The 114,285-nt window shown below is 69.0% G+C and carries 105 protein-coding genes and 1 tRNA gene (1 of these 106 only partly in view); 36 read left to right on the top strand and 70 right to left on the bottom strand.

Annotated features, from left to right (window positions below):
* From BN2660_RS09855 to BN2660_RS09825, 7 genes are all read right to left on the bottom strand, one after another.
* Positions 1-1,706, bottom strand: partial view of an ABC transporter ATP-binding protein gene (locus tag BN2660_RS09855; protein WP_091231011.1) — the 5' portion only. 109 nt of this gene lie to the left of the window's left edge; 1,706 of the gene's 1,815 nt are visible here — the first part of the coding sequence; its start codon is at positions 1,704-1,706; its stop codon lies beyond the left edge, outside the window.
* The gene (locus BN2660_RS09850; RefSeq protein WP_091231007.1) at positions 1,703-3,667 is read right to left on the bottom strand and encodes an ABC transporter ATP-binding protein; all 1,965 of its coding nucleotides are present in this window, start codon (positions 3,665-3,667) and stop codon (positions 1,703-1,705) included. Before BN2660_RS09850 ends, BN2660_RS09855 begins: the two co-directional genes overlap by 4 nt.
* A gap of 292 nt (positions 3,668-3,959) precedes the next feature.
* Positions 3,960-4,457, bottom strand: a complete 498-nt coding sequence (locus tag BN2660_RS09845; RefSeq protein ID WP_091231004.1) for a methylated-DNA--[protein]-cysteine S-methyltransferase — start codon at positions 4,455-4,457, stop codon at positions 3,960-3,962.
* Positions 4,454-5,980: a DNA-3-methyladenine glycosylase 2 family protein gene (locus BN2660_RS09840; RefSeq protein WP_091231002.1), complete on the bottom strand. Its 1,527-nt coding sequence runs from the start codon at positions 5,978-5,980 to the stop codon at positions 4,454-4,456. Before BN2660_RS09840 ends, BN2660_RS09845 begins: the two co-directional genes overlap by 4 nt.
* A gap of 177 nt (positions 5,981-6,157) precedes the next feature.
* Positions 6,158-7,765, bottom strand: a complete 1,608-nt coding sequence (gene purH / locus BN2660_RS09835; protein WP_091230999.1) for a bifunctional phosphoribosylaminoimidazolecarboxamide formyltransferase/IMP cyclohydrolase — start codon at positions 7,763-7,765, stop codon at positions 6,158-6,160.
* 40 nt (positions 7,766-7,805) lie between these two features.
* Positions 7,806-8,390 (bottom strand): phosphoribosylglycinamide formyltransferase, encoded by a 585-nt coding sequence (gene purN, locus BN2660_RS09830; protein WP_091230997.1) that lies wholly within the window; start codon positions 8,388-8,390, stop codon positions 7,806-7,808.
* Positions 8,391-8,433: 43 nt separating this feature from the next.
* Positions 8,434-9,819 (bottom strand): cell division protein PerM, encoded by a 1,386-nt coding sequence (locus BN2660_RS09825; RefSeq protein ID WP_091230993.1) that lies wholly within the window; start codon positions 9,817-9,819, stop codon positions 8,434-8,436.
* A 91-nt stretch (positions 9,820-9,910) separates the two neighbouring features.
* Between BN2660_RS09825 and BN2660_RS09820 the strand changes: the two genes are divergently transcribed.
* A complete protein-coding gene (locus BN2660_RS09820) occupies positions 9,911-11,332 on the top strand; it encodes an NCS2 family permease (RefSeq protein WP_091230990.1) in 1,422 nt (473 codons plus the stop codon).
* Between the two features lie 141 nt (positions 11,333-11,473).
* Here the strand turns inward: BN2660_RS09820 and sucD are convergent, their stop codons facing one another.
* Both sucD and sucC read right to left on the bottom strand, forming a co-directional pair.
* Positions 11,474-12,376, bottom strand: a complete 903-nt coding sequence (gene sucD / locus BN2660_RS09815; protein ID WP_091230987.1) for a succinate--CoA ligase subunit alpha — start codon at positions 12,374-12,376, stop codon at positions 11,474-11,476.
* A gap of 41 nt (positions 12,377-12,417) precedes the next feature.
* Positions 12,418-13,584 (bottom strand): ADP-forming succinate--CoA ligase subunit beta, encoded by a 1,167-nt coding sequence (gene sucC / locus BN2660_RS09810; RefSeq protein ID WP_091230985.1) that lies wholly within the window; start codon positions 13,582-13,584, stop codon positions 12,418-12,420.
* A 154-nt stretch (positions 13,585-13,738) separates the two neighbouring features.
* Here sucC and BN2660_RS09805 point away from each other — a divergent pair, with 154 nt between their 5' ends.
* Positions 13,739-14,401 (top strand): TetR/AcrR family transcriptional regulator, encoded by a 663-nt coding sequence (locus BN2660_RS09805; protein ID WP_091230982.1) that lies wholly within the window; start codon positions 13,739-13,741, stop codon positions 14,399-14,401.
* A gap of 74 nt (positions 14,402-14,475) precedes the next feature.
* A complete protein-coding gene (locus tag BN2660_RS09800; RefSeq protein WP_091230979.1) occupies positions 14,476-15,711 on the top strand; it encodes an acyl-CoA dehydrogenase family protein in 1,236 nt (411 codons plus the stop codon).
* A 24-nt stretch (positions 15,712-15,735) separates the two neighbouring features.
* Here BN2660_RS09800 and BN2660_RS09795 read toward each other — a convergent pair whose 3' ends face one another.
* Positions 15,736-16,221: a hypothetical protein gene (locus tag BN2660_RS09795; protein WP_091230977.1), complete on the bottom strand. Its 486-nt coding sequence runs from the start codon at positions 16,219-16,221 to the stop codon at positions 15,736-15,738.
* Between the two features lie 95 nt (positions 16,222-16,316).
* Here BN2660_RS09795 and BN2660_RS09790 point away from each other — a divergent pair, with 95 nt between their 5' ends.
* Positions 16,317-17,360 carry an ATP-dependent DNA ligase gene (locus BN2660_RS09790; protein ID WP_091230974.1) on the top strand — a complete coding sequence of 348 codons (1,044 nt, stop codon included), beginning with the start codon at positions 16,317-16,319 and terminating at the stop codon, positions 17,358-17,360.
* Between the two features lie 17 nt (positions 17,361-17,377).
* On the opposite strand, the gene ligD is transcribed toward BN2660_RS09790, so the two are convergent.
* From ligD to BN2660_RS09775, 3 genes are read right to left on the bottom strand one after another with little or no spacing between them, the layout of a single operon-like run.
* Positions 17,378-18,448, bottom strand: a complete 1,071-nt coding sequence (gene ligD, locus BN2660_RS09785; RefSeq protein ID WP_091230971.1) for a non-homologous end-joining DNA ligase — start codon at positions 18,446-18,448, stop codon at positions 17,378-17,380.
* Positions 18,449-18,488: 40 nt separating this feature from the next.
* Positions 18,489-19,649 carry an SseB family protein gene (locus BN2660_RS09780; protein ID WP_091230969.1) on the bottom strand — a complete coding sequence of 387 codons (1,161 nt, stop codon included), beginning with the start codon at positions 19,647-19,649 and terminating at the stop codon, positions 18,489-18,491.
* A gap of 20 nt (positions 19,650-19,669) precedes the next feature.
* Positions 19,670-22,129 (bottom strand): ATP-dependent helicase, encoded by a 2,460-nt coding sequence (locus BN2660_RS09775; RefSeq protein ID WP_091230966.1) that lies wholly within the window; start codon positions 22,127-22,129, stop codon positions 19,670-19,672.
* A gap of 154 nt (positions 22,130-22,283) precedes the next feature.
* On the opposite strand from BN2660_RS09775, the gene BN2660_RS09770 reads away from it, so the two are divergent.
* Genes BN2660_RS09770 through BN2660_RS09750 form a run of 5 tightly spaced genes read left to right on the top strand, consistent with a single transcriptional unit; the run spans position 22,284 to position 25,169 of the window.
* Positions 22,284-22,592 (top strand): hypothetical protein, encoded by a 309-nt coding sequence (locus BN2660_RS09770; RefSeq protein ID WP_091230963.1) that lies wholly within the window; start codon positions 22,284-22,286, stop codon positions 22,590-22,592.
* A gap of 1 nt (position 22,593) precedes the next feature.
* Complete coding sequence (locus BN2660_RS09765; RefSeq protein ID WP_091230960.1) at positions 22,594-23,904, top strand: hypothetical protein; 1,311 nt, start codon at positions 22,594-22,596, stop codon at positions 23,902-23,904.
* Positions 23,894-24,460: a hypothetical protein gene (locus tag BN2660_RS09760; protein ID WP_091230957.1), complete on the top strand. Its 567-nt coding sequence runs from the start codon at positions 23,894-23,896 to the stop codon at positions 24,458-24,460. The genes BN2660_RS09765 and BN2660_RS09760 overlap by 11 nt, the downstream gene beginning before the upstream one ends.
* 11 nt (positions 24,461-24,471) lie before the next feature.
* A complete protein-coding gene (locus tag BN2660_RS09755; RefSeq protein ID WP_091230954.1) occupies positions 24,472-24,888 on the top strand; it encodes a YbaB/EbfC family nucleoid-associated protein in 417 nt (138 codons plus the stop codon).
* Positions 24,879-25,169, top strand: coding sequence for a WXG100 family type VII secretion target (locus BN2660_RS09750; protein ID WP_091230951.1), 291 nt, complete (start codon positions 24,879-24,881; stop codon positions 25,167-25,169). Before BN2660_RS09755 ends, BN2660_RS09750 begins: the two co-directional genes overlap by 10 nt.
* A 117-nt stretch (positions 25,170-25,286) precedes the next feature.
* Here BN2660_RS09750 and BN2660_RS09745 read toward each other — a convergent pair whose 3' ends face one another.
* A complete protein-coding gene (locus tag BN2660_RS09745) occupies positions 25,287-28,376 on the bottom strand; it encodes a lamin tail domain-containing protein (RefSeq protein WP_091230947.1) in 3,090 nt (1,029 codons plus the stop codon).
* A gap of 142 nt (positions 28,377-28,518) precedes the next feature.
* Here BN2660_RS09745 and BN2660_RS09740 point away from each other — a divergent pair, with 142 nt between their 5' ends.
* Positions 28,519-28,914, top strand: a complete 396-nt coding sequence (locus BN2660_RS09740) for a YccF domain-containing protein (RefSeq protein ID WP_091230943.1) — start codon at positions 28,519-28,521, stop codon at positions 28,912-28,914.
* Positions 28,915-28,944: 30 nt separating this feature from the next.
* Complete coding sequence (locus BN2660_RS09735; RefSeq protein ID WP_091230940.1) at positions 28,945-29,406, top strand: hemerythrin domain-containing protein; 462 nt, start codon at positions 28,945-28,947, stop codon at positions 29,404-29,406.
* A 14-nt stretch (positions 29,407-29,420) separates the two neighbouring features.
* On the opposite strand, the gene BN2660_RS09730 is transcribed toward BN2660_RS09735, so the two are convergent.
* Positions 29,421-30,407 carry a glycerophosphodiester phosphodiesterase family protein gene (locus BN2660_RS09730; RefSeq protein ID WP_091233489.1) on the bottom strand — a complete coding sequence of 329 codons (987 nt, stop codon included), beginning with the start codon at positions 30,405-30,407 and terminating at the stop codon, positions 29,421-29,423.
* A gap of 86 nt (positions 30,408-30,493) precedes the next feature.
* On the opposite strand from BN2660_RS09730, the gene BN2660_RS09725 reads away from it, so the two are divergent.
* A complete protein-coding gene (locus BN2660_RS09725) occupies positions 30,494-31,420 on the top strand; it encodes a Bax inhibitor-1/YccA family protein (protein WP_091230935.1) in 927 nt (308 codons plus the stop codon).
* A 158-nt stretch (positions 31,421-31,578) separates the two neighbouring features.
* The gene (locus BN2660_RS09720) at positions 31,579-31,851 is read left to right on the top strand and encodes a GlsB/YeaQ/YmgE family stress response membrane protein (RefSeq protein WP_053098987.1); all 273 of its coding nucleotides are present in this window, start codon (positions 31,579-31,581) and stop codon (positions 31,849-31,851) included.
* 82 nt (positions 31,852-31,933) lie between these two features.
* Here the strand turns inward: BN2660_RS09720 and BN2660_RS09715 are convergent, their stop codons facing one another.
* From BN2660_RS09715 to BN2660_RS09660, 12 genes are all read right to left on the bottom strand, one after another.
* The gene (locus BN2660_RS09715) at positions 31,934-33,226 is read right to left on the bottom strand and encodes an RNA polymerase sigma factor (RefSeq protein WP_091230932.1); all 1,293 of its coding nucleotides are present in this window, start codon (positions 33,224-33,226) and stop codon (positions 31,934-31,936) included.
* A 1-nt stretch (position 33,227) separates the two neighbouring features.
* The gene (locus tag BN2660_RS09710) at positions 33,228-33,656 is read right to left on the bottom strand and encodes a YciI family protein (RefSeq protein ID WP_091230929.1); all 429 of its coding nucleotides are present in this window, start codon (positions 33,654-33,656) and stop codon (positions 33,228-33,230) included.
* 112 nt (positions 33,657-33,768) lie between these two features.
* Positions 33,769-34,707 carry an L-lactate dehydrogenase gene (locus BN2660_RS09705; RefSeq protein ID WP_091230926.1) on the bottom strand — a complete coding sequence of 313 codons (939 nt, stop codon included), beginning with the start codon at positions 34,705-34,707 and terminating at the stop codon, positions 33,769-33,771.
* 88 nt (positions 34,708-34,795) lie between these two features.
* Positions 34,796-36,382 (bottom strand): glutamine-hydrolyzing GMP synthase, encoded by a 1,587-nt coding sequence (guaA, locus tag BN2660_RS09700; protein ID WP_091230923.1) that lies wholly within the window; start codon positions 36,380-36,382, stop codon positions 34,796-34,798.
* Positions 36,379-36,891: a DUF3817 domain-containing protein gene (locus BN2660_RS09695; protein ID WP_091230920.1), complete on the bottom strand. Its 513-nt coding sequence runs from the start codon at positions 36,889-36,891 to the stop codon at positions 36,379-36,381. Before BN2660_RS09695 ends, guaA begins: the two co-directional genes overlap by 4 nt.
* Before the next feature lie 61 nt (positions 36,892-36,952).
* Positions 36,953-37,222, bottom strand: a complete 270-nt coding sequence (locus tag BN2660_RS09690) for an HPr family phosphocarrier protein (RefSeq protein WP_091230914.1) — start codon at positions 37,220-37,222, stop codon at positions 36,953-36,955.
* Between the two features lie 50 nt (positions 37,223-37,272).
* Positions 37,273-39,306: a PTS fructose transporter subunit IIABC gene (locus BN2660_RS09685; protein WP_091230911.1), complete on the bottom strand. Its 2,034-nt coding sequence runs from the start codon at positions 39,304-39,306 to the stop codon at positions 37,273-37,275.
* Between the two features lie 26 nt (positions 39,307-39,332).
* Entirely contained in the window at positions 39,333-40,271 is a 939-nt protein-coding gene (locus tag BN2660_RS09680) for a 1-phosphofructokinase family hexose kinase (protein WP_091230907.1), read from the bottom strand.
* Positions 40,268-41,065: a DeoR/GlpR family DNA-binding transcription regulator gene (locus BN2660_RS09675; RefSeq protein WP_091230904.1), complete on the bottom strand. Its 798-nt coding sequence runs from the start codon at positions 41,063-41,065 to the stop codon at positions 40,268-40,270. Before BN2660_RS09675 ends, BN2660_RS09680 begins: the two co-directional genes overlap by 4 nt.
* Before the next feature lie 176 nt (positions 41,066-41,241).
* Positions 41,242-45,885 (bottom strand): ExeM/NucH family extracellular endonuclease, encoded by a 4,644-nt coding sequence (locus BN2660_RS09670; RefSeq protein ID WP_091230901.1) that lies wholly within the window; start codon positions 45,883-45,885, stop codon positions 41,242-41,244.
* A gap of 236 nt (positions 45,886-46,121) precedes the next feature.
* Positions 46,122-46,880, bottom strand: coding sequence for an SURF1 family protein (locus BN2660_RS09665; protein ID WP_091233486.1), 759 nt, complete (start codon positions 46,878-46,880; stop codon positions 46,122-46,124).
* Positions 46,881-46,938: 58 nt separating this feature from the next.
* Positions 46,939-48,054, bottom strand: coding sequence for a GuaB3 family IMP dehydrogenase-related protein (locus tag BN2660_RS09660; protein WP_091230898.1), 1,116 nt, complete (start codon positions 48,052-48,054; stop codon positions 46,939-46,941).
* Positions 48,055-48,128: 74 nt separating this feature from the next.
* Here BN2660_RS09660 and BN2660_RS09655 point away from each other — a divergent pair, with 74 nt between their 5' ends.
* Positions 48,129-49,211 carry an FAD-dependent oxidoreductase gene (locus tag BN2660_RS09655; RefSeq protein WP_091230894.1) on the top strand — a complete coding sequence of 361 codons (1,083 nt, stop codon included), beginning with the start codon at positions 48,129-48,131 and terminating at the stop codon, positions 49,209-49,211.
* A gap of 1 nt (position 49,212) precedes the next feature.
* On the opposite strand, the gene BN2660_RS09650 is transcribed toward BN2660_RS09655, so the two are convergent.
* The 10 genes from BN2660_RS09650 to guaB form a co-directional block, all read right to left on the bottom strand.
* Entirely contained in the window at positions 49,213-50,901 is a 1,689-nt protein-coding gene (locus tag BN2660_RS09650; RefSeq protein WP_091230891.1) for an ABC-F family ATP-binding cassette domain-containing protein, read from the bottom strand.
* 45 nt (positions 50,902-50,946) lie between these two features.
* On the bottom strand, positions 50,947-52,752 hold the full coding sequence (locus tag BN2660_RS09645; RefSeq protein ID WP_091230888.1) for a PAS domain-containing sensor histidine kinase: 1,806 nt from the start codon (positions 52,750-52,752) through the stop codon (positions 50,947-50,949).
* Complete coding sequence (locus tag BN2660_RS09640; protein WP_091230886.1) at positions 52,749-53,096, bottom strand: response regulator; 348 nt, start codon at positions 53,094-53,096, stop codon at positions 52,749-52,751. Before BN2660_RS09640 ends, BN2660_RS09645 begins: the two co-directional genes overlap by 4 nt.
* Positions 53,093-53,236 (bottom strand): hypothetical protein, encoded by a 144-nt coding sequence (locus tag BN2660_RS16610; protein ID WP_176697157.1) that lies wholly within the window; start codon positions 53,234-53,236, stop codon positions 53,093-53,095. Before BN2660_RS16610 ends, BN2660_RS09640 begins: the two co-directional genes overlap by 4 nt.
* Complete coding sequence (locus tag BN2660_RS09635) at positions 53,233-54,720, bottom strand: glycosyltransferase family 2 protein (RefSeq protein WP_091230881.1); 1,488 nt, start codon at positions 54,718-54,720, stop codon at positions 53,233-53,235. Before BN2660_RS09635 ends, BN2660_RS16610 begins: the two co-directional genes overlap by 4 nt.
* The gene (locus BN2660_RS09630; protein ID WP_091230878.1) at positions 54,720-55,433 is read right to left on the bottom strand and encodes a PHP domain-containing protein; all 714 of its coding nucleotides are present in this window, start codon (positions 55,431-55,433) and stop codon (positions 54,720-54,722) included. The genes BN2660_RS09635 and BN2660_RS09630 overlap by 1 nt, the downstream gene beginning before the upstream one ends.
* A complete protein-coding gene (locus BN2660_RS09625; protein ID WP_091230875.1) occupies positions 55,430-56,419 on the bottom strand; it encodes an ATP-grasp domain-containing protein in 990 nt (329 codons plus the stop codon). Before BN2660_RS09625 ends, BN2660_RS09630 begins: the two co-directional genes overlap by 4 nt.
* Positions 56,419-57,462 carry a response regulator gene (locus BN2660_RS09620; RefSeq protein WP_091230872.1) on the bottom strand — a complete coding sequence of 348 codons (1,044 nt, stop codon included), beginning with the start codon at positions 57,460-57,462 and terminating at the stop codon, positions 56,419-56,421. The genes BN2660_RS09625 and BN2660_RS09620 overlap by 1 nt, the downstream gene beginning before the upstream one ends.
* 162 nt (positions 57,463-57,624) lie before the next feature.
* Positions 57,625-57,939, bottom strand: coding sequence for a DUF2277 domain-containing protein (locus BN2660_RS09615; RefSeq protein ID WP_091230869.1), 315 nt, complete (start codon positions 57,937-57,939; stop codon positions 57,625-57,627).
* 77 nt (positions 57,940-58,016) lie between these two features.
* Positions 58,017-59,519 (bottom strand): IMP dehydrogenase, encoded by a 1,503-nt coding sequence (gene guaB, locus BN2660_RS09610; RefSeq protein ID WP_091230866.1) that lies wholly within the window; start codon positions 59,517-59,519, stop codon positions 58,017-58,019.
* Between the two features lie 266 nt (positions 59,520-59,785).
* Between guaB and BN2660_RS09605 the strand changes: the two genes are divergently transcribed.
* The 4 genes from BN2660_RS09605 to BN2660_RS09590 are packed head-to-tail and all read left to right on the top strand — an operon-like array spanning position 59,786 to position 63,861.
* Positions 59,786-61,135, top strand: coding sequence for a branched-chain amino acid ABC transporter permease (locus BN2660_RS09605; RefSeq protein WP_091230862.1), 1,350 nt, complete (start codon positions 59,786-59,788; stop codon positions 61,133-61,135).
* 2 nt (positions 61,136-61,137) lie between these two features.
* On the top strand, positions 61,138-62,115 hold the full coding sequence (locus BN2660_RS09600; protein ID WP_091230859.1) for a branched-chain amino acid ABC transporter permease: 978 nt from the start codon (positions 61,138-61,140) through the stop codon (positions 62,113-62,115).
* Between the two features lie 46 nt (positions 62,116-62,161).
* On the top strand, positions 62,162-63,115 hold the full coding sequence (locus BN2660_RS09595; protein ID WP_091233483.1) for an ABC transporter ATP-binding protein: 954 nt from the start codon (positions 62,162-62,164) through the stop codon (positions 63,113-63,115).
* Complete coding sequence (locus BN2660_RS09590; RefSeq protein ID WP_091230855.1) at positions 63,112-63,861, top strand: ABC transporter ATP-binding protein; 750 nt, start codon at positions 63,112-63,114, stop codon at positions 63,859-63,861. The genes BN2660_RS09595 and BN2660_RS09590 overlap by 4 nt, the downstream gene beginning before the upstream one ends.
* A gap of 133 nt (positions 63,862-63,994) precedes the next feature.
* On the opposite strand, the gene BN2660_RS09585 is transcribed toward BN2660_RS09590, so the two are convergent.
* The 3 genes from BN2660_RS09585 to BN2660_RS09575 all read right to left on the bottom strand — a co-directional run bounded on the left by BN2660_RS09585 (position 63,995) and on the right by BN2660_RS09575 (position 67,805).
* Entirely contained in the window at positions 63,995-65,266 is a 1,272-nt protein-coding gene (locus tag BN2660_RS09585) for an ABC transporter substrate-binding protein (protein ID WP_091230852.1), read from the bottom strand.
* A 144-nt stretch (positions 65,267-65,410) separates the two neighbouring features.
* On the bottom strand, positions 65,411-66,328 hold the full coding sequence (rarD, locus tag BN2660_RS09580) for an EamA family transporter RarD (protein ID WP_176697209.1): 918 nt from the start codon (positions 66,326-66,328) through the stop codon (positions 65,411-65,413).
* A 58-nt stretch (positions 66,329-66,386) separates the two neighbouring features.
* Positions 66,387-67,805 (bottom strand): MFS transporter, encoded by a 1,419-nt coding sequence (locus tag BN2660_RS09575; protein WP_091230846.1) that lies wholly within the window; start codon positions 67,803-67,805, stop codon positions 66,387-66,389.
* A 150-nt stretch (positions 67,806-67,955) separates the two neighbouring features.
* Here BN2660_RS09575 and BN2660_RS09570 point away from each other — a divergent pair, with 150 nt between their 5' ends.
* Entirely contained in the window at positions 67,956-68,783 is an 828-nt protein-coding gene (locus BN2660_RS09570) for a helix-turn-helix transcriptional regulator (RefSeq protein WP_255305108.1), read from the top strand.
* Between the two features lie 58 nt (positions 68,784-68,841).
* On the opposite strand, the gene groES is transcribed toward BN2660_RS09570, so the two are convergent.
* Entirely contained in the window at positions 68,842-69,138 is a 297-nt protein-coding gene (gene groES, locus BN2660_RS09565) for a co-chaperone GroES (protein ID WP_017203655.1), read from the bottom strand.
* A gap of 156 nt (positions 69,139-69,294) precedes the next feature.
* Between groES and BN2660_RS09560 the strand changes: the two genes are divergently transcribed.
* Positions 69,295-70,500, top strand: coding sequence for a class I SAM-dependent methyltransferase (locus BN2660_RS09560; RefSeq protein ID WP_091230840.1), 1,206 nt, complete (start codon positions 69,295-69,297; stop codon positions 70,498-70,500).
* 3 nt (positions 70,501-70,503) lie between these two features.
* Here BN2660_RS09560 and BN2660_RS09555 read toward each other — a convergent pair whose 3' ends face one another.
* Genes BN2660_RS09555 through BN2660_RS09520 form a run of 8 tightly spaced genes read right to left on the bottom strand, consistent with a single transcriptional unit; the run spans position 70,504 to position 76,388 of the window.
* The gene (locus BN2660_RS09555; RefSeq protein WP_091230837.1) at positions 70,504-71,697 is read right to left on the bottom strand and encodes a hypothetical protein; all 1,194 of its coding nucleotides are present in this window, start codon (positions 71,695-71,697) and stop codon (positions 70,504-70,506) included.
* Between the two features lie 3 nt (positions 71,698-71,700).
* Positions 71,701-72,216 carry a hypothetical protein gene (locus BN2660_RS09550; protein WP_255305107.1) on the bottom strand — a complete coding sequence of 172 codons (516 nt, stop codon included), beginning with the start codon at positions 72,214-72,216 and terminating at the stop codon, positions 71,701-71,703.
* Entirely contained in the window at positions 72,216-73,286 is a 1,071-nt protein-coding gene (tsaD, locus tag BN2660_RS09545; RefSeq protein ID WP_091230832.1) for a tRNA (adenosine(37)-N6)-threonylcarbamoyltransferase complex transferase subunit TsaD, read from the bottom strand. Before tsaD ends, BN2660_RS09550 begins: the two co-directional genes overlap by 1 nt.
* Positions 73,283-73,792 carry a ribosomal protein S18-alanine N-acetyltransferase gene (gene rimI / locus BN2660_RS09540; protein WP_091230829.1) on the bottom strand — a complete coding sequence of 170 codons (510 nt, stop codon included), beginning with the start codon at positions 73,790-73,792 and terminating at the stop codon, positions 73,283-73,285. Before rimI ends, tsaD begins: the two co-directional genes overlap by 4 nt.
* Positions 73,789-74,412 carry a tRNA (adenosine(37)-N6)-threonylcarbamoyltransferase complex dimerization subunit type 1 TsaB gene (gene tsaB, locus BN2660_RS09535; protein WP_091233477.1) on the bottom strand — a complete coding sequence of 208 codons (624 nt, stop codon included), beginning with the start codon at positions 74,410-74,412 and terminating at the stop codon, positions 73,789-73,791. Before tsaB ends, rimI begins: the two co-directional genes overlap by 4 nt.
* A 28-nt stretch (positions 74,413-74,440) precedes the next feature.
* Complete coding sequence (tsaE, locus tag BN2660_RS09530; RefSeq protein ID WP_091230826.1) at positions 74,441-74,929, bottom strand: tRNA (adenosine(37)-N6)-threonylcarbamoyltransferase complex ATPase subunit type 1 TsaE; 489 nt, start codon at positions 74,927-74,929, stop codon at positions 74,441-74,443.
* Positions 74,926-76,032, bottom strand: coding sequence for an alanine racemase (alr, locus tag BN2660_RS09525; RefSeq protein WP_091230823.1), 1,107 nt, complete (start codon positions 76,030-76,032; stop codon positions 74,926-74,928). Before alr ends, tsaE begins: the two co-directional genes overlap by 4 nt.
* Entirely contained in the window at positions 76,029-76,388 is a 360-nt protein-coding gene (locus tag BN2660_RS09520) for a holo-ACP synthase (RefSeq protein WP_091230820.1), read from the bottom strand. Before BN2660_RS09520 ends, alr begins: the two co-directional genes overlap by 4 nt.
* Before the next feature lie 246 nt (positions 76,389-76,634).
* Here BN2660_RS09520 and BN2660_RS09515 point away from each other — a divergent pair, with 246 nt between their 5' ends.
* Positions 76,635-77,465, top strand: coding sequence for a type IV toxin-antitoxin system AbiEi family antitoxin domain-containing protein (locus BN2660_RS09515; RefSeq protein ID WP_091230817.1), 831 nt, complete (start codon positions 76,635-76,637; stop codon positions 77,463-77,465).
* 168 nt (positions 77,466-77,633) lie between these two features.
* Here the strand turns inward: BN2660_RS09515 and glmS are convergent, their stop codons facing one another.
* A complete protein-coding gene (gene glmS, locus BN2660_RS09510) occupies positions 77,634-79,481 on the bottom strand; it encodes a glutamine--fructose-6-phosphate transaminase (isomerizing) (RefSeq protein WP_091230813.1) in 1,848 nt (615 codons plus the stop codon).
* A 64-nt stretch (positions 79,482-79,545) separates the two neighbouring features.
* Positions 79,546-80,487 (bottom strand): type I pantothenate kinase, encoded by a 942-nt coding sequence (gene coaA, locus BN2660_RS09505; RefSeq protein WP_255305106.1) that lies wholly within the window; start codon positions 80,485-80,487, stop codon positions 79,546-79,548.
* A 39-nt stretch (positions 80,488-80,526) separates the two neighbouring features.
* Between coaA and BN2660_RS09500 the strand changes: the two genes are divergently transcribed.
* The 6 genes from BN2660_RS09500 (at position 80,527) to BN2660_RS09475 (ending at position 86,689) form a co-directional block, all read left to right on the top strand.
* Positions 80,527-80,967: a VanZ family protein gene (locus tag BN2660_RS09500; protein WP_091230786.1), complete on the top strand. Its 441-nt coding sequence runs from the start codon at positions 80,527-80,529 to the stop codon at positions 80,965-80,967.
* Positions 80,968-81,002: 35 nt separating this feature from the next.
* Positions 81,003-81,488 (top strand): VanZ family protein, encoded by a 486-nt coding sequence (locus BN2660_RS09495; RefSeq protein ID WP_091230783.1) that lies wholly within the window; start codon positions 81,003-81,005, stop codon positions 81,486-81,488.
* A 10-nt stretch (positions 81,489-81,498) separates the two neighbouring features.
* The gene (gene galE / locus BN2660_RS09490) at positions 81,499-82,518 is read left to right on the top strand and encodes a UDP-glucose 4-epimerase GalE (RefSeq protein WP_091230780.1); all 1,020 of its coding nucleotides are present in this window, start codon (positions 81,499-81,501) and stop codon (positions 82,516-82,518) included.
* A 101-nt stretch (positions 82,519-82,619) separates the two neighbouring features.
* Positions 82,620-84,524, top strand: a complete 1,905-nt coding sequence (locus BN2660_RS09485; RefSeq protein WP_176697156.1) for a DUF4012 domain-containing protein — start codon at positions 82,620-82,622, stop codon at positions 84,522-84,524.
* 14 nt (positions 84,525-84,538) lie between these two features.
* Entirely contained in the window at positions 84,539-85,546 is a 1,008-nt protein-coding gene (locus BN2660_RS09480) for a polysaccharide pyruvyl transferase family protein (RefSeq protein WP_176697155.1), read from the top strand.
* A 39-nt stretch (positions 85,547-85,585) separates the two neighbouring features.
* Complete coding sequence (locus BN2660_RS09475) at positions 85,586-86,689, top strand: acyltransferase family protein (RefSeq protein WP_091230770.1); 1,104 nt, start codon at positions 85,586-85,588, stop codon at positions 86,687-86,689.
* Positions 86,690-86,747: 58 nt separating this feature from the next.
* Here the strand turns inward: BN2660_RS09475 and BN2660_RS09470 are convergent, their stop codons facing one another.
* Genes BN2660_RS09470 through BN2660_RS09435 form a run of 8 tightly spaced genes read right to left on the bottom strand, consistent with a single transcriptional unit; the run spans position 86,748 to position 95,464 of the window.
* Positions 86,748-87,926, bottom strand: coding sequence for a lipopolysaccharide biosynthesis protein (locus BN2660_RS09470; RefSeq protein WP_176697154.1), 1,179 nt, complete (start codon positions 87,924-87,926; stop codon positions 86,748-86,750).
* 5 nt (positions 87,927-87,931) lie between these two features.
* Positions 87,932-88,765 (bottom strand): glycosyltransferase family 2 protein, encoded by an 834-nt coding sequence (locus tag BN2660_RS09465; RefSeq protein WP_176697153.1) that lies wholly within the window; start codon positions 88,763-88,765, stop codon positions 87,932-87,934.
* 1 nt (position 88,766) lies between these two features.
* Entirely contained in the window at positions 88,767-90,089 is a 1,323-nt protein-coding gene (locus BN2660_RS09460) for an O-antigen ligase family protein (protein WP_176697152.1), read from the bottom strand.
* 19 nt (positions 90,090-90,108) lie between these two features.
* Positions 90,109-91,248 carry a glycosyltransferase family 4 protein gene (locus BN2660_RS09455; RefSeq protein WP_141651276.1) on the bottom strand — a complete coding sequence of 380 codons (1,140 nt, stop codon included), beginning with the start codon at positions 91,246-91,248 and terminating at the stop codon, positions 90,109-90,111.
* Between the two features lie 20 nt (positions 91,249-91,268).
* Positions 91,269-91,907: a NeuD/PglB/VioB family sugar acetyltransferase gene (locus BN2660_RS09450; RefSeq protein ID WP_091230756.1), complete on the bottom strand. Its 639-nt coding sequence runs from the start codon at positions 91,905-91,907 to the stop codon at positions 91,269-91,271.
* Positions 91,900-92,523 (bottom strand): sugar transferase, encoded by a 624-nt coding sequence (locus tag BN2660_RS09445; protein WP_091230753.1) that lies wholly within the window; start codon positions 92,521-92,523, stop codon positions 91,900-91,902. Before BN2660_RS09445 ends, BN2660_RS09450 begins: the two co-directional genes overlap by 8 nt.
* Complete coding sequence (locus BN2660_RS09440; RefSeq protein ID WP_218054111.1) at positions 92,520-93,659, bottom strand: DegT/DnrJ/EryC1/StrS family aminotransferase; 1,140 nt, start codon at positions 93,657-93,659, stop codon at positions 92,520-92,522. Before BN2660_RS09440 ends, BN2660_RS09445 begins: the two co-directional genes overlap by 4 nt.
* The gene (locus BN2660_RS09435; protein WP_255305105.1) at positions 93,656-95,464 is read right to left on the bottom strand and encodes a polysaccharide biosynthesis protein; all 1,809 of its coding nucleotides are present in this window, start codon (positions 95,462-95,464) and stop codon (positions 93,656-93,658) included. Before BN2660_RS09435 ends, BN2660_RS09440 begins: the two co-directional genes overlap by 4 nt.
* Positions 95,465-95,659: 195 nt before the next feature.
* Between BN2660_RS09435 and BN2660_RS09430 the strand changes: the two genes are divergently transcribed.
* Positions 95,660-96,256, top strand: coding sequence for an arsenate reductase/protein-tyrosine-phosphatase family protein (locus tag BN2660_RS09430; protein ID WP_091230747.1), 597 nt, complete (start codon positions 95,660-95,662; stop codon positions 96,254-96,256).
* A 16-nt stretch (positions 96,257-96,272) separates the two neighbouring features.
* On the opposite strand, the gene BN2660_RS09425 is transcribed toward BN2660_RS09430, so the two are convergent.
* On the bottom strand, positions 96,273-97,421 hold the full coding sequence (locus tag BN2660_RS09425) for a hypothetical protein (RefSeq protein ID WP_091230744.1): 1,149 nt from the start codon (positions 97,419-97,421) through the stop codon (positions 96,273-96,275).
* Between the two features lie 96 nt (positions 97,422-97,517).
* Here BN2660_RS09425 and BN2660_RS09420 point away from each other — a divergent pair, with 96 nt between their 5' ends.
* Both BN2660_RS09420 and BN2660_RS09415 read left to right on the top strand, forming a co-directional pair.
* Complete coding sequence (locus BN2660_RS09420; protein ID WP_091230740.1) at positions 97,518-98,897, top strand: tyrosine-protein kinase domain-containing protein; 1,380 nt, start codon at positions 97,518-97,520, stop codon at positions 98,895-98,897.
* A 76-nt stretch (positions 98,898-98,973) separates the two neighbouring features.
* Complete coding sequence (locus BN2660_RS09415; RefSeq protein WP_091230737.1) at positions 98,974-100,428, top strand: tyrosine-protein kinase domain-containing protein; 1,455 nt, start codon at positions 98,974-98,976, stop codon at positions 100,426-100,428.
* An 18-nt stretch (positions 100,429-100,446) separates the two neighbouring features.
* Here BN2660_RS09415 and BN2660_RS09410 read toward each other — a convergent pair whose 3' ends face one another.
* Positions 100,447-100,932: a GtrA family protein gene (locus BN2660_RS09410; protein ID WP_141651275.1), complete on the bottom strand. Its 486-nt coding sequence runs from the start codon at positions 100,930-100,932 to the stop codon at positions 100,447-100,449.
* Positions 100,933-100,996: 64 nt separating this feature from the next.
* Between BN2660_RS09410 and BN2660_RS09405 the strand changes: the two genes are divergently transcribed.
* The 3 genes from BN2660_RS09405 to BN2660_RS09395 all read left to right on the top strand — a co-directional run bounded on the left by BN2660_RS09405 (position 100,997) and on the right by BN2660_RS09395 (position 104,275).
* Positions 100,997-101,794 (top strand): glycosyltransferase family 2 protein, encoded by a 798-nt coding sequence (locus BN2660_RS09405; RefSeq protein WP_091230731.1) that lies wholly within the window; start codon positions 100,997-100,999, stop codon positions 101,792-101,794.
* A complete protein-coding gene (locus BN2660_RS09400) occupies positions 101,791-103,275 on the top strand; it encodes a glycosyltransferase family 87 protein (protein ID WP_091230728.1) in 1,485 nt (494 codons plus the stop codon). The genes BN2660_RS09405 and BN2660_RS09400 overlap by 4 nt, the downstream gene beginning before the upstream one ends.
* A gap of 61 nt (positions 103,276-103,336) precedes the next feature.
* Positions 103,337-104,275 carry a Ppx/GppA phosphatase family protein gene (locus tag BN2660_RS09395; RefSeq protein WP_091230725.1) on the top strand — a complete coding sequence of 313 codons (939 nt, stop codon included), beginning with the start codon at positions 103,337-103,339 and terminating at the stop codon, positions 104,273-104,275.
* An 82-nt stretch (positions 104,276-104,357) separates the two neighbouring features.
* Here the strand turns inward: BN2660_RS09395 and glmM are convergent, their stop codons facing one another.
* The 7 genes from glmM to BN2660_RS09360 all read right to left on the bottom strand — a co-directional run bounded on the left by glmM (position 104,358) and on the right by BN2660_RS09360 (position 110,476).
* Complete coding sequence (gene glmM, locus BN2660_RS09390) at positions 104,358-105,716, bottom strand: phosphoglucosamine mutase (RefSeq protein WP_091230721.1); 1,359 nt, start codon at positions 105,714-105,716, stop codon at positions 104,358-104,360.
* Between the two features lie 14 nt (positions 105,717-105,730).
* Positions 105,731-106,216, bottom strand: a complete 486-nt coding sequence (gene rpsI / locus BN2660_RS09385) for a 30S ribosomal protein S9 (protein WP_067121568.1) — start codon at positions 106,214-106,216, stop codon at positions 105,731-105,733.
* A 27-nt stretch (positions 106,217-106,243) separates the two neighbouring features.
* On the bottom strand, positions 106,244-106,690 hold the full coding sequence (gene rplM / locus BN2660_RS09380; protein WP_045253410.1) for a 50S ribosomal protein L13: 447 nt from the start codon (positions 106,688-106,690) through the stop codon (positions 106,244-106,246).
* A 177-nt stretch (positions 106,691-106,867) separates the two neighbouring features.
* Entirely contained in the window at positions 106,868-107,536 is a 669-nt protein-coding gene (locus tag BN2660_RS09375) for an endonuclease/exonuclease/phosphatase family protein (RefSeq protein ID WP_091230718.1), read from the bottom strand.
* Positions 107,537-107,580: 44 nt separating this feature from the next.
* Entirely contained in the window at positions 107,581-108,426 is an 846-nt protein-coding gene (gene truA / locus BN2660_RS09370) for a tRNA pseudouridine(38-40) synthase TruA (RefSeq protein WP_091230715.1), read from the bottom strand.
* A gap of 41 nt (positions 108,427-108,467) precedes the next feature.
* Positions 108,468-110,009: an APC family permease gene (locus BN2660_RS09365; protein WP_091230711.1), complete on the bottom strand. Its 1,542-nt coding sequence runs from the start codon at positions 110,007-110,009 to the stop codon at positions 108,468-108,470.
* Positions 110,010-110,107: 98 nt separating this feature from the next.
* Entirely contained in the window at positions 110,108-110,476 is a 369-nt protein-coding gene (locus BN2660_RS09360; RefSeq protein ID WP_091230708.1) for a winged helix-turn-helix transcriptional regulator, read from the bottom strand.
* A 94-nt stretch (positions 110,477-110,570) separates the two neighbouring features.
* Between BN2660_RS09360 and BN2660_RS09355 the strand changes: the two genes are divergently transcribed.
* From BN2660_RS09355 to BN2660_RS09345, 3 genes are all read left to right on the top strand, one after another.
* The gene (locus tag BN2660_RS09355; RefSeq protein ID WP_091230704.1) at positions 110,571-111,416 is read left to right on the top strand and encodes an SDR family oxidoreductase; all 846 of its coding nucleotides are present in this window, start codon (positions 110,571-110,573) and stop codon (positions 111,414-111,416) included.
* Positions 111,417-111,517: 101 nt separating this feature from the next.
* Positions 111,518-112,129 carry a TetR/AcrR family transcriptional regulator gene (locus BN2660_RS09350; RefSeq protein WP_091230701.1) on the top strand — a complete coding sequence of 204 codons (612 nt, stop codon included), beginning with the start codon at positions 111,518-111,520 and terminating at the stop codon, positions 112,127-112,129.
* Entirely contained in the window at positions 112,130-113,779 is a 1,650-nt protein-coding gene (locus BN2660_RS09345; RefSeq protein WP_091230698.1) for an MDR family MFS transporter, read from the top strand.
* A 64-nt stretch (positions 113,780-113,843) separates the two neighbouring features.
* Here the strand turns inward: BN2660_RS09345 and BN2660_RS09340 are convergent, their stop codons facing one another.
* Both BN2660_RS09340 and BN2660_RS09335 read right to left on the bottom strand, forming a co-directional pair.
* Positions 113,844-114,023: a hypothetical protein gene (locus tag BN2660_RS09340; protein ID WP_091230695.1), complete on the bottom strand. Its 180-nt coding sequence runs from the start codon at positions 114,021-114,023 to the stop codon at positions 113,844-113,846.
* A gap of 154 nt (positions 114,024-114,177) precedes the next feature.
* Positions 114,178-114,251, bottom strand: a tRNA-Met gene (locus BN2660_RS09335).
* Positions 114,252-114,285 lie beyond the last annotated feature (34 nt).

The raw sequence follows: 114,285 nt of genomic DNA, 5'->3' as shown, positions 1-114,285 counted from the left end.
AGCACGCGGTCTGCGATCGCGACCGTCGAGAGCCGGTGGGCGATGATGATCGCCGTACGGTCCTTCAGCAGCGTCTGCAGCGCGTCCTGGATCAGGCGCTCCGACGGGATGTCGAGCGAGGCGGTCGCCTCGTCGAGGATCAGCACCGCCGGGTCGGCGAGGAACGCGCGCGCGAACGAGATCAGCTGGCGCTGCCCCGCCGAGACGCGGCCTCCGCGCTTGTTGACGTCGGTGCTGTATCCGTCGGGGAGCGAGGAGATGAATCCGTCGGCGCCCACGGCCCGCGCTGCGGCCCTGATCTCGTCGAGCGTCGCATCCGGCTTGCCGAGCGCGATGTTGTCGGCGACCGTCCCGCTGAAGAGGTAGGCCTCTTGGGTCACCATCACGATGGCGCGGCGGAGATCCTTGGGGTGCAGCTGCGTCAGGTCGACGCCGTCGAGGGTCACCGAGCCGATGGACGGGTCGTAGAACCGCGAGATGAGCTTCGCCAGCGTCGACTTGCCCGCGCCCGTCGTCCCGACCAGCGCGATCGTCTGACCCGCCGGGATGTCGAGCGAGAAGTTCGGGAGGATCGTCTTCTCGCCGTTGTACCCGAAGGTGACCTCGTCGAAGCGGATGTGGCCTCGGGACTCCCAGAGGTCGACCGGCTTCTCGGGGTCGGGCACCGTCGGCACCTCTTCCAGCACTCCGGACACCTTCTCCAGCGCGGCCGTCGCCGACTGGTAGGAGTTCAGGAACATCGCGATCTCCTGCATCGGCGCGAAGAAGTTGCGCACGTACAGGACCGCGGAGAGCAGGACTCCCACGGTGAGAGCGCCGTCGGACACCCGGATGCCGCCCCAGAGCACGACGATGCCGAGCACGAGCGCCGCGACGCCCATGAGCCCCGGCTCGAACGTGCCGAACAGCAGCATCGATCGGCGGTTCACGTCGCGGTACTCCCCCGCGATCTTCTGGAACGCGACATCGTTGCGCGGCTCTTTGCGGAACGCCTTGACCGCACGGATGCCCGTCATGGTCTCGACGAACTGGACGATCACCTTCGCGCTGATCACGCGCGACTCGCGATAGACGAGCTGCGACCGCGAGTAGAACCAGCGCATCAGGAAGAACAGCGGCACACCGCCGATGGCGAGGATGAGTCCGGACTGCCAGTCCCAGATGCACAGCGCGATGAACGTGAACAGGCCGAACAGCACACCGGACACGAGCTCGTTCAGACCGCCGTCGAGGAGCTCCTTGATCGAGTCGAGGTCGCTCGTCTGCCGCGAGATGATGCGGCCCGAGGTGTACGACTCGTGGAACTCCAGGCTCAGGCGCTGGGTGTGCAGGAAGATGCGCTTGCGCAGGTCGAGAAGGACGGCCTGGGTGAGCTTGGCTGCGATGATCACGTACCAGGCGATCATGACGGCGGCGACCGCACCGGCGAGCAGGTAGATCCCGCCGATCATGAACGTGGGCATCCAGTCGGCGCGCTCGAGCACGGCGGGCAGCGCGCGATCGAGGCCGATGCTGATGAGGATGGGGCCGGCGACCTGCAGCGCGGTGGAGATCACCAGCACGACCGCGGCGAGGATGATCTGCGGCTTCAGCGGGCGCACGAGGGACCCGAGCAGACGCAGCGACCGTCGACGGATCGCCCGGCTCTCCTCCCGCGTGTAGCGGGAGCGGTCCTCGTCCTGGGTTCCCGTGATGGTGGAGCTCATCGCCGCACCTCCTTCTCGCTGGTCATGTCTTCGGTGGCGGCGTCCTCACGGATCCCCTCGCGCACCGTCGTCTCGATCTCGAGCTCGTCGGGATCGGCGTCGGCGCCGGCGTCGGCGTCGGCGTCGGCGATGATCGGGATCGCTCCCGTCCGTGCCGCCTCCTCCGCCTCGAGGCTCGAGATGACGTGGCGGTAGTGACGGCTCGTCCTCAGCAGCTCGCTGTGCGTGCCCACGGCGGTGACGCGCCCCGATTCGAGCAGAGCCACTCGATCGGCGAGGGCGACCGTCGATGGACGATGCGCGACGATCATGGCCGTCGTGTCGGCCAGCACATGCCGCAGGGCCTCCTCGACCAGCGCCTCCGTGTCGACGTCGAGCGCCGACAGCGGGTCGTCGAGCACGAGCACCTTCGGCTTGGCGGCCACGGCCCGAGCCAGGGCAAGACGCTGACGCTGACCGCCGGAGAGGCTCAGCCCCTCCTCGCCGATGACGGTCTCGACGCCCTCGGGAAGGGAGTCGACGAACGCCGCCTGGGCGACGTCGAGCGCTTCGCGCAGCACGCGCTCCGCCTCGTCGCTGTGCACGTCGAGGTCGGCGCGTCCCAGCAGCACGTTCTCCCGGACGGTCGCGGAGAACAGCGTCGCGTCCTCGAACGCCATCGCGATGTGCTGGCGCAGCTCGGCGAGCGGGAGGTCCCGGACGTCGACGCCGTCGAGCGTGACCCGGCCTCCGGTGACGTCGTACAGGCGCGTCGGCAGAGTCGTCAGCGTGGTCTTCCCGCTGCCGGTCAGACCGACGAGCGCCATGGTCTCGCCCGGACGCAGCACGAGGTCGATGCCGTCGAGCAGGTCGCGCTCGCTCGCGCCCGCGTCCTGGTAGCGGAAGTGCGCGTCCTCGAACGCGAGCAGGCCGCGGGGCTCGGCGATGTGCACCGGGTTCTCGGGGTCGGTGATCGAGTTCGTCTCCGAGAAGATGTCGAACACGCGGTCGGTCGCGGTGCGCGCGTCGAGCATGAACGAGAACAGGAAGCCGATCGACTCGATCGGCCAGCGCAGCACCGTGGCCATCGCGAAGAAGGCGAACAGCTCGGGCAGCTCGATCGCGCCCTGCGAGATCAGCCAGATCCCCGACATCAGGCTCAGTCCGAACGCGATCTGCGGCATGAGGTCGAGCCAGAACCAGATCGACGCGATCGCGCCGGCCTTGCTCATCTCGGTCTCCCGCAGGGTCTCGGCCTGACGGCTGAAGCGGCTGAGCGCGTGCTTGCCGCGCCCGAAGGCCTTGAGCACGCGGATGCCGTGGACGCTCTCCTCGACGCTCGTGGCGAGGTCTCCGGCCTGGTCCTGGCTGCGTCGGGTGAGCGCGCCATATCGCTTCTCGAACAGGTAGCCCCGGATCCACAGCGGGATGGCGGTCACGATGAAGATCACCCCGAGCAGCCAGTGCCAGCGGAAGAGCAGCACGGCGCCGATGACGATGGTGAGGACGTTGACGACCAGGAGCACGAGGCCGAACGCGAGCCAGCGGCGGATCAGACCGATGTCCTGCATCATCCGGCTCAGCAGCTGTCCGGACTGCCAGCGGTCGTGGAACGACACCGGCAGCGTCTGCAGGCGCGAGTAGAGCTCGGTGCGCATCTTGTACTCGACCTCGGTCGAGGGGTTGAGCACGAACTGGCGGCGTAGCCACACCATCAGCGCCTCGCCGAGCCCGAGGCCGAAGACGGCGAGGGCTCCCCAGACGATCGCGTCGATCGCGCCGGCCTGCACCGGGCCGCGGATGATCTGCTCGAGCACGATCGGGATCATCAGAGCGATGATGGCCGCCACGAGCGCGCTCGCGGCACCACCGGCGAGGCGCCAGATGACGGGACGAACGAAGGGCTTGAGGCGCCACAGTGCGGCGGGAGTGGAAAGGGAGGACGACGGCGTGGCGTTCTGCGATGAAGACGAGGAAGACATGACTCTCAGACGAGTTTCGTATGGGAAGCGATTGCTAACGGAAGCGGATGCGGGAACGGACTCTCGGAGTCCGGCATCCGATGCGGGGGTGAGAGAGCGCTAGAGGAGCGAGCGCACCGGGGTCGAGCCGTGAGCGGCGATCTGCACATCTGCGATCGTGGTCATGATGTCCTCCTCAGGGGCTCGGCCGTGTCGTCCGGTCGGCGCGACAGCCCATCAGCCTATTCCTGGGAACAAGCTGAGCACAAGAGAGATTCCCGATTCGTCCGATCTCTGCCGTCCGAACCCCCGCTCAGCGCGCGAGGGCCTCCCGCGCGAGCAGGCTCTGCTTCACGTCGAGACCCCAGGCGAATCCGCCGAGCGATCCGTCGGTGCGCAGCACCCGGTGGCACGGCACGAAGAGCGCCGGCGCATTGCGTGCACAGATAGACGCGGCGGCCCGCACGGCTCGCGAATTGCCCAGACGTGCCGCGAACGACGTGTACGTGAGCGGCTCCCCCGGCTCGATCTCACGCAGCGCCGACCAGCCCGCGAGCTGGAGCGCGGTACCGGTCTGCTTCACGGCGACGGCGTCGATCGCCGAGACGTCTCCGCCGTAGTACTGCAGCGTGGCCGCAGCGGCGATGGTGTCGCCGTCGGCGATCTGCGACGGCCGCCGAACCGACGGAAGACGCCCGATGATGGCCGCGTGGTCGTCGGTCCACCCGGATGCGAGGACCCGCTGCGCGTCGTCGACGAGGATCGTGAAGGCGCCGTCAGGGGTGCCGATGGTCTGGATGGTCGCGGTCATGATGATATCTCCTTCGGAGCGAGAGCTCGTGGCGTGGATGTGTGCGGCGCGGCATCCGCCGTTCGTCGTGCGCGCGGCGTGCGGACGGGCGCGGCCCGCCAGAGGTGGGCGCTGAGGTAGCTGCGCCAGGGTGCTGCGCGTTCGGCCCACGCGACGAGCGGAGTCGGATCCGCCGGGAGCCCCGAGGCCGCAGCCCCCGCCCGAAGAGCGACGTCGCCGGGCAGAAGGATGTCGGGGTCGCCGAGAACGCGCATGCGGACGTAGTCGGCCGTCCACGGCCCGATGCCCGGCATCGCGAGCAGCGCAGCCCGCTGCTCCGCCCCGTCATCGCCGACCGTGAGGGTGAGCGAGCCGTCCGCGAGAGCGGCCGCGGCTCCGATCAGCGCTCTGATGCGAGCAGCGGGCCCACGCAGCACGTCGGCACCATGGTCGGCGATCGCCGACATGGTCGGGAACAGCACGCCGTGCTCGGTGCGCTCGCCCAGCGCGTCGGTGAGGGCGGTCAGCGCCGTGCGCGCCGCGACCACCGTGATCTGCTGCCCGATCATCGCCCTGATCAGCATCTCGTGCGGGTCGGCCGACCCGGGGACGCGGATCCCGGGCGTACGGGCGACGAGGGGCGCCAGCTCGGGATGCGCGCTGAGCGCGTCGTCGACGGCGAGGGGGTCGGCGTCGAGGTCGAAGATGCGTCGCACCGTCGAGACGAGGGGCGCGAGGTCGCCCAGCTGAGACACCCGCGCCCGGAGCTGGAGACGCTGCGAGTCGTCCTGACGGACCTGGAACCAGGCAGGCCCTCCCGGCATACGCAGGTGTCGCGAGAAGGACGTCGTCGTGGCCTCCTCGACACCCGAGACCGCGCGCGCCGCCATCCAGTCGAAGATGCCCCCGGCGTCGAGCGGACCGCGGTACGGCAGGACGAGATCGATGGCACCCGGCGCCGTGGTCGTGTGCGAGCGGCGACGAGCCCGGAGTTCTCCGGGTGTCAGCCCGAAGACCTCTCGGATCGTGTCGTTGCACTGACGGATGCTCGCGAACCCCGCCGAGAAGGCGACGTCGGAGATCGGCATGTCGGTGCCGACGAGGAGCATCCGGGCGGTGTGCGCCCGGTGTGCGCGTGCGAGGGCGAGCGGCCCGGCACCGAGCTCGGTGGACAGCACCCTGGTGAGGTGGCGCGTCGAATAGCCGAGGCGCGTCGCGAGCCCGGAGACCCCTTCGCGCTCGACCACCCCGGAGGCGATGAGACGCATCGCGCGCGCGGCCACGTCGCTGCGCAGATCCCACGCGGGCGACCCGGGTGCGGCCTCGGGAAGGCAGCGCTTGCAGGCCCGGAAACCCGCTTCGTGCGCAGCCGCGCTCGTCGGGTAGAAGGTGACGTTCTCGGGTTTCGGCGTGCGAGCGGGACAACTCGGGCGGCAGTAGATGCCGGTCGACCGCACCGCCGTCACGAACTGCCCGTCGAAGCGGGTGTCCCGCGCGCTGATCGCGCGGTACCGCTCGTCGAAGTCGATCACAGGGAAGCTCATGACTCCACTCTGTCACGCACCACCGACATCGACTGGCGGAAATCGGACATGGCTGTGGATGACCGAGACCGCCGCGTGAGATGCCCCGGAGACGACCGAGGCCCCCCCCCCCCCCCCCCCCCCCCCCGGCGGCGTGAGGGAGCCTCGCTGACGACACCGGCCCGTGCGGGCCGGGGGTCAGTGGAAGAAGTGGCGCTCTCCGGTGAAGAACATCGTGACGCCGGCCTTGCGCGCAGCATCCACGACCTCTTCGTCCCGCACCGAGCCGCCCGGCTGCACGATGGCCGTGACTCCCGCATCGATCAGCACCTGCGCGCCGTCGGCGAACGGGAAGAACGCGTCGGAGGCGGCGACGGAGCCGGCGGCGCGGTCGCCCGCACGCTCGACCGCGAGGCGGCACGAGTCGACCCGGTTCACCTGTCCCATGCCGACACCGACCGTCGCGTTGTCCTTCGCCAGGACGATCGCGTTCGACTTCACGGCACGGCAGGCCTTCCACGCGAAGATGAGGTTCTCCATCTCCTCGTCGCTCGGACGCTCGCCGGAGACCAGCTCCCAGTTCTTCGCGACCGAGACGATGTCGTCGGGGAAGAGGTCGGCGTCCTGGAGCAGCAGCCCTCCCGAGACGAGGCGCACGTCCATGCGCTCCTGCTGCCAGTCCTCCGGCAGCTGCAGCAGACGCAGGTTCTTCTTCGCCTTGAACACCTCGAGAGCCGCCGGCTCGAACGACGGGGCCACGATGACCTCGGTGAAGATGTCCTTGAGGTTCTCCGCCATCTTCAGCGTGACCGTGCCGTTCGCCGCGATCACTCCGCCGTAGGCCGACACCGGGTCGCACTCGTGCGCGCGCAGGTGCGCGCTGGCGATCGGGTCGAGGGCGTTGGGAGCGGTGGTCGCGATGCCGCACGGGTTCGCGTGCTTGATGATCGCGACGGCCGGCTTCACCATGTCGTATGCGGCGCGCAGGGCGGCATCCGCGTCGACGTAGTTGTTGTACGACATCTCCTTGCCCTGCAGCTGCGTCGCCTGGGCGATGCCGTGGCCGCCGACGCGGGTGTAGATGGCGCCGCGCTGGTGCGAGTTCTCGCCGTAGCGCAGCGTCGCGAGACGCTCGGCCTGGATCGTGAGGTGGGTGGGGAGGTCCTCCCCGTCGCCGAGGGTGCCCTCGGCGAACCACGATGCGACGGCCGTGTCGTAGGTGGCCGTGTGCGCGAAGGCACGGGCGGCGAGCTCGCGACGCTGCGTGAGCGTGGTGCCGCCGGCGGCGATCGCCGAGATGATGCCGGGGTAGGACTGGGGCGAGACGACGATCGCGACGTTCGCGTGATTCTTGGCTGCGGCGCGGACCATCGCGGGCCCGCCGATGTCGATCTGCTCGACGACGTCGTCGCCCGCAGCGCCTGAGGCGACGGTCTCGACGAACGGGTACAGGTTCACGACGACGAGCTCGAAGGGCTCGATGTCGAGGTCGGCGAGCTGGTGCTCGTGGTCCTCGAGACGCAGGTCGGCGAGGAGCCCGCCGTGGATCTTCGGGTGCAGCGTCTTCACACGTCCGTCGAGCATCTCGGCGACGCCGGTCACGGCGGCGACGTCCGTCACGGCGAAGCCCGCATCGCGGATGGTCGCCGCCGTGGATCCGGTCGAGACGATCTCCACCTCGTCCGCCGCCAGCGCCTCGGCGAGGGCGAGCAGGTCGGTCTTGTCGCTCACCGAGACGAGTGCGCGGCGGATGCGGACGGTGTCTCGGTCGCGGTACAGCGAGGGGTCGTGGCGGGGGCCGGCCATGGTGGGCTCCTTCGTGCGAGGGCGGGAGTGCGGGATCGGGTCAGGCGGAGGTGAGCGGGAGGTCGCCCGTGGCGATGCGGCGGACCACATCGATGAGCAGCCGGCGCTCCACCGGCTTGATGCGCTCGTGGAGGCTGTGCTCGGTGTCGTCGGGGAGGATCGGCACCCGCTCCTGCGCGAGGATGGGACCGGTGTCGACGCCGTCGTCGACGACGATCACGCTGGCTCCCGTCTGCTCAGCGCCTGCGGCGAGCGCGTCACGCACACCGTGTGCTCCGGGGAACTCGGGAAGGTACGCCGGGTGGGTGTTGATCAGGCGCGGCGAGTACTCGGCCACCAGTGCCGGAGGGAGCAGGCGCATGAGTCCGCTCAGCACCACGAGGTCGGGTTTCCAGACCGCGAGCTGACGCGCGACCTCGTCGCCCCAGGCGGCGCGGTTCTCGTGCTCGTGCCAGGGAACGGTGAAGCTGGGGATGCCGAACTCCTCGGCGTGGGCGAGGCCCTCCGCCTGGCGATCGGCTCCGACGACGACGACGCGCGCCGGGAAATCGGGATGACGAGCGGCCTCGAGGAGGGCGCGAAGGTTCGAGCCGGTGCCCGAGATGAGAACGGCGACCGTGAGCACGCGCCCAGTCTACCGGGGCGCTGCTCTCACGCCGAGCCGTGCGTCAGCCGACGGGATCGCCCGGATTCCTGGTCGGCAGCCGGAATGAGCCGAGCTCGTCGAGGGGCACGGTGTCATACGGAGACGGCTGGTCGTCCGTCGGCATCGGACTCGCCGCGGGGCGGTCGGCGAGACCGTCGGCATCCGTCATCTCGGCGAGCCAGCGGTCGGTGCGCTCTTCGGCCAGCTCGTCGCGATGGCGGGGCGACAGCAGCAGGATCGCCGCCCCGAGCAGCACCTCTCCCCCCAGCGTCAGGGAGAACGCGAGCACATCGGGACCGACCTGTGCGAGACGCCCCGGCCCCATCGATCCGCCGCCGAGAACAGCGGCGACGGCCGCGACTCCGGCGGTGAGTGCACCGATCCCGAGCGCGATCACCGCACGGTGGGCGGTCTCGAGCGGCGTCGCCTCCCACACCAGCCTCGATCGCACAGCCCAGCCGGCGAAAGCGCCCGCCGCGATGGGCAGGATCACGACGACGAGCATCCAGATCGACGTGTTCTCCGGGAGCAGCCCCAGGATCGGGATGCCGGGGACGACGCCGAGCTGCGTGCCCGCCGGGGACACGGCGGTTCCCACGCCGACCGCGAAGCCGGGACCGGCGAGCCAGGAGGCGGCCCACACGATCGCAGTGGGCAGGTAGGCGAGCTGGCCGAGCGTGATGACGGTGGCGCCGAGCGCATCGACTCTCGTGGCCTGGAAGAGGGCGACCACCTCGCCGCCACGCGCCAGAGTCGCGACCGCGATCGCGAGGGCGCTGAAGGCCGTGACGCCGACGACCGCGAACGCCGCTCCGCGCAGGGCGGCCGACGGAACCGGACCCCACTCCCCCCAGGAGTCGACCACGTCGTGCACGCGGTCGAGCACGCCGCCGTCGCCGTCCTCCCACGCGACACGGAGAGCGCCGACGAGGGCGCCGAGCAGATACACCGCCGTGGGCAGCAGGATCCCCAGGAGCAGAGGCGTCTCCGCTCCGGCGAGGTGGGAGGTCAGCGCCACTCCCGTGGAGATGAGGGCGAAGGTGACCGCACCGGCCAGCGATCCGAGAAGCCAGGCACCGGCGCGAGCCGCGCGAGCACCGGATCGGGCCGCGGAGAGGAGCGTGAACAGCAGGAATGCCAGGGGCGTCACAGACAGGGTGAACGTCGCCGCCTCGGGCGCGATCCCTGCCGTCCGCAGGAGTTCGCCGGCGATGTCCACGCTCAGCGGCACGCCGTGCCCGAACTGCCACAGCGTCCCTGTGAGCGGCCACAGCGCACCCCAGTCCGCCGAGATGCCGAAGGCGACCGTCCACAGGAGCGTGAGAGGGGCCAGCAGCACCACGAGTCCGACCGCCGCGGCGATGGCGGCGTCGAAGGCGGCGAGGAGCGCGACGAGGAGGCGTTGCATATCGAATCGAGACTACGACGAGAAGCCTGCGGCAGCCTGTGGGCGCGCGCGGTGCGGGCGACACGATATCGTCTCCTGCGGAGGTTTCCCGATGACAACTGCCCCATCCCCCACCCAGCGCCAGGCCGTTCCCGCGAACGCCCTGGACCGCTTCTTCGAGATCAGCAAGCGCGGATCCACGATCGGCACCGAGATCCGAGGGGGTCTGGTGACCTTCGTCACGATGGCGTACATCGTGATCCTCAACCCGATCATCCTGAGCACGCCCGACGTCGACGGCAACACGCTCACCGGCTCTGCGGTCGCCGCGGCCACCGCGCTCACCGCGGGCGTCATGACGATCCTGTTCGGCCTCGTCACCCGCCTGCCCTTCGCGTTCGCCGCGGGGCTCGGCATCAACGCGTTCATCGCATTCTCCGTCGTCGGCTCGGTCACCTGGCCCGAGGCGATGGCGCTCGTGATGATCAACGGTGTGATCATCGTGCTGCTCGCGGCCACCGGGCTCCGCAAGATGATCTTCGACGCCGTCCCCGTGCAGCTCAAGCTGGCCATCACCGTCGGCATCGGCCTTTTCATCGCCTTCATCGGCTTCGTGAACGCCGGGTTCGTCACCGCCACCGGCAACGCCTCACCGCCGGTCGACCTGGGCATCGGCGGATCCGTCGCGTCCGTCCCGACGCTGCTCTTCGTGATCACGCTGCTGCTCGGCGGCGTGCTGACCGCCCTGCGCGTCAAGGGCGCGATCCTCATCGCCCTGGTCGGTGGCACCGTGCTCGGCGCGATCGTCAACCTGATCTGGCCCTTCGGTCTCGACTTCGGCTTCACCGGCGCGATCGTCGGTCTTCCCGACCTGAGCCTGGTCGGACAGGTCGATTTCGGCTTCGACCTCGAGAAGGTCAGCGTCGTGGCGCTGGTCATGTTCGTCTTCACGCTGCTGTTCTCGAACTTCTTCGATGCGATGGGCACGATGACCGGGCTGGCGAAGGAGGCCGACCTGGCCAACGAGAAGGGCGACTTCCCCCGCATCAAGTCGGCGCTGATCGTCGAGGGTGTCGGCGCCATCGCCGGTGGAGGCACGTCCTCCTCCTCCGCCACCGTCTTCGTCGAGTCCGGCGCGGGAATCGGTGAAGGTGCGCGCACCGGATTCGCGACGGTGATCACCGGGGCGATGTTCCTCGTCGCCATGTTCTTCACGCCGCTGACCTCGCTGGTCCCGGGCGCCGTGGCCGCCGCCGCGCTCGTCCTCGTGGGAGCGCTGATGCTGGCGCAGATCAAGAACATCGACCTCAGCGACTTCCGCGTGCTGCTGCCGGTCTTCCTCACGGCGACGGTCATGCCGATGACCTACTCGATCGCCAACGGCATCGGCGCGGGCTTCATCAGCTGGATCGTCGTCAACGCGTTCTCCGGCCGGGCGAAGACGATCCACCCTCTGCTCTGGGTGGTCGGCGCGGGCTTCGTGATCTTCTTCGCTCGCGGACCGATCGAGGCGCTCTTCGGCGTCGGGATCTAGCTCGCACACGCGAAGAAGAGGGGCGGATGCTGCGGCATCCGCCCCTCTTTCGCTGTGCGTCGAGGTGCCCGCCGTGCTCGCCGGGCATGAAAGAAGGCCCCGGAGTGGAGTCCAGGGCCTTCTCTTCGGGTGTAGCTCAGGTCAGAGCGACTCGACGATCTCGCGCATCAGAGCGGCGGTCTCGGACGGCGTCTTGCCGACCTTGACGCCAGCGGCCTCGAGGGCCTCCTTCTTCGCCTGAGCCGTGCCCGCGGAGCCCGAGACGATGGCGCCGGCGTGGCCCATGGTCTTGCCCTCGGGAGCCGTGAAGCCCGCGACGTAGCCGACGACCGGCTTCGTGACGTGCGCCTTGATGTAGTCGGCGGCACGCTCTTCGGCGTCGCCGCCGATCTCGCCGATCATGACGATCGCCTTGGTCTCGGGGTCGGCCTCGAACGCCGCGAGAGCGTCGATGTGCGTGGTGCCGATGACGGGGTCGCCGCCGATGCCGATGGCGGTCGAGAAGCCGAGGTCACGGAGCTCGAACATCATCTGGTACGTCAGGGTGCCCGACTTCGACACGAGACCGATCGGGCCCTTGCCGGTGATGTTCGCCGGCGTGATGCCCACGAGTGCCTCGCCGGGGGTGATGATGCCGGGGCAGTTCGGACCGATGATGCGGGTCTTGTCGCCCTTGCTCTGCGCGTAGGCCCATGCCTCGGCCGAGTCGCCGACCGGCACGCCCTCGGTGATCACGACGAGCAGGGGGATCTCGGCGTCGATGGCCTCGATCATCGCGTCCTTCGTGAAGGCGCCGGGGACGAAGGCGATCGACACGTCGGCGCCGGTCTCCTTCATGGCCTCGGCGACGGAGCCGAAGACGGGGAGCTCGACGGCCGAGCCGTCCTTGTCGGTGTGCGAGACGGTGGTGCCGGCCTTGCGCGCGTTCACGCCGCCGACGACCTGGGTGCCGGCCTTGAGCATGAGCGCGGTGTGCTTGGTGCCCTCGCCGCCGGTGATGCCCTGGACGATGACCTTGGAGTCCTTGTTGAGGTAGATCGACATTTCTTTCCTAACGAATCTGGGTCGCTGAGCTTGTCGAAGCGTCAGGCGTTGGCGAGCTCGGCGGCCTTGTCGGCGCCCTCGTCCATGGTGCTGGCGAGCGTGACGAGCGGGTGCGCGTACTCGGCGAGGATCGCGCGACCCTCGTCGACGCGGTTGCCGTCGAGGCGAACGACGAGCGGCTTGGAGGCCGCGCTGCCGAGGGTCTCGAGGGCGCCCTTGATGCCGTTGGCGACGGCGTCGCACGCCGTGATGCCGCCGAAGACGTTGACGAACACGCTCTTGACCTGCGGGTCGCCGAGGATGACGTCGAGGCCGGCGGCCATGACCTCGGCCGACGCGCCGCCACCGATGTCGAGGAAGTTCGCGGGCTTGACGCCGTCGTGCTTCTCGCCGGCGTACGCGACCACGTCGAGCGTGGACATGACGAGTCCTGCGCCGTTTCCGATGATGCCGACCTCGCCGTCGAGCTTCACGTAGTTGAGGCCGCTCTTCTTGGCCTTCGCCTCGAGCGGGTCCGCGGCGTCCTTGTCCTCGAGCGCCTCGTGCTCGGGGTGGCGGATCTCGGAGGCGTTGTCGTCGAGCGTGACCTTGCCGTCGAGGGCGATGATGTCGCCGTCCTCGGTGCGGACGAGCGGGTTGACCTCGACGAGCGTCGCGTCCTCGCCCTTGTAGACCTCGAACAGCTTCACGAACACGTCGGAGACCTTCTCGACGAGGTCCTCCGGGAAGTTGGCGGCGCGAGCGATCTCGACGGCCTTCTCCTTGTCGATCCCCGTCAGCGGGTTGACCTCGACGCGCGCGAGCGCCTCGGGCTTCTCGACGGCGAGCTGCTCGATCTCCATGCCGCCCTCGACCGAGCAGAGCGACAGGTACGAGCGGTTCGCGCGGTCGAGCAGCACGGAGAAGTAGAACTCCTCGGCGATGCGCGCGCCCTGCGCGACCATGACGCGCTTGACGACGTGGCCCTTGATGTCGAGTCCGAGGATCGCCTTCGCCGCCTCGTATGCCTCTTCAGGGGTCTTCGCGACCTTGACGCCGCCGGCCTTGCCGCGACCACCGGTCTTGACCTGGGCCTTGACGACGACGACTCCGCCGATCTTCTCAGCGGCTGCCTTCACCTCCTCAGGGGTGTCGGCGACGATGCCGGCGAGGACCGGCACTCCGTACTTCTCGAAAACGTCTCGTGCCTGGTACTCGTACAGATCCACTGTGGTTCCTTCACTGGGCTGCGTGTCTGGTAATTCTCTCGATGTCGAGACATCGACCAGTCCCCCAGCCTACTACCTCGCTCTGAGGGGTCCTGAGCGTCCCTCCGCGTCGGATGACACCTGTGCTTCACCCGCGAGGTCCTAGGCTTTCGCTATGCGAGACTTCCCCGATTCGCGCGACACCGTCGTCGCCGCCGCGCTCGAGCTCTTCCAGGCCCAGGGCTTCGACCAGACCAGCGTCGAGCAGATCGCCAAGGCGGCCGGCGTCTCCCGCTCGACGTTCTTCCGCCAGTTCGGCGGCAAGGAGGACGTCGTGTTCGCCGATCACGAGGTCCTGCTCGGACAGCTGCGCGAGTTCCTCTCGGAGGGGCACGACGACCCGTGGGGTGCCGTGTGCGCGGCATCCGAGTCGGTCTTCGCCCACTTCGCGCACGACCCGGAGCTCGCACGTCGCCGCTATCAGATCGTGCGCCAGGTGCCGGTCCTCCGCGAGCGGGAGATCATCACCGTGTTCCGGTACGAGCGTCTCTTCGACGACTACCTCCGCAGTTCACTGCCCGGGATCGACCCGCTGGATGCCGTCGGCTTCGCGGCGCTCGTCACCGCGGTGCACAATCACGTGCTCCGCCAGCTGCTCCGCGGCAAGAAGAAGGTGCCGCTCGCCACCCTGCAGACGGCGCTCGCCGACGTACGGCGTCGGTACGGCGTCCCCTCCGACACCGCCGACGAGGCACCGGACGACGTGGTCGTCGCGGTCTTCCCTCGATCGATGCCCGTCGCCGAGGTCACCCGCCGCCTGCGCACCCAGCTGGACTGAACGCGGCGGCCAGCGCGCGACTCGTGGAACTGAGTATCGAGGAGTACGATACTGAGGTCCACAAAGGAGTCCCCATGAGCACCGCAGCCACCCCCTTCCCCGGCGAGCGCGTCTCGTCGTACGACATCACCGGACGACAGGACAGCGACTACTACGCGGTCTTCGCTGACATCCCCTCGGAGGATCGTGAGGCGTGGGAGCGCGCGAAGGCGTACATCGACGAGGTCGGGCCGCAGATGCTCGACGCCTGGGATCGCGCCGAGTACCCCCTCGACGTCGCGCGCCGGATGGGTGAGATGGATCTCGTGGTCGACGGGATCGAGCATCCGGCCCTCACCCGCTTCTCGCCGCTCGCCGCCGGACTCGTGAACATGGAGATCTCGCGCGGCGACGGCTCTCTCGGCACGGTGCTGGCCGTGCAGGGCGGCCTGGCGCTTCGCACTCTCGCGCTGTTCGGCTCGCCGGAGCAGCAGGAGAAGTGGCTCACGGCCCTCGCAGACGGCTCGGTCTTCGGCTCCTTCGCGCTCACCGAACCCGACCATGGATCGGACTCCGTCTCGCTCGAGACGGTGGCCCGCCGAGACGGCGACGGGTGGGTCATCCGCGGCGCGAAGAAGTGGATCGGCAACGGCGCGTCCGGCGGCATCACGTTCGTGTGGGCTCGCGTCGACGACGAGACCGCCCCCGAGCACGGGGCCGTCCGCTGCTTCCTCGTGGAGCAGGACACCCCCGGCTACACCGGCACGCCCATCCGCGGCAAGGCATCGCTGCGAGCGATCCATCAGGCGCACATCCTCCTCGACGACGTGCGCGTGCCGCTCGACGCCGTGCTCCCCGGCACGAAGAGCTTCAAAGATGCCTCCACCGTGCTCTACGCGACCCGCTCGGGGGTCGCGTGGTCGGCGCTCGGTCATGCGACGGCCTGCTACGAGGCGGCGCTCGCGTACGCGAGGGAGCGCGTGCAGTTCGGCAAGCCGCTCGCGAAGTTCCAGATGGTGCAGGAACGCCTCACGCACATGCTCGAGGACCTCACCGCCATGCAGCTCTACTGCCGCCGCCTCGCCGACCTCGAGACCGCGGGCGAGCTGCGTCCGACGCAGGCGTCATTGGCGAAGTTCCACAACACCAGAGCCGCGCGTCGTGTGGCGTCGATCGCCCGCGACCTCCTGGGAGGCAACGGCATCCTGCTCGAGAACGGCGTCATGCAGCACATGGCCGACATCGAGGCGATCCACACCTACGAGGGAACCGAGAGCGTCCAGGCGCTGCTGCTCGGCCGGGACATCACCGGCATGAGCGCCTTCGCCTGACGGTTCGCCCGCCGCGGCCGACGATCAGTCGCAGCCGCAGCCGCCCGCCGGCGTCTTCACCATGAAGCACACGTCGCACACCCCGTAGTCCCGCTCGACGAGCTTCGGGGCGGCGGCGGCGCGAGGCGCTGCGGCCGTGCGCGGCGTGGTCGACCGCTTGGCCTTGACCGGTGCCGTCGGGAGGTATTCGCTCGGGTGGGTCACGTAGAAGTACGGCGCCCGCCCGTCGCTCGGCTGCAGTCTCAGCGGCGTGGAGCCGACGACGACGAGCTCGTCCTCGGCGAAGCCGTTGGTGTACGTGCGTCCGATGTGGAGTGAGGCACCAGCACCGCGGCGCACGGCCTCGATGTATCGGCCGCGGTCGATGTAGGTGGAGATGCCGACCGCGTCCGTGATCGCGGCGATGAACTCGTGGTTCTCCACAGCGATGCGGTGCGCGCGAAGCGCCTCCGCCAGCGATCGGTACGGACGGGAATTGCCGGTGGGGGTCGGGCCCTGGACTTCGTTCATCTCTTCAAGGATCTCACGTCGCGAGGGAGAAGACGGGCGCGTGGGTCGCGGGAGGCCCTCTTCTGCTCAGGCGGCCGTCCGGCCAGGATGGTTCCATGCGCTACGACATCCCCTCCCCGATGCTGGCGAAGGCGGCAGCATCGGTCCCCGATCCGGCGAAGACCCCCGGCGGGCTCCTGTTCGAGCCCAAGTGGGACGGATTCCGCGGGCTGATCGCCTGGGACGGCGAGACGGTCGAGATCGGCTCGCGCGGCGCCAAGCCCCTCACTCGCTACTTCCCGGAGCTCGTCGAGGCCATCCCGCGCGTGCTTCCCGGGCCGTGCCTGCTCGACGGGGAGATCGTCGTCGCCACGGGCCCCGCCGGCGCCCAGCGTCTCGACTGGGAGGCGCTGAGTCAGCGCATCCATCCCGCGGCGTCGCGCGTGACGAGACTCGCGACCGAGACGCCGGCGATGTTCGTCGCCTTCGATCTGCTCGCGATCGATGACGACGACCTCCTCGACCGGCCGTTCGCCGAGCGACGCGAACGACTCGAGGCGCTCATGGCGGGGGTCGAGCACCCGCTGCACATCACGCGCACCACCCGTGAGCGCGACGCCGCGGTGCGCTGGCTCGCCGAGTTCGAGGGTGCAGGCCTCGACGGCGTCGTCGCCAAGCCCCTGGACCAGCCGTACGCGCCGGGCAAGCGCACGCTGATCAAGGTCAAGCACGCGCGCACGGCCGATGTCGTCGCGCTCGGATACCGCGTCCACAAGTCCGGCTCCGGCGTGGGATCGCTGCTGGTGGGCCTGTACGACGACGACGGCACCCTGCGGCAGGTCGGCGGCGTGGCCGCATGGAGCGACGCCCGCCGGCGCGAGCTGGTCGACGAGCTCGCGCCGCTCGTCGAGCGCGACGACGCCGGAGACGCCGTCACGGGCGAGAGCGAGCGGTCCCGCTTCAGCGGCTCGAAGGACGTGTCATTCGTGCGGCTGCGCCCGGAACGGGTGCTCGAGGTGCGCTACGACCAGCTGGAGGGCGCCCGGTTCCGACACACCGTGCAGTTCGAGCGCTGGCGCCCCGACCGCGAGGCCCGATCCTGCACCTACGCGCAGCTCGACACCGTCGCCGGCTACGACCTCGCCGACGTCATCGGCTGACGCTCTCGCGGTCGGCGTCACGCGTCGACGGGCTCTCCGTTCGCGTCCCAGTTGGCGGCGACCTTCTTGCTCGGCTGCACGCGAGGCGGCTCTCCGGGCATCTTCGGGAACTCGGGCGGGAACGGCAGCTCGCCGAGGCCGGACTCCTTGTCGCGCTCCCACCATTCCAGCAGCGTGTCGATACGGCCGGGAGCGTTCTGCTTCCCCGCCCAGGGGTCGCCCCCGTCGGCCAGCCGCTGCGGGATGCTGCGCACCGTGAAGGTCGACGGATCGAGGTCATCGAGCTCCTCCCAGCGCACGGGCGTCGACACCGTCGCTCCGGGGAGCGCGCGCGGACTGTACGCGCCGGCCATCGTGCGGTCGCGGTTGGCCTGGTTGAAGTCGATGAAGATGCGCTGGCCGCGCTCCTCCTTCCACCAGTTCATGGTCACCTGCTCGGGCATGCGTCGCTCGAGCTCCCTGCCTGCGGCGATCACGGCGTGCCGCACATCGAGGAACTCATGCGTCGCCTCGATGGGGGCGAACACATGGATGCCGCGGTTGCCGCTCGTCTTGACGAACGCCTCGAGCCCGACCTCGGCGAGCACCTCACGGAGCGCGTGAGCAGCCGGAACCGCGTCGGAGAAGCCCGTCCCGGGTTGCGGATCGAGGTCGATCCGCAACTCCACCGGATTGTCGGGATCCGTGGCGAGCGACGCCCACGGGTGGAACACGATCGTGTTCATCTGCCCGGCCCACACGATCGCGCTGGGTCGGTTGAGCACGAGCTGCGGATGCCGTCGGCCGCTGTTGTAGGTCAGGTCGACCGCATCCACGAAATCGGGCGTGCCCTTGGGCGGGTTCTTCGAGAAGAACCCCTGGGGCCGCTCGTCCTTCGCGGATCCGACGCCGTCGCGGAAGCGCTCGAGGGAGACCGGGCGGTTGCCGTTCGCCTCGAGGAAGGGGACGGCGACGATCTGGAAGTACTCGGCCAGCTCGGCCTTCGTGATGCCGACGTCGGGCCAGATCACCTTGTTCGGGCTGGAGAGCGCGACCTCGCGCTCTCCGTCGGGGTCGACGACGGTCAGGGTCACGCGTTCGGAGGCCATGCTCCGACCCTAGGGCGCACTCTCGGCGTGCGGAACCCCGTCAGTCGCCCTCAGCCACATCGAGCGTGAGCACGGGCGCAAGGGCATCGCGTTCGATCACCATGGTCGGGCCGGCCGGATCGACGACGATGCCCGCCATGTCCGGATGGGTCGAGACCGTCTTCGCCAGCTGCTCGGGATCGTACGGGAGGGGCCGGTCCCCGCGGCCCATCGCGATGACCTCCAGCGGGTGGGAGAACAGCTGCAGGAAGCGCCGGCCGTCAGGGGTCTGCGCCTCCGCGATGCCGACCTGTCCGGTCCCGGCGCCGTCGTTGACCGCGACCCACATCCGCTTCGCGGCGAGAGCCTCGGCGAGCCGGGCGGTCGAGTCCTGCTCGCGCGGCCCCGAGATGATCGACTTGACCGTCATGTCGACGTCGGCCTGCTCGAGGGCCTTCTGCAGGAGCTCGGTCGGGAAGACCACTCGGTGCGGAGCCGAGGCGTTGTCGACGATCAGGCCCGCGAAATCGCCGGTCACGACCTGCTGCAGCACCGAGGTGACGGGCTGGGCGACCGCGGACGTCGCGGTGGGGTCCTTCTCGAGCTGCACCGAGTCGCGCACGGCGGCCGCCGAGCTGAACCCGAGCATGAACTGGCGGTCGCCGTCGCGGACGACGGCGACGGACAGCGGCTTGCCCTCGCTGATCTGAGCCCGCGCATCGCCGTTGACCCTGATGTACAGGTGGCCCTGGAGAGCCTGGCGCAGCACGCCGAGCAGCTGCTCGTTGGTCGCGCCCTTCTCGATCTCCTTCAGCGACTCGCGAAGGAGCACGTTGTCCTTCATACCCGCCACGGTCTCGGTCTGCTCCGGGGGCAGAGCCGGTGCCAGCGGAAGGCGCCGCTCGGGAGCAGGAGCCGGAGCCGGAGCGGCTGCCGGTGCGCTCGCGGTGGTGGGCGCACCGGACGCCGACGGAGCGGCATCCGCATCCGGAAGAGAGATCTCGGGCCCCGCCTGCGCGCCCACACCGCGGAACGCCTGTACGGAGATGCCGATGGTCGGCGTCGTCTCCGGGGCGGCCGTCGGGTCAGCGGTCGCGGCCTCTGTCGCGTCCGCGGACTCGAGGGGCGCGGACTCGGCGTCATCCGCTGCAGCGGGGGTCTCGGTCTCGGACGGCTCGACGACAGCGTCGTCGGACTTCTTTCGGCGGGAGAACAGGGCCATATCGCCCAGCCTAACCCGCGTCAGGACGAGATCTTCTCGATCGGCGCGACCTTGATCAGCAGCTTCTTCTGCCCGGCCGAATCGAAGCGGACGTGCGCGATGCGCTTCGCGCCCTCCCCCGTCACGGCGTCGACGCGCCCGTCTCCGAAGTCCGCGTGCCGGATGCGGTCGCCGACCGCGAGCTCGAGGTCTCCGTTGTCCCGCATCTTGGCTGTGACGCGGTTCGGGAACTTGTCCATCGCAGTGGAGAGCGGCGTCAAGGAGTCGCGGCCGGGAAGCGGCTTGACCCCGAACCGATCGTTCGACCCCGAGCCGCCGAACCCACCCGAACGGCGTGCGTTGAGGGCGCGCGACTGCGTGCCGCCGCGGGAGTTCACGTCGCCCGGCGATTGACGCCAGTCGATGAGACCCGCCGGGATCTCCTGCAGGAAGCGACTTGGCATCGCCACGGAGACCTCGCCGAACTGCGCCCTCGTCATGGCGAGGGAGAGATGCAGCCGCTTGCGCGCCCGCGTGATGCCGACATAGAACAGCCGGCGCTCCTCCTGCGGGCCGCCCGGCTCCCCTGCCGAGATGCGGTGCGGGATGAGGTCCTCTTCGACGCCCGTGACGAACACGGCGTCGTACTCGAGCCCCTTGGCCGTGTGCATCGTCATCAGCGACACCGAGCCCGACTCGTCGTCGAGGTCGTCGGCGTCCGACACCAGTGCGACCTCGGTGAGGAAGTCGACGATCGTGCCTTCCGGGTTGTTGCGGGCGAAATCGCGTGCGACGGCGACGAACTCGTCGAGGTTCTCGACACGCGCTTCGTCCTGCGGGTCGCGGCTCGCGCGCAGGGCATCGAGGTAGCCGCTCTTGGACAGCAGCACGCTGAGGCCGTCGGCGACGGTCGTCGGAGCGGGGACCTCGCCGGAGGCGGGCAGCATGATCTCGGTCGCCTCCGCCAGCACGGCGTCGAGCTGTGCGATGCCGGCCTGGATCTTCGGGCCGAATCCGAGCTGGTCGGGCACCGAGAGCGCCTGACGGAACGTGATGCCGTGGTCCTCGGCGAATCGCGCGATGGCGGTCTCGGTGACGTCGCCGATTCCGCGGCGCGGCTTGTTCAGGATGCGGCGCACCGCCATCTCATCGGCGGGGTTCGCCACGGCGACGAGGTAGGCCAGGGCGTCCTTGATCTCGGCGCGCTCGTAGAACTTCGTGCCGCCCATGATCTTGTAGGGCACTGCCGAGCGGATGAAGATCTCCTCGAGAGCACGGGACTGCGAGTTGGTGCGGTAGAACACGGCCATCTCGGAGTACGGCATGCCGGCTCGGCGCAGCGCCTCGACCTCGTCGGCGACGAACTGCGCCTCGTCGTGCTGCGAGTAGCCGGTGAAGCCGACGATCATGTCACCGTCGCCCTTGTCGCTCCAGAGCTTCTTGTCCTTGCGGTCGAAGTTGTTGCCGATCACGGCGTTCGCGGCCGACAGGATGTTCTGCGTCGAGCGGTAGTTCTGCTCGAGCAGCACGACGCGCGCCCCGGGGAAGTCGCGCTCGAACTCGCTGATGTTGCGGATGTCCGCACCGCGGAAGGCGTAGATCGACTGGTCGGAGTCGCCCACGACGGTCAGCGACGCCCCCTCCAGCTCGGGGGTCGTCTCCGGTTCGAAGATCATCATGCCGTTGGAGGCGTACGGGTCGGGCGAATCCCCCGAGACCGGTCGCGTCAGCTCGTGGATCAGCGCGTACTGGGCGTGGTTGGTGTCCTGGTACTCGTCGACGAGGATGTGTCGGAACCGGCGGCGGTAGGTGTCCGCCACCTGCGGGAACGCCCGGAAGAGATAGACGGTCTGCCCGATCAGGTCGTCGAAGTCGAACGCGTTGGCCTTCTGCAGCTGGCGCTGGTAGTCGGCGAACAGCTCGACGAAGATGCGCTCGGCGGGGTCGCTCATGTTCGCCTGGCGCGCGTACGCCTCGGCATCCGACAGCTCGTTCTTCAGCTTCGAGATGCGGGACTGGACGGATGCCGGGGTGAGGCCGTATGCGTCTGCCTCGTGCTCTTTGACCAGCCGCTTGATCAGCGCCCGCGAGTCGCCGGAGTCGTAGATCGTGAACGACTTCGTGAAGCCGAACTGCTCGGCCTCGCGCCGCAGGATGCGCACGCACGCCGAATGGAACGTCGAGATCCACATGCCGCGTGCGGCCTGACCCACGATGGCCTCAACGCGCTCGCGCATCTCACCGGCCGCCTTGTTGGTGAAGGTGATCGCGAGGATCTGGCTCGGCCACGCCTCGCGTGCCCGGAGCAGCGACGCGATGCGTCGTGTGAGCACGCTCGTCTTGCCCGAGCCGGCGCCGGCGACGATCAGCAGCGCCGGGCCGCGATACGTCACGGCCTCGAGCTGCTGAGGGTTGAGGCCGGCGAGGAGATCGTCCTGTCCTTCGGGTCCTGCGGCGCGGGGGCCGGCGGTTCCGGGGACGATGAGGGGGGCTTCTGTCATGGCTCTACGAGTCTAGGCGGAGGCACCGACATCGAGACGGTCGGGTGAGACCGCACAGGGCGTCGTCGGGCTTGGCATCCGCAGACGCCCGACCTATCGTGGGAACCGGACGCCCATCGTCGGGAGGGCGCATGCCGAGGGGGAACTCGACAATATGGCGGAGATCGAAGTCCACAGCGACGTGTACGACGTCGCGCGAGCTGCCTTGACCGAAGCGGCGTCGAAGCTGGCGGCAGCGCGGGGCACCGTCTCGTCGGCAGTGCCCGCCATGGCGTTCGGTCCCATCGGAGCATTCATCCCGCCCGTGCTCAACTCGGTCGGCAGTGTCGTCGAAGGCGCCGCCGGGTTCGTCGGGACGGTGTCGCAGCGCACTGCTGACGGCGTGCAGACGGCTGTCGAGGGCTTCCGCACCGTCGACGAGAACGGCCGCGCCGACCTCGACCGCATCGCCGCGGAGAGCTGACGTGAGCACAGCCGTCCTCCCCGAGGCCGACAGCGCGGCGTCCGCGCTCGGCTCAGGAAGCTGGAGCAGTCAGCTCCCCTCCGGCGGCGCGGCCGGTGACGACTGCGGAGGCGGTCTCGGCGGGTTCGCGTCCGAGATCATGCGCTTCGTCCGTCCGCTCGAGGAGCTGCTGGAGCGCGTGACGGGCGATCCTGCCGGGCTCTATCAGGCGTCGCACGCCTGGGAGACCTACGCGGGTGACGTGCAGTCCACCTCCGCGCTCTATCAGCGGGCGCTCACCCAGATCAGCGGGCAGGTGCAAGGGCTGACCGCGGCGGTGGTCGAGGGCGCGCTGACCGTCATGTCGGCGGCGACGCACTCGATCGCCGACTGGGCCAAGGTCATGAGCCAGGCCCTGCAGCTGTGCGTGCGCGCGGTCGAGATCATGCGGTCCCTCGTCTGCGCGGGCTTCGAGCTGCTGTCGACGATCGGCGGCGGCATCAAGGACCTGCTCTTCGGCAGCTGGCCGTGGGAGCTCGACAAGAAGGCGCAGGTGATCCAGGAGTTCGCGGACAACTGCGCGCAGGTCGTCGCCGAGGCTACCGCGAACGTCGACCGCGCACTGCAGGCCCTGCGGGAGATGCTCCGGCTGGCGACCGACCTCTACCGCGCGATCATCCCGTTCCACCAGCGGCTCGAAGACCTGCTCGGCCAGCTGCTCGAGCAGTTCCCGCCGGGCAAGCTCCTCGGACCCCTGGGCGGGCTCCCCGGGCTCATCCCGCCGGGCGACATGGGCGACACGTACCAGCCCGGCCCCACGCCCTACGCGGGGTCGGACCACCGATTCATCGGCGAGTACGAACTCGGCTACGCCCACCAGTTCGACCTCGGCCCCACGGACATGACGACGGAACAGCTGAATCAGATGCTCCAGCAGGAGTTCGGCCACGTCTTCCTGCCCTCCAGAGAGGGCGACAACTCGCAGCTCAACATGCAGCTCAGCGGCGAGGGGCAGACGATCAAGACCTCACTGTTCGGAATGGGCATCCCCGGCGTGACCGCGGGCGACATCGTCGTGCAGCAGGTGACCGACGACGGCTTCGTGATCGCCGCCCAGCCGGGACACCCGGAGTATCCCGGCGAGGTCGCCTTCCGGTTGCGCAACGTCGACGGCCACGGGGTGTTCGAGGTCACCGGCGCCTACGACGAGACCATCCTGTCGGGCATGGGATTCGGCGGGAACACGAACCCGGCCTACGCGGGCATCGCCGACGTCAGCATCTGGTCCGACATGCAATACCGACTCGAGGACATGATGCACTATGGCCGCTAAGCGCTGGCTCTCGATCTCCGCCGTCGCCCTCGGGGTCCTCGCGCTCGCGGGATGCTCGCTCGGAGCCGGACCCGCCGATGACGGCATCCCGCATGACGCGGCGTCCGGCGGCCAGACCCTGACCGAGATGAGGAGCTCTCTCGACGCGATCCCCGGGGTCGTCGTGACCGAGGTCGTCGGCGGCGACAAGCCGAACGTGAAAGGCAACACCGGGTACGCGGTCTCCCTCGAGATCGAGCCCGGCTACGCGATCGCCGACGGCGCCGCGCTGGTCGACTTCGTCGTCGCATCCGTGTGGTCGGTGCGCGAGGGCTACATGCCGAACGCGCGGATCGACATCCGCGTGCGCACCGCCCCGGACGCGGCGTTCGACGTCGCCTCCGCCGCCGCCGAAGCCGGATGGGTGGCGGATGCCGCCCCTCGACCCAGCACGTACAGCGCCGCCTCCATCGACGTCGGCGACGCGAAGGATCAGGGTGCGAAGAACCTCGAGCGCCTCGGATCGTGGCCGGGGGACGTGCCGGCGGCGCCGACTGACATCACCGTGAAGGAATGACGAGGAGCCACATGGACGACAGCGCGTTCGACATCGAAGAGGGCCTCGCATCTACCCGGCGACAGCTCGACGACATCAACAGACAGGCTCAGCAGAACCGGGAGCGCGCACAGGCGCTCGCCACCGACGTGGAGACGATCGTCGAATCCGTGCGCAGCCCTCGCGGAGAGGTCACCGTCCGGGCCAAGGTGGGCGGCAGGCTGGCGGGACTGGAGTTCGGCCCCGCGGCGGAGGCGCTGGAGCTCCCGGCCTTGGCCCAGCTCACCCTCGATACGATCGCGCGCGCTCAGCACCGCGCCATGGTCGCACTCGCAGAGCGGAGCGGTGAGCTCTTCGGCGCCGAGTCCGACATCGCTGCGAGCCTGAGATCCGATGCGGAACACGGATATCCGTCCGCCGAGGCGGGTGACCAGCCGTCATGGACCTGAAGATCGACCCCGACCGCCTCGCCGAGGCGGCCGCCGGCAACGCGGCAGCGGCCGCCTCGATCGTCGACTCGCTCGACGGCCTCGCCGGTGCCGCGCAGGACCTCCGCAACCGCTGGGAGGGCGAGGCGGAGGCGGCGTTCACCCGACGCTCGTCGGCGAACGACGCGCAGTGGCGCATGCACGCCGCGACCCTGCGTCTCGCATCCGAACGCGCCGCACGGCTCGCCGAGGAGTATCACCAGGCCGACGTCGACGGCGCGCGCGCGGTCCTCGGCCTCTGAGCGACGGCCCGAGCGCGTGCGGCGTCTCCACCGCCTCGCGCGGATGCGGCGAGCGGACAGGGGAAGAGGGTGCGCGGACTCGGTCCGCGCACCCTCTTCCGCTGATCCCCTTCGGGGTCAGGCCGTGCGGCGCCTGCGCCGTGCGATGAGAGCACCGGCGACCAGGAGGAGCACTGCCGCGACCAGCGCCGTGACAGGGAGTTCCGCACCGGTGGCAGCGAGCCCTCCCGCGGCCGTGATCCTGATGTCCGCCCAGCCGACGAGCTCGCCGGTCGCGGAGTACACCGCGATCCGATGAGCACCGATCGCGGCATCCGCCGGGATCGTGACCGTGATCGCACCGCTCGCGCTCGCGGCTCCCGAGACCAGCTGCACGGGCTCGGAGTACATCCAGACGGCGATGCGCTCCCCCGCGTGATCGGAGCCCGCGGACACCGTGACCCGCGAACCGCGCGCAGCGACCGCCGGGTTCACCGTCACGCCGTTGCGGTTGTCGTCCGTCAGCCCGGTTCCGGGCAGCGGCGGAGTCTGCCCGCCCGGTGTGCCCGGTGTGCCCGGGGTGCCCGGGGTGCCGCCGTTGCCGCTCTCGGGGCTGGGAAGCGTGCCCGTGCGCAGTGACTCCGAGGGGAAGCCGTCGGCGAACCACCAGACAGGGCGCTGACCGTCGACCGACAACGAGGCCGGGGCCGTGGCGAAGCCCTCGTTGTTGATGTCCGGCATCCCTGCGGGACGCGCGAAGTGCGCGATGCCCGGGTCCGCCCTGCCGTTCAGCGTGATCTGCGCCGACTCACCGTGGCATCCGTCGTCGCACACCGCCCACAGCACGTCGAGGACGCTGTCGTAGTCCAGTGCCATGACTCCGCCCAGTCCGGGGGCGATCTCCGAGACGAGCGTCGCCTCCCCGCCCGCGGCGAGCGCGAACGCGTAGACGTGACCGTTGTCCTCGACCGCGACGAAGAAGAGTCCGTCACCGTGCCCCGCGTAGTCCGCCGAGTCGTAGGCGGCGCCTGTGTTGACGTCGAACAGGGCGCCGTCGAGTGCCGTGTCGGGCACCCACTGGACCGCCTCCATGCCGAGGTTGGCTGTCACGTCCGGGAGGAACGCGGTGAGGTCCCACTCCTGCTCCGCGACGAGGTCACCGGCGGCGGCTTCGGGGTCGACCTTCAGGACGACGTTCTGATTCACACCCTTCGTGCTGTTGTCGCGCTCGGAGGCGACGTACACCGCACCCTGGCCGTCGACCGTGATGCCCTCGGTGTCGGGCCCCGCGGCGCCGGGGTTCGCGGCGTCCTTCTGGAACCGTACGCGCTTGCCGGATTCCCAGCCGGGGAGCTGGGTCACCGAGCCGTCGGCGTGCGCCTCGAGCTTCCAGATGCGGCCCTCGCCGTTGTCCACGGCCCAGAGGAACGCGCCGTCGGCCGTCTCCTGCACGTCGAGGCCCGAGCTGTCCTCGAGGAAGGTCGGGATGCTGTCGAGGGCCCGGACGTCCGCCGAGCCGGGCCACGGCGAGACCGCGATCTCTCCGGCGCAGAGGTTCGCGGCGCCCTTGGTCGGCTCGGCCGTCACGGCGAACACGCCGCTCGCGTCGGGGCAGCGCCCCCACGTCACGGCCGCGTGTCCGGCGCCCCAGGTCGTCGAGTCGATGAGCTGGTCTCCGTCGAACAGGCGCACGGTGTCGCCGTCGCCCAGGCCGAAGCCGAGCTGAGTGCGCTCGATCACGAGGTACCCGCCCGGGGCCACCGTGGTCGCCGCGGGGATCGTGTAGGCGTGCGTGTCATCGTCGTCCTTGACCACGATGCCCGAGACGTCGAGTGCGGTGGTCGTCGGGTTGACGAGCTCGATCCAGTCGTCCGGCGATCCGGCGTCCGACTCGACCTCGTTGATGCGCACCGGGTTGCCGCACGCGTTGCGCAGACCCTTGGTCGACACCGCGATGTCGGCGAACTCGCCCGTACCGTCCTCGCAGCGCGCGAGCACGCCGTCGGCGTGCGCGCTGTAGACGTGCTCGTCGACCACGTTCAGGGTCGTGTCGCGCAGGGTGACGGTGTCGCCGTTGCCGAGTCCGAAGACGAAGTCCGTGTTCTGATCGAACACGAAGTACGCACCCGGCTCGAGCACGGTGCCGGCGGGCAGCGGAGTGGTCTCGGCGGCGTGGCCGACCGGGTCGTCGTCCATCACCGACCAGCCGGACATGTCGACCGCTGCACTGCCGAGGTTGATGACCTCGATCCAGTCGGTCGCGTCGCCGTTGGACTCGATCTCGTTGACGACCACGTCGGGCATCACGCACGAGTTCGCGGCGCCCCGTGTGGCGGTGGCGAGCAGGAACGCGCCCTGGCCGTCGGGGCAGCGCGCGAGGGTGGCGGTGCTGGAGTCGCCTCCGATCGCGGCGTGGTCGGCCCACGGGAGGGTGTCGTCGATCTGCACTCCGGTCGCGTCGAAGAGGCGGATGCGGTCGGTGCTGCCGATGCCGATCGGGTCGCGGAACGCGGTCTCGGCGCCGTCGACCAGACCGGTCGATGCCTCGTCGACGACGAGGAACTCGCCCGGGGCGATCTGCGTGCCGGGCAGGAACTGCCAGCGGTGGTCGTCGGAGTTGTCTCGGATCTCGTAGCCCGAGATGTCCAGCATCGTCTCACCCGGGTTGTAGAACTCCACCCAGTCGGCGGGCTGCGAGTCGACCTCGTTGATGACGATCGTCCCGGGGGTCGACTCGTCCGACGCGAACACGTTCGCCGCCGATTTCGTCGCCTCGGTCGTCTCGGCCCATTCCACGGCGCCGGCGACGTCGCGTGCACCCCAGGTCGTCGCTGCGTGCGCCGTCCAGGACGTCTCGTCCACCAGCGCGGCGGTCGGGTCGAACAGGCGCACCTGATCGGCCTTGCCGAGGCCGAAGGTGAACGATCCGACGCCCGCGTCGAACTGGTCGAGCACCAGATAGGCGCCCGGTTCGACGATCGTGCCGGCCGGGATCGTGTAGGGCTCGTCGTCGGAATCGTCCTTGACGACGTAGCCGCTCAGGTCGACGGCCGTGGCCGAGGTGTTGAGGAGCTCGATCCAGTCGCCCGGCACCCCTCCGTTCGACTCGACCTCGTTGATGCGGATACCGGTTTCGGCGCCGGTGGCGGCGAGCGGCACGGCGAGCAGGGCGGCTGCGCTGAGGGCGCAGACCGTCGTGATCGCCGCCGCGGGGTGCAGGCGGGACATGGGGCTCCTGGATGGGCTCAGACGGGTGTGAGCCCAGACCATCGATCTCGGGTGGACGACGGACCCCTCGTCGGTGCACGGGAGGTGAACAGAGGGTGGCCATCTTCGGACGACGCCCAGCCCCCGGTGCGAGAATCGAGCCGTGCGCACCCTCCTCAACATCATCTGGCTGATCTTCGCCGGACTCGCCCTGTTCCTCGGCTACGTGCTGGCGGGCATCCTGCTGTGCATCCCGATCGTGACAATCCCCTGGGCCATCGCGTCGTTCCGCATCGCCCGCTACGCGATCTGGCCGTTCGGCCGCGAGATCGTCAGCAAGCCCACCTCCGGGGTCGGCTCCTTCCTCGGCAACGTGCTGTGGGTGATCCTCGCGGGCTGGTGGCTCGCGCTCGGGCACATCATCTCGGGCTTCGCCCTGTGCATCACGATCATCGGCATCCCGATGGGAATCGCGGACTTCAAGATGGTGCCGGTCTCGCTCATGCCGCTCGGCAAGGAGATCGTGTCGCGGCGCGGAGCCTTCGACCCCACCCTGTGAGGCACGTCGGCCGCTTCTAGACTGGGCGCGATGGATGCCGACCGTTTGATCGCCTGGGACGACGAACTCCGCCGAGCGCACACCCGCCTGCGTGCGGCCCTGGAGGCCACGCGCTCCGCGCTCGACGAGAACACGGACGCCCCGGACGCCGCGTCGGACCTCGCGCTCTTCTGCATCGGGTTCTGCTCGGCGCTCGACGGCCACCATCTGAGCGAGGACCGGGCGCTGTTCCCGGCCTTGCGAGAGGAGCATCCGGAACTGGGCGACGTCATCGACCGGCTGATGCAGGACCACTCGATGCTCGCCCACCTTCTGGGGGCTCTGCGCGCGGCCGCCGAGGGCGGCGAGAGCGCGGAGACGATCGAACGGCACCTCGACGGCGTCGGCGCGATCATGGAGTCGCACTTCCGCTACGAAGAGCGCGAGATCCTCGCTCCTCTGCGCGCGCTGCACCTCCGTGCGTCGGTGCCGGAGGCACTGGGTCCGCTCTGAGACGCCGCGCCCGGTCAGCCGCGGAAGAACCCGACGCCGAGATCCGGATGGTCGACGAACACCCCGTCGACGCCGGTGCGGGCGATCGCCGCCCACTCCGCCTCGTAGTCGCCGTAGGCGCTCTTGCCTCCCGAGCTCCGGAACTCCGGCGACAGGAACGCGTTCTCGGGCCGACAGGTCCAGGTGAACACCGTGAGCCCGCGGGCGTGGGCGTCGGCCACGATCGTGTTGCCCTTCTCGAGCAGCATCCGCTTGTTGACGCTGATGCCGTCGATGTCGCCGACGAGACGGTCGAGTCCGTCGGGCGCGACCGTGGCCCTGTACGTCGGCGCGCGCTTGCCCTCGGCGACCGTGAGGTCGTACGGGCGACCCGATGCCTCGATCAGGTAGACGTAGGACGCCGCGATGCCGCGGTCCTTGAGCTGTCTCAGCACCGTCGACTCGAAGGACTCGACGATCAGCGGCAGCTCGCCGTCGGCCCAGCCGGCCTCGCGCAGATCGCGCTCGATGAGAGGGGCCAGGTCGAGGCCGACGCTCGCGAAGTACGTGGCGTGCTTGACCTCGAGCACGACGCCGATCTCGCGTCCGTGCTCCTCCGAGCCCTCGCGGACGATGTCGAGGACGTCCGTGAGCCGCAGGATCGCCTGCGACCCGTTGAACGTCGCGCTCGACAGCCGCACCTCCGGGAGCCGTTCCCTGCTGCGCAGGGTCGACAGCTCCTCCCACGTGAAGTCCTCGGTGAACCAGCCGGTCAGCGCCTGCCCGTCGACACGCTTGGTCGTCTTGCGCTCGGCGAACTCAGGATGCTCGGCGACGTCCGTCGTCCCCGAGATCTCGTTCTCGTGGCGGACGATGAGCACACCGTCCTTCGTGACGACGACATCGGGTTCGACGGCGTCCACTCCCATCGCGAGTGCGAGCTCGTACGAGGAGCGACTGTGCTCCGGGCGGTAGCCGGGCGCACCGCGATGCCCGATGACGAGGGGAGATTTCCTGGGCACGCTCACAGCGTAGAACACCCAGGTGCCGCGCCCATCCGGGTATCGTGGAGGAAAGAGACCTACAGCCCCTTTGGAGTGAGGCCCACATGAGCAATTTCGCTTTCAACAACCCGGCGTTCCAGCAGCAGGATCCGCGTAACGTCGCGACCTACCCGGGGGCTCCGCAGGGCGCTCAGGGTGCGCAGGCCGCGTCGTTCCAGCACGGCACGATGGATGCCGCCGCGAACGCCCGACTGGAGGGCATGTACGCCGCTCCCCCGGCCGGCGCGATCGAGACCGACCGCATGTCCGTCGAGGACACCGTCTGGAAGACGGCCGGCCTCTTCGCCATCCTGCTCGTCACCGCAGCCGTCGGCTGGTTCCTGACCCTGGGCGGCGTCGCCGCCCCCGAGCTGAACCCCTACGACCGCTTCGAGCCGAACCTGATGCCGTGGCTCGTCGGAGCACTGGGCGGTTTCGTCCTCGCCATGGTGATCACATTCACCTCGCGCAAGAAGGTCCGCCCCGCGCTGATCTTCGCCTACGCGGCCTTCGAGGGCCTCTTCATCGGTGGCATCTCGGCGTTCTTCGAGGTCATGTGGCCCGGCATCGTCGTCCAGGCGACCCTCGCCACGGTCTCGGTGGTCGGTGTGACCCTCGCCCTGTTCGCGAGCGGCAAGATCCGCGCATCCAAGAAGGCCACGAAGATCTTCATGATCGCCATGGTCGGCTACCTCGTCTTCTCGCTGCTCAACCTCGTGTTGATGTGGACCGGCGTCCTGCCCCAGGATCAGGCGTTCGGCCTCTACAGCGCCCAGATCTTCGGCATTCCGCTCGGACTCATCATCGGCGTCCTGGTCGTCATCATGGCCGCGTACTCGCTGGTGCTGGACTTCGACCAGATCCAGCAGGGCGTCCGCAACGGCGCTCCCCGCAAGTACGGCTGGCTCGGTGCCTTCGGCATCATGGTCACCGTCGTGTGGCTGTACGTCGAGATCCTGCGTCTCATCGCGATCGTCCGCGGCAACAACTGACGCGAACACCGTTCGGCAACAGGCCCGTCTCCTCGGAGGCGGGCCTCTTGCCATATCCGGAGGCCTCGACGCAAGGGGTTGGCTGATAAACAGCTGAGAGGGCACAGTAGAAGTACGAGCCGCGGCACCCCGCGGCTCACGAAACAAAGGAGCTGAACATGAGCTTTCTCGGATTCCTTCTTCTCGGCCTGATCGCCGGAGCCATTGCGAAGCTGATCCTTCCCGGCAAGCAGGGCGGCGGATGGTTCATCACCCTCCTGCTCGGCGTCGTCGGCGCCCTCCTCGGTGGGTGGCTCGGCAGCCTGATCCTCAACCGTCCTCTCACGGAGTTCTGGGACCTCGGCACGTGGCTTCTCGCCATCGGCGGCTCGATCATCGTGCTGCTGATCTACGGCCTGATCGTCAACCGCGGCAGCAAGGCCCGCAGCTGACATCACCTGCAGCATGCGGAACCGCCCTCTTCCCCAGCGTCGCTGGAGAAGAGGGCGGTTCTCTTGCTGTGGGGCGACGGGCTCAGCGTCCGGCGGCCTTCGCCTGCAGCAGCGCACGCTCCCGGTCGTTGCCGGCGAGTGCGGCGGCCACCGCGAACTCGCTGCGGGCCTCGTCGGGCCGCCCGAGCCGTAGCAGCAGCTCCGCGCGCGTCGCGGGCAGCAGATGGTAGCCCGGCAGGGCACCGGAGGCGGCGAGGCGGTCGATGATCGCCAGAGCGGATGCCGGGCCCGTCGCCATCGCGACTGCCGCCGCCCGATTCAACTCGACGACGGGCGACGGAGCGAGACGGCCCAGGGCCTCGTAGAGGACGACGATGTGCTCCCAGTCGGTCTCCTCGACGGAGGGCGCGAGGGCATGGCGCTCGGCGATGGCCGCCTGCAGCCCGTATGCACCGCGGCCTGGTCCGATCGCATCCGCCGCGGCCAGCGCGGCCCGACCCCGAGCGATGCGTCCGCGATCCCAGCGGCGCCGGTCCTGATCGGCGAGCAGGACCGGTTGTCCTTCCGCATCCACGCGAGCGGGGAATCGCGCGGCCGTCAGCTCCATGAGCGCGAGCAGACTGTGCACGTCGCGTTCACGCGGCATCAGCGCGACGAGCACCCGGGTGAGGCGGATCGCCTCCAGGCTGAGCTCAGGCCGCATCCAGTCCGACCCGCTGCTGGCGGCATGGCCTTCGTTGAAGATCAGGTACAGCACGCCCAGGATCCCTCCCAGGCGCTCGCGATGCTCGTCGTGCGACGGCATCTCGAAGGGCACGTGCGCCGCGGCGAGCGTCTTCTTCGCGCGCACGATGCGCTGCTGCACAGTCGCGGTCGGCACCAGGAACGCGCGGGCGATCTCCTCGCTCGACAGCCCGCCGACCACGCGCAGCGTGAGAGCCACCTGCGCCTCCCGCGACAGCACGGGGTGGCACGAGATGAAGATCAGTCGCAGGACGTCGTCGTCGACGGCATCCGGGTCCCACGGCGGTGCGTCCGCCGCCTCCGCCTGCTCGCGCTCGAGGTCGTGCGCGATCACCGCGAGGCGATCGTCCAGTCGCTCCCGGCGCCGCCAGCCGTCGACGGCCTTGCGCTTCGCCACCGCCGTGAGCCAGGCCGCGCCGTTGCGCGGCACGCCGTCTATCGGCCACTGCCGCAGCGCATCGAGCAGCGCCTCCTGGGCGAGATCCTCGGCGAGACCGAAGTCGCCGACCATGCGCGTCAGGGTCGCGACGATCTTCGCGGACTCGATGCGCCACACAGCGGCGACGGCCCGCTCCGCGGTCCCCTCCCGGGGTGCGGAGCGCGCCGTCTCGCCGTCGTCGAAGAGGGTCATCTCACTGCTGAGCGCGACGCGCCTCTTCCTCTTCGCGCCAGCCCTTCTCCTTCTCGATCCACTCGTTGTCAGCGGGGAAGTCCGATTCGTCGGTCACCCGACGCACCTCGAGGAACGATCCGGGTCCGAGCGGCGCACGACTCGCCCACTCCGCCGCCTCTTCGCGACTCGACACCTCGAGGATCCAGAACCCGTTGAAGAGCTCCTTCGTCTCGCCGTAGGGGCCGTCGGTGATGAGCGGCTTCTCGGCGCTGAAGTCGACGACGAAGCCCTCGGCGGCGTCGGTCAGGCCCTCGCCCGCAGCCAGCACGCCGGCCTTGATCATGGACTCGTTGTACTTGCCCATGGCCTCGATGACCTGCTCGAACGGCATCTCCTTGTACGCCTCGACGGCCTCGTCGTTCGAGCGCATGATCAGCATGTACTTCATGGTGTTCTCCTCCGTGGGTGGGGCCGGGATTCGACCCTCTCATTGAAGACGTCGAACGGGAACGCCGAGGATCGACATCGCCCGAGAAAAAAGTGCGGAAAGGACCGCGGGGTCAGTCGAGCTCGTCCACCGCTGCGCGGATCGCATCGGCCGACGCCCTCAGCAGCTCCGTCTCGTGCGCGCTCATCGGAGTCTCCCCCAGCGGCTCGGCGCCTCGAGCCCCGACCACCGACGGCACCGACAGTGCCACACCGTGGATGCCGTACTCGCCGTCGAGCACGCTCGCCACGGGCAGCACGGCGCGCTCGTCACGGAGCACCGCCTCGGCGATGCGCGCGCAGCTCACGCCGATCGCCAGGTTCGTCGCGCCCTTGCCGCGGATCACGGCATACGCGGCGTCACGCACCTCCACCGCGATGCGGTCGAGCTCCTCGGCGGTGAAGGGCTCGGCGGCCGGCCAGTCGAGGATGGGCACCGAGCCGATCGTGGCGTTCGACCACAGCGGGAACTCGGTGTCTCCGTGCTCGCCGACGATATCGGCATGGACGCTCGCCGTGTTGACATGAGCGCGATGGGCGAGGCGCCACCGCAGACGCGAGGTGTCGAGCACGGTTCCGGATCCGAAGACCCGATGCGGCGGCAGGCCCGAGACGCGCTGCGCGACGACCGTCATGACGTCGGCCGGGTTGGTGACGATGATGAACACCGCGTCGGGGGCCCGCTGCAGGAGCTGCGGCATGAGGCGCTCGAGCAGGCGCGCGTTGATGCCGGACAGCTCCATCCGCGTCTGGCCCGGCTGCTGCTTGGCCCCTGCCGTGACGACGATGACGTCGCTGCCCTCGACGACCGAGAGGTCGGACCCGCCGCTCACCATCGCCGAGGTGAACTGCGTGCCGTGCGCGAGGTCGAGCACCTCGGCATCCACCTTCTCCGTCGCGATGTCGTAGAGAGCGACCTCCGCGGCGCTCCCCCTGATCAGCGCCGCGTACGCCACGCTCACCCCCACGCTGCCCGCACCGATCACCGTGAGTTTCGTCCGCGCCTTGGTCATGACCCCATCCTGCCGGATGAGACGCGAACGGGCACGGACCGGATGGTCCGTGCCCGTTCTGCGGGTCAGGCGGGGGCGAGCGGCGTGCTCACTCCCACTCGATGGTCCCCGGCGGCTTCGAGGTCACATCGAGCACCACGCGGTTCACGTCGCGGACGCCGTTGGTGATGCGGTTGGAGATCTTCGACAGCACGTCGTACGGCAGACGCGTCCAGTCGGCGGTCATCGCGTCTTCACTGGACACCGGACGGAGGACGATCGGATGCCCGTAGGTGCGGCCGTCTCCCTGCACGCCCACCGAGCGGACATCGGCGAGCAGCACGACGGGGCACTGCCAGATCTCCTGGTCGAGGCCGGCCTTCGTGAGCTCCTCGCGAGCGATCGCATCGGCCTCGCGCAGGATCTCGAGGCGATCGGCCGTGACCTCGCCGATGATGCGGATGCCGAGACCGGGGCCGGGGAACGGCTGTCGCCCGACGATCGCCTCGGGGATGCCGAGCTCGCGGCCGATCGCGCGGACCTCGTCCTTGAACAGGGCGCGCAGCGGTTCGATGAGCTCGAAGTCGAGGTCGTCGGGCAGACCGCCGACGTTGTGGTGCGACTTGATGTTCGCGGTGCCCGCGCCGCCGCCCGACTCGACGACGTCGGGGTACAGGGTGCCCTGCACGAGGAACTTCACCGGTGCGCCGCCGGAGGCCTTCGCCTCGGCGACGAGATCGAGCTGCACCTTCTCGAACGCGCGGATGAACTCGCGACCGATGATCTTGCGCTTCTCCTCGGGGTCGGTGACGCCCTTGAGGTGGCCGAGGAAGGTGTCGGCGGCGTCGACCGTGATGAGGCGGACGCCGGTGGACTCGACGTAGTCCTTCTCGACCTGCTCGCGCTCGCCCTTGCGGAGCAGCCCGTGGTCGACGAAGACGGCGGTGAGCTGGTCGCCGATCGCCTTGTGCACCAGGGCCGTCGACACCGCGGAGTCGACCCCGCCGGAGAGAGCGGAGATGACGCGCGCGTCTCCGACCTGCTCGCGGATGCGCTCGATCTGCTCGGCGATCACGTTGTCGCTGTTCCAGTCGGACGCGAGGCCCGCGCCCTTGTGCAGGAAGTTCTCCAGCACCCGCTGCCCGTGGTCCGAGTGCTTGACCTCGGGGTGCCACTGCACCCCGTAGAAACCGCGCTCCTCGTTCGCGAACGCCGCGACCTTGGTGGCCTCGGTGGTCGCGAGGACCTCGAATCCCTCGGGTGCCGTGGCGACCTGGTCGCCGTGGCTCATCCACACGTTCTGCGCCGAGGGCTGTCCGCCCAGCAGCATCCCGCCATCGCCCGAGATCACCGCGTCCGTCGCGCCGTACTCGCGCAGGCCCGTGTGCGCGACCTCGCCGCCGAGGGTCTGCGCCATGTACTGGAAGCCGTAGCAGATGCCCAGCGTGGGGACGCCGAGGTCGAAGACCGCGGGATCGAGGCGCGGAGCGCCCTCCTCGTACACCGACGACGGACCGCCGGAGAGGATGATCGCGACCGGGTTCTTCTCGGCGATCTCGGCGGCCGTGGCCGTGTGCGGCACGATCTCGCTGTAGACGCCGGCCTCACGGACTCGACGGGCGATCAGCTGCGCATACTGCGCGCCGAAGTCGACGACGAGCGCAGGGCGCTGCTGGGTCTCGGACTGTTCGGTCAACGGACACCTTCCGGGGCAGGGGTCGAGGCCTCGGCGGCCTCGCGGGTGGCGAGATAGGTCTTGACCTCGCGGGCGACGACCGTCTCCATGAAGAAGGACAGCAGCGGCACGACGCCGCCGAGTGCGAGGAGGATGAACCGCGGGAACGGCCAGCGCATCAGGCTCCACATCCGGAAGCACGCGAAGAGGTACACGACGTAGAACCAGCCGTGCGCCACGAGGATGAACAGCGAGATGTTGAACCCGTCGCCCAGCGACGTCATCTCGCACGAGTTCGTCATCGGCGCGAACAGCGACCACCACTCGCAGTCGGGTCCGGCGATGACGCCGGCGAACCAGAGGGGTCCGCCCGAGCCTCCGGCGAAGAGTTCGAGGTGGATCGGCGTGTACTTGAGCACCATCTCGGCCAGCAGCAGGAGCAGCATGACTCCCGTGATGATCGACGCGATCTGGTAGAACTTCAGCGCACCACGGATCGCCGGAAAGCTGGCGACTTTCGGTTCGGGCATGCCACCAGTCTACGCGGCACGGATCGTGCGCCGATCCGCTGTCGCGGCGCGGGCGGGCGCGCTAGACCGCGTCGAGATCCGTCTCGAGCAGCGCGGCCAGCTCGTCCAGCGCCTGCTCGGCATCGTCGGCATCGGAGCGCAGGGTGACGGTCGTCCCCTTCGACGCCCCGAGACCCATGAGCGCGAGGATGCTTCCCGCGTTGAGCTCCGCGCCGCCGTTCGCCGAGATCGTCACGGGGATCCCCTTCTCCTTCACCGCCGCGACGAACAGCTTCGCCGGCCGTGCGTGCAGGCCGGAGCCGCTTGCGATGATCGCCTGTCGTTCTGCCATTTCCGTCTCCCTGTTCCCTCTGTGGTCGTACTCTGCCGATGTGCCGCCGGTCACGCCGTCACCGCGACCGCTGATCCCTCGCGTGCTGTCCTCGACCGCGCGAAGCGCTTGAGGCCGACGATCGCGAAGGCGCTGACGAGGGTTCCCGCCACGAGCGCGAGCAGGAAGCCCCAGATCGGGTTGATCGCGAAGAAGACGAAGATCCCGCCGTGCGGGGCGAGCGACTGCACCGACAGCGCCATGCTCAGCGCACCCGTCACCGCGCCACCCAGCATCGACGCCGGGATCACCCGCAGGGGGTCTGCAGCGGCGAACGGGATCGCGCCCTCGCTGATGAACGAGGCGCCGAGGAGCCACGCGGCCACCCCGTTCTCGCGCTCCACGGGGGTGAAGAGACGGCGGTCGAGCACGGTCGACGCGAGCGCCATCGCGAGCGGCGGCACCATTCCCGCGCACATCACGGCGGCCATGATGAGGTACGGCGTCGGATTGTCCGTCGAGGCGGAGGCGAGTCCGGCCGTGGCGAAGGCGTAGGCGACCTTGTTGACGGGGCCGCCGAGGTCGAAGCACATCATGAGTCCGAGGATCACACCGACGAGGACGATCCCCGAGGTGCCCGCGAGGCCGGTCAGCCACTCGTTCAGGACCAGCATCAGCCAGGCGATCGGTCGCCCGAGGAACAGCAGCATCAGACCGGATGCCGCCAGCGACGCCAGGAGCGGGATGATCACGACCGGCATGAGTCCGCGCAGCCATCTCGGCGCGTCGATCCGGCCGATCGCCCAGGCGACCGTACCGGCGAGCAGACCTCCGACGATGCCGCCGATGAATCCGGCGTTCATGAGGACCGCGACCGCACCGGCGACGAATCCCGGTGCGATGCCCGGCCTGTCCGCGATGGCGAAGGCGATGTATCCCGAGAGCGCCGAGACGAGGAAGCCCATCGACGTCGCGCCGATCACGAACAGCACGGATCCGATGTACTGGCCGAGCCCACCGGCGGGCAGATCCCACAGCGCGTTCTCGAGCACCACTGTGAACGCGCGGTTGTCGGCATTCACCTCGTACCCGCCGAACAGGAATCCGAGCGCGATGAGGAGCCCGCCGCCGGCGACGAAGGGGATCATGTAGCTCACACCCGTGAGCAGGATGCGCTGGATCCGACGGCCCAGCGACTGCGGGGCCGCCTCGGACGAGGCGCCGGATGCCGCGGAGCCGGCCGTGCCCGTCACCCTCGGCGCCGACGGATCGGCGGCTGCGGCGATCGCCTCGGCGATGAGCTGTCTCGGCTCCTCGATGCCGCGCTTGACGCCCGAGCGCACGACCGGCTTGCCGGCGAAGCGCTCCTGCTCGCGCACGTCGACGTCGACCGCGAAGATCACGGCATCCGCCTGATCGATGACGCTCTGCGGCAGCGCCTTGTAGCCGCTGGATCCCTGTGGCTCCACGACGAGATCGACGCCGTCCTCGCGGCCCGCCGCGGTGAGCGCATCCGCGGCCATGAAGGTGTGCGCGATGCCGGTCGCGCAGGCCGTGACCGCGACGATCCTCGGCGTCGAGGGCCCCGCCGCTGTCGCCGGCGCGGTGACCGGCTCGGCGCTCTGCACCGCGACGGGCGACTCGGCGACGGGCTCATCCGAGATCGCGGCGTCGACGATGCGGACCACCTCGTCGGCGTCGCCCGCCGCGCGCAGAGCGGCGGTGAACTCGTCCTGCATGAGGCTGCGGGCGAGCTTGGAGAGCATCGCGAGATGAGCCTCGGCGGCGGTGTCCGGCGCCGCGATGAGGAAGACGAGGTCAGCGGGGCCGTCGGGTGCGCCGAAGTCGACGCCTGGCTCGAGCCGCGCGAACGCCAGGCTGGGGGTCGTCACGGACGGGCTCTTCGCATGCGGGATCGCGATGCCGCCGGGAAGGCCCGTCTCGTCCTGCTCTTCGCGCTTCCAGGCATCCGCGAAGAGAGCTTCGCCGCTGTCGGCGCGCCCGTGCGCGGCGACACGATCGGCAAGAGCGCGGATGACGGCGGCCTTGTCGGCGCCGAGCTCGGCGTCGATGCTGACGAGCTCGGCGGTGATGGTGTCGGACATGATGACCTCCAGTGGTCGTCAGGGGATCAGAAGGATCGAACGGTGATCTCGTGGTGCCCGAGGTCGGCCGGCGTCGGCACCTGGGTTCCGGGGAGTGATGCGGCGGCGGCGCCGTAGCGGATCGCCGAGGTGAGCCGGGCAGCCGGATCCGCACCGGCGATCGCGGCGAGCAGGTACCCCGCGAGCGAGCTGTCACCGGCGCCGACCGTGCTGACCACGTCGATGCGAGGCGCGGCGGCGACCCAGGCGCCCTGCGCCGTCACGAGGGCTGCTCCGGCTCCTCCGAGCGTGACGAGCGCGGCCTCGACCCGGGCGGGGACGATGGCGCGGACGGCGTCGACGATGGAGCGGGGGTCCTCCCCGTCGATGACGGTTCCGAGGAGCTCGGCGAGCTCCTCGTCGTTCGGCTTGATGAGGTCGACGGCAGCGTGCGAGACGACCTCCCGAAGCGCGGGGCCCGAGGCGTCGACGGCTATGCGCGGTGCACGCGCGCCCCATCGTTCGCGCAGCGCCCCGACGACGTCGACGTAGAGGGAGGCGGCGGTCGACTCGGGGAGCGAGCCGGCGAGCACCAGCCACTCGACATCCGCACACGCCTCGACGACCGCCTCGACGACCGCGGCGGTATCGGCGTCGGTCAGGGGGTGCCCGGGGAGATTGACCTTGGTGGTCACTCCCTCAGGGTCGGTGAGGGCGAGATTGGTCCGCACCTGCCGGGCGACCGGGACGGAGACCGTCGCGATACCCGTCGCTGCAAGCGGAAGTGCGTAAGGGTCATCGGTGGCGAGCGGAAGCACAGCCACGGTGTCGACACCCGCCGCGGCGACCACTCGCGAGACGTTGACGCCCTTTCCTCCCGCCTCTTCGCGCGCCGACCGGGCGGCCTGCACCTGCCCCGGTCGCAGGGCGGCACCGAGCGCGATCGTGCGGTCGAGCGCGGGGTTGACGGTCAGGGTCACGATCATGCGATCCAGACCTCCACGTCGGCGTCGGCGAGGTCGGCTGCGAGCTCCGCCGAGGGCTCGGCGTCCGTCACGAGCACGTCGATCTCGCGCAGCGATGCGAACGAGACGAGGAGCTCGCGGTCGTGTTTGCTCGAGTCGGCCACCAGGATCACACGACGGGCGGCACGGACGATGGCCGCCTTGACCGACGCCTCTTCGGGATCGGGGGTGCTCAGACCGAATCCCGCCGATATGCCGTTGGCTCCGATGAAGGCTACGTCGGGGCGCAGACGGCCGATCGTCGCGACCGTCTCGGCCCCCACCGCGGCGGCGGTGACTCCGCGGATGCGGCCGCCGATGACGGTCAGCGAGATCCCCTCCGCGACCGCCAGCACGGGAGCGATCGTCAACGAGTGCGTCACCGCCTCCACGCGAGTCCGGGATCCCTGAGGGGCGGCGGTGACGCGAGCAGACAGCGCATCGGCGACAGCGGCGGCCGTCGTGCCCGCGTCGATGAACACCGAGCCGCGGAAGTCGGTACCGAGAGCCTCGAGAGCGCGGACGGCGATGGCACGCTTCGCCGGACCGTGCTGCTGCACGCGCTCGAGAACAGAGGACTCGTTCGTGCTGTCGTCGTCCTTCGCGACCGCTCCCCCGTGAACCCGGACGAGGGAGCCGATCTCCTCGAGGGATGCGAGATCGCGGCGGATCGTCTCGGTCGTCACCTCGAAGCGCTGCGCCAGATCAACGACGGAGACCCGTCCTTCGTCCGCGAGGATCCGTTCGATCCCCTGCTGGCGCTCCATCGCGTACATCGCTGCTCCGTTGCTGGTGGAAAACTTTCCCACACAGTACAACACGAAACAATACAAACACAACTGTCCGGATGTGGTTTCACCTGCGCAACCAGGGACCACGCAGCGACGGCGAAACGGGCCGGAGGATCACTCCCCCGGCCCGCTTGGTCATGGCGTCAGATCAGAACCGCCCGTCAGAACCATCCGTTGAGGAGGTCCCACAGCCAGTCGATGATGCCGCCGATGATCCCTCCGATGCCGCCGGCCCGGTTGACGGTCACCGTGGCCGTCGCCTCGTCGCCGTCGGCCTGCGAGACCGCCACCGTGTACTTGCCGGGCTGCGCGCCCTTGGGCACGGTCACCGAGCTCGAGAAGGTGCCGTCGGCCTTGACCTGGACGGTGCCGACCGCGATCGGCTGACCCTTCTTGGGTCGCAGCTCCACGGCCACGGTCTCGCCCGGCTCGTAGCCCTCACCCGTGATCTGCAGCTTCTTTCCTGCAGTCACCTTCGAGGAGCCGAGGTCGATGGTGCCCGCGAACTCCGCCGGCTCCTCACCGGCGATCGTGAACGGCACCTGCACCGTGGTTCCCGTGGACGGGACCAGGACGGTCAGCTGCTGGTCGCCGAAGACGCCCGTCGGGACCGTGAAGGCGAGCGCTGCGCGCCCGGCCTCATCGGTGGTGTCGACGACGGTCGGGTCGACCGTTCCGGCAGCGAGCTGGGTGCCGCCGAGAGACAGCGTCACCTCGCCCGGCGCCGGTTCGCCGCCGCTGAACGCCAGCGAGGAGAGCGAGACCGTCACCTGGTCGCCGGCGCTGTAGCCGTCGGCATCCGGTGCGCTCACCGAGACTCCGACCGCGCGCTGCGCGAGGTCGGGGGTCGCGGTCTTGTTGGCGTCGAACCAGTCGACCATCGACTGCAGGTCGATCTTGCCGGTGTCCCGCTTGTCGTCGCCCTCACGGAAGGTGAAGAAGTTGTCTCCTCCCGCAGAGAGGAACGAGTTCGCCGCCACCGTGTACTCGGCCGCCGGATCGATCGGCGTGCCGTTCAGCGTGATCGACGTGATCCGCGATCCCTGCGCACCTGCCGGGTCGTACGTGTAGACCAGGCCCTCGGAGACGCCGAGCTTCAGGAACGGACGGGCCGCGCCTGCGGGCTGCCACTGCTCCTCGAGGACCCCCCTCAGCTCCGCGCCCGTCAGCGTGAGCGTCACCAGCGTGTTGGCGAACGGCTGGACCGTCGCCGCCTCGCGATAGGTGACGTTGCCCGCGGGGTCGTTCGCGTTCGACGAGGCGTACGAGAGGTTCGCGCGGATGCCGCCCGGGTTCATGAGGGCGATGTCCGCACCCGTGGACCACTTCTGCACGTCGGCGACGAAGTTGCCGATCGTGGACTCGCCGCCGCGGTTCTCGGATCCGTTCGCCTGGCGTGCGCGGTTGAAGTCGGCGGTGATGTCTCCGACCTTGACCGCACCGAGCACGTCGGCGTCGGCCTTGGCCTTCGCGACGATGTCGGCGACCTCGGGGACGGCCGGATACTGCGCCACCCCGCCCACGACCAGCGGCTTGATCTCGTTGGTGATTGAGATCAGATCCTTCGTGGTCGGATCGACCTGGATGTTCATCAGGCCGAGGTTCTCGCCGTACTGTCCGGCCGAGATCACGGGGCGCCCGTCGATCACATGGTTGTACGCCAGGTGGGTGTGCGCGGAGACGATGGCGTTCACGTCCTCGTCGACACCGTAGACGATCTCGCCGAGGGGCGTCTCCGGGGTGATGGTCGACAGCTCGGTGCTCGCGGCGCCCTCGTGCACGAGGAGGATGACGACATCCGCCTCGCCGTTCGCGGCGTCGCCGTCGCGCAGATCGTCGGCCACGGCGTTCACCGAGTCGACGATGCTGCGGACCTCGAGATCGGCGATGCCCTCGGGGGACACGAGCGAGTCGAGGTCCTCGGTGACGGCGCCCACGAAGCCGACGCGCACGCCGTCGAGCTCCTTCACCCAGGCGGGAGCGAGCGCGGGCTCGCCCGTCTCGGTGACGAAGACGTTCGACGAGATGTACTCCCAGTCCGCGCGGTCCTGCACGCGATCGCGCAGGTCTTCCCAGCCCTGGTCGAACTCGTGGTTGCCCGCGGCGCTGACGTCGAGACCGGCGGCGTTCAGCGCGTCGATCGTCGGGTTGTCGTCGTTGATGAAGGAGGTGAAGGTCGACGCGCCGATCAGGTCGCCGACTCCGGCGAAGATCGTGTTCGGGTTCTCCTCGCGGAACTGCTTGACCGCGCCCGCGACGACCGCGGCACCGGCGGCAGCTCCATCGGCCTCGATGCGACCGTGGAAGTCGTTCATCGTGACCACGTCGATGCTCACCGGCGGGATCTCGGAGTCGACGCCCACGACGATCGGGTCATGGTCGCTCGACCGGAACGGCGTGCCCGCCTCGGTGGCGCCGAACGCGTAGCCGCGGTCGCTCCACTCCGGCGAGTTGATGCTCCAGACTCCGGCACCCGTGATCGAGGCCGCGAGCGAAGGCGACGCCAGCACGTGGTCCAGTGAGCCGAGCTCGCCGTCGAACGTGTACGTGTGCTGTTCCGGAGCCTTCTCACGAGCCACGTCGCTCCACCCCGCTGAGGTGAAGACGTCGATCGGGTCTTCCTTGGCGTACGCGTTGAAGTCGCCGATGAGGAGCATGTCGCTGCTTCCGGTCGTCTCCTCGATCTCGTCGGTGAAGGCCAGGAGCGAGTTGGCCTGGGCCACGCGGTCGGCGTTGAAGAAGCCTTGGCCGTCGGCCGGCTCCGCCCCACCGCCCTCGGGCGCGGACTTCGACTTGAAGTGGTTCGACACGACGGTGACGACGCGACCGTCGATGTCGAACGCCTGGGCGATCGGCTCGCGGGCGTTGCCCCAGACGCTCTCATCGGTGACGGTGAGGCTGTCGCCGACCGCGGACACGTCGTCCTTCTTGTAGATGATCGCGCTCGTGATGAAGTCCGTCGTCGTCGCGTCGTTCAGCTCGTCGGGCGTACGGACGTAGTCCCATTCCTCGCTGCCCAGCGCATCGTTGAGACCGTCGACCAGGTCGGCGAGGGCCTCGTCGATCGAGCCGCCGAGCTTGATCGAGTTCTCGATCTCCATGAGCGACACGATCTCGGCGTCGAGTCCGTTGATCGCCGCGACGATCTTGGACTTCTGGATCGCGAACTGCTCGGCGTTCGCCGCTCCTCGCGCATTCGAGTTCTCGCTCTTGAGGGTGGTGAAGTAGTTGAAGACGTTGAACGACGCGACCTGCACGTCGCCGCCGACCTCGGGGGCCGAGTCGGAGCGCGGGTTGGTCGACGTGAAGCCGGCCTTCGCGTCCGCCGCCGTCGTGCTGTCGATCGGCACGACGGGCTGCAGACGCCAGTCGTCGAAGCCGTACTGGAGCACGTAGCCGTCGTCGCTGAAGTCGACGGTGTCGCCGTTGCGGACGACCTGCTCCTTCGTGAAGTACGGCTGGTCGTTGGGGTGACCGTTGTTCGTCACCTGGATGGACCACGCGTCGTCCAGCAGGATGCGGTTCGCGCGGTTCGCCTCGGCGATCGCGGCGGCCTCGGCCCCGGGGCGAGCGAGCTCGGTGCTCTTGACGTTCAGCTCGTCACCGGCGTTCAGCCAGAGCGTGCCGAAGTTGTAGAGCTGGTGGCTCGACGCGAGGCGGTAGGTGCCTGCCGGCGCGACGTACATGTTCTCGTACTGCTCGCGGTCGGCACCCACCACCGTGGCGGGAAGAGGCGTCAGAGCCGGCGCACCGACCCCGGCCTGCACGACGGACACGCCCGCGAGGGACGTGGGGTTGATCTGGGTCTGGCCGAAGTACTCGCTCACCGAGCCGGTGACCGAGATGAGGTCGCCGATCGCCAGAGCGGGCGAGAGTGCGTTGAGGAAGACGAAGACGCCGTCGGAGGCGCCGGGCGTCGCGTCGGTCTCACCGCCGGAACCCTGCGTCTGGATGACGACGCCCTTGTATCCGCCGGTGCGGTGGTCGGCCGTGACGACACCCTCGACCGTGACTGTCTGACCGTTCAGCGGCGAGACGTCGGTCGTGCCCTGGACCTCGGCGATGGAGGTCTTCGTCGGCTCGGGCTCGGGCTCGGGATCCGGGTCCGGGTCGACGCCGCCGCCGGAGTTCTGCGGCGTGATGGTCGCCGACAGCGTGAAGTCGGTCTTGTTCACATCGGTGTCCGCGCCGTTCGTGCGGTTCAGCGACCTGACGTCGGTGTTGCCGGTGGGCGAGGTCGCCGTCGCGGTCTCGAACGTGTTCGACGTGCCGTAACCGAGGACGTCCACGACCCCCTCCGCGCCGGTGACCGAGCCGGGGGTCAGCGCGACCGCCGCCGTGCCGTTCACGAGAGCGAGCGTGCCGTTGGTGCCGCTCGGGTTGAGGGTGCCGACCGCGTCGGCGGTCGGCAGTGCGGCGCCGTTCGCGCCGTTGCTCCCGCCCTGCACGAGGTAGTAGCCGCCGGCGGGGATCGTACCGGTCAGCGGGGCGACCCCGTTGAACGCTCCCGTGCCGGTCGCGGACCGGTACTGCAGCGACATGCCGTCGAGGGCGACCGGAGCCGCGGTGGGGTTGTAGAGCTCGACGAACTTGTTCGTGAACGCTGCTCCCGCGCTGCCTCCGGAGAGGTACGCCTCGTTGATCACCACCCCCGTCCCTGCGACGTTCGCGGATGCGGGCGCGGCGATCAGGGCGCTCGCGCCCAGTGCTGCGACGCAGGTGGCCGCGAGGACGCCGAGACGCCCCCGACTTCTGCGATCGGACGCGGGAACCTCGCGGTGCGCGGCGTCTGGAGCGGACATCATCGGTGTTGTCTCCTCGGTATCGTCTGGCGACGGCTCTCGTGAACCCGTGGCTGCACACGGACACGATCCGCGCACATGTGAGCGAGCTTACGGAGCACTTCGGACAAACCTCAACGGAGTTTTCCCATTCGTCACCGAGCGCTCACCGAATGGCCCGAGCACCCCCCGACGAAGGTGGAATGCAGCTCGTGCGGCCGCTCTTCTGCGCGCCGACGGGTGCGCGTCCGAGCACGAGATCAGGCGGTCTCCGGGCTCGTGGAGTCCTCGAACTCCTCGACCTCGCGCTCCCACGCATCCTTCGCCAGGCGGTACCAGAGGTAGAAGGCGAAGCCCGCGAAGATCGCCCATTCCGCCGCGTAGAACACGTTCAACCAGTTCACCGGAGACTGCTCGTCGGGTGCCGGCGAGGAGATGTCGACGAGGCCGGCCGGCGCCGTCGCCGACGCCAGGTACGGCCGATAGACGTCGAGGTCCTCGATGTCGTGCCAGTGACTCAGCAGGGCGGCGGTCGACATGCGGTCCATGCGCATCGGGTCGTCCGCCGGGGGCACCGAGGGACCCTCGTCCGAGATGATGCGTCCGGTCAGCGTCACCGCGCCGCCGTCCGCCGACGCCTCGAGGGAGTCGATCGCGGCATCCGCGTCATCCTGATCGGCAGTCCACCCGAGGGCGACGGCGATCGAGGTGCGCTCCGCGACGCGCAACTGACCCGTGATCCAGTACCCCTCGACGCCGTCGTTGAAGCGGCTGGAGACGACGAGGAAGTCCTCGGGCACCCAGGATCCCGTCGTCGTGACCTGCTGACCGACCAGCGGCTCGGGCAGGTACTCCCCCGGCTCGACCACGTCGGCGAGCGGCCGCACCTGCTCGGTCGCTCCAGCGGGCGGCGGATCCGTGTCGATGGCCCTGGCGAGCTGCCACTGCCCCAGCCACGCGAACACTCCTGCGACGACGAGACACAGCAGGAGCACCCCGATCCAGCGTCCCCGGAGCATGACCTCACGGAGGGTCGGGGGGAAGAGTGCGGGTGCGGTCACGAGGAGAGCAGCGGCCTCAGGCCTCGTACGGTGCGAGGACGACCTCGACGCGCTGGAACTCCTTGAGATCGGAGTAGCCCGTGGTCGCCATCGACTTGCGCAGCGCCCCGATGAGGTTCGCCGTGCCGTCGGCGACCGGCGCCGGTCCGTAGAGGATCTCCTCGAGCGTCCCGATGCCGCCGACCTCGACGCGACGCCCGCGCGGCAGCTTCGGGTGGTGCGCTTCGGGACCCCAGTGGAAGCCGCGGCCGGGCGCATCCGTGGCTCGCGCGAGGGCGACGCCGAGCATGACCGCGTCGGCACCCATCGCCAGCGCCTTCACGACGTCGCCGGACGTTCCGACTCCGCCGTCGGCGATCACGTGCACGTAACGTCCGCCCGACTCGTCGAGGTAGTCGCGACGAGCGGCGGCGACGTCGGAGACCGCCGTCGCCATCGGGGCGTGGATCCCGAGAGTGGCGCGCGTCGTCGACGCCGCGCCCCCACCGAAGCCGACGAGGACTCCGGCGGCACCGGTGCGCATGAGGTGAAGGGCGGCGGTGTACGTCGCCGCTCCGCCGACGATGACCGGAACGTCGAGGTCGTAGATGAACTTCTTGAGGTTCAGCGGCTCGTCGACGCTCGAGACGTGCTCGGCCGAGACGGTGGTGCCGCGGATCACGAACAGGTCGACGCCCGCCGCCGCGACGGTGTCGTAGAACTCCTGCGTGCGCTGCGGGGTGAGCGAGCCTGCGACCGTGACGCCGGCCTCGCGGATCTCGGCGATGCGCTGCGTGATGAGCGCGGGCTTGATGGGCTCGGAGTACAGCTGCTGCATGCGCACCGTCGCCTTGTCGTCGCTGAGACCGGCGATCTCGGCGAGCAGCGGCTCGGGGTCGTCGTAGCGCGTCCACAGGCCCTCGAGATCGAGGACGCCCAGGCCGCCGAGCTGACCGAGCATGATGGCCGTCTGCGGGCTCACCACCGAGTCCATCGGGGCACCGAGCACAGGGATGCCGAAGCCGAAGGCATCGATGGTCCAGGCCGTCGACACGTCCTCCGGGTTGCGGGTGCGCCGCGAAGGCACCACCGCGATGTCGTCGAACGTGTACGCGCGACGCGCACGCTTGCCTCGGCCCAGCTCGATCTCCATGGTCACCGTCTCAGCCTACCGGGAGCACGACGATGCCGACGGCTGGGAGACTGGGAACGAGATCGGGAGGCAGCATGTCGGCGGATGCCGTGGAAGTCGCCGTCGTCGGCGGCGGCGTGATGGGACTCGCGACCGCATGGCAGCTGGCCGAACGCGGCCTGCGACCGGTGGTGTTCGAGCGGTTCGCCCGGGGGCACCGCCACGGAGCCTCGCACGGGACGACCCGCAACTTCAACAACGCGTACGACGAGGACCACTACCTCGACCTCCTCGTCCGTGCCAGGGACGGCTGGGACGGTCTCGGCTTCGTCACGGGAGAGCCGCTGCTGCGCCTGCACGGCCTCGTCACCCACGGGGAGATCGCGGTCGCCGACATCGAGCGTCGTCTCGTCGAACGCGGGATCCACGCCGAGATCCTCTCCGCCCGAGACGCGTCGGCGCGCTGGGCCGGTATGCGGTTCGACGGCGAGGTGCTCTTCTCGCGCGATGCGGGGGTCGTCCGGGCATCCGAGGCCCTGGGCGAGTTCGAGCGGCGCATCGCGGCGGCGGGCGGCGAGGTGCTCTGGGAGACGCCGGTGCGCGAGATCCACGAGACCGGGTCCGGCGTGGAGCTCGCGCTGCCCGACCGCCGGGTGCGGGCGGACGTCGCGGTCGTCACCGTGGGCGCATGGACCGATCGGATGCTGCCCGGCATCCGACTGCCCCGGCTCGAGGTCACGGAGGAGTTCCCCGCGCATTTCCTCCCCGTCGACCGATCGGCGTGGCCCTCTTTCAACCACTACGTGTCGCCCGACCGCCACCCCGCGACGGTCTACGGCATGCCCACCCCCGGCGAAGGCGTGAAGGTCGGATTCCACGGGGTCGGCGATGAGGTCGATCCGGATGCCAGGCCGCACGCCGTGACGCATGCGGCCGCCCTCGCGGACTACGTGCGCGAGTGGATGCCCGGTCTCGACCCGGCATCCGCGGTCCCGATCAGCTGCACCTACACCTCGACCGACGACGACGCATTCGTGCTCGATCGTCGCGGCCGCATCGTGGTCGGTGCCGGGTTCTCGGGGCACGGCTTCAAGTTCGCACCGGCGGTCGGCGGCGTGCTCGCGGACCTCGTGCTCGATCCGTCCGCGCTCGGCGCGCCTCCGTTCCGACTGCCGTGAGTCAGCGAGGCCTCGCGACCCGTCGTTCGTCCCAGACCGGCGCGTCCGCCTCGTACACCTCGCCGTCCGATCCGAACACCAGGAACCTGTCGAAGGTCCGCGCGAACCACCGATCGTGGGTGACGGCGAGGACCGTGCCGTCGAAGCGCGTCAGCGCCTGCTCCAGCGCTTCGGCCGACTCGAGATCCAGGTTGTCGGTGGGCTCGTCGAGCAGCAGCAGCGTCGCGCCCGACAGCTCGAGCAGCAGCACCTGGAAGCGCGCCTGCTGGCCTCCCGACAGCGATTCGAACGTCTGCTGCGCCTGACGCACCAGCCCGTAGCGGTCCAGCGCCGAGCTCGCGGCCTCCCGCGGCATACCCGCTCGCCGCTCGTCGCCGCGGTGCAGGATCTCGAGCAGAGTCCGACCCACGAACTCGGGGTGGGCATGCGTCTGGGCGAACAGCCCCGGCACCACTCTCGCCCCGAGAACGGCCGTCCCGGAGTGCGGGACCTCGGCGAGCTGCTCGCCCGTCGACGTGACGTGCCCGAGCGTCGGATCCGGATCCGTGCCGCCGCGCGCCAGCAGCCGGAGGAAGTGCGACTTGCCCGACCCGTTCGACCCCAGGACGGCGACCCGGTCGCCGTACCAGACCTCGGCGTCGAACGGGCGCATCAGACCGGTCAGCTCGAGCCGCTGCGCCACGACGGCCCTCTTCCCCGTGCGGGCGCCGCGCAGCCGCATGTCGAAATCCTGCGCGGGGGGCCGCTCCTCCGGGGGCCCTGCATCCTCGAACCGGCGCAACCGCGTCTGCGCCGCCTGGTACCGCGAGGCGAAGCCGTCGTTCGCGGCGGCCTTGACCTTGAGGGTCGCGACCAGCGTGCGGAGCTTGGCATGCTGCTCGTCCCAACGCCGGCGGAGCTCGTCGAGCCTGTCCATCCGGTCGATCCGCGCCTGCGGGTAGGTCGTGAACCCGCCGCCGTGCACCCAGGCCGTCGCACCGGCGCCACCCGGTTCGAGGGTGATCAGCCGATCGACCGCCCTCGCCAGCAGCTCACGGTCATGCGAGACCAGGAGCACCGTCTTGGGAGTCTGCCTCAGCTGCTCCTCGAGCCAGCGCTTCGTCGGGACGTCGAGATAGTTGTCCGGCTCGTCGAGCAGCAGCACCTCATCCGGTCCTCGGAGCAGCGCTTCGAGGGCCAGCCGCTTCTGCTCCCCTCCCGACAGGGTCGTGAGCTCCCGGAAGCGCGCCCGGTCGAACGGCACGCCGAGCGCCGCGACCGTGCACTGATCCCACACGGTCTCGTGCTCGTAGCCACCGGCCTCCGCGTACTCGGCGATCGCCGCGGCGTATGCCATCTGCGTGTCGTGCTCGTCGCGGTCGATCAGGGCGTTCTCGGCGGCGTCGAGCGCTTCGGCCGCCTGCCGGATGCGACGTGGCGCCACCCGCACGAGCAGCTCCTGCACCGTCTGGCCGGACTCGCCGTGTCCGACGAACTGGTCCATCACGCCGAGTCCGCCGTCGATCGTCACGACACCGGCATCCGCCGCCTGATCTCCGCGGATGATCCGGAGCAGAGTGGTCTTGCCTGCGCCGTTCGGCCCGATGAGGGCGCTGGTCCACCCCGTCCCGACTCGGAACGTCACCTCGTCGAGCAGCGGCCTGCCGTCCGGCAGGGTCAGAGAGATCCCTGCGACATCGATGTATCCCACGGTATGCGGCCGTCCTTCCGCCCGCATGGCGAGCCGACCAGGCTATCAGTCTCCGCGCGCGGGTGAGTCCGGGCGCCCTGGAACGATCTGGATCGCCTCGGTCCGCGGTGCGTTCGGAAGCAGGATCCGGAACTCCGTCCCGACGCTCTCCTTGCTGGTGACGTCCATCGATCCGCCGTGAGCGAGCACGATCGCCCGCGTGATCGTGAGTCCGAGCCCCACGCCCGGCACGGCATTGCGGGTCGCCGTCGATGCGCGGAAGAAACGCGTGAACAGCATCCCCTGCTCGTCCTCGGGGATGCCGAGTCCGGTGTCGCGCACGGCGAGCACCACCCCTGAGCCGGAAGACCGCACGCTCGCGGTGACGCGTCCTCCGGACGGCGTGAACTTGATCGCGTTGGAGAGCAGGTTGTCGAGCGCCTGGCCGATGCGACCGGCATCGACGACGAGACGCACGGGGGTGTCCGGAGTCTCGGCGACCAGTTCGATGCCCTCCCGCTGGGCGTGCGGGCCGGACGACGCGACCGCGGTGCGCACCAGCTCTGCGAGGTCGGCGTCGCGGCGCTCGAGGGGGAACCGCCCGGATTCGACCTGCGCCGTGAAGAGGAGGTCTCCGACGAGGTTGAGCAGACGCTGGGCGTTGCGCTCGATGATCCCCACGAACTCCTGCTGGTCGACCGAGAGGGGCTGGGAGGGATCGCTCTGCAGCAGGTCCAGGAAGCCGATGATGGAGCTGAGCGGAGTGCGAAGCTCATGCGAGATCATGCCCACGAACTCGTCCTTCATGCGGGCGACCTCGACGGCCTTGGTCTCGTCCGTGATCACGAGGAGGTAGCCGTGCCTCGCGCCGTTCGAGTCCTGGTACGGCGACACCGTCACACGGGCCGGCACGGACGAGCGCCCCGCGGTGAGGACGTCGACGTCCGCGAGCACGGGGCGACCGGCATCCGCCTCGTCGAACAGCGCGCGCATTCCCGGGTGCACCTCGCCCTCGGCGCGGGCGACAGGACCGTCGGTGAACTGCGTGAGCACGGAGGGATCGAAGAAGTGGTCCACCCTCACACCGTCGAGCGCCTCGTGGACCGGCATCCCGAGCAGCCGCACGGCGCCGGGGTTCCACGCCGTGATCATGCCGCAGTTGTCGGTCGCGATGACCGCCTGTCCGGTGATCGAATTCCAGAGGCTCGTGAACGACTCAGAGAGAGTGCGGTACTGGTGCTCGCTCTCCCGCAGCTGCTCCAGCATCGCCTCCTTCGCGGCGAGCGCAGCCGAGCGCTCGGCGACATGGGCCTCGGCCTGCGAGGTGCGGAAGCGCTGCTGGCGAGACAGCTCGTTCACGATCGCGCCCACCGTCGCGAAGACGAGAGGGGCGATCACTCCTCGCAGCCAGGCGATCGCATCCTCCGGGGGATCCAGGAGGTACGGCATCAGCAGGGCGATCGACGTGAACACCCCGACGATGACGACGTGCCGGATGCCGGGCGCCGCCGCGATCCAGATGACGGGCAGCAGCACGAGGGAGGAGAACAGGGAGGCGGCTCCGCCCGTCCCCGCGCGGAGCGCGCCGATGGCGAGGATGTCGATGATCGGGACCAGCATCACGAGCCAGCCGTCGTAGCGGCCTCGCGCCGAGAACACCGCAGCCGCGACCGTCGCGACGCCCACGGTGACGATGCCGGCGATCGCGGCCGCGGTGCTCGTGACCGGGAAGTCCGGGATCACGGCGATCAGCAGAGCCGAGATCGCGACGGCGATCGCGGTCGGCCCCTGCTTCATGAGCGGCGTCGGATCGTCGAAGAACCGTCGCCACCCGCGCTGGACGGTCGCGGTCGCAGTGGTGGCGAGGCTCATCGCGGCACTGCCTGCAGGATCTTGCGCAGGTCGGCTCCCCTGATCGGCTTGGGGAGCGCCGCGTGCGCGGACGGGTAGTCCGCGACGTCGAGCACCGAGCTCACGATGAGGAAGCAGTCCGGGAATCGGGCCTGGACGAGACGGGCGCATTCGAGACCCGAGATCCCGGGAAGCAGGAGGTCGATCACCGCGACCGCGGGGAGGATGCCCGGGAACGCGGCGATCGCGGACTCGGCGTCCGCTGCCGCGAAGACGTCGAAGCCGTCCCGTTCGAGATGACGACGGAGGAGCGCGGTCTGATCCGCGTCATCCTCGACGACGAGCGCCAGCGGCCGAGCGCTCATCGCAGCAGCAGCTCTCGTACCACCACGATGACGACGACGACGGCGAGCGAGATCAGCGCCTGCGGGATCAGCCGCTTCTCACGGCGTGCGTCCGCGGCGATCTCCTCCTCCTCCGCGCTGCGTGAGAGTGGTTCCGTCATGCGTCGACCCGTCCGATCTTCTCGGTCTTGATCCAGGCGGCGTCGGCTCGACGCCACTCCTTGATGTACGAATCCACCGTGATCGCGCAGAGCAGGGACCCGTAGCCGCAGACGTACAGCAGCAGGCCGGCGAAGAAGCGACCTCCCGGCAGCGGCTCCACGGTCCGGGCCAGCCAGATCCCCAGCATCGAGATCGGACCCCAGAGGTAGAAGATCACGGCCCATGTGAACCGCGTCTCGTCGGTGACGGCGAGCCCGAGCTGGGTGAGTCCGCCCTCGAACGCCCAGGGGAACAGCGCGATGGCCATGAGGATGAGCGCGCCGAGACCGGGGAACATCAGCGCCTCGCGCCACGACTGACGTCCGATCCGCGGGTCGAGCTGCACCGAATACAGCATGGAGAAGAGGTAGATGCAGGCCGCGGCGATCCACATGAAGCGGAACACGAACTCGGCGATGTCGCTGTGCAGGATCAGCAGGATGAGCAGCGCGGTCGCTGCCAGGATCATGAATGCGGGGAGCAGCAGGATCGTGAACCAGCCGAGACCGAACGCGAAGCTCCCGAGGTTGTGATCGGGACTCGGGCGGAACCACAGCTTGCGATAGATCGAGGTCAGCTGCACGTTTCCCCGTGCCCAGCGCAGCCGCTGCTTCCAGAGGCTGTCGATCGAGCGCGGCTCCTCCGCGAGGACGACCGCGTGGGGTTCGAAGACCATGCGCCGGCCGGCCAGCTGCCCCTCGAACGTGGTCATCGTGTCCTCGGCGAGCGTGCCGGTGGGAATCCGCCCGCCGATCGCTTCGAGGTTCGCCCGCGAGTGCAGCTGAGCGCCTCCGGCGAGGCACGCGATGGCCCCGCCGACGTTCTGGGTGCGGCGGGCCGAGAGCTGGCCGATCACGTACTCGATCGCGATGAACCGCGTGAGGTAGTTGCGGTCCCGGCTGCCCTCGGCGATGTAGGCGGTCACGGCGCCGACCTTCTCGTCGGCGAGGTGGCGGCTCATCTTGCGCAGCGAATCGCGGGCGAAGATGACGTCGGCGTCCATGATCAGGACGGCCTCGGTCCATTCATCGGCGAGCACGACGTCGAGCCCGTGGTTCAGGGTGTGCGCCTTGCCCTCGCCGCCCTTCGCGCGACGGAGGTGGACGACTCGACCCGGATACGCCTGGGCCTTCGCGGCGACGACCTCGGGGGTGTCGTCGGTCGAGGCGTCGTCGATCACGAAGATCCTCAGACGGTCGGCGGGGTACTCCAGCTGCATCAGCCGGTCGACGGCCTGCCCGAGCACCATCCCCTCGTTCCACGCGGGGATGAGAACGGCGATGCGCGGGTGATGCGGAGCCGCATCCCGGTAGTGGTTGCGGAAGGCGTGCACGGGCAGCGCGAGGAATTGCAGACCGGTGTTGACCACCGGCAGCGTGCCGACGAAGACGCACAGCAGCAGCAGGACGACGACGACCGTCTCGATCCAGGTGAGGTCGGGCATCATGGTTCCTCCGTTCCGGAGAGGAGAGCGGTGACCTTCGAGTAGCGGCCGACCTCGGACGCGTGGTGGCTGTCCGTCGACGCCACGATCTCGGCGCCGGCCGAGCGCAGTGCGCGCAGCTGCGGGATGCCGGGGCATCCCCATTTCTCGTTGACCTCGACGAGCGTGTCGGTGTCCGCCGCGGCCGCGGCCCAGGCCGCCGTCCGCTCGGCGCCGAGGTCCGCCTCCGCCAGCCCGATCTTCGGGAGGATCGAGAAGCAGTGGGCGAGCTGGTTTCCAGGATGCCGTCGCATGGTCGCGATGAGCGCGGACACGAGCTGGTCGAGGACGTCGTCGGGAGACCAGCCGGCAGCGATCCGCTCGCGCACGGCGGTCGGTCCCAGGGGTCCGTCGCTGCCGGGGAACTGATGATCAGCGATGAGGATGCGGTCGATCCCCGCGGGCAGTGCGGGGATGTCGAGCTCGCCGGATGCATCGAGGATCTTGGCTTCGACCCCGGTGAGGACCGTGAGCCCCTCAGGCACCTCGAGGGCGCGCACGGCGGCCAGGTACTCGGGCACCCATGCCGTCGTGCGGCGCACATGGTCGACGAGTCGCAGCGTCGTCAGTCCGGCGTCGGCGGCCGCAGCCACGTTCTCCGCGAGCGAGGAGACGGCGTCGTCGGAGAACGTCGAGTGGACGTGGTGATCGCCGCGTAGCGCTGCGCCGGTCACAGCTCCTCCTGATGCCCCGCGTGCGCCGACACGAGCACCTCGTCGACCTCCACGATCACGTCTTCGAGGAAGCGCACGGAGGCGACCTCGCGGAAGGGGATGCGTGCAGGGAGATCCCTGCCGAGATACAGGTCGGCGACGAGCGACGGGATGTCGACGCCTGCTGCGATCGTCAGCGGAAGGGCGCCGGGGAACCGCGGGTTCACCTCGAGCAGCACGGCCCGGCCGCTACGATCGCGCCGCAGCTGCACGTTCGCGACGCCGACCAGGCCGATCGCCCGCGCGATCGCCGCGGCGGTCTCCTCGAGCTCCGGGTCGTGCACGGTGCGGCCCGCGATGGCGACGCCGGAATCGACCCTGGCGCGCGTACGCGGCACGGCGGCGACGATCTCTCCGGCGGCGTCGGCGATCACGTCGACCGAGTACTCCTCGCCGGGGAGGAAGTCCTGGACGATGAGCCCCTCGTCCAGGGGGAGAGCCTGCAGCGCCGCGCGGTCGGGCACGAGTCGCACGCCCCGGCTGCCGGCGCCCTGGCGAGGTTTGGCGAAGGCCGGGAACTCCCAGTCGATGGCGTCGGCATCCGCTCCGGCGAGCGCGGTGCGCGGGACGCGACCGGTCGATTCGCAGCGCTCCGCGAGCGCGAGCTTGTCGAGCGCCGTGTCGAGGGTCTCCTTCGACGGCGCGGCGAGCACAGCGGGCGCGAGTTCGTCCCGGCGCCCCGCGAGGGCGATGAGCTCGACGTCGACGGTCGAGATCACGAGATCGAGTCGGTCCTCCGCCACCATCCGTGCGACGGTCGGCACGAAGTCCTCGTCGCGTCCGGGCGGCACCAGACGGCGCTGGTCCTCGGGGACGAGATAGATCCCGCTCGCCCAGCCGTCCATGTCAGCGGCGAAGACGGTGAGGTCGGGGCGACGCAGGAGCGACCGGATGACCGCCACACCGGCGGGTCCTCCGGCTCCCGTCACCAGTACGCGCGCGGTCATCAGCTCTCCCGTCGTGACAGCTCGTGGGCGCCGATGAACTCGGCCGTCTCGCGGACGACCTCGAGGGGCTCGACCGCGGCCCCTCCCCCGAAGCGCGACCAGTAGCGGGCGGTCGCGGTGACGAAGTCAGGGTCCAGGTAGTCCCGCGTCGCGGTCTGGGATCCGAAGCATTCCAGCAGGCGGAGCTTGTGCTCGATGTACTGATCGATGCGCACGAAACGGGTCGGACGGAAATCGATGGTCGCGGAGGGGCTCTGGTAGCAGGCGACGGTTCCGACGCGACGCGTGGCCGCGATCGTGGCCTCGCTCACGGCGCGGTGGTCCTGATGCCGATCGTGCTCGGAGTGCGTGTACACGATCGTCGGCTGGATCTCCTGCACGACCTCCTCGATCAGGCGCACGGTGGCGCCGCCGCCGGAGATCTCGGTGTCGACGAGGTCCTGCACGAAGAGGCGGGCGCCCAGCAGCTCTGCCGCGGCGAGGGACTCGTGCTGCCTGCTGTCGGCGTCGCCGCCGCGCGCACCTCGAGAGAGCGTGAGGATCGTGATCGAGTCTCCCGCGGCCGAATGAGCCGAGAGCAGGCCGCCGACGCCGATCTCGACGTCGTCGGGGTGGGCGCCGATCGCGAGCACGACCTCCTTCGGCCGACCCGCGTCGCGTCGTGCACGCCCCTCCTCGGCGAGACGCGTCACCGCTTCGACGAGACGCGCGTTGTCGAGCGGCTTCGTGAGGAACTCGTCGGCCTGCGCTCGCAACGCCGACACGGCGTACTCGACCGAGACGTGCGCCGTCATGACGATCACGGGCACGAGCGGATCGCTGCGCCGCAGCTCCGCGAGCAGCTCGAGGCCGTCGAGACCGGGCATCTCGATGTCGGTGACCACGACGTCGGGGACGAAGTCGGCGAGACTGTCGACCGCGGCGCGACCGTCACCGGCGGTCAGCACCTCGCAGCCGGCGCGCCTCTGGAGCACGGTCTTCACGAGCAGGGCGACGTCCGGGTCGTCGTCGACGACCAGGACGCGGGGCGCATCCTGAGGCATATCTGAGGCTCTCCATGGGGAAGTCCCTGCCGGTCGTGGCCGGCGTCGCGTCCCCCGCGCCCTTCGCGCCGGGAACTCGAGGGGAAGTCGAGCGGGGTTTCCCTAATACTGGCATATCGACGGCGCAGAGCCGCGTGCGCCACCGGGGTCGGATGGTAGGGCTCAGGTCGCGGATCGCGCGGCGCGCTTCTCCTGCTGGTACACGCGGATCGCCTCGTAGCGCTCGGCGGAACGGGCGCGGCGCTTGGTGGCCTCGAGCTCGCGGTCCTTGCGCGGCGCCGAAGTCGTCAGACCGTCGACGAGCTCCCTGGTCGCGCGCGCGATCTCCTCGACGGCGCGGTCGAACACAGCCTGATTCGCGCGAGAGGGCGCCGTGGTCCCCGAGATCTTGCGCACGAACTGCAGAGCGGCGTCGTGGCATTCGTCGTCGGTGGCGGCGGGTTCGAGATTGTTCAACGGCACGATGTTGCGGCACATACCGGCACCGTACGCCTCGTCGCCGACAGGGGGAAGGGGCCGGATGCGACAGCATCCGACCCCTACCGTGGGAATGCTCAGCGCTTGTAGTTGGGCGCCTCGACCACGATCTGCACGTCGTGCGGGTGCGACTCCTTGAGCCCGGCCGCGGTGATGCGCACGAATCGTCCGCGCTGCTTCAGCTCCTCGATGGTTCGCGCACCGACGTAGAACATCGACTGACGCAGGCCTCCGACGAGCTGATAGGCCACCGCCGACACCGGACCGCGGTACGGCACCTGGCCCTCGATGCCCTCGGGGATCAGCTTGTCGTCGCTGGGCACGTCGGCCTGGAAGTAGCGGTCCTTCGAGTACGAGGTCTGCTTGCCGCGGGTCTGCATGGCTCCGAGCGAGCCCATGCCGCGGTACTGCTTGAACTGCTTGCCCGACTGGAAGACGATCTCGCCCGGCGACTCGTCGGTGCCGGCGAGGAGCGAGCCCAGCATGACGGCGTCCGCGCCCGCGACGAGCGCCTTCGCGATGTCGCCGGAGTACTGCAGACCGCCGTCGGCGATGACCGGGATGCCGGCGGGGCGCGCGGCGAGCGAGGCCTCGTAGACCGCGGTCACCTGCGGCACGCCGACACCTGCGACGACGCGGGTCGTGCAGATGGAGCCGGGTCCGACGCCGACCTTCACGGCGTCGACTCCCGCGTCGACGAGCGCCTGAGCGCCCTCGCGCGTCGCGACGTTGCCGCCGATGACGTCGATGTGCGCGAAGCTCTCGTCGGCCTTGAGCCGCTTGACGAGGTCGATGACGCCCTGCGACTGCCCGTTCGCGGTGTCGACGACGAGCACGTCGACACCGGCGTCGCGCAGCGCCTCGGCCCGCTCCCAGGCGTCTCCGAAGAACCCGATCGCCGCGCCCACACGGAGTCGGCCCTGGTCGTCCTTGGTGGCGAGCGGGTACTTCTCGCTCTTGTCGAAGTCCTTGATCGTGATGAGGCCCGCGAGCTTGCCGTCGTCGTCGATCAGCGGCAGCTTCTCGACCCGGTGCTTCGCGAACAGCGCGATGACCTCCCCTGCTGCGACGCCGACCGGAGCGGTGACCAGGCCCTCGGACGTCATGACGTCCTTCACGAACGTGGTCTGCCGCTCGAAGCCCGAGACGAAGCGCATGTCACGGTTCGTGATGATGCCGACGAGGCGCCCGTCGGGGTCGACGACCGGAAGGCCCGAGATGCGGTACTTCGCGCACAGCGCGTCGACCTCCTCGACGGTGGCATCGGGGTTCGTGGTGATCGGATCCGTGATCATGCCCGACTCGCTGCGCTTGACGCGGTCGACGTGCGCGGCCTGGTCGGCGATCGAGAGGTTGCGGTGCAGGATGCCGATGCCGCCCTCGCGCGCCATCGCGATCGCCATGCGGGACTCCGTCACCGTGTCCATCGCGCTGGACAGCAGAGGCGTCGCGACCGAGATCCGGCGAGTGATCCGCGACGAGGTGTCCGCCTCGCTGGGGATGACGTCGGTGTGCCCCGGGAGGAGCAGCACGTCGTCGTATGTGAGTCCGACGAAGCCGAAGGGGTCGTGCTGGTCCATGGATTGTCCTCCTGCGGGCGCGATCTGGGGCGAGGTGTACCAATTCTAAGCGTCGGCACCCTGAGGAAATTCCCGGCGCATGCTGGCATACCGCGAGGCTCGGCCCGTCGTCTCCGAGCGCATCGCGCAACTTCGTGATGGGATCGTTCTCACCGTGAGCAGATCGTGCCTTGGTTGAAACAGAGCCGACACATTACGCTCATACCGTCGTACATCAGGGCCGATGAACAACCCGGTCATGCTCTGTGTACTCGACTGGAGGTTCTGTGAGTCCGACGATCTCGGCGAATCGAAGCGGAAAGCGGTGGGCTGTCGCCCTGCTGGCTGCGCTCCTCGCCATGGCATTCCTCTGGGTGCAGCCACCCGCCTCCGCGTCCGCGGAGGAGACCGACGACGGTCAGGAGGTCACCGAGTTCTACTTCGCCGGTGTGATCACTTTCGAGGACGAACCCGTCGAGGGCGTCGTCATGACGATCGACGGCGGCGGCTTCGAGGGCGAGACGGAGACCGACGCCGAGGGCAAGTGGCGGCTGTACGTCCCCGAGAAGGACACGTACAAGATCACGGTCGACGAGGACACCCTCCCCGACGGCGTCATCGTCGACGCCGCGCAGCTGCCGGAGGGCACGCAGCCGATCGCCGGGACGACCGCCTCGTTCGAGGTGGAGTTCGGCCTCACCGGCACGAAGATCCTCAACCTGTTCCTCGGCGAGGGCGAGCGGATCACCGTCTCCTTCGCCGATCAGCTCCTCTCCCGCCTCGTGGGAGGCCTGAACTTCGGGCTCCTGCTCGCGCTCGCCTCGATGGGCGCCGCTCTGATCTACGGGACGACGCGCCTGTCGAACTTCGCCCACGCCGAGATGGTCACGTGGGGCGGTCTCGTCGCCCTCGTCACGACGAGCTTCTGGCACCTCCCGCTGTGGCTCGGCATCGCCGCGGCGGTCATCGGCGGCGGTCTGTTCGGCTGGGCGATGGACGCCGGGCTCTGGCGGCCCCTGCGTCGGCGAGGCCTCGGCGTCGTGCAGCTGATGATCGTCAGCATCGGCCTCTCGCTCGCGCTGCGGTACGTCTTCCAGTACTTCATCGGGGGCGGCACGCGCCAGCTCCCGGGCTCCAGCCCCGAGCCGATCCAGTTCGGACCGATCTCGCTCTCCTACATCGACCTGATCGCCATGGGCGTCAGCATCGTCGTGATCCTGGGCGTGGCCTGGTTCCTCACCCGCACCCGCATCGGCAAGGCGACCAGGGCCATCTCCGACAACCCCCAGCTCGCCGCGGCATCCGGGATCGACGTCGACCGGGTCATCCGCATCGTCTGGATCCTCGCCGGTGTCCTCGCGGCCATCTCCGGCATCCTCTGGGCCTACTTCCGCCCCGGCGTGAAGTGGGACATGGGCGTGCAGATGCTGCTGCTCATCTTCGCGGCGATCACGCTCGGCGGTCTCGGCACCGCGTTCGGCGCTCTGGTCGGCTCGCTCATCGTCGGCATCGCCGTCGAGGTCTCCACTCTCTGGATCCCGTCCGACCTGAAGTATGCGAGTGCGCTGGTCGTCCTCATCGTCATCCTCCTGGTGAGGCCCCAAGGCCTCCTCGGACGCAAGGAAAGGTTGGGCTGACGATGGACTTCGGAAGCATCTTCTCCAACACCGCGGTCTACCTGATCAGCCCGGTCACGATCGCCTACGCTCTGGCGGCCACGGGCCTGGCGGTGCACTTCGGCTATGCGGGCCTGCTGAACTTCGGCATGGCGGCGTTCATGGCGATCGGCGGCTACGGCTACGCGATCTCGGTGCTCAGCTTCGGTCTCCCCTGGTGGATCGGCATGCTGATCGGCCTGATCGGCGGCGCCGTCTTCGCCATCATCCTCGGCATCCCGACCCTGCGCCTTCGCGCCGACTATCTCGCCATCGCGACCATCGCCGCGGGTGAGATCATCCGCCTGCTGTTCACGACGCAGCTCTTCGACGAGTACACCAACTCGGCCGACGGCCTCGCGCAGTTCAACGGCGGCTTCCGCGACGCGAACCCGTTCCCGGAGGGCACATACGGCTTCGGCCCGTGGACGTTCACAGCGAACGACCTGTGGAACCGCGTCTTCGGGATCATCGTGCTGGCGATCGCCGTCCTCCTCGTCTGGGCGCTCATGCGCAGCCCCTGGGGCCGCGTGCTCAAGGGCATCCGCGAGGACGAGGACGCCGTGCGCTCGCTCGGCAAGAACGTCTTCGCGTACAAGCTGCAGGCGCTCGTCGTCGGTGGCATCATCGGCGCCGCCGGCGGGATCGTGTTCGTCCTCCCCTCGGCCGTCGTCCCCGGCAGCTACACGACGTCGCTGACGTTCTTCCTGTGGACGATCCTGCTCCTCGGCGGAGCGGCGACGGTGCTCGGCCCGACGCTCGGCGCAGTGCTCTTCTGGGTGGTGTTCGCCTTCCTGGCGAACCTGCTCCCCGCCATGGCCAAGGCGGGCATCCTCCCGATGTCCGACAGCCAGGCCTCCACGCTCGTGTTCGTCTTCGTGGGAGTGGCGCTCATGCTGCTCGTGATCTTCCGCCCGCAGGGCATCCTCGGAGACAAGAGGGAGATGACCTTTGTCAAGTGAACTGACCCCCGCCGAGGGCGCCCAGCAGGTGCCCTCCACCGGGAGCATCCGACGCCCGAAGACCACGGGACTCACCAAGGGGCCTGCCGCCCCCGGTGTGGCCAAGGTCGATCCGATCCTCGTCGTGGATGCGGTGCAGCGCCGTTTCGGCGGCCTGACCGCCGTCGACGTCGACCACGTCGAGATCCCCCGAGGAGCCATCACCGCGCTCATCGGCCCGAACGGCGCCGGCAAGACGACGCTCTTCAACCTCCTCTGCGGCTTCGACAAGCCCAACAGCGGCTCGTGGTCGTTCGACGGCACCAACCTGTCGGGCGTCCCCTCCTTCAAGGTGGCGCGGATGGGGCAGGTCCGCACGTTCCAGCTGACGAAGTCGCTGTCGCTGCTCACGGTGCTCGAGAACATGAAGCTCGGAGCCCCGAACCAGCGCGGAGAGGGTTTCTGGTCGAGCCTGTTCCCGTTCCTGTGGCGCACGCAGGATCAGGAGATCGAGGTGAAGGCCCGCGAGCTGCTCGCCCGCTTCAAGCTCGACGCCAAGGAGAAGGACTTCGCCGCCGCGCTCTCGGGCGGGCAGCGCAAGCTGCTCGAGATGGCCCGCGCGCTGATGAGCGATCCGACCCTGGTGATGCTCGACGAGCCCATGGCCGGCGTCAACCCGGCGCTCACCCAGTCGCTCCTCGACCACATCCTCGACCTCAAGGAACAGGGCATGACCGTGCTGTTCGTCGAGCACGACATGCACATGGTCCGCCACATCGCGGATTGGGTGATCGTGATGGCCGAAGGCCGCGTGGTCGCCGAGGGACCGCCCGACGAGGTGATGGAGGACCCGGCCGTGGTCGACGCCTATCTCGGCGCCCACCAGGACGTGGACCTCGGCGCCGTCACCGGCCGCATCCCCGTTCTCGCCGACACCGCGGCGGTCAAGCTGCGTGAGCAGATCGAGGCCGAGGCCGAGGCCGAACTGGCCGCCGACAGCACCGAGGAGGGCAAGGCATGACCGATGCATCCGTGGACGACCGCGTCGTCGTCGAGATGAAGGACGTGCACGCCGGCTACCTGCCGGGCGTCAACATCCTCAGCGGCGCGAACCTCGTCGCCAGGCAGGGCGAGCTGATCGGCATCATCGGCCCGAACGGCGCCGGCAAGTCGACGCTCCTGAAGGCGATCTTCGGGCTGCTGAACGTGCGCAGCGGCGACATCACGCTGAACGGCGAGAGCATCGTGGGCCTCAAGGCCGACAAGCTCGTCAAGCGCGGCGTGGCCTTCGTGCCGCAGACGAACAACGTGTTCCCGTCGCTCTCCATCGAGGAGAACCTGCAGATGGGGCTCTACCAGAACCCCAAGGCGTATGCCGAGCGGCTCGAGTTCGTCACCGGGATCTTCTCCGAGCTGGGCAAGCGTCTCAAGCAGCGTGCCGGCTCACTGTCGGGTGGTGAGCGGCAGATGGTCGCCATGTCGCGGGCCCTCATGATGGAGCCGTCCGTGCTGCTGCTCGACGAGCCCTCCGCCGGCCTCTCCCCCGTGCGACAGGACGACGCGTTCATCCGCGTCTCCGACATCAACAAGGCCGGGGTGACGACCATCATGGTCGAGCAGAACGCCCGACGGTGCCTGCAGATCTGCGACCGGGGCTACGTCCTCGACCAGGGCAGAGACGCCTACGAGGGCACCGGACGCGACCTGCTGAACGACCCGAAGGTGATCGGCCTCTACCTGGGCACGCTGGGCACCGACGCCGCCTGAGCGCGCATGACGAGAGGGGCGGATGCCGTGACGGCATCCGCCCCTCTCGTCGTCCGTGCGCCGCCTCTGTCCGAGCCGCCCACGGCACGAGGAAGGCCCCGGATGCAGCATCCGGGGCCTTCGCCGTGGTGAATCAGTTCGTGCGGGTGATGAGGTTGTCAGCACCGTACACGTAGGTGCCGATCGAGGCGCCCGTCGGGTCGCCGTTCTCGTCGAACGTCACCTCGCCGGAGTAGCCGTCGTAGTCGGCGGTGCCACCGTCGTTGATGATCGCAGCGCAGTCGGCGAAGCTCGTGCACTTCTCGCCTTCGCCGCTGCCTCCCGAGACCTCCTGCATCTTGGCGGCGATGTCCGCGCCCTCGGTGGATCCGGCCGCGAGCGACGCGAGAGCCACGAGCACGACGGCGTCGTACGCCTCGGCCGCGTAGGTGAAGTCGTTGACCTCGGGGTTGCCCTCACCGGTCCAGAAGGTCTGGAGGCGGTCGGTGAAGTCGTCCTCGAGTGCGGGGCCCGGCTTGGTGCCCTGCGCGCCCTCGAGCGAGAACGGGAAGTTCGTGTCGGGCGAGGAGCCGTAGTCCGACAGGTTTCCGTCGACCAGGTACCACTTCTCCGGCGAGACGCCGGCGTTCGACAGCAGCGGGGCGATGGTCTTGAACTGGTCGAACGAGACGATCGCGACCGCATCCGGGTTCTCGGCCTGGATCGTCGCGACCTGTGCGTCGAACTGTCCGTCACCGACGTTGTAGGAGGCGCTGGCGACGACCTCGCCGCCGGCGTTCTCGAACGTCGACTGGATGTTCTCGAACAGGCCGGTGCCGTAGGCGTCGTTCTGGTAGATGACGCCGAGCGTCTTCGCGCCGTCCTCGGCGATCAGGTTGCCGAGGACCTCGCCCTGCAGCAGGTCGCTGGGAGCGGTGCGGAAGTAGAGGCCGTTGTCGTCCCAGTCGGTGAAGTCGGGGCCGGTGTTCGACGCGGAGATCTGGAGGATCCCTGCGCTGACGTTGCCGTCGAGGATGAGGCGCGAGACTCCGGAGGCGGCGGCGCCGACGATGGCCGACACGTCTGCACCCTGCAGCTTGGTGATGGACGTCTCGTACGCCTTGGTGTCGGTGTCGCCCTCGTCCTCGGCGGTGAGTTCGATGGTGACGCCCGCGGCCGCTTCGTTGACCTCCTGCACGGCGAGGCCGACGCCGGACTCCATGGGCGGGCCGAGGAACGACAGCGAGCCGGTCTGCGGAAGCAGCGAGCCGAGCTTGAGGGTGAGGTCGGCCGCCGGCGAGTCGCCGCCTTCCGATGGCTCCTCCGAGGGCGTGCCGCTGCAGCCTGCGATGACCATCGCGGAGGCGCTGAGCAGCGCGACTCCTGCGAGGATCTTGGCGCTGCGCGAGCGCGTGAATGCGATCATGATGCTCCCTTGCGTGACTGGCCGTGGATTGTGACCACGGTCGGGTGCTCTAACACTAGGACCAGATCGTCTCGCGCAGGGGTCGGGAGTATTTCGGTGCGTTAACGATCCGTAGCCCGGATCCACGCGGTTCTCGTCGTCGCGTCAGAGCAGTTCGGTCGGCCCGGAACGGCGGCTCCGCCCGGCGGTCAGGAGCAGGTCGGCCACGAAGACCGCGATCGCGATCCACACGATCACGAAGCCGACCCAGCGCTCGGGGGGCATCGCCTCGCCGAGAACTGCGGCTCCGATCACGAACTGCATCACCGGGGTGATGAACTGGATCATCCCGATGACCGTGAGATCGATCCGCCGAGCTCCCGCGGCGAACAGGAGCAGGGGCACTGCGGTGGCCACGCCGGCGAACGCGAGCAGCACAGCGTGCCAGACGCCGTTCTGCCCCATCGTGAGGCCTTCCGGCGTGGTCGCCACCAGGAGGAGCTGCACGACGGCGATGGGGATCAGCCACAGCGACTCGAGGGTGAGCCCGCTGACCGCGTCGACAGCCGGGCCGATCTTCTTCTTGATGAGCCCGTAGACCCCGAACGAGGCGGTCAGCGAGAGCGCGATCCAGGGGAACTCGCCGTGGAACACGATGATCACGATCACGGCGACCGCGGCGATGCCGATCGCCGCCCATTGGAGCCTGCGGATGCGCTCCTTCAGCACGAACACGCCGAGCAGCACGGTGGCGATCGGGTTGATGAAGTAGCCGAGGCTGGTCTCGACCACGTTGCCGGTGAGGGTGCCGATGAGGAAGACCTGCCAGTTGACGTAGATGAGAAGCCCGGCGAGGGCCGTGAGCCCGAGGAGCTTCGGCTGCCGGACGATCACCGCGAGCGCCGCCCACCCGCGCGTCACGGTGAGCAGGAGCACGCAGAAGACGAACGAGAGCAGCACCCGCCACGCCACGACCTCCCACGGCCCCGTGGGCACGAGCAGCAGGAAGTACAGCGGGAGCACGCCCCAGAGCAGGTACGCCGCTCCCGCGTAGGCGACGCCGGCGGAACGGGATGCTCTCATGCTGGCGTCAGGGGTCACCGCACAACCCTAGTGCTCGCAGCACCCCGCTCCGGTCGCCCTATCGGCGACGAGGAACCACCCGGAGGGCGAAGGCCACGACGAGCGCCGCGACCAGGGCGATGGCGGCATTGACCCCGATGGCCGCCTGGACCCCTCGCAGCAGCCCTGCCCCGGCGAACGCGGAGACCACGGCAGCCATGACGGGCGTCCCGAGTGCCATTCCGACCTGCTGGCTCATCGTGACGAGGCCGGTCGCGAGCCCCTGCTCGTCGGGAGGGACATCTCCGGTGGCCGTGACGACGTATCCGACGATCGCGACGAGGTTCGCGACGCCGCCGACAAAGGCGAGGATCAGCAGAGGGAGCGTCCAGGCGTCGTCCGCCGTCGCGAATGCCAGCGGGACGGTGACCCCTGCCTGGAGCAGCAATCCCCCGACGATCACCGTCGGCGCACCGGTCACCGCGATGATCTTCGGAGCGAGGAGTCCACCGAGAACCGTGCCGACTCCGAGGACGCCGAGCATCAGACCTGCTGCGATCGGCGTATGCCCCAGGACGTCCTGCAGGTACAGCGTGAGCAGGAAGACGAGCGAGGTCTCGGTGGCGAAGGCCACGAGTCCGGCGACATTGCCCCACGCCACGGTCCGCCTCCGCAGCATCGACGGCGCGATGAGCGGTTCCGCCGCCCGCCCCTCCGCGTACACGAAGGCGAGGAGGAACACGAAGGACGCGATCAACGGCATCCACGTTCCCGGATGCCCCCAGCCGACGCGCCCTGCCGAGTCGATGCCGAAGACGAGGGCCACGAGAGCCGCGGTCACCGTGACGGCTCCGAGGACATCGAGCCGCGGACGCGAGCCCCGCGCCGGCTCGCGCAGCACCCAGGGTCCGATGGCGAGCGCCCCCGCTGCGACGATCACGTTCAGGAGGAAGGCCCATCTCCACGACACCGTGCCCGTGAGCACGCCGCCGAGCACGGCACCCACGGTGAAACCGGCGGCCATCAGGGCGCCGTTCAGACCGAGCGCTCGGGAACGCGCCCGGCCCTCGGGGAACATCGTCGTCATCAGAGCCAGCGCGGCGGGCGTCACCATCGCGGTAGCCAGCCCCTGCCCCACCCGCGCGGCCAGCAGCACGCCGGGTGTCATCGCCAGCGCACCCGCGAGCGAGGAGACGCCGAGGAGCACGACGCCCGCGAGGAACAGGCGCTTGCGCCCCAGCAGGTCGGCCACTCGACCGAAGAAGAGGGTGAACGAGGCGGCGCAGATCGCGAACGCCGTGACGATCCACTGCAGAGCCGCGGTGTCGAAACCGAGCTCTCGACCGATCTGCGGTAGCGCGACGTTCAAGATGGAGAAGTCCACGGCGAGGGTGAAATTCGCGGTCAGCAGCACGGCCATCGCGAGGCGCTGCGCCGGGGCGAACCTCTCGGAAGAGGGCACGCGACGTGTGATCGATGTCGATTCGGCAGAAGTCATGCTCCCACCCTTCGGGGTGCCACGCGGGCCAGCCAGACCACTGTTCTGACTAGCACTGGCAGGGACAGGCTCCGATCGGTGCGTTCCGCCACAATGGGGAGCGTGCACCCTCAACCATCGATCGCGACTGACGGCGCATCAGATCGCCCCGTGACCGAACTCGGCGAGTTCCTGCGATCTCGCCGTGACCGCGTCGCCCCGAGTGCGGTCGGTCTCAGCAGTCACGGCCGCCGCCGAGTACCCGGGCTGCGTCGGGAGGAGCTCGCCCAGCTCGCCGGGGTGTCGGTCACCTACCTCACCCGGCTGGAGCAGGGGCAGTCGCACAACGCGTCGGAGGCCGTCGTGGCCGCGCTCGCGCGCGCACTGCAGCTCGACTCCGACGAGCGCCTGCACCTGATGACGCTCGCGCGCCCGTCGACCGCCGCACGCCGTCGGGGCCGCAGGCCCGAGGCGCCTCACGCGGGCGCCTCCGGTCTGCTGCAGGCGATGGGCGTCCCCGCGGTGCTCCTCGGACGCTTCAACGACATCCTCGACTGGAACACCGCCGGCCATCTGCTGCTGGCGGGGCACATCGACGCGGGAGCACCCGCAAGGGCGGCCGACCGCCCCAACCACATGCGGATGCTGTTCCTCGACCCGCACACCCGTGATCTGTATCACGAGTGGGAGCGCGAGGCCGCCCTGGCCGTGGCCTCGCTGCGGTTCGTCGCCTCGCAGTTCGCCGACGATCCGCAGCTCGCCGCGCTCGTGGGCGAACTGAGCCTGAGCAGCCCCGTGTTCGCGAAGCTGTGGGCCCGACATTCGGTGCGACTCTGCTCGAGCGGATCGAAGCAGTTCTCGCATCCCACCGTCGGTGCCCTCACGCTGAACTACGAGGTGCTCCATCTGCCCGACACCGACGGCCAGCGCATCCTCGCCTACGCCGCGGTGCCCGGCAGCGCCTCTGCGGCCGCGCTTCGTCTGCTCGAGTCTCGCTGACGGAGACGCAGAGAGGGCCCGGATGCGAATGCATCCGGGCCCTCTCGAAGACGTTGTCTCAGCGGACGACGACCGCGAGCACGTCGCGGGCCGACAGGACGAGGAACTCGTCTGCGCCGAACTTCACCTCGGTGCCGCCGTACTTGCTGTAGAGCACACGGTCGCCGACGGCGACGTCGAGCGGGACACGGTTGCCGTTGTCATCGATGCGGCCGGGGCCCACGGCCACGACCTCGCCCTCCTGGGGCTTCTCCTTGGCGGTGTCGGGGATGACCAGGCCACTCGCGGTGGTCTGCTCGGCCTCGACCTGCTTGATGACGATGCGGTCCTCGAGCGGCTTGATGGAAACCGACACGGTCTACCTCTTCTTTCTTGACGCTGACAGGAAGACTTGTTCGCACTCTCAACCCGAGAGTGCTAACCCAGTCTAGGGCGTCGGCTGGCACTCACGCAATGCGAGTGCCAGCGCACCGCCGCGGTCCGCGTGGCATCGCCGCCTAAGCTGAAGGACGTGGAGATGTCTGAGCTGCGAGCCCTGCTCACCCCCGAGGGGCTGACGCTGCTGGATGCGGCCGACTCCGTGGACGGGGTCGCAGACGTGGCCAAGACCGTGTCCCGGCTGCGAGCCGCGGGCCACTCCCCCGACCTCGTCTCCGCAGTCGTGGGTCAGGCCCGTCTTCGGGAGAAGGCCAAGGCGAAATTCGGCGACTTCGCGGCGCGGATGCTGTTCACGAAGGCCGGACTCGAGCAGGCCACGCGACTCGGCGTCGCCGCTCGACATGCGCAGCGGATGCGGAGCGCCGGCATCCGCTCGGTCGCCGATCTCGGCTGCGGCATCGGTGGCGACGCGCTGGCCTTCGCCGGCGCAGGGCTGGGAGTGCTCGCGGTGGATGCGGACGACGTCACCGCCGCGATCGCCGCGTACAACCTCGCCCCTTTCGGCGCCGATGTGACCGTGCAGCACGGGACGGCACAGGACCACCTCCCCTCGCCCGCAGACGGTCTGGCCGTCTGGATGGATCCGGCGCGGCGGACCTCCGGCCACAGCGAGACGAGCCGGGTCGGCGCCGACGAGTACTCACCTCCTCTGGACTGGGCCTTCGACGTGGCGGCGCGCATGCCGACGGGGATCAAGCTCGGCCCGGGGCATGACCGCGACTCCCTGCCGGGCGACGCCGAGGCGCAGTGGGTCAGCGCAGACGGGAGCGTGGTCGAGCTCGTCCTCTGGACCGGCGCGCTCGCACGTGAGGGCGTACGCCGCGCAGCGCTGGTGATCAGGGGTGATCGGTCGCATGAGCTCACCGCGGGAGCGGACGCCGAGGACGCGCCGGTGCGAGCGCTCGGAGCCTTCCTGCACGAGCCCGACGGCGCGGTCATCCGGGCTCGGCTGATCGGCGACGTGGCCCGCAGCCTCGATGCGGGAATGCTCGACGAGCGGATCGCCTACCTCACGTCGGATGCCGCCGTGACCAGTCCGTTCGTGCAGTCCTTCCGGGTCCGCGAGACGATGGCGGCGAACCCCAAGGCGATCAGCAGCGCGCTCACGGCGAACGGCATCGGCACGGTCGAGATCAAGAAGCGCGGCATGGACGTCGACCCCGCCGCCTTCCGCAAGAAGCTCACCCTTCGCGGAGATCGGAGCGCGACCCTGATCCTCACCCGCGTGAACGGGCAGCGCCGCGCGATCCTCGCCGACCGGGTGCCCGCGGCGGAGTGACGATCAGCCGGTCGGGTCGGACGGCGCCTCGACCCTGATCGGATCGCCGTCCTGTCCGCTGAGCTCGGTGAACACGTCGGGCGTCGTGCCGCGTGAACTCGGCACCTCCCCCGTGATCGTCAGATAGGCGATGCCCGAGGTGGTCAGTCGAAGGTCGATGCTCCAGGGCTCCTGCTCTCCGCCCGCCTCGTCGACGACGACACCCCCGACGCTGAGCGCGGCGCCGCCCTGGACCTCCGCGGCGTCGGCGCATTGCGTCGCTCCGACGGCGTCGACGATCATGCACTCCTGCGCGATCCCGTCTTCGACGCGTGTACCGCGCCAGATCGGCAGGTCGTCGATATAGCCGACCACCGAGAACGAATACTGCTGGAAGCCGAGGGAGAGGAGCTCTTCCGCCCGCTCGCGCTCCTCGATCGGGAACTGCGCGAGCCAGCCCACGTCGTCCGAGGGCCAGCGCTGGATGATGGCGACGACCTCCCCTGACGCCGACCGCACGGCCGTCGCGGAGATGTCGTCCTCGCCCTCGCGCTCGCTCTCACCGCGGGATCCGGCGAGCGTCGCAGTGATCCCGAATCCCTGCGCCACGAGCTCCTCCGCGTTCTGGCACAGGTCGGTCGAATCGCCGTCCGCGTCGAGGATCATGCACTCGAGCTCGCCCTGCTTTCTCGTGGCGTACCAGACCACCGCACCCTCGTCCGATCCGATGACGTGCACGCTCCCCGGGTCGTAGCCGCCTGCGGTCTGCAGCTCCACGCGTCGTTCCTGCTGCGCGGCCGTCAGCACGACGCCGTCCTCCGCGCCTCCGAAGAGCGCCCATCCCGCGCCGAGTCCGACGAGGAGCATCGCGACCGCCGCAGCGGTCAGGGCCTTCCAGTGCCGCCGCGCATCCGCTCGCAGGCCGTTCGATGCACGCGGCACGGCTGTCTCGTCCGATGTCGGCGGAACGGCTGCCTCGCCCGGCGTCGAGGCCGCGGCCACCTGTTCGGGGCGGTCGGCGTCCGCCGGCTCCGCGTGGGGCTCGGACGCGTCGGCGGCGACCACCGGGGAGTCCGTGCTCACGGTGCGTCGCGCTTCGACCCGCGCGTCCTCGAGGGCGCGCAGGCGCGCGGCATCCGCCTCGGTCAGGCCGCCGCCGCGACCGTAGGCGCGCGCGTGCAGAGCGCGCAGCTCGCTGGTCTCGTCGGCGTCCGGCATCGGCTACCCCAGCCGCTCGAACTGCATACCGGCCCACACGAGCCAGCCCAGGCTGTACACGGTGGCGCAGAGGCCGAGTACGAGGGCCCATCGCGCGATGGCCCGACTCTCGACCGGCCGGCGGAGGGACATGATCGCTGCGATGACCGCGACGATGGCGATCGGGATCCCCCAGCCCACGAAGAACGATGAAGCCAGCGCCACGATCGCCGCGGTGAGAGCCCACGGCGCGAGTCTGGTGTCGTCGACGGCGACGCCCTGATCGAGGGTCGGCTCCCACTCCGTGCCCCGCCCGCGAGCATCGACATCGGGGCCCGTCGCCACGACCGGTTCGATCCCGACCGGGCCCGTCGGCAGTTTCGTGTACCGCTCGCGACGGGCGCCAGGCAGTCGCGCGGCCCCGGCCGGGTGCTCCACCTCTGCGCTCGGCGGCTCGACGCTCGGGCGCGGCATCGCGGACCCGCCGAGGGAGGCGCGTTCGGCTCCTGAAGGGTCAGAGGTGCGCGGCACGTCGCTCATCACACCACCGCGATCCGCTCGTCGACCTGGATCTCGGTGACGGGGAGCGTCGAATCCGCCCCGAACGCGAGCGTCGACGGCCGGCGCCCCGACGAGATGAGCTCGGCTGCGAGCGCCGCGATCATCGCGCCGTTGTCGGTGCACAGCGACAACGGGGGGATGCGCACCGTGACCCCTGCGGCCTCGGCCCTGGCGAGAGCGACCTCGCGCAGGCGCCGATTGGCGATGACGCCCCCGCCGAGCAGCAGCCGAGGGACGCCGAGATCCGCGCACGCCGCGAGCGCCTTCGTCACGAGGACATCGACCACGGCCTCGCGGAAGCTGGCTGCCACGTCGGCCACAGGCACGGGGGTACCCTCGGCCTCGCACCGTTCGACCCAGCGCGCCACCGCGGTCTTGAGTCCCGAGAACGAGAAGTCGTAGCGATGCTTCGCCATGTCGGAAGCCCGGGAGAGGCCACGGGGGAAGCGGATCGCCGAGGGATCGCCGTCGAGCGCCGCTCTGTCGATCTCCGGGCCGCCGGGGTACGGCAGCGACAGCAGGCGGGCGACCTTGTCGAACGCTTCGCCGGCTGCGTCGTCCATCGTCTCGCCGAGCATCTCGACGTCGGTCGTGAGGTCGCGGACGTGCAGCAGCGAGGTGTGCCCGCCGGACACGAGCAGGGCGATGGTCGGGTATTCGAGCGGTTCGGAGTCGGGGGTCAGGATGTCTGCCGCGATGTGGCCCACCAGGTGGTTCACCGCATACAGCGGCTTGTCGAGCGAGACCGCCAGCCCCTTCGCCGCGCCGACGCCGACCATGAGGGCTCCGGCGAGACCGGGCCCGCTCGTGACCGCCACCGCATCGAGGTCGTCGAGCCGCACCCCCGCCTCGGCGAGAGCGGCGTCGATCGACGGCTGCAGTGCTTCGAGGTGGGCGCGCGCGGCGACCTCGGGCACGACGCCGCCGTAGCGGGCGTGCTCGTCCATGCTCGACGCGATCGTGTTCGACAGCAGCGTGCGTCCGCGGACGATGCCGATGCCCGTCTCGTCGCAGCTCGTCTCGATTCCGAGCACGAGAGGCTCGCTCATGCGGTCGCCCCCTTCGCGGCATCCGTGTCGTGGGCACCGGGTTCCGTCGCTCCCCGGCGGTGGCGGAGCACGAGTCGCATCACGATGGCATCCACGTCGTCGGGCTGGTAGTAGCGAGGACGCCGGCCGATCTCCTCGAATCCCTCCGACAGGTACAGGCCCTCGGCGCTCGGGTTGTCCGCGCGCACCTCGAGGAAGACCTCCTGCGCACCGCGCTCCTCCGCCGCGTCGAGCAGCGCGCGCAGAAGCGCGCGACCCCGGCCGGATCCGCGGTGCACCGCATCCAGCGCGATGGTCTGGATGTCGGCATCCGCCCCGCCCTGCAGCGCACGGACCCCGCCGTATCCGATGATGGTGCCCTCGACCTCGTCGACGAGGTAGCGCCCGTGCGGGCTCTCGAGCTCGGCGGCCATCAGCTCCGGGCTCCAGGCGTCGGTGGGGAACGAGCGGCGCTCGATCGCCATGATGGCGTCGAGGTCGTCGGCGGTGGCGGCACGCAGGGTCATCGCCCCACCTTCTTCGGTGCGCCGGGAAGCGTGACGTCGGGGTGCCGCAGGTACAGCGGCTCTTCTCCGGCGAGCGTCCGGCCCGCCGCGAGCGCTCTGGCACCGACTCGGGCGAGTGCCACGGCCGAGAGGGTCGCGACGTCGATGCGACGTACGCCGTCGAGGTGCACGTCGGCGTCGGCGGCGGGGACCAGGACGGTGTCGGCGATCACGATGGGGATGCCGTCGGCATCCGTACCGTCGAAGACCGTGATCGCGACCTCTCGACGACGGGCATCCGTCACGACGGCGAAGGCTCCCGAGACCGCGTCCTGCTCGATCGCCGTGAGAGCGGCGGCGACGTGGCTCGGGACCGGGAGAACAGGGATGCCGCGGCCCAGCGCGAACGCGCGCGCGGCGGCGATGCCGATGCGGAGTCCGGTGAACGGACCGGGCCCCATGCCCGCGACGACGTGTCGTATCGGGCCGGTTCCCGCCTCGTCGAGGGCTCGGACGAGCAGGTCGCCGATCACCTCGGCATGTCCGAGGGGGTCTGCCGCCGAGGCCTCCGCCCGGCTCGCCCCGTCGTCGCCGATGAGAGCGATGGCGGTGCCCAGGGAGGTGTCGACGGCGAGGATCACCTCTCCAGGGTAGTCGGCGTCACGCCCCTCATCGCCGTGCGTCCTCACGCGTGATCGTCACGTGCCGCGGAGCATCCGCATCGAGCTCGGACGGATCGAGGTCGTCGTCCCCTCCGACCGGTCGCTCCAGCTCGATGTCCCACCAGGAGTCGGCGAGATCCTCCGCCATCCCCCGCCCCCATTCGATGACGACCGCCGAGCGGGCGAGGTCCAGATCGAGGTCCTCGAGCTCTGCCCCCGAGCCGAGGCGATAGGCGTCGACGTGCACGAGCGGCGCCCGACCGACCAGTGACGGATGAGTGCGCGCGATGACGAAGGTCGGGCTCTGCACAGGCCCGCGCACGCCGAGACCTTCGGCGAGCCCGCGCGTGAAGGTGGTCTTGCCGGCGCCGAGCGGGCCGGTCAGGATCAGCAGGTCACCGGCCTCGAGCTGCTCGCCGATACGGAAACCCAGCTGCTCCATGGCGTCGGACGTCTCGATCTCGTGGCGCCCGAGGAACGCAGGATCGACGCTCATGCCGACCTCCGCGGCACCCGCGTCCCGATGCGGGTGACGATCTCGTAGTTGATGGTCGACGCGACGTTCGCCCACTCCGCAGCAGACGGCACTCCCAGAGTCGGATCGCCGAACAGCACGACCTCGTCGCCGATCGACACCGGGGCATCGCCGACGTCCACGACGAACTGGTCCATCGCGATCCGGCCCACGTTCGTGTACCGACGCCCCGCGATCGACACCGGCAATCGGCCGGAGGCGTGCCGCGGAACCCCGTCGGCGTATCCGAGCGGCACAAGAACGAGCGTCGTGTCGTGCGGAGCCCGGTGGTCGTAGCCGTACGAGACGCCCGCGCCGGCGGCCACCCGGCGCACGGCCGCGACCGCACCCCGGAGGGTCATCGCGGGTCGCAGCCCCAGCTGGGCCGACGACCGGTCCTCGAACGGGGACAGCCCGTAGATGCCGACGCCGATGCGCACGGCATCCAGTCGCATCTCGGGCAGGTCGATGGCGGCGGCGGTGGCCGCGATGTGCCGGAGCTCCGGGTGGATGCCGAACGACGCGGCCGCAGCCACGGCCTCTTCGAACCTCGCGAGCGCCTCGCGGTCGTCCTGGGGCGAGGTGTTCGACAGGTGGCTGAACAGGCCGATGATCCGCAGCCCTCCGATGCGCTCGAGCCGGGCCGCCTCCGCCAGGACGCGACGCCAGTCGGCCGGTGCGATGCCGTTCCGCGACAGACCGGTCTCGAACTTGAGGTGCACACCGACCGGTCGATCGACACTCGCTGCGGCACCTGCCGCCTCGAGCTGATCGAAGGACGAGATCCCCACCTCGATGTCGTGGGCGGCGGCGTGCTCGAAGCGCTCGCCCGGGGCGTGCAGCCAGGCGACGATCGGTGCGGTGATCCCCTGGCGACGCAGGTCCACCGCCTCGGCGATCTCCGCCACGCCGAGCCGGGTGGCACCGCCCGCGAGTGCGGCGACGGCGGCGGGGGCCGCGCCGTGCCCGTAGGCGTTCGCCTTGACGACGGCGATGACCTCGACGCCGGTGAGACGACGGAAGTGGCGGACGTTGTCCGAGATGGCGTCGAGGTCGATGCGCGCCTCGCGGAACGGAGCGGTCACAGCGGTTCTCCTTCGGCGACGACGAAGGCGGCGGCCAGCCCGGCGTCGTGGGTCAGGGTCAGGTGCAGTCGGGTGATCCCCCGCGCGGCGACGACGTCGGCGGTCGTTCCCGACAGGACGAAGTGCGGACGCCCCGACTCCTCGGACGCGATCTCGATCTCGATCCAGTGCACGCCGTCCGACCCGCCGAGGGTCTTGATCAGAGCCTCCTTCGCCGCATAGCGCGCCGCGAGAGAAGGGAGACGCAGCGACCGCTCCGTGGGCGCGAAGAGTCGCTCCCTGAGCCGCGGCGTCCGCTCCAGCGTGCGCTCGAACCTCGGGATGTCCACGAGGTCGATGCCGGTGCCGATGATCACCCGTTCAGCCTAGTCGCGGGGCTGCCGGGGCCTCGTGCCGGTGCCGTCTGGGGCCTCGTGCCGGTGCCGGTCGGCTGGCGTCCGCACGGATGGCTGGCCCGCACCGGCGTGTCGGGCAGCCATCCGTGCATCCGTCAGCCATCCGGCGGGCGCCACTCACCCTCCACATCGTCGCGTATCGCCCCTTCGATCCACATTCCCGGACTTCACCAGTGGCCGAACGATCGCGTCGTCCAGGATCGGCACATGCCCACACCGCTCTTCCTCGTCCACCACCACGGCGGGATCGCCCGAGGCTCCCAGCTTGGCCCGTTCGGCTGCACGCGTCGCGACCTGGCTGCTGCGGTGCGGCGACAGGAGCTGATCCGGATCAGGCCCGGCGTCTTCGCCGCCCCCTCGTGCCCCGTACTCGTCCGCACCGCGGCTCTGCACGGAGGGGCGCTCACCTGTGCCGGAGCACTCCGCCTCCACAGCGTCTGGGTCCTCTCGGACGACTCCTCACCGCACGTCTGGCTGGGGCAGGCCGGGCGAGCGCACGCACATGCCGGGTGCGGATGCGTCGGGCACTACCGCAACGGGACGATGACCCTCGGGCTGGCTCCCGTCGAAGACGCTCTCGCGCACAGCTACGCGTGTCTGGGTGAGGAGTTCTTCTTCGCCGCATACGAGTCCGCGTGGGCGCAGCGGCTGATCGGCGCTGCCGCACGGCGACGAATTCGCGACGCATTGCCGCCTCGCGCCCGGTGGCTCGTCGACCTGGCGCGTCACGATGCGGGCAGCGGCATCGAGTCGATCATGCGGCTGCGCCTCCACCTGCTCGGCGTGATCGTGGAGACCCAGGTCGAGATCAGCGGGGTGGGCCGGGTCGATTTCGTCATCGAGGGCCGTCTCATCATCGAGGCCGACGGCAGAGGGAATCACGACGGATCGACGGAGCGGCATCGGGACCTGATGCGGGATGCCGCAGCATCCCGTCTCGGATACGAGACCCTGCGCTTCGACTACGCGATGATCATCCACGACTGGGATGCCGTCGTTGCGGCGATCTTCGCGGCCCTCGGCCGCGTACGCTCCTGACCGGATGGCTGGGCCGCTCGCGCGTCGGCGGGCGACCCGCCGCCATCGACCCAGCCAGACGGACATCCGCCAGCCATCCGGCCCGGCGCGGAAACCGAGACGGGCCGAGACGGTCCGAGAGGCAGGCGGAGGCAGGCGGAGGCAGGCGGATGCAGGCGGATGCCGGGCCTACTCGACCGTGACCGACTTCGCGAGGTTGCGCGGCTGGTCGACGTCGAGACCCTTGGCCGTCGCGAGCGCCATGGCGAAGATCTGCAGCGGCACGACCGCGAGCAGCGGCTCGAACATCGGCCCGGCGAGCGGGATGCGGATGACCTCGTCGGCGAAGGGCAGCACCGCGGCATCCCCCTCTTCGGCGATCACGATCACCCGGGCACCGCGAGCGCGGATCTCCTGGATGTTCGAGACGACCTTCGAGTGCACGAGCGCCGAGTGACGCGGCGACGGCACCAGGACGAACACGGGCTGGCCCGGTTCGATCAGGGCGATCGGTCCGTGCTTGAGCTCACCGGCGGCGAAGCCCTCGGCGTGGATGTACGAGATCTCCTTGAGCTTGAGCGCGCCTTCGAGTGCGATCGGGTACCCGACGTGGCGCCCCAGGAACAGCACCGAACGGGTGTCGGCCATCCATCCCGCGAGCTGCGAGACGTGGTCGTGCTCGCTCTCGAGCACGTGTGCGATCTTCTCGGGCAGCGCCGAGAGCTCGGCGACGTCGAGCGACGCGTCTGCCACGGCACCGCGGACGCGGCCCATGTGCAGCGCGAGCAGCAGCAGCGCCGTGATCTGCGCCGAGAAGGCCTTGGTCGAGGCCACGGCCACCTCGGGGCCGGCGTGCGTGTAGACGACGGCATCCGACTCGCGCGGGATGGTCGCGCCCTGGGTGTTGCAGATCGAGAGGGTGCGCGCTCCGCGCTCTCGTGCGTACTTCACGGCCATCAGCGTGTCCATGGTCTCGCCGGACTGGCTGATCGAGACGACGAGGGTGTCTGCGCCGATGACGGGGTCGCGGTACCGGAACTCGTGGGCGAGCTCGACATCGACGGGCACCCGTGCCCACTGCTCGATGGCGTACTTGCCGACGAGTGCCGAGTAGGCCGCGGTTCCGCAGGCCGTGATGATGATGCGGTTGATGCCGACGAACAGCTCGTCGAGACCGTCGAGTTCAGGGATGACGACCTGGTCGCCCTGGATGCGGCCGCGCAGCGTGTTGGCGACCGCCTCGGGCTGCTCGGCGACCTCCTTGGCCATGAAGCTCGACCATCCGCCCTTCTCGGCGGCCGCGGCGTCCCACGAGACGTCGAACGGCTCGGCCTCGACCGGGGTGCCGGCGAAGTCGGTGACGGTGACGGCCTCAGGGGTGATCGAGACGATCTGATCCTGACCGATCGCGAGCGCCTTGCGGGTGTGCTCGACGAACGCGGCGACGTCGGAGCCGAGGAAGTTCTCGCCCTCGCCGAGGCCGATGACGAGAGGAGAGTTGCGGCGAGCGCCCACGACGAGTCCCGGGTGGTCCTGGTGCATGGCGAGGAGCGTGAACGCGCCCTCGAGCCGGTTCACCACGCCGCGGAACGCCAGCTGCAGGTCACCACCGTTGTTGCGGTACTCACGGCCGAGCAGGGCTGCGGCGACCTCGGTGTCCGTCTCGCTGCGGAACACGACGCCGTCGGCGAGGAGCTCCTCGCGCAGCGCGGAGAAGTTCTCGATGATGCCGTTGTGGATCAGAGCGAGCTTGTCGTCATCGGCGAGATGCGGGTGCGCGTTCTCATCCGTGGGTCCGCCGTGAGTCGCCCAGCGGGTGTGGCCGATGCCGGTCGTCCCGTCCGCGAGGGCGGCATCCGCGAGCGAGTCGCGCAGCGCGGCGAGCTTGCCCGCCTTCTTGCGCATGCCCAGCGTTCCCTCGCCATCGATCACTGCCACGCCGGCGGAGTCGTAACCCCGATACTCCAGGCGGGCGAGACCGGCGAGCAGGATGTCCTGGCTGGGCCGCGGGCCCACGTATCCGACGATTCCACACATGGGATCCAGAATAGGTGCGGGATTTTGCGAAGATCCCGAACGAACCAGGCGGGGATGCTCCTGGTCAGAGCTTGCGCAGCAGAACGCTCTCGACGTTGTGGTCGGCGCCCTTGTTCAGGACCAGGCGTGCGCGGTGCTTCGTCGGCATCACGTTCTCGACGAGGTTCGGCATGTTGATCTCGTTCCAGTAGCCGAGCGCCGTCGTGATCGCCTCGTCGTCGGTGAGGTGGGCGAAGACGTTGAAGTACGACGAGGGGTTCGAGAAGGCCCCCTCCCGCAGGGCGAGGAAGCGGTCGACGTACCACTTCTCGATGTGCGCGGTGTCGGCGTCGACGAAGATCGAGAAGTCGAACAGGTCGCTCACGGCCACGTCGTTCGGGACGGGCGGCGGTTGCAGCACGTTGAGTCCCTCGACGATCACGACGTCGGGTCGGCGCACGACGACGTGGGCGTCCGGCACGATGTCGTAGCGCATGTGCGAGTAGAACGGAGCACGCACCTCTGCCGCCCCGCTCTTCACCTCGGTGAGGAACTGGATCAGCGAGCGCCGATCGTACGACTCGGGAAAGCCCTTGCGATCCATGAGCCCCCGGCGCTCGAGTTCAGCGTTCGGATGCAGGAAGCCGTCGGTCGTGATGAGTTCGACGCGCGGCGTGCCCGGCCAGCGGCTCATCAGCTCACGCAGCAGGCGGGCGATCGTGGACTTGCCGACCGCCACCGAACCCGCGACGCCGACCACGAACGGGGTGGTGGTGTCCTCCTCATGAAGGAAGGAGCTCGTGGCCGCGCCCAGCCGTTTGGTCGCCGTCGCGTACAGGCTGAGCAGACGGCTCAGCGGCAGGTACACCTCGCGCACTTCGGTGAGGTCGAGGCGGTCGCCGATGCCACGGAGTTCGACGACCTCGGTCTCGGTGAGCGGCTGATCGATGCCCGCCGCGAGCCTCGCCCATTCCACGCGACCGATCTCTCGGTACGGGGACAGCGGCAGCGTCGGATCAGCAGTCACGCGCTCCATCGTAATGGCGGCGGCGATAGCCTCGTCTCGATGACCTCACCCCTCCGCCGACGCCGCGTGGTGCTCGCCTCGCGGGTGCTCCTCGTCCCGTACCTCGCCGTCGTCGCGCTCATCGTCTGGCTGCCGGGGAAGGACGCGGAGTCCGTCACCGGGATCGTCGCGATGACGGCGCGGATGCTGGCGGGCTGGGGCGTTCCGTTCGAAGTGGGCTACCCGGTGCTCGAGTTCGCGGCCAACATCGCGCTCTTCGTGCCGTTCGGAGCCCTGGTCGCGGCGGCGTGGCCTGCTCTTCCGGCGTGGAAGGTGGTCGCCGCGGGTGCCGCGACCAGTGTCGTGATCGAGCTCGTGCAGATCGCGCTGCCGACGCGCTACCCGACCGTGTCTGACGTCGTCGCGAACACGCTGGGCGCCGCCGTCGGGTTCGCGCTCGTCCGATGGCTGCGGCGAGGGGCGGCGTCGTCCCGCGACTGAGGGTCGTCACCAGGCGCGATGGCTAGCATGACCGAATGTCCGCTTCCGCCGTCGCCCGCAGTCGTTCACGCGCGGTGGCGGCGCGCGTGGCGTTGATCGCCTACCTCCTCCTCGTCGCCTTCACGGTCTGGCTGCCGGCGGCTGTCTCGGGAAAGGTGGTGGGCCTGGTCGTGCTCGCCGCGCGATGGGTGGCTCAGCAGGGAATCGTCTCCTACGAGGCGAGTTTGATCTCGCTGGAGTTCCTCGCGAATGTCGCGTTCCTCGTTCCGGTGGGCGCGCTCGTGGCTCTCGGTTGGCCGCGTCTACGACTGTGGCACGTGGTGGTGATCGGGTTCCTGATGAGCGGGCTCATCGAATCCGTCCAGAGTGTCATCCCCTCGCGCGCGCCCTCCGTCTCCGATGTGGTCGCGAACACTCTCGGTGCGCTGATGGGCGCGGCGATCGTCGCGGTGGCGCGGAAGCGGCGACGGCGCCGTGACGTCCTGTCACCGGCGCCTCGCGAGCAGCCTCGTCCTCGCTAGGCTCGACTCCGTGCGAGTTCTTCTCACCGGCGGTGCCGGATACATCGGATCACACATCGCCGTCGTCCTCCTCGAAGAGGGCCACGACGTCATCGTGATCGACGATTTCTCGAACAGCCACCCTGAAGCCGTGCGGCGTGTGGAAGAGCTCTCGGGCCGCCCGGTGATCCGCATCGATTGCGATCTCGCCGACCTGGACGCGAGCAGTCGAGCCCTGGCAGACGTCGAATTCGACTCCGTCATTCATCTGGCCGGGCTGAAGTCCATCGGTGAATCCGTCAGTCGGCCGTCCTCTTACTACCGCACGAACATCGTGGCGACTCTGAACATCCTCGACATCATGGCGATCAAGGATGTGCGGCGGTTCGTCTTCAGTTCGTCAGCCACTGTCTACGGGACGCCCGACTCCCCGGTGATCGACGAAAGCCATCCGGTCGGGCGCGGGCTGACCAACCCATACGGCTGGTCGAAGTGGATGAACGAGCAGATCATCAGGGATGTGCAACATGCCCGCCCCGAGCTCGAGGTGTCACTCCTCCGATACTTCAACCCGGTGGGCGCGCATCCGTCCGGCCAGATCGGCGAGAGTCCGTCCGGAACCCCCAACAACCTGATGCCGTACGTCGCTCAGGTCGCCGCGGGCACGCGCGACCGCGTGAGCGTGTTTGGAGACTCGTACGCAACCCCTGACGGCACCGGGGTCCGCGACTACATCCACATCATGGATCTCGCGGAAGGGCATCTCGCTGCGCTGGCACACCTGTCACCGGGCGTCACCGTATACAACCTCGGCACCGGCGTCGGTCACAGCGTTCTCGAACTGATCCGGGAATTCTCCGCGCAGAGCGGTCGCGAGATTCCTTACCGGGTCACCGCACCCCGCACCGGTGATGTGAGCTCGGCGATCGCCGATCCTGCGAAGGCGAACTCTGAGCTCGGATGGCGGGCCACCCGCTCTCTCGCCGATTCCTGCCGAGACTCCTGGCTCTGGCAGTCGCAGAATCCGCAGGGCTTGACCGGCCAGGGTTGAGCAGAGGCCTCGGCCCGCCGCATCACGCTTTCCATCCTCGCGCCCCTGATCCGGCGGATCACCTGACAGCCCGACCTCGACACCCATGCTTGAATGAGGCGGTGAGTAACGAGAACCCGCCCATCAACCGCCGGCAGGCGCGCGCACAGCGACACGCTACGTCGACCCCGATGGACGGGCAGGAACAGAACTCCTTCCTCGACGAGCTCACCACCCCGCATCCGACGTCAGAAGACCGCGCACGGCGCGATGCGGACGGCGAGCCGAAGAAAAAGAAGACGAAGTGGTGGATCTGGGTACTTGCCCTGCTGGTGCTTCTCGGCCTGCTGGCAGCGGCGGCGTTCGTCGGCAAGCGGGTCTACGACCAGGCCATGAACGTACGCGGGCATCTGGAGTCGTCCATGACCGAGGTCCGCGAAGTCCAGCGTGCCGTTCTCGCGGGCGAGACGGACGCGGCGGTCGCCGCCGCTGCCCGGCTGAGTCAGCACACGGATGCGGCTGTCGCCGGCACGAAGGGGCGCGCGTGGGCATTCGCCGAAGCGATGCCGTTCCTGGGCGATGACCTGCGGGCCGTTCGCACGGTCGCCGAGGTGACCGACCAGCTCTCAACCGATGTCGTCGGTCCGGCCAGTGCGCTGACCCTGGCATCGCTCCTCCCGAAGGGCGGTGGCCTCGACCTGAACGCCGTCGCTCAGCTCTCCGGCGTAGCTGCTCAGATGGATGCGGGAATTGATGAAGCGCTCGCCGCGGTCGCGCCCATCGACCAGGGTGCGCTGATCCCCCAGGTCGCGTCAGGGGTGAAGCAGCTCGACGATGCGCTCGGGGACGCGCAGTCGATCATCGCCCCGGTGAACGATCTGGCCGGCGTCCTTCCCGACGCGCTCGGAGCAAGCGGTCCTCGCGAGTACCTCCTCATGCTCCAGGGCAACTCCGAGGCTCGGAGCCTCGGAGGCAATGCTGCTGTCTTCGTCGTCGTGCAAACCGATGGGGGGCGCCTCTCGGTGACGAAGATCGTGAACAGCTCTGATTTCCCTCAGGGGCTACCTGAACTCGTTGCGCCCGTCGACCCTGAAGCGGTCGCCATCTACGGCGACAAGATCGGCCGGTACACGCCGGATCTCACGATGATCCCGAACTTTCCCGAGGCTGCCGCGATCATGCAGCAATGGTGGAAGCAGATCGACGACACCCAGTTCGAGGGTGTGATGTCGGTCGACCCCATCGCGCTTTCCTACATCCTCGGAGCCACGGGCCCGATTCAGCTTCCGACCGGTGACACGCTCTCCGCCGAGAATGCCGCGTCACTTCTGCTCAACGAGGTGTACTTCCGCTACGACGACATCTTCGAACAGAACGCCTTCTTCGGATCGGCAGCCACCGCCGTGTTCGGAGCCGTCACGGGCGGAGCATTCGATGTCGTCCCGTTCATCTCCGCCGTGGGCAGGGCCGCTGACGAAGGCCGCCTCTTGTACACGAGCTCGGACCCGACGCAGACCGAGCTCATCGGTCACTCGAGGTTCGGCGGAACGATGGCCGCCGACGGCCCCGATCAGACGACGGTCGGCGTCTACGTCAACGACAACACCGGGTCGAAGAAGAGCTACTACCTCGACATGGGGATAGCCGTGTGCACGTCGGGATCGACTGTCACGAGCACAGTCTCGCTCGCCTCGAACCTGACCGCCGAACAGGCCGAAGATCTGCCGTGGTACATCACAGGCCCCTACTTCGACCCTGCGGACATCAGCAGCTTCGTAGCGGTCTACGGTCCGACGAACGCCACGCTCGGCACCGCTACGGTGGACGGTGCTCCGGGCAACATCGTCTCTCAGGGCACCCACCTCGGGCGCCCCGTCGCCCTCGTCGAGGTGCGCAACACCCTCGCCGACTCACATGTCCTCCAGGTCACATTCGACGGTGTCGACCCCGCCTACGGCCCGGTTTCCGTCTGGCATACGCCCATGGTGCGCGACACTGCGGTCGAAGTGTCGCCGAAATGTCAGTGAGATCGAGGACCACGATGCGTCGCGTACATGCGGTCGGCTATTACGGCTGGGACAACTTCGGCGATGAGCTTTTCCGCGCCGCCATTCAGCGGAACCGAGAAGTGCTCTGGGGAAAGGGCGCACGAGTCCGCTCGTTCGTAGCGCCGCGGGTGCTGCACCAGAATCTGGGGCCGGTGGGCCGAGCCACGCGTATCGTCGAGACTCTGCTCGGCGCCGTCTGGGCCGACACCGTCGCCCTGTGCGGTGGATCGGTTCTCGAGGATGTCAGAGGCACTCAGCGGCTCCGCGGTCGCCTCCAGAAGCGGGGTCAGTCCATCGAAGCCCTCGGCGTGTCGCTCGGCCCGTGGCGATCACCGGACGCACGTGAAAGGGTGCGCAAGTACATCTCAGGCATGCGCCGGGTGGTCGTCAGGGACAGCGCCTCTCAAGAGAGGTTCCCAGACCCTGTCGTGGTCGGCGGGGATCTCGCTGCGCTCTACCCGATGCCCACCATTCCACGCGAAGAACGCAACCACCTCACCATCTGTGTCTCTCGCGATTCCCGGGCGAGTATCGAGGACGTCGCCTCCCTCCTCCGTGCGCTGCTCGCCGACGTGTCGCTCCCGGTGAAGCTGCTGGCGCTCAACGTTCGCAGGTCGCATGGCGATCTCGAATGGTCGCGCGAGCTCGGAGATCGACTCAGCGCGGTGCACGGGGACATCGAGGTGCTCGGTTTCGAGACCCTGGACCAGACCATCGACGTCATCGCCCGCTCCCGCGCGGTGTGGTCGCAGCGGCTGCACGGGGTCATCGTCGCCTACCTCTGCGATGTCCCCGTGCTCGCACTCAGCCATCACCAGAAGATCACCGACTTCGCAGGAGATATCGGGCTTCCGCAACGTTACCTGCGAGACTCCCTCACGGCAGACGAAGAGACCAGAGAAGCCGCTTCTCGTACACTCGACGGCCGCACTGAATGGGGCGTCTCACCCGACACCTACAGGGCATCGACGATCGATGCTCTGCGCTTCGATGTCCGCTGAACTCTCGGCTGACCTCGCCGTCGATGCCCCGGTCGGATCATGAGCGATCGGATCGAGATCGTCGACATGATGCGCGGCCTCGCCGCCCTGTCCGTGGTGGTGTTCCACTACTTCTATAACGGCATCGCCAACGGAAAGATCGACTCCATCACCCAGACCCCGGTGCTCGGTGAGATCGCGCGGTACGGGTATCTCGGAGTCGATGTCTTCTTCATCATCAGCGGCTTCGTGATCGCGAGCTCGGCCGTGGGAAAGACAGCGCGACAGTTCGTGGTGGGCCGGGCTGTCCGTCTCTATCCGGCGTTCTGGGTGGCCATGTCGATCACCGCATGCTTCATCCTGGTTCTCGGCGGCAGTCGTATCACTGTCACGGGGTGGCAGTTCGCCGCGAACACCACCATGGTGCCTCAGCTGTTCCGACAGCCGTTCGTGGACGGCGCATACTGGACACTGGCATACGAGCTCGCGTTCTACTCGATGGTGTTCGTCATCATCCTCGCTCGCCAAGGGCGGCGGCTCGACGTGATCATGTGCGTCTGGGCCATCGCGATGGGAGCCGTCTCTCTGGTAGCGCCTTCGCTGCGAAGTTTTCCGCTCCTCGGCGGCTATTTCGCGCTGTTCGCGATCGGAGCCGTGATCTCAGCCATCCGCCGATCCGGATGGTCCCCGCTGCGCGTGGCGGGACTTGCGGGTGGCGTCGGCGCAGCATTGCCCTTCCAGCTCGGAACCGGCGCGGACAGAGGTCTCGACATCGTCATCGTCGCCGTCATCTGCGTGGGCGCCTACGGGATCATCCTCGCCACCCTCAGCGCGCGGGTATCGGCGCTGAGACTGCCCGGTTCACGCCTCGCCGGTCAGCTCACCTACCCTCTGTACCTCTTGCACGCGTACATCGGATACCTGCTCATCAGCGCCTTCGCGGACGAGCAGAACAAGGTAATCGTCACGCTCCTGGTCATCGGCTTCGTCGCGCTCCTGGCATACGCCCTTCATGTCGTGGTCGAGCGATGGATGCGCCCGGTCTGGTACCCGTTCTTCGACCGCACGATCGGCCGTCTCACGGCGCTGGCCGATCGGGGCGGGAGATCGCACGAGAGCTCGAGGTCTACCGGCCGGGATGGCTCGCCCCCCTCTCGCGATTGATCGCTGCGTCTAGGCAGGCGACTACGAGATGAGACCCCGTTGAACGCAGCCTGACCGATCAGCGTCGGCAGGCGAGGATAAGAGCGCCTCCGAAGCGCGCCCAACTCGACGCGAGAGCGACAGCACACGCGGTCTCGAGCGGTCCGACACCCACCACCGCGGAGATAGCGCCCGCGAGGATTCCGATCGTCAGCGCGAGAACCCAGATCCACGCCTGGCCCGAGAATCGATGCGTCACGTTCAGGAACGTGCTGTAGATGTACGACGACGCGATGGGGATGACCGCCACTGCGAGGAGAATCAGAGGCACTTCGGGCATCTCGAACTCAGGTCCGTAGATCACGCGGAGTACCGGCCCCCCGAAGAGAGCCACCGTCAACGCCGCGACGGAGCTCGCTGCGCCAAGCCCGAGGGCGAGACGGTGAGCGCGGTGCCGGACGTGATCCTCCCCCACGCTCTCGAGCGTCTGGCGGAAGGGCGTGATCAGCACGTTCTTCAGGATCGCCCCCACCAGGTTGGCGAAGGTGAGTATGTACGCGGCCGCGGCGAAGACGCCGACGAGCGTCTCATCTGCAAGAAGCGAGAGCACCAGGACAGGAAGATAGCTCGCGAAGGCCGCGAGCGACTCCGACACGGTTGTCGGTGCCCCCGCCCGGAGAATCTCGCGATACCCGCGATCACCGTGCGATTCGGACGGTCGTGAGGCAGCGAGTTGCCTACCGGCGAGGGCGACGCCGATCGAGACCAATGCGGATGCCGCCAGTGCCACCGCGACTGACCCCGTCGTTGCCAGAGCCACTCCGGCGAGCGCGATCGTGCCCACGCTGTTGGCGATGTTCAGCACTCCGAGAGCGGCAAGCCGATTCGTGCGCTGGATGCGAGCCTGCCACAGGTCGAAGAAGAGGTCCGCGACTTTCACGGCGAGCAGAGCCGCCCATACTGCGGGATCCGCAGCCTCGGTGGCGACGAAATAAGCGATGAGAAGTGCGGTCGCTGCTGTGGTGCCGATCACTCTGAGCGTCAGATAGGTGCGCCACGGGTACTCGACCCGCAGGCTGAGGTAGACGGTGCGCAGCCCGAACTGAGCGACGGTGAACACGGGCGTGGCGATGGAGAGCACCAACGCATATTCACCGACGGCGTCCGCTCCGCCGGCGAACCGTGCGAACATCCAGACGAGGAGCCACTGTGCGACCGCCCAACTCATCGAGCCGACAGCGAGGAGGGCCCCGCCCATTCGGCTCATCGAGCGCCGCGCATCAGTCTGCGTCCGACAAGCCTGGCGACTCGGACGGCCGCCCGGGCCGCGGAGATCGTGATGCCCAGGAACGCCTCGACACCGCTCAGCGCGCCGATCCTCCGAGCACCGATGTATGCCTGGAACTCGCCCGCGATCATCGGCCAGATTCGCGACGACAGTCCGGAATCACCGTACGGGGCCTTGAAGATGGCGGCCACCGGCGCATCCACGAACAGGATCGTATGGCCGAATCCGGCGATCGACAACCACAGCTCGTAGTCCTCGGAGTATCGTCGGCCCGCGGAGAAGCGCAGGCCGAGGTCGCGGCGCACCACGACGCTGGGCGTCGACATCCGATTCCGGATCAAGAGGTCGCGCTTGCTCACCATATGCGCGGATGTTGCGCCGTTCAGCGACATGGACTCGAGCTCTTCCTGCGCAGTCACCTGAACGGTACGACCGGCGAGCATCTGGGGCTGCACTCCTGCTCCGTCGGCGAGCGCGAACTGTGCCTCGAGCTTCCTCGAATGCCAGGCGTCGTCAGAGTCAAGGAACGCCACCCAGTCTCCTGAGGCATCGTCCCACCCGACGTTCCTCGCGTGGGCGGGCCCGCCGTTCTGATCGAGTGAGATCAGTCGCGCGCCGGTACAGGAGTCGACGATCCGTTGCGCGGCTTCCCGCTCGTCCGGCGCAGAGGCATCATCGACGACGATGATCTCGTCGACTGCCCTGGTCTGATTGAGGATCGATTCCAGAGCGCGCCCGAGAGTCTGTGACGCGTTGAAATGCGGAATCACGACGCTCACGGACTCGATGCCCCGAGAAGAACCGCTCACGTCATGCTCCCTGAGTGCCGATGCCGTGGCGCGCGGCGTCCTTCTTCCCTTCGGCACCCCAGCGCTGCTGATACACCAAGTAGATGAGGACGCCGACGAACAGCCAGAACATTCGCGCGTTGTTGAGTGAGAGCGAGAAGGAACCGATCAGGAAGACGATGATCATGTTCCGCACCACGAGCGCATCGTCCGCCGCCGAGTCCTCCCCGGACATCCTCGTCGCACGCACGAGCAGAACCCCCATCCATCCGAGAAACAGGATGGCCAGGGGCAAGCCCCACTCAGCGGCCAGTTGCAGGTAGGTGTTGTGAGCGACTGTGGTCTCACCGAACAGGGAGCCGTTGACCGCACGATATGACCCGATCCCTACCCCGAACACCGGTGACCGTTCTACCATCGTCAGCCCCGATTCCCACGTATCCGCGCGCCCGGAGCCACCCTCGCTGATCGCACCGATTGGGTCCTCGATCAGCAGCGAGACCCTCTGGAGCTGAGGGAAAACCTCCACATACTGATTCACCACCCCGTTCACCGCCTGCGTGATCGCCCCCCAGGCGACGGTGACAGCGACCCCGACGCCAACGAAGAGAAGTGCGATCTCGACCTTCAACCTCGACTTGCGCACGGAGTCGATCACGAGCACGGCGAAAAGCACCGACATGGTGATCAACCCTGTCTTTGAGCCCGAGAGCAGCACGGACACGATCAAGCTGAGGATCATCGGGAGTCGGAGGGCGAGGCGCATCGTGGAGTCGCGGACGAGGAAGGCCAAGGCGGCACACGCGAGGACCGCCCAGTAGTTCGGGTCGACCATGAATCCGCGGTAGCGAGCTCCGCCGTAGTACATGGTCGCCCTCAGCGCCGGGATGCCGACGACCTCGATGACGATACCGAGCGCCGCGACAGCGGAAGCGCCGATCGCGAACCAACGCAGCACCGACATGTGGATCCCGGCCATCGCGACTCCGATCCCGCAGATCAGGTAGCCGAACGAGACGAGCATCTTGAGGATGTCCGAGAGGATCGCCGTACCCGCGTCTACGCCGAAGAGGATCGGCGTGAGAACGGCGGCCGTCACTCCGGCGATCGCCACGACGGCGAGGAAGAACACGAGGACGAACGGAGGAATCACCAGCCGTCGATGAGCCGCGAGAGCGAATACGAGAATCACCAGGAACGCGTCGGCGATCGAGACGTTCACACCTTCGACGACCGTCGAGTGATTGAGGAAGAGCCCCAGTGCGCAGCCGAGGATCAGAAGCAGCTGGGACGTATGCCCCGCGGGGCGGGCAGTGTCGGTTGTGGGTCGGCTCGAAGAAGTCATCGTCACGGTCAGTCTCGCATCAATCCGTTGCACCGACAGCGTCGATGTCAGCGCGCCAGGCGCGCGAGTGGAGGGCCCAGATGTCCCTCTGGGCGAAGTCGCGCACCACGTTCGCCCGTGCCGCCCGCCCGATGCGCCTCCTCGACTCATCGTCGACGAGCAGTGCGTCTATCTCATCCGCCAGTGATACCGGATCACCGGTCCTTGCGATTCGTCCGGTGACGCCGTGGACGACGGAGTCCCGGCATCCGGTCGCATCCGACACGACCGCGGGAACCTCCATCGCCGCTGCTTCGAGCACGACGTTCGGGAATCCTTCCCGTCGGCTGGGCAGAACCAGGAGGTCCATCGCGCTCAACGCACCGCGGACATCGGCCGCGAATCCTTCGATGTGGACCGGTACGACCGTTCGGAGCTGCTCGAGTTCCTCGTCGAGGACGGCTCCGTCGTCACCGCCGACGAGGAGCAGCTGAATCGCTCGTCCTCGTTCGCCGAGGATTCGGAGAGCGTCGATCAACGTGTCGATTCCTTTGTCGGGGTGGATCCGACCGATGAATCCGATCGTCACACGCTCACTTTCCCCGAGGCGCAGAGCGGTCTCCGGAGACAGAGCCGCCGAACCCGCCCCTGGCATGAAGAAGTCCGAGTCGACGCCGTGGGACGACCCCGCGCCGAGGACGACCACACGGCGACCGCCGTTGACGCCCAGAGCTCGAGCACGATCGGCGAGACTCGCACTGTTGGCGATCACGACGGTGGAGAGCCGGGATGTCGTCGATTCGAGCGCAGCGAAGATACGGCGCGCGACTCCCTGTGCGGTTTCGAGGCGGAGTCCCCAGAGCTCATAGACGAGTCGGGGGACGCGGGTGATGCGTCCCGCGATCGACCCGATGAGCGAGGCCTTCGGCGTCGCGTAGACGAGGACGTCGGGCCGGATCCGGCGAAGCAATCGCACCGCCCCCACCAACGACCGCAGATCGCTGACCGGTGACGGCTCACGACGCATCGCCAGAGGAGCGAACGTAACGCCTGCCGTCGAGGCCATCTCGCTCACCCCCGGGCCATCACCGCAGATGAGGGTGACGTCCCAGCCATCCTCGCGAAGGAACCTTAGATAGCCCCCGAGGAAAGTCGTCGCGGTGATCGGGCTGGTCACCATGATGCAGAGTCGGCGCGCGGTCACCGTGCCGGCACCCCCACGACCGTCGCACCCGTCGCCACGTCCTTCGTCACGCAGGCCGCCGCGCCCACGCGGCTACCGGCTCCGATACGCAACCCCTGCAGTACGACCGCGCCCGCACCGATCAGGGTGGCCCGTTCGATGTGCACCTCTCCTGACACCACGGCGCCCGGATTGATCGAGACGAATTCGTCGATCACCGTGTCATGCCCGATGATCGCTCCGGGGTTGATGTGGACGTTCGCGCCGACGATGAGATTGGTCGAGAGCTGGGCGCCAGCGCACACCACTACGCCGTCGTCGATCGTCGTACGGGATCCGACGACGGCGGTCGGGTGGATCAGGGCTGACGTCAGAGTGCCACCGACCAGCTCGTCAATCGCAGCGCGCACCTTCGGATCGCCGATCGCGGTGACATGGGGCACCTCATCGAGAAGTTCCCTGTTGTCGGTGATCGATCCCAAGTGCCGGTAGCTTCGTGCCTCGAGTCGCTCGAGGTGAATACCGCCGACCGCGTCGTCCAGTACTCCCACGACGTTCCACCGAGGCTCATCACTCGCGGCGTTGATCGCCTCGATCACGTCGAGCGTCTCCCGGCCGAACCCTCCGGCGCCGATGACGACGATGTCCTCAGGCATCGACCTCTCCGAACTTCCTCATGGTCGCGTGTCCCTCGGCCGAGATCCCCTCGCGCCGAATGACGGAGCGGACGGTCGCCACGAGCACCTTCGCATCGAGGGCGAGGCTCCGTCGATCGACGTAGTGCACGTCGAGTCGGAACCTGTCGTCCCAGGCCACGGCGTTGCGTCCGCTCACCTGCGCGAGCCCGGTGATCCCAGGGCGCACGTCGTGGCGTCGCGCCTGCTCGGGCGTGTACCGCTCGAGGTACTCGACGAGCAGCGGGCGCGGGCCGACGAAGCTCATGTCGCCCCGGAAGACGTTCCACAGCGACGGCAGCTCATCGAGGCTCGAGGCCCGCAGCAGCCGTCCGAAGCGGGTCAGGCGCTGCTCGTCGGTGATGTGTCCGCGAGCCGCATCGACCCCGCGCATCGAACGGAACTTGTACAGCGTGAAGACCCTGCCCCCGCGGCCGGGTCGCGGCTGCGAGAAGATCACCGGACGACCGAGGTTCACGGCGACGAACAGCGCGGTGACGAGGATCACCGGCGACAGCGCGACGAGCGCGACCGCGGCCCCCGCCGCATCGAGGAGGCGCTTGAGCAGGTCGTAGGGTCGGGAGCCCGCCGACGTCATGCCGCACGCTCGTCGAGGAACCCGCGGATCCGCGAGGTCACCCGGTCGCGTTGCCCGTCAGTCAGCGCGGATCCGCTCGGCAGCGTGAGACCGCGCTCGAACAGTCGCTCGGATGCGCCGCTGATCACGCCGCGCGAGCCGGCGAAGACCGGCTGCAGGTGCATGGGCTTCCAGAGGGGACGGCTCTCGATGTCGTCGACCGCGAGGTACGCGGCGAGCTCGCTCGGCGCCCACCCGGTGACGGCCTCGTCGACGAGGATCGACGTCAGCCACACATTGTCGTTCTCATCGCCCTCGGCGCCGAACACGTCGACGCCGTCGACCGTCGCGAACAGCTGCGTGTAGAGCTCGCGCATGCGGCGACGAGCCGCGATCATGTCGTCGAGGCGAGAGAGCTGAGCGCGACCGAGAGCGGCCAGGAGGTTGCTCATGCGGTAGTTGTAGCCGATGTCGGTGTGCTCGTAGTGCACCACCGGCTGCCTCGCCTGAGTGGCGAGGTAGCGCACCTGGTCTGCCAGCGCTTCGTCGTCGGTCAGCAGCATCCCGCCGCCCGACGTCGTCATGATCTTGTTGCCGTTGAACGACACGATCGACGCGCGTCCGAAGCTGCCCGCCGCCCGGCCTGCGTGCGTCGCACCGAGAGACTCCGCGGCATCCGCGAGGACGGGCACGCCGAACTCCTCGGCGATGGCGAGGATGCTGGTGTAGTCGACGGCCTTTCCGAGCAGGTCGACGGGAACCACCGCCGACACCGTCTCCCCCACTGCGCGCAGCTGGGTGAGAGCCTCACGCAGGAGCTCCGGGTCCATGTTTCCCGTCGCGGGGTCCGCGTCGACGAAGAACGGCTCCGCACCGGTGTACGTGATGGCGTTCGTGGTCGCGGCGAAGGTCATCGTCGAGGTCACTACGACCGACCCCGGCGCGACGCCGAGCGTCAGGAGCCCCAGATGCAGGGCCGCCGTTCCCGTGCTGAGTGCGACACCCCGTGCCACTCCGACGCGAGCGGCGAGCTCGCGCTCGAATCCGTCGACGTCGGGACCCAGCGGTGCGATCCATCCCGAGCGCATCGCCGCGACCACCGCATCCTCCTCCAGCTGTCCGACGTCGGGAGAGGACATGTAGATGCGTTCCGTCACGGCGTGGTCTCCGGGTCGAGGTGCAGGGGGCTCATCATGGCGGTGTCGTTGTTCCTGGGCTGGGCGAACATCCGCGCCTCCCAGCCTTCCTTGTCCAGCCTGTCCGGCGAGATGGGATCGGCGCGCGTGTGGGAGACCTTCGGGTGGAACGGCCGCTCGAGGCTCTCGCGATCGCCGACCAGCTCTTCGTGCAGCTTTTCACCCGCGCGGAGCCCCGTGAAGACGATCTCGACCGTCTTGCCCGACATCGCGATCATGCGCTTGGCGACGTCGAGGATCGAGACCGGCTCGCCCATGTCGAGGATCAGCACCTCGCCCGCACGCCCCACGGCGCCCGCCTGGATCACCAGCTGGCACGCCTCGGGGATGGTCATGAAGTAGCGCGTGACGTCGGGGTGCGTCACGGTGAGGGGGCCGCCCGACTCGATGAGCGCCTGGAAGGTCGGCAGCATCGACCCGCGGCTCCCGATGACGTTGCCGAACCTGACCGAGAGATACCGCATCCCGGTGGTCTCGCCGGCCCAGGCCGTGATCTTCTCGGCGACCCTCTTCGAATGACCGAGCACGCTCGTCGGGTTCGCCGCCTTGTCGGTGGAGATGTTGATGAAGGTGCTGACGCCGGCGGCTCGCGCCGCCTCGACGACATTGAGCGTGCCGAGCACGTTCGTCTTCCACGCCTCGTCCGGATACTGCTCCAGCATCGGCAGGTGCTTCAGCGCCGCCGCATGGAAGACGACCTCGGGACGACGCTTGCGGAAGAGCGCGGTGAGCGTTTCGGACTCGCGGATGTCGGCGAGCACCACGTCGTTCGTGTCGAGCAGTCCGTGTCCGGATGTCCCGATCTGCGCCAGCTGCAGGCCCGTCTCGTCACGGTCGAGCATGATCAGCTCGCTCGGTCCGAACTTCGACAGCTGGCGGCAGAGCTCGGATCCGATCGATCCGCCGGCGCCCGTGACCAGCACGCGACGGCCGGTGATGTAGCCGGCGATCAGCTCGACATTCGTGTCGACCGGGTGACGGCCGATCAGGTCTTCGATGCTGATGTCGCGAAGATCCGATGGGGCCTGCTCGCCCGACTTGATGTTCGTGATGGTCGGCGTGACGGAGACGCTCATCCCCGCATGCTCGGCGAGGTCGGTGAGCTCGCGCAGCTTCGCGCCGTCGGCGCTGCCGATCGCGATCACGAGGACGGTGGCTCCCGTGCGCTTCGCCGCGTCGGCGATGTCCGTCGTGCGTCCGACCACGGGCACGCCGCGCAGCCGCAGGTTCTTCTTGGCCGGGTCGTCGTCGAGCAGACCGACCGGGCGGATCGGCGAAGAGGGGTCGGTGAGGATGCTGCGGAGCACGTTGTCCCCGAGGTAGCCGGCGCCGGCGATGAGCGCGGGCTCCGCCTCGTCGCCGGGCTTGCGGGTGCGGTCGATCATCAGCCGCGCGATGTACCGGACCCCGAACATCGTGAGCAGCACGAACGGGAAGGCGAGCAGGATCGTGCCGCGAGGGATGCCGACGTAGTTCCCGAAGATGACGACGAACACCGACAGGAAGAGCGCCTCGACCGTGACGAAGAGCGCGACCGTGCGCACCTCCTCGAAGGATCCGTACGCGTGGCGGCCTCGGTAGATGGCGAACTGGAAGCCGAGGAGGACCTGGATCGCCGCTGCGATCGCCGCCAACGCGAGGGTGGCGAGCCACATCTGCGGCGTCATCTCGAACTCGAAGCGCAGCACCACCGCCGCGATGACGCCGACGAACCAGGCGAGCGCGTCGACCCCGGCTGCGGCCACTCGGCGGCGGTGTTGGGCCACGGACACCCCGGTCGTCGGCCTGACATCCGATGTCACAGTGATCACCCTCCGTGTACGCGTCCCCCACGCGAAATACCAGCTGACATTCAGCTTGTTCATATCGTCGCATAAAGTCCACGACCTCCGTGACCCTGCGACGGCGATGCGGTGAACGGTTACAGTGGCCTGACTCCCCTATCGACCGAGAGGTTCGTCGTGTTCGAGATCATCACCGTGTGCACCGGCAACATCTGCCGCTCGCCCTTGGCGGAGCAGCTGCTGCGCCAGAGACTCGCAGATCTGCCCGGAACGGTGAACAGCGCCGGCACCTACGGTCTGGATGCCGTGGCCATGCCCGCCGAGGCGCAGAAGCTGGCGATGCAGTACGGAGTGACGCCCGAGATGGCGGCTGCGCACCGCGCCCGCCCACTCACCGCCGCTGCGCTCGGCACCCCGGACCTCATCCTCGCGATGGCCCGCGAACACCGGCGCAGCATCGTCGAGCTCGCGCCGGCTCGGCTGCGGTCGGCGTTCACGCTTCGCGAATTCGCCCGGCTCGCTGCGGACGCGACGGATGCCGACATCGTCGCCGCGGCCGACGCGCACTCGGATCCGTCCGCTCGGCTGCGCGCCGGAGTCGCCGCGGTCGCCGCCCGCCGCGGCATGACGGCTCCTCCTTCGACGCCTGACGACGACGACATCGTCGACCCGTACCGCCGCTCCTGGGCGACCTATGAGCGCGCCGGCGAGCAGCTCGTGCCGGCCATCGACCAGGTCGAGCGCGTCGTGCGGCTGTCGGTCGCGGGCGCCTAGGGCTGGTCGCGGACGCCTAGGGCTGGGGCTCTTCGCCGGGATCCGGCGCGGGGACCACGGGCTCCGTCGGAACGGTCGGATCCGTCGGAGTCGTCGGATCGACAGGCGTCTCGGTCGCCGGCGGCGTGGTGCCGCTGTCGCCGTCGCTCTCACCGCGGTTCCCGCGGTCGTTCTCGATCGCAGCCCGCTCCTCGGCCTCGATCAGAGCCCGCTCCTCGTCTTCGCGGAGCGCCAGCACGGCATCCTGGTAGGCGATGAGCGCCTGCTGGCCGCCCGCCTCGTTCAGCGGCGCACCGGCCAGCGAGGCCGCAGCCGTCGTCACCGCATCCCGGAACTCCTGCTCGGCAGACGAGTTCACGTCGACCTCGACCGCGGCCCGCGCCGGGAACGTCGACGCGAACGCCGAGAGCGCCTGGAGGTACCCGGTGCTGCTCTGCTCGACGGAGGTGCGCAGGTTGCGGATCTCGACCACGGCGTCGTCGACCTCGGCCGAGCGCTCACGCACCTCGTCGAGGGCTGCCGCGACCGCGCTCAGTGACTCCTCGTCGACCGACGCGGCGGCATACGGCTCGGGAAGCGGCGGGAGCACGACGCCGTCGAGCGACGCCAGGTAGGCGTCGGCTGCGGCGACAGCGGCGGACCTCGCGGCCGAGTCGACGACGGTCTCGTCGAGGCCGGCGATGGCCGTGCGCGCGGCGGTCGCCTGCGCCTTGCCGTCAGCGATCAGGGTGTTCAGCCGTTCGAGAGCCGCGTTCATCCCGCGCTCCGCGCTCGCGAGCGCCGCCCGGTCTGCGGCGAGCGCTTCTGACGCCACCGTGGCCGGCGAGGCACTGGCGGCCCGCACTCCGGCGAACCCGATCGTGCCGACGACGACGACGAGCGCGAGCACCGCCGCGGACACGTTGATCCAGTCGATGCGGCGGATGCGACGACGTCCCTTGGTCGGCGCACCGGGCGCTCCGCTCAGGACCGGAGACGCGTCGCGCTCAGCGGCATCGACGAGGGCGACGAGGCGGGTCGTGTCCGTGTTCACCCGCGTGGGGGGCGTCGCCTGCCGGCGGGGTCCGACGACCTCGGCGAGCGCACTGCCGTCGTCGCGACGGATCCCGTCGTCGACCCGCGCGGTGCGCTGGTCGTGCGCGAAGAGTGCTTCGAGAGTGGTCATGGAGTGCTTCCGGGGAACGAGGCGGCGGCGGATTGTGGATAGTCTCGACACAGACTACCTGCGCTCATATACGAGCGCCTCGTCCCCGAGGAGCCCATGGACATCCACGACTACCTGCGCGTCCTGCGTCGCAATGTGGTCCTGATCATCTCGGCGACGCTCATCGGCGCGGCGATCGGTGCGCTCATGGGGTTGACCACGGCGCCGCGGTATCAGTCGTCGACGCAGCTCGTCGTCGTGGCCCAGTCCCCGACCGGCAGCACCGCCGAGCTGAATCTGGGTCGCACCTACGCGCAGCAGGCCGTCACCAGCTACGTCGCTCTCGTCACGAGCGCGCTCGTGCTGCAACCGGTCATCGACGATCTCGGACTCGAGATGGAGCCCGCGCAGCTGGCCGGTCGCGTGCAGGCGACGGCCGAGCTGAACAGCCTCGCGATCACCGTCACCGTGACCGACGCCAATCCGAGCCAGGCCGCGCGGCTCGCGAACGCCATCGGCGAGAGCTTCTCCGATGTCGTCGTGCAGCGGCTCGAGAAGCACCCTGACGAATCATCGAGTCCCATCCGCATCGACACGCTGCAGGCGGCCCAGGTGCCGGTCACGCCGTCGGCGCCGAACGTGCGGCTCCTGCTCATCATCGGCGCGCTCGGCGGACTCGCCGTCGGTCTCGGCCTGGCGGCCCTGCGCACGGTGCTGGACACCCGCATCCGCTCGACGAAGGACATCGAACGCGCCACCACCGCCCCGCTCCTCGGCGCCATCGCCCTGAATCCGAATGCGTCGCAGCAGCCGCTGATCGTCGCCGCGAACGGCAAGGACCCGCGCGCGGAGGGCTTCCGCTCGCTGCGCACGAACGTCCAGTTCCTCGCGATCGGCGGGGAGTCCGCGGTGTTCGTGGTCACCAGTGCGGGGCCGGGCGAGGGCAAGTCGACCACCGCCGCGAACCTCGCGATCGCCTTTGCGGAGGCGGGAGCGCGCGTGGCGCTGGTCGACGGCGACCTCCGCTTGCCGCGCGTCGCCGACTACTTCGCGATCGAGGGCGGCGTCGGGCTCACCGACGTGCTCGCCGGCCGCGTCGCCGCGAGCGATGCGATGCAGCGCTGGGGACGCGGTGCCCTCTTCGTGCTTCCCGCCGGCACCGTTCCGCCGAATCCCGCGGAGCTGCTCGGCTCCTCTGCGATGTCGTCGCTGCTCGGCGAGCTCAAGCGCGCATTCGACATCGTCATCCTCGATGCCCCACCGGTGCTGCTCGTGACGGATGCCGCCGTGCTCGCCAGCCGAGCCAACGGCGCCCTCCTCGTCGCCGCTGCGGGTAAGACGACCGTGCCGCGCCTCACGGCAGCGGTCGAGAGCATCGAGAAGGTCGACGCGAAGGTGCTCGGCACCGTCGTCACGATGCTCCCCACCACGGGTGTCGACAAGTCGGCATACGGCGAATACTCCTACGGTGCGACGCACCAGCAGGCGACCCTCTGAGCAACCCAGACCATCCGTTATGGGAGAATGACCAGAATTCTCCCTCCCCCACATCGACGTTCAGGAGACCTGCCGCGTGGAACTTCGCGACTATCTGCGCATTCTGCACAGAAACTGGATCATCATGCTCGCCCTCCTTCTGGTGGGCCTCATCGGTGGTGCAGCCTATGCGTTCACCCAGGCGCCGAAGTACGTCGCCTCGACGCAGCTCTACGTGTCGGTGCGCAGCGAGGGAGCCGCGACGGGTGACCTCGTGCAGGGGACCACGTTCGCCCGGCAGATGGTCACGACCTACGTCGACGTCATCGGCACCGGGCTGGTGCTCGAGCCCGTGATCGAGGAGCTCGACCTGGACACCACCGTGTCGGGTCTCGCATCGCGTGTGTCGGCGACCACGCCCCTCAACACGGTCACGATCAACATCTCGGTCACCGACACCGACCCCGAGACGGCTGCCGCGATCGCCAACCAGACGGCGATCAGCTTCGCGGATGCGGTGCAGAACACCCTCGAGAAGCCGGCCACCGAAGAGGCGACCAGCCCCGTGAACATCACGGTCACCGACCCGGCGACCACGCCCACCCGCCCCTCGAGCCCGAACGTGCCGCTGCTGGTCATGCTCGGCGGCCTCCTCGGTCTCGCGGCGGGCATCGCGATCGCGGTGCTGCGTCACGTGCTCGATGTGCGCATCCACACCCTGCACGACATCGAGCAGATCACCGACCGTCCCATGCTCGGCGGCATCGCCTTCGACCCTGAGGCGCAGAAGCGACCGCTCATCGTGCACGCAGACCCGCGCAGCCCCCGTTCGGAGTCCTTCCGGACCCTGCGCACGAACCTGCAGTTCCTGGGTGTCGACACCGGCCCGCGCACGCTCGTCGTCTCGAGCTCCGGACCCGGTGAGGGCAAGTCCACCACCACCGCGAACCTCGCGATCGCCCTGGCGGAGACCGGCGTCCGCGTCGCGCTCATTGACGGCGACCTGCGCCTCCCCCGTGTCGCGGAGTACATGGGCATCGAGGGCGGCGTCGGGCTCACGAACGTGCTCATCGGCCGTATCGACGTCGCCGACGCCCTGCAGAAGTGGGGAGCCAACCAGCTCTACGTGCTGCCCAGCGGTCCTGTTCCGCCGAACCCCAGCGAGCTCCTCGGCTCCACCGCCATGGATCGCATGCTCGCCTCGCTCGAGGAGTACTTCGACTTCGTGCTCATCGACGCCCCGCCGCTGCTTCTCGTGACCGACGCCGCCGTGGTCGGCAAGAAGACGAGCGGTGTGATCCTCGTCGCCGCCTCGGGCAAGACCAAGAAGCAGGAGCTCGCGGGCGCGATCCGCACCCTCGAGACCGCAGGCGTCTCGATGCTCGGAACCGTCGTCACCATGCTGCCCACGAAGGGACCCGACAGCTACGGCTACGGGGCCTACACGTACGGCGCCACGTCGCACGTCGAGCAGGATCCGGTGCAGCTCAAGGACTCCGAGACCCGCCCTCGTCGCGTCAAGGGCCGCGCGAAGGCGAAGGCGAAGGTCTGAGGCTCTGCCCCGAGCCGCTCAGGGGCGGGGGATGTCGGCGCTGACCGCGGCCTCGGTCGCGTCACGTGGCGGGCTCGTGCGGAACACGACCCAGTGGTATAGGGCGAACCGCACGAGCACGATGATGACGATGCTGACGAGGTTCACGCCATTGACGACGACCGCGCCCGGTGCGCGCCCGAGCAGCGCCTGCGCCGTCTCGACGCCCACCCAGACGATCCCCGCTCCGAGCGCGGTGCAGACGACATTCGTGCCGAGGAACAGGGCCAGCTCGCTCGCGCGACTGCGACGATCGCGGTGACGGAACGTCCACTCGCGGTTGCCGAAGTAGGCGTTGATGAGGGCGACGGCCGACGCCGTGATCTTCGCCGCCACCACTCCCCAGTCGAGACCGTAGACGAGCAGATTGAAGACGCCGATCTCGATGAGTGTGCTCAGCCCGCCGACGACGAGGAAGCGGCTTCCGAGGCGCGCCACGCGCCGCATTCGGGAGGGTTGATTCACTCGACTAGGCTACTCGGTGCGCGCCCTCGAGACTCGCGCGCCGTCTTCGCACCCAAGGGATCCCGTGCACTTCACACACGTCGCCGTCGTCATGCCCGCTTACAACGAGGTGGAAGGCATCCGCGGATTCCTCGACGAGATCCGCTCTCACCTCGCTCCGTTCGCCGACCGCATCACCTTCGTCGTCGCCGATGACCGCTCGACCGACGGAACCCCGGACGCCCTCGCCGAGCTCGCGGACGTCGAGGTCTCGGTGCAGGACGAGAACCGCGGCCACGGGCCGACCGCGCTGGCCGCGTACCGCGAAGGCCTCGCCCTCTCCCCCTCGGTCATCGTGCACGTCGACGGCGACGGGCAGTTCCTGGGTGAGGACTTCACCCGCCTGCTGAGCGCCTGGGAGCGCGAACAGGCCGACGTCGTCCACGGAGTGCGGAGGGGACGCACCGACCCCTGGTACCGCAGGATGCTCTCCGGCGCGGTCGCCGCACTCATCGCCGTCCACGCCGGTCGCCGCATCCCCGACGTGAACACGCCCCTGCGGGCCTACCGGCCTGAGGCCCTGCGGGTCCTCATCGACGCAGTCCCCGCCGACGCCGTCGTCCCGCATGTGCACTTCTCGCTGGCCGAGGCGCGCGGCGGATTCGCGGTGCGGTACGTCCCCGTGCGCAGCATCCCTCGTCGCGGCGAGTCGGCGAGCGGCACGATGTGGGGCGCGGCGAGCCGGATCTCCCTGCCGCCCGCCCGTCTGCGCGCCTTCGTCCGCGTCGCTCTCGGCGAGGTGTGGACGTGGTCACTGCGGCCCGGCGCTCCGCTGCGCGCGGTCAGGCGCCCCGCCGACGCCCTCGAGCCGTTCGCGCAATGAACGCGACCGTGCGCACGACGCTGTTCTGGGCCGCGTTCGCGATCATCGCCGCCGCGAACATCGCGGTCGCACTGCAGAGCCTGCTGGTCCTGCATTTCTGGGAGGACGAGGCCTTCAACCTCACCGTGCCCCTGAACCTCCTCGACGGACTCGGCTACACGAGTGACGGCGCTCTCTCGGGGTCGACGCTGACGCCGTTCGACCCGCGCATCTCGACCGGTCCGTCGGTGCTCCTCCCCGCCGCGGCCCTCATCGGGATCGGCCTGGATCCGGTGATCGGCGCCCGCCTCGTGCCGCTGATGTACTGGATCCTGCTCCTCGTCGGCCTGTGGGTCCTGGGTCGTCGCATCGCCGGTCGGTGGGCCGCGCTGCTCGCGATCGCCGTGCCGCTCGCGTTCGACACCTCGGCCCTGCCCTCGCCGATCCAAGGTCCCGCTGATCTCCTCGGGGAGATCCCCGCCGCAGCACTCCTCGTCTGGGCGCTGGTCGTGCTTCCGCGGCGCGCCTGGCTCGCAGGTCTGCTGGTGGGCCTCGCCGTGCAGGCCAAGCTGATCGCACTGCTCGCGCTGCCCGCCTTCGCCGTCGCCCTGTGGGCCCTCACACCCGGATCGGGCCGGGCGCGCATCACGGCCGCCCTGCGGCGCAGTTGGCTGCCGCTGGTGCTCGCCGGCACACCGACCCTGGTTGTCGAGGTCGCCGCGCTGATCACGCTCGGACCCTCCGGATTCATCGAGCATCTTCGCGATATCGCGCGCTTCGTCCGCTCCGGCGGGCAGAACGAGGCGCCGACCACGGTGTTCGACAAGCTCTCCTGGTTCATCGATTCCTGGCATGTCCCCGTCTGGGCCGTGCTCATCGCTGCTCTCGTCGGTGCGGCGCTGATCGTGACAGCGCTGGTTCGTCACCGCGACACCATGGACCGGGACCGGCTCGCGCTGCTCCTGGCCGCATCCGTGGGTCTCGTGGCCTTCCTGGGGTGGTGGGCGACCGCCGCGCACACCCCGCTCTGGGTCCGTCATCCGTCCCCCGGCGTCTTCGCCTTCCTTCCGGTGCTCGCCGCCTTCACCGTGTGGGCGGCGCAGGTGCTGTGGTCCGAGCGCGACACAGACGCCCCGCGGGCGACTCGGGCACTCCCCGGGGTCGCGGTCGCGGCCTCGCTGGCCGTCGCCCTGGTGGCAGGCGCCACTGCGGCGGGAGTCGTGCAGCACGGCGTGATCGGCGTCTCGCCTCCGACCGTGGCGACATTGCCGGCGCAGCGGGAGTCCGTGGCCGAACTCGCAGAGCAATGGGCCGACGACGCCGACCCGGAGTGGCTCGCCGCAGAACCCTGGGGCTCAGCGGTGCCGATGATCGTGATGCTCGGGGCCCACGTCGGGCTCTTCGACGCCGAAGCCATGCGCGACGTCACCCGCCTCGGCTTCGCCTGCGCCGAGGAGCCTCTTGCCCAGAGCGGGCCGTTCATCATCTGCCCCGCCCCGTAGCGCGCCGGGGCACCCGCCCCTGCGGCGTCGGTGCGCCAACCGGGTCCGATACGCTTCACCCGTGCGCCTCGGAGTGATCGACATCGGTTCCAACACCGTCCACATGCTCGCCGCAGACGTTCGCCCCGGCGGTCGCCCGCTCGCGACGACGAGCGATCGCACGGTGCTGCGGCTGATGCGGTACCTCACCGAAGACGATTCGATCTCGGAAGAGGGCGTGAGCGCCCTCGAGTCCGCCGTCGCGCAGGCGCGTCGTGTCGCCGAGTCCGAGCGCGTCGATGCGCTGCTGGCGACCGCGACGAGCGCCGTGCGCGATGCGACGAACGGCGCTGACGTGATCGCCCGCATCGAGGCGGCCCTCGGTCAGCCGCTGCAGGTCCTCGACGGAGAGACCGAGGCCGAGCTGACCTTCCTGGCCGTGCGCCGCTGGTTCGGCTGGTCGGCGGGCCAGCTGCTGCTACTCGACATCGGCGGCGGCTCGCTGGAGATCGCCGCAGGAGATGACGAGGTTCCGGATGCCGCAGCATCCGTCCCGCTCGGAGCGGGCCGCATGACCGTGCAGTTCCTCCCGAACGATCCTCCCGGCGAGGACGACGTCGAGCGACTGCGCGACCACGCGAAGACGACGCTCAGGCAGGTGCTGCCGCGATTCGCCGCGCTCCCCCGACCCGACCACACCGTCGGCTCGTCCAAGGCGATCCGGTCGCTCGCCCGTCTGGCCGGCTACCCCGTGCCCGGCTGGTCCGGCATCCAGCGCATGGTGCTGCCGCGCGCGGCGCTCGGGTCGTGGATCCCGCGGCTCGCACGCATCCCCGCATCCGCCCGACAGGAGCTGCCGGGTATCACGGCGGACCGCACCTTCCAGATCGTCGCTGCTGCGGTCTCCCTGCATGCGGCGATGACGGCTCTCGACGTCGACGAGCTCGAGGTCTCACCCTGGGCGCTCCGCGAAGGGGTGCTCCTGCGGTACATCGAGCAGCTCGGCAGGACCCAGGACTGACATACGACGCTCCCGCCGCATCTTCCTTCGCCGCCAGTCGGCAGCGCTCGAAGAAGCGACGGGAGCGTCGGAGAGTCGGTCGTCAGAGAGCGAGTCGCTCGCGGACGACGTCGACGAGCCGGTCGGCGTAGGCCTGCGCCGAGTCCGCGTCCGCAGCCTCGACCATGACGCGGACGAGCGGTTCGGTGCCGGACTTGCGCAGCAGCACGCGTCCGGTGTCACCCAGTTCCGCAGCGACCGCTTGCACGGCATCCTGCACGACCGGGTCGGCGTCGACCGCGTCCTTGTCCACGTCTCGCACGTTGACCAGCACCTGCGGGTACACCGTCATGACGGCGGCGAGCTCCGCGATGCTCTTGTTCTGACGTGCCATCTCGGCGACCAGGTGGAGGCCGGTCAGCAGACCGTCACCGGTGGTGGCGTACTCGCTCATGATGACGTGGCCGGACTGCTCGCCGCCGAGGGCGTAGCCGCCCGCGTTCATGTCCTCGAGGACGTAGCGGTCACCGACACCGGTCTGGCGCACGGTGATCCCGTGCTCGCGCATGGCGACGTGCAGCCCGAGGTTGCTCATCACGGTCGCGACGAGGGTGTCGTCGGTCAGATGTCCGCGTTCCTTCATCGAGACCGCGAGGATCGCCATGATCTGGTCGCCGTCGATGACCTTGCCTTCGGCGTCGACCGCGAGGCAGCGGTCGGCGTCGCCGTCGTGCGCGATGCCGATGTCGGCACCGAGTCGCACCACGGCTTCGGCGAGGTTGTCGAGGTGCGTCGATCCGACGCCGTCGTTGATGTTCCAGCCGTCGGGGTCTGCACCGATGACCGTGACGTCGGCTCCGGCGTCGCGGAACGTCTCGGGAGACACGCCTGATGCCGCGCCGTGCGCGCAGTCGAGCACGACCTTGATGCCGTTGAGCCGGTTGGGAAGCGAGCCGAGCAGATGCACGACGTAGCGGTCCTCGGCGTCGGCGAAGCGGATGACGCGCCCCACGCCGGCGCCGGTCGGACGCAGCTTCTCACCGGCCATGGCCGCCTCGATGCGCTGCTCGACGACATCGGGCAGCTTCACTCCGCCACGGGCGAAGATCTTGATGCCGTTGTCGGCCGCGGGGTTGTGCGAGGCCGAGATCATCACGCCGAAGTCGGCGTCGCGATCAGCCACGAGGAAGGCGAGTGCGGGCGTCGGGATGACACCGGCCTCGAGCACGTCCACGCCCGAGGACGCCAGACCTGCGGCGACGGCCGCGGTCAGGAAGTGACCCGAGACCCGGGGGTCGCGAGCCACGACTGCGGTGAGGCGTTTGCCCTCGGCCTTGCGAGCCTCCGCAGTACGGCCCTGGCCCAGGACGACAGCAGTCGCCTGGGCCAGGGTGAGCGCCAGGTCGGCGGTGAGGATGCCATTGGCAAGCCCTCGCACGCCGTCCGTGCCAAAGATCGGCATCGGAGCGGTGGACCTTAACGCTTGGAGTACTGAGGCGCCTTGCGGGCCTTCTTGAGTCCAGCCTTCTTGCGCTCCTTGACGCGAGCGTCACGCGACAGGAAACCGGCCTTCTTCAGGGTCGGACGGTTGTTCTCCTCGTCGATGCCGTTGAGGGCACGGGCGATGCCGAGACGCAGCGCGCCGGCCTGGCCCGAGGGGCCACCACCGGAGATGCGCGCGATGACGTCGTAGCCGCCGGCGAGGTTGAGGACCGTGAACGGGTCGTTGATCAGCTGCTGGTGCAGCTTGTTCGGGAAGTAGTCCTCGAGCGTGCGGCCGTTGACCGTGATCGTTCCCGAGCCGGGGACGAGACGCACGCGGGCGATGGCCTGCTTGCGACGGCCGACAGCGGCACCCGGGACGCTGAGCACGGGGCGGGGAGCCGCCTCGACTGCGTCGGTCTCGGGAGTCGACGTCGAGAAGTTCTGGGGGGTTTCGGTGGTGTCCTGGATGTCAGCCACGAGTATGTCCTTAAGTCTTTACGGCGCTTACTGGGCGACCTGGTCGAGGGTGTACGTCTTCGGCTGCTGAGCGGCGTGCGGGTGCTCTCCACCGACGTAGACCTTGAGCTTCGACAGCTGCTGACGGCCGATGCTGTTCTTGGGGAGCATGCCACGGATGGCCTTCTCGACAGCACGGACCGGGTTCTTCTCCATGAGCTCGGCGTAGGTGACCGACTTCAGGCCGCCCGGGTAACCCGAGTGGCGGTAGGCCAGCTTCTTCTGGAGCTTCTGACCCGTGAGCGCGACCTTGTCGGCGTTCACGATGATGACGAAGTCACCCGAGTCGATGTGGTTGGCGAAGGTGGGCTTGTGCTTGCCACGCAGGAGCGTAGCGGCGTGCGAGGCCAGGCGGCCGAGAACGACGTCAGTGGCGTCGATGACGACCCAGTCACGCTGGACCTCGCCGGCCTTAGGGGTGTAAGTGCGCGTCACGATAGTGCTGCTTTCTTGTTCGAACGGAGAAGTTCGTGAATCCCACTCCGGGGTGGTTCTTCCCTACGGGGAGGAACACGCCAGTGGAGGGCTCACGTTCGTTAGTGCTCGGCAGTCGAGTACCAAAGAGACAGCTTACGTCATCGAGCGCGATCCCCCAAACCGGGCGGGACGCGATCAGTCGAAGCGGGTCGTGACGAGGATCGGACGGTGGTCGCTCATCCCCTGGGGCAGCGTCGTCACCCTCTGGATCTCGAAGCCCACCGAGGTGGCGAAGTCGTAGTGGCCGCGGAACACCCGGTAGCGCGTGTACGTATGGTCGTCGCTCATCGTCAGTGCGTAGCCGTGCTCCCGGACGTTCTTGCCCAGGTTCTCCTTGAACACCGGGTAGTTGTAGTCGCCGACCATGAGCTGCGGGAGCCCCTCGCCCAGCGTCGCGAGCTCGGTGAGCGCTGCCCGGATCTGATGCCTGCGCAGCGAGTTCAACGCCGTCAGCGGCGCCGCGTGGAAGGACGCGGCGATGAAGTCGCGACCGGCGTCGATGTCTCGCAGCCTCGCGCCGAGCACGCGCTCGTGCGCGGGCTTCGCGATCCGGTCGTGCAGGGACTTCTTAAGCTCGATGGTGCGGATGCCCCGCAGATGGAACTCGCTCGCACGATAGAACATGGCGAGACCGAGCCTGTTGCCCTGTGTCGCGTCCGCGAGTGTGAGATCGCCGATCTGCTCCGGCAGGTCTGCGACATCGCACTCCTGCAGGCAGAGGATGTCGGGGTCGTGCTCGCCGACGAGCTCAGCGAGCTCACCGGCGGCGCGGTGCTTCTGGAGGTTGTACGAGATGACCTTCATGACCCCTCACACGCTACCGTCCGACACTGTGACCGGGCTCGGGATCAGTCGTCGTGTCGGCGTCGAGCGCGGGTCTGCTCGGCCCGTGCCGACAGCAGGTCGTCCGCCGGATAGCCCACCTCGGTGAGTGTCAGCCCCCGCGCGGCGAGCACCTTGAACTCGCTCGTCCGGGTGAGGGCGTCGCGCAGGACCACGAGGTCGTCGACGTCGAGGCGCCCCTCGCCCACCGCCGCGCACGCGCCGACGAGCGCGCGCACCATGCTGTGGCAGAACGCGTCGGCCTTGACCTCGGCGACGAGCACGCCGTCCTCGCCGCGAGACCAGCGGTAGTCGAGCAGCGTGCGGATCGTCGTGGCCTCCTCCCGCGGCTTGCAGTAGGCGGCGAAGTCGTGGAGGCCGATGAGCGTGCGAGCCGCGGCATCCATCGCCTCGCCGTCGAGCATCCCCCGGTGCGCGGTGGTGTCGTGTCGACGGATCGGGTCGTATCCCGACGACTCGTCGGCGAGACGGTAGCGATAGCGCCGCCACACGGCCGAGAAGCGTGCGTCGAAGCCTTCGGGCGCGATCGACGAACGCCGCACCGTCGCATCCGGGTAGGCGCCGAGGACGCCGCGCATGCGGCGCGCGATCGACGCGGCCGGGTCCTGCGGGGCGCGGCCCTGGCGCGACTCGATGCGCTCCCACTGCGCGTCGTCGAGATCCACGTGAGCGACCTGGCCCGAGGCGTGCACCCCCGCGTCCGTGCGCCCGGCGACGACGAACTGCACGTCCGAGCCGACGATGCGCGCGAGCGCCGCCTCGAGGGTCCCCTGCACGGTCCGCAGTGTCGGCTGCTTGGCCCACCCGCGGAAGTGGGTGCCGTCGTAGGCGATGTCGAGCCGGATGCGCACAGATAGAGCCTAGGGCGTACCCGTGCGCGATCCGACTCCGGTCAGATGCCGCCGTCGATCGACCGGATCAACTCGCCGGGCTCGTCCGGCACCATCACCTGCGTGTCGCGGTTGAGGCTCTCACCGCGGAAGAAGCGCTTGGACCGAGGGAACAGGTACCAGAGGAACATGAGCACGAGTCCGAAGGCGAGCGAACCGATCCCGATGACGAAGGTCCCGCCGATGCCGAACAGCACGGTGTACCCGTAGTCGACGTCCCACATGTCGATCGCCGACTGCACGAACGCCGCGGTGAGCATGAGGCCGCCGAGCAGCGGGAACAGTCCCTTGAAGAAGAAGTCGCGGGCGGAGCTCGAGAGATCCTTGCGGAAGTACCAGACGCACGCGAAGCCGGTGATCGCGTAGTAGAACGCGATCGCGAGGCCGAGGGAGAGGATCGAGTCCTGCAGGATGTTGTCGCTGATGAGCGTCATGCCCACGTAGTACGCCGACGCGACGACACCCATGACGATCGTCGAGAACGACGGCGTCTTGTAGGTGGGGTGCACGTCCTTGAACTTCGCCGGAAGAGCGCGATACACGCCCATGGCGAGCGTGCCGCGAGCCGTCGGGAGGATCGTCGTCTGCGTCGACGAGATTGCGGAGATGATCACGGCGACGACCAGCATCCATCCGAACGGTCCGAGCAGGCCGTCCTTGATGGCGAGGAAGAAGTCGTCGGCGTTCGCCTCATTGCCGAGCCCGGTGCCCTCGGAGCCGAGACCGGCGTACATCATGGCCGCGATCGTGACGCCCACATAGGTGAACAGCAGGATGACGGTGGTCAGCAGCGCCGCGCGGCCGGGGATCTTCTTCGGGTCCTTCGTCTCCTCATTCAGAGCGAGGCAGGTGTCCCAGCCCCAATAGATGAACAGCGCGAGCAGGATCGACTCGGTGAAGCCAGACCATGACGTGAACCCGAACGGGTTCAGCCACTCGAGGTCGAACGGCGTCGGGTTCGGCGCCGTTCCCGCGAAGAACTGCCACAAGGCCGCGACGACGAAGATCGCGAGAGCGAGGTACTGGATGCCGAGCAGGACGTTCTGGATGCGCTCGCCGATCTCGACACCGCGCCAGCTCACCCACGTCATCGCGGCGATGAACAGCACCGCCACCAGGATGATGCGCCAGTCGTTGTTCTCGAGGTCGAAGCCGATCAGCGACCAGAAGTACACCGACGCGATCTGCGCGAGGTTCGCCAGGACGACCATTCCTGCCACTGCGACGCCCCAGCCGCCCATCCAGCCCACCCACGGCCCGAACGCCTTGGTGCCCCAGGTGAAGGTCGTGCCGCAGTCCGGCACCGCGTTGTTCAGCTCACGGTAGGCGAAGGCGATCAGCAGCATCGGCACGAACGCGATGATGAACGCGATCGGCGCCTGCGCGCCGACGGCGAGCACGACGAATCCGAGCGTCGCGACGAGCGAGTACACGGGGGCGGTGGACGCGAGTCCGATGACTGTGGATCCCCAGAGCCCCAGGGAGCCGCTTGCGAGTCCCTTGCCGCCGGGTCGTTCGAGATGTATGGGCGTCGTTGCTGACATGCTCAGAACATACGGTGTCTGCGTATATCGCGTCAATCGTTTTATGTTGCCAACTGATTACGATGGTGATTCGGCAGACCAACAACGGATTCCGTCGATCAGCGCGAGTCGCTCAGCATTCCGTCGGCGTGGTCCGCGACCCACTCGACGAGCGGAAGCATGCGCGTCATCAGGTCGCGACCGAGGGGGGTCAGGCTGTACTCCACGTGCGGAGGCACAGTCGGGAAGGACTCGCGGTGCACGAGCCCGTCATCGGCCAGCGTGCGAAGAGTGGACGCGAGCATCTTCTCGCTGATACCGCCGACCTCGCGGCGCAGCGCGCCCCAGCGCAGCGTGCCGTCTGAGAGCGCGGAGAGGACGAGCACGCCCCACTTGCTCATCACATGGTCGAGGACGACCCGAGTGCTACAGCCAGGTTCGAAGACCTGCGGCGTCGACTCCCGGATCTGCGCAAAACTCACCGTCATGTAGGTACCTTACCTGAAAGTGGGTACCTCCGATCCGGAATGCTCAGGATGCGCGTTCTGGTTGTCCGAGGTGTCGTCAACGAAAGGACACCTCATGACCACCCTCATCACCGGCGCGACCGGCAATCTCGGTCGCCTCGTCATCCGGAGCCTCCTCGAGCGGGGCGCTGCTCCCGAGTCGATCATCGCCGGCGCGCGCGACGTCTCGAAGGCGAGCGACCTCGGGGTCCGGGCCGTGCGCGTGGACTACGCCGACCCGGCGTCCCTCACGGCCGCACTCGACGGCGTCGACAGCATCCTGCTCATCTCGGGTTCCGAGGTGGGCCGGCGCGCCGCTCAGCACCAGGCCGTCATCGACGCCGCCAGAGCAGCCGGCGTGACGAAGTTCGTCTACACCAGCGCCCCGAAGGCCACGACGAGCGACCTCGTGCTCGCGCCCGAGCACAAGGCGACCGAAGAGGCGATCGCGGCAGCCGGCCTGCCCTCGGTGATCCTGCGGAACAACTGGTACACCGAGAACTACGCGGCTGACCTCGCCCGCGGTGCCGAGACCGGCGTCCTCGCGGCAGGCGCCGGTGACGGCCGGGTCGCATCCGCGAGCCGCAGCGACTTCGCGGAAGCCGCCGCCGTCGTGCTCCTCGAGGACGGTCACATCGGCCAGGTGTACGAGCTCGGGGGCGACGTGGCCTGGAACTACGACGACCTCGCCGCGGCCATCGGCGAGGTCACCGGCCGAGAGGTCGCCTACCGGCGCCTGACCGCCGACGAGCAGCTCGTCGCTCTGCAGTCCGCCGGACTCGACGACGGCACGGCCGGCTTCGTCGTCGCCCTCGACGCGGGGATCGCGTCCGGCGCCCTGGCGGAGACCGACGGCACGCTCTCCCGGCTCATCGGACGCCCGACCACACCGCTGATCGAGGGCCTGCGCGCGGTCGCCTGACCTCGTCGCGGGGACGCCGGGCGCACGGCCGGCGTCCCCGCTCGTGTGACCGCGTCCGATTCACAGTGCACTCTTAGAATCAGAGTGCACAATTGCACCTTATGACCGAGAGTGCAGATTCGTTGCGGGAGAAGCGCAAGCGCGAGACGTCCCGAGCACTGACCGACGCCGCCCGACGCATGACCGCTGAGCACGGTTTCGCGGGGTTCACGGTGGAAGAGCTCTGCGCCGACGTCGGAGTCTCGCGCCGCACGTTCTTCAACTACTTCGAGAGCAAGGAGAACGCGGTCTTCGGCTTCGCGGCCATCGATTCGCGGCAGGAGGCGCTCGAAGCCGAGTTCCTCTCCCAGGACGGCGAGCTGCTGGACGACTTCATCCGTCTGACGATCGCCCGCTTCGAGCTGTTCAACCCGCTCGACGACGCTCCCGCCCTGTTCGCGGTCATCGAGCAGGAGCCTCGGCTGCTGAAGGCCGCCTTCGAGCAGCTCGCGAAGAACGAGCGCCGCGACATGGCGATCATCGTGCAGCGGGCCGGCGACGGTGCGGATGCCGAGCTCCGCGCCGAGGTCATGGTCCACACCGTCGGAGCGCTCGTGCGCCTCAGCATGGATCAGCTGCTGCACCAGCACTCGACCGTCCCCTTCGCCGATCTCGTGAGCCGACGGCTCGAGGTCGCTCGCACCGTGTACGCACCATCACAGAAAGCCCAGTGAATGTCCGCAACAGCCACCAGGGATGCGCCCTTCCTGCTCACCAAGCGCCGCATCTGGATCATCTTCAGCGCCCTCATCGCGGGCATGCTGCTCTCGAGCCTCGACCAGACGATCGTCTCGACCGCCATGCCGACGATCGTGGGGCAGCTCGGCGGCGTCGACCACCAGGTGTGGATCACCACCGCGTACCTGCTCGCCACGACGATCGTCATGCCGATCTACGGCAAGTTCGGTGACGTCCTCGGCCGCCGCAACCTGTTCTTGGTCGCGATCGCCCTCTTCACGCTCGCGTCGGTCGGATGCGCGTTCGCCACGGACTTCTGGATGTTCGTCATCTTCCGCGCCATGCAGGGACTCGGCGGCGGCGGTCTGATGATCCTCTCGCAGGCGATCATCGCCGACATCGTGCCCGCGAACGAGCGCGGCAAGTACATGGGCCCCCTCGGCGCGGTCTTCGGTCTCTCCGCCGTCGCCGGCCCCCTCCTCGGCGGGTTCTTCGTCGATCACATGACGTGGCAGTGGGCGTTCTACATCAACATCCCGGTCGGCATCGCGGCGTTCATCATCGCGCTCGTGGCACTCAAGCTCCCGAGCAAGAAGGCAGAGAAGCCGATCGACATCTTCGGCGTCATCTTCCTGTCCATCGCCACCACGTGCCTGATCTTCTTCACCGACTTCGGCGGCGACAAGGAGTTCGGCTGGGACTCCCTCGCCACCTGGGCTTGGGGCGCGGGCCTGGTCGTGGCCGCCACCGCCTTCGTGATCACCGAAGCCAAGGTGCAGGACCCGATCATCCCGCTCAGCCTGTTCCGCAACCCGATCTTCATCAACGCCACCGCCATCGGGCTCGTGCTCGGCATCGGCATGTTCGCCGCCATCGGATTCGTGCCGACCTTCCTGCAGATGTCGTCCGGCACATCGGCGGCGGCATCCGGTCTGCTGATGATCCCGATGATGGTGGGCCTCATGGGCACGTCGATCTTCTCGGGAATCGCCATCTCGAAGACCGGGAAGTACAAGATCTACCCGATCCTCGGCACGATCATCACGGGTCTGGCCATGGTGGCGTTCACGACGCTGTCCGCCGCCACGCCGATCTGGTTGATCTGCGTGTTCCTGTTCTTCTTCGGCGCGGGACTCGGCCTGATCATGCAGGTGGTCGTCCTGGTCGTGCAGAACGCCGTGCCTGCAGGTGAGATCGGCACCGCCACGAGCACGAACAACTACTTCCGCGAGGTGGGTGCATCGCTCGGCACCGCGGTGTTCGGCACGATCTTCACCACGCGGCTCACGGAGAACCTGCTCGGCGTCTTCGCCGGGGCAGGGGCCTCGTCGGAGGACGCCTCGCAGGCAGCGTCCACCATCGATCCCGCGACGCTCGCCACGCTGCCCGACGAGGTCCGCGACGGCATCGTCGGCGCCTACGCGGATGCTCTCGCGCCGGTGTTCTGGTACCTGGTGCCGTTCATCGCCGTCGCGCTCGTGCTCTCGCTGTTCCTCAAGCAGATCCCGCTCTCCGATCAGGCGGGTCTCGTGGCCCGCGGCGAGGCGATCAGCGGTGAGGAGGCCGAGCGGTTGGAGGCCGAGCTGCGCGGCGACGCCAGTGCAGTGTCGGCAGGGCCGCGGGACTCGGTGCCACGCGCCCGCTGACGTCGACCACACGCATGAAGGGCCCACTCCTCGCGAGGAGTGGGCCCTTCATCGTTCGACGGGCTCAGGGAAGGTCGGAGACGTCGACCTCGTCGTCGTCTTCGTCCCCATCATCGGCCGTCTGCCCCTCGCCCGGGGTCGCCGGGTCGATGTCGGGGTCGGCGTCGTTGGTCACGAAGTCGGCGTCGACGCCGGTGGCGTCGACCTCGGCTCCGTCGTCTGGTGCTGCAGTCGCGTCTGACATGTTCGCTCCGATCGTCGATGGACAGGACGATCAGTCTCACCGCAGCGGTCGCGCCCCGTCATCCCCTTGACATCAGGGGCGTGCCCGTCCGCTTTGCGGGCGCGAACGCCCCGGATACGACAAAACCCCCGGCGTCACCGGGGGTTTCATTCTGTAGCAGGAGCGGGGCTTGAACCCGCGACCTCACGATTATGAGTCGTGCGCTCTGACCAGCTGAGCTACCCTGCCGCAACGCATCCGCATCGCAGATGCGAACACTGTG

This window comes from Microbacterium sp. 3J1 (assembly GCF_001049495.1).
Classification (GTDB): Bacteria; Actinomycetota; Actinomycetes; order Actinomycetales; family Microbacteriaceae; genus Microbacterium.
This window is presented reverse-complemented; position numbering and strand designations above follow the sequence as displayed.

Coding starts and splice junctions, on each gene's coding strand:
- BN2660_RS09340 (WP_091230695.1), bottom strand. CDS start 114,023: ATGTCAGACGCGACTGCAGCACCAGACGACGGAGCCGAGGTCGACGCC.
- BN2660_RS09760 (WP_091230957.1), top strand. CDS start 23,894: ATGGCCGCTAAGCGCTGGCTCTCGATCTCCGCCGTCGCCCTCGGGGTC.
- glmS (WP_091230813.1), bottom strand. CDS start 79,481: ATGTGTGGAATCGTCGGATACGTGGGCCCGCGGCCCAGCCAGGACATC.
- BN2660_RS09555 (WP_091230837.1), bottom strand. CDS start 71,697: ATGCCGGACGCCGACGAGACCAGCGAGCTGCGCGCTCTGCACGCGCGC.
- BN2660_RS09820 (WP_091230990.1), top strand. CDS start 9,911: ATGACAACTGCCCCATCCCCCACCCAGCGCCAGGCCGTTCCCGCGAAC.
- BN2660_RS09625 (WP_091230875.1), bottom strand. CDS start 56,419: ATGACCGCGCGCGTACTGGTGACGGGAGCCGGAGGACCCGCCGGTGTG.
- BN2660_RS09575 (WP_091230846.1), bottom strand. CDS start 67,805: ATGACTTCTGCCGAATCGACATCGATCACACGTCGCGTGCCCTCTTCC.
- BN2660_RS09590 (WP_091230855.1), top strand. CDS start 63,112: ATGACCGATGCATCCGTGGACGACCGCGTCGTCGTCGAGATGAAGGAC.
- BN2660_RS09515 (WP_091230817.1), top strand. CDS start 76,635: ATGCCCACACCGCTCTTCCTCGTCCACCACCACGGCGGGATCGCCCGA.
- glmM (WP_091230721.1), bottom strand. CDS start 105,716: ATGCCGATCTTTGGCACGGACGGCGTGCGAGGGCTTGCCAATGGCATC.
- BN2660_RS09460 (WP_176697152.1), bottom strand. CDS start 90,089: ATGACTTCTTCGAGCCGACCCACAACCGACACTGCCCGCCCCGCGGGG.
- BN2660_RS09750 (WP_091230951.1), top strand. CDS start 24,879: ATGGACCTGAAGATCGACCCCGACCGCCTCGCCGAGGCGGCCGCCGGC.
- BN2660_RS09445 (WP_091230753.1), bottom strand. CDS start 92,523: ATGACGTCGGCGGGCTCCCGACCCTACGACCTGCTCAAGCGCCTCCTC.
- BN2660_RS09710 (WP_091230929.1), bottom strand. CDS start 33,656: ATGAAGTACATGCTGATCATGCGCTCGAACGACGAGGCCGTCGAGGCG.
- BN2660_RS09720 (WP_053098987.1), top strand. CDS start 31,579: ATGAGCTTTCTCGGATTCCTTCTTCTCGGCCTGATCGCCGGAGCCATT.
- BN2660_RS09585 (WP_091230852.1), bottom strand. CDS start 65,266: ATGATCGCATTCACGCGCTCGCGCAGCGCCAAGATCCTCGCAGGAGTC.
- rimI (WP_091230829.1), bottom strand. CDS start 73,792: ATGACCCTGCGTGCCGCCACCGCCGACGACCTCGACGCCATCATGGCG.
- BN2660_RS09715 (WP_091230932.1), bottom strand. CDS start 33,226: ATGACCCTCTTCGACGACGGCGAGACGGCGCGCTCCGCACCCCGGGAG.
- BN2660_RS09425 (WP_091230744.1), bottom strand. CDS start 97,421: ATGACCACTCTCGAAGCACTCTTCGCGCACGACCAGCGCACCGCGCGG.
- BN2660_RS09725 (WP_091230935.1), top strand. CDS start 30,494: ATGAGCAATTTCGCTTTCAACAACCCGGCGTTCCAGCAGCAGGATCCG.
- BN2660_RS09345 (WP_091230698.1), top strand. CDS start 112,130: ATGTCCGCAACAGCCACCAGGGATGCGCCCTTCCTGCTCACCAAGCGC.
- tsaD (WP_091230832.1), bottom strand. CDS start 73,286: ATGAGCGAGCCTCTCGTGCTCGGAATCGAGACGAGCTGCGACGAGACG.
- BN2660_RS09790 (WP_091230974.1), top strand. CDS start 16,317: ATGCGCTACGACATCCCCTCCCCGATGCTGGCGAAGGCGGCAGCATCG.
- BN2660_RS09375 (WP_091230718.1), bottom strand. CDS start 107,536: ATGAAGGTCATCTCGTACAACCTCCAGAAGCACCGCGCCGCCGGTGAG.
- BN2660_RS09690 (WP_091230914.1), bottom strand. CDS start 37,222: ATGGCAGAACGACAGGCGATCATCGCAAGCGGCTCCGGCCTGCACGCA.
- BN2660_RS09850 (WP_091231007.1), bottom strand. CDS start 3,667: ATGTCTTCCTCGTCTTCATCGCAGAACGCCACGCCGTCGTCCTCCCTT.
- BN2660_RS09420 (WP_091230740.1), top strand. CDS start 97,518: ATGGACATCCACGACTACCTGCGCGTCCTGCGTCGCAATGTGGTCCTG.
- BN2660_RS09840 (WP_091231002.1), bottom strand. CDS start 5,980: ATGAGCTTCCCTGTGATCGACTTCGACGAGCGGTACCGCGCGATCAGC.
- BN2660_RS09670 (WP_091230901.1), bottom strand. CDS start 45,885: ATGATGTCCGCTCCAGACGCCGCGCACCGCGAGGTTCCCGCGTCCGAT.
- BN2660_RS09480 (WP_176697155.1), top strand. CDS start 84,539: ATGCGTCGCGTACATGCGGTCGGCTATTACGGCTGGGACAACTTCGGC.
- BN2660_RS09775 (WP_091230966.1), bottom strand. CDS start 22,129: ATGACAGAAGCCCCCCTCATCGTCCCCGGAACCGCCGGCCCCCGCGCC.
- tsaE (WP_091230826.1), bottom strand. CDS start 74,929: ATGAGCGTCGATCCTGCGTTCCTCGGGCGCCACGAGATCGAGACGTCC.
- BN2660_RS09780 (WP_091230969.1), bottom strand. CDS start 19,649: ATGGCCCTGTTCTCCCGCCGAAAGAAGTCCGACGACGCTGTCGTCGAG.
- BN2660_RS09400 (WP_091230728.1), top strand. CDS start 101,791: ATGAACGCGACCGTGCGCACGACGCTGTTCTGGGCCGCGTTCGCGATC.
- rarD (WP_176697209.1), bottom strand. CDS start 66,328: ATGAGAGCATCCCGTTCCGCCGGCGTCGCCTACGCGGGAGCGGCGTAC.
- BN2660_RS09635 (WP_091230881.1), bottom strand. CDS start 54,720: ATGCCCGACCTCACCTGGATCGAGACGGTCGTCGTCGTCCTGCTGCTG.
- BN2660_RS09640 (WP_091230886.1), bottom strand. CDS start 53,096: ATGAGCGCTCGGCCGCTGGCGCTCGTCGTCGAGGATGACGCGGATCAG.
- BN2660_RS09665 (WP_091233486.1), bottom strand. CDS start 46,880: ATGCTCCGGGGACGCTGGATCGGGGTGCTCCTGCTGTGTCTCGTCGTC.
- BN2660_RS16610 (WP_176697157.1), bottom strand. CDS start 53,236: ATGACGGAACCACTCTCACGCAGCGCGGAGGAGGAGGAGATCGCCGCG.
- BN2660_RS09645 (WP_091230888.1), bottom strand. CDS start 52,752: ATGAGCCTCGCCACCACTGCGACCGCGACCGTCCAGCGCGGGTGGCGA.
- BN2660_RS09495 (WP_091230783.1), top strand. CDS start 81,003: ATGTCCGCTTCCGCCGTCGCCCGCAGTCGTTCACGCGCGGTGGCGGCG.
- BN2660_RS09845 (WP_091231004.1), bottom strand. CDS start 4,457: ATGACCGCGACCATCCAGACCATCGGCACCCCTGACGGCGCCTTCACG.
- BN2660_RS09600 (WP_091230859.1), top strand. CDS start 61,138: ATGGACTTCGGAAGCATCTTCTCCAACACCGCGGTCTACCTGATCAGC.
- BN2660_RS09705 (WP_091230926.1), bottom strand. CDS start 34,707: ATGACCAAGGCGCGGACGAAACTCACGGTGATCGGTGCGGGCAGCGTG.
- BN2660_RS09695 (WP_091230920.1), bottom strand. CDS start 36,891: ATGCCCGAACCGAAAGTCGCCAGCTTTCCGGCGATCCGTGGTGCGCTG.
- BN2660_RS09360 (WP_091230708.1), bottom strand. CDS start 110,476: ATGACGGTGAGTTTTGCGCAGATCCGGGAGTCGACGCCGCAGGTCTTC.
- BN2660_RS09620 (WP_091230872.1), bottom strand. CDS start 57,462: ATGCCTCAGGATGCGCCCCGCGTCCTGGTCGTCGACGACGACCCGGAC.
- BN2660_RS09685 (WP_091230911.1), bottom strand. CDS start 39,306: ATGTCCGACACCATCACCGCCGAGCTCGTCAGCATCGACGCCGAGCTC.
- BN2660_RS09350 (WP_091230701.1), top strand. CDS start 111,518: ATGACCGAGAGTGCAGATTCGTTGCGGGAGAAGCGCAAGCGCGAGACG.
- sucD (WP_091230987.1), bottom strand. CDS start 12,376: ATGTCGATCTACCTCAACAAGGACTCCAAGGTCATCGTCCAGGGCATC.
- BN2660_RS09805 (WP_091230982.1), top strand. CDS start 13,739: ATGCGAGACTTCCCCGATTCGCGCGACACCGTCGTCGCCGCCGCGCTC.
- BN2660_RS09660 (WP_091230898.1), bottom strand. CDS start 48,054: ATGGAGATCGAGCTGGGCCGAGGCAAGCGTGCGCGTCGCGCGTACACG.
- BN2660_RS09455 (WP_141651276.1), bottom strand. CDS start 91,248: ATGGTGACCAGCCCGATCACCGCGACGACTTTCCTCGGGGGCTATCTA.
- BN2660_RS09680 (WP_091230907.1), bottom strand. CDS start 40,271: ATGATCGTGACCCTGACCGTCAACCCCGCGCTCGACCGCACGATCGCG.
- BN2660_RS09800 (WP_091230979.1), top strand. CDS start 14,476: ATGAGCACCGCAGCCACCCCCTTCCCCGGCGAGCGCGTCTCGTCGTAC.
- BN2660_RS09500 (WP_091230786.1), top strand. CDS start 80,527: ATGACCTCACCCCTCCGCCGACGCCGCGTGGTGCTCGCCTCGCGGGTG.
- BN2660_RS09755 (WP_091230954.1), top strand. CDS start 24,472: ATGGACGACAGCGCGTTCGACATCGAAGAGGGCCTCGCATCTACCCGG.
- purH (WP_091230999.1), bottom strand. CDS start 7,765: ATGGCCGGCCCCCGCCACGACCCCTCGCTGTACCGCGACCGAGACACC.
- BN2660_RS09825 (WP_091230993.1), bottom strand. CDS start 9,819: ATGCAACGCCTCCTCGTCGCGCTCCTCGCCGCCTTCGACGCCGCCATC.
- guaB (WP_091230866.1), bottom strand. CDS start 59,519: ATGGACCAGCACGACCCCTTCGGCTTCGTCGGACTCACATACGACGAC.
- BN2660_RS09615 (WP_091230869.1), bottom strand. CDS start 57,939: ATGTGCCGCAACATCGTGCCGTTGAACAATCTCGAACCCGCCGCCACC.
- BN2660_RS09655 (WP_091230894.1), top strand. CDS start 48,129: ATGTCGGCGGATGCCGTGGAAGTCGCCGTCGTCGGCGGCGGCGTGATG.
- BN2660_RS09470 (WP_176697154.1), bottom strand. CDS start 87,926: ATGGGCGGGGCCCTCCTCGCTGTCGGCTCGATGAGTTGGGCGGTCGCA.
- BN2660_RS09365 (WP_091230711.1), bottom strand. CDS start 110,009: ATGTCAGCAACGACGCCCATACATCTCGAACGACCCGGCGGCAAGGGA.
- BN2660_RS09355 (WP_091230704.1), top strand. CDS start 110,571: ATGACCACCCTCATCACCGGCGCGACCGGCAATCTCGGTCGCCTCGTC.
- BN2660_RS09550 (WP_255305107.1), bottom strand. CDS start 72,216: ATGAGCGACGTGCCGCGCACCTCTGACCCTTCAGGAGCCGAACGCGCC.
- BN2660_RS09675 (WP_091230904.1), bottom strand. CDS start 41,065: ATGTACGCGATGGAGCGCCAGCAGGGGATCGAACGGATCCTCGCGGAC.
- ligD (WP_091230971.1), bottom strand. CDS start 18,448: ATGGCCTCCGAACGCGTGACCCTGACCGTCGTCGACCCCGACGGAGAG.
- BN2660_RS09450 (WP_091230756.1), bottom strand. CDS start 91,907: ATGCCTGAGGACATCGTCGTCATCGGCGCCGGAGGGTTCGGCCGGGAG.
- BN2660_RS09795 (WP_091230977.1), bottom strand. CDS start 16,221: ATGAACGAAGTCCAGGGCCCGACCCCCACCGGCAATTCCCGTCCGTAC.
- BN2660_RS09745 (WP_091230947.1), bottom strand. CDS start 28,376: ATGTCCCGCCTGCACCCCGCGGCGGCGATCACGACGGTCTGCGCCCTC.
- BN2660_RS09735 (WP_091230940.1), top strand. CDS start 28,945: ATGGATGCCGACCGTTTGATCGCCTGGGACGACGAACTCCGCCGAGCG.
- BN2660_RS09475 (WP_091230770.1), top strand. CDS start 85,586: ATGAGCGATCGGATCGAGATCGTCGACATGATGCGCGGCCTCGCCGCC.
- BN2660_RS09770 (WP_091230963.1), top strand. CDS start 22,284: ATGGCGGAGATCGAAGTCCACAGCGACGTGTACGACGTCGCGCGAGCT.